Below are 110,725 nucleotides of genomic sequence, written 5' to 3' on the forward strand. Positions count from 1 at the left end.
TCGGGCGTCGAGGACCTCGGCCAGTTCTCCGTCAAGACCGCCGTCGTCCCCCGCATGGACTGGGGTCTGTAGCAGCTCCCCACCGCCTACCCCGCGTCAGGCGGGGTAGGCGGTGATCGCGGAGGCCTTGGCGGTCAGCCAGACGCTGTGGCCGGCGGCGAGGTCGAGGTCGGCTACGGCGTCGGGGGTGAGGTCGACGAGGGCGTTCGGTGCGCCCTCGACCGCGACGCGGATCCGGTCACCCCACGCCTCCACGCCGACGATCCGCCCGTGCCAGGTGTTCCGCGGACTACCAGCGGTCGGCTCCGACCGGTACAGCGCGATCTCCGACGGCCGCACGGCCACGTGTACGGGCCCCTGCAGCCCCGATTCCGCGACGGTGAACACGCCACCCTCGGCGAGAGTCACCCGTCCGTCAGCGGCTTCTCCGCGGTACAGATTCAGCCCGACGAGACGCGCGACGTAATCCGTCGCGGGCCGCCGGGTCACGTCGGCGGCCGAGCCCTCCTGCACGATTCGGCCACCCTCGAGCACGACGAGCCGGTCGGCCAGGATCATCGCCTCGATCGGGTCGTGCGTGATCACCAGCGACGGCCCGCCGTACGAGGTCAGGTGCGTGCGCAGGTCGGTACGGAGCCGCAGCCGGGTGCCCGCGTCGAGCGCGGACAGCGGCTCGTCGAGCAGCAACAGATCCGGGTCGATCGCGAGCGCCCGCGCCAACGCGACGCGCTGGGCCTGCCCGCCGGAGAGTCCACCCGGCCGCTTTCCGGCGTGGTCGGCCAACCCGAACCGGTCGAGCCACTCCCGCGCGGTGGCCCGGGCGGACGCCCTCCGGACGCCACGCACCCGCAGCCCGTACGCCACGTTCTCCAGCGCCGAGAGGTGCGGGAACAGCAGGTAGTCCTGGAAGACGACGCCGACCTTGCGCTCCTCCACGGGCCGGGAGTCCAGCCGCTGCCCGTCCAACTCGATCCGCCCGCCGGTCAGCGGTGTCAGCCCGGCCAGCGCGCGCAGCAGCGTGGTCTTCCCCGCGCCGTTCGGCCCGATCACCCCGAGTACCTGCCCCGGCGTGGCGGTCAACGACACGTCCAGCGAGAACGTCCCCCGGTCGACGCGGACGTCCGCGGTCAGCGTCATGCGGCGGCCCCTCGGTCGCGGCTGTCCGCGCTCACGCCGCGGCGCCCTGGGAGCGGACGACGCGGTCGCGGAGCGCGACCAGGATCAGGATCGAGACGAGGAGCAGCACGAGCGAGAGCGCGATCGCCGCGTCGGGATCGCTCTCCAGGGCCAGGTACACAGCGAGCGGCATCGTCTGCGTGGTGCCCGGATAGTTGCCGGCGAACGTGATCGTCGCGCCGAACTCGCCGAGCGCGCGTGCCCAGCAGAGCACCGCACCGGCGAGCACCGACGGTGCGATCAGCGGCAGCGTGATGCGTCGGAACGTGGTCAGGCGGCTCGCGCCGAGGCTCGCCGACGCCTCCTCGAACCGGCGGTCGGCGGCACGCAGCGCACCCTCGACGGTGAGGATCAGGAACGGCATCGCGACGAACGTCTCGGCGAGGACGACGGCCGTCGTCGTGAACGGGATCGTGTAGTCGAACCACTGGTCGAGGTAGCGTCCGACGATGCCGCGGCGGCCGAACGCGAGCAGGAGCGCCACACCGCCGACGACGGGCGGCAGCACGAGCGGCACGGTCACCAGCGCCCGCAGCAGCGCCTTGCCGGGGAACTCGGCCCGCGCCAGCACCCAGGCCAGGGGCACGCCGAACACCAGCGACAACGCGGTCGCGAGCAGCGCGCTGACTACCGACAGCCGGAGCGCCTCCCGCACCAGCGGATCACTCAGCAGCTGCGGCAGCGTCGCCCACGGCGCCCGCACCAGCAACCCGGCCAGCGGCAGCGCGAGGAACACCACCGCGACGAGTGCCGGCACCGCGAGCGGTGCCGGCACTCCTCCGCGTCGACTCACGGAGCGGTGAAGCCCGCGGCCTCGAGAACCTTGGTGCCGTCGGCCCCGAGCACGTAGTCGACGAAGGCCTTCGCGCCGTCCGCGTTCGGCGCGTCCTTCAGCGTCGCGATCGGGTAGGCGGTGGAGGCGTTCTGGTCCGCCGGGATCTCGATCCCCTTGACCTTCGCCCCCGCGGCCTGCACGTCGGTCTTGTAGACGATGCCGGCGTCGACCTCACCCAGCGAAACCGTCGTGAGTACCGACTTCACGTCCGCGCCGAGCGTCTTCGGCTTCACCGTGATCTTCGCCTTGTCGAGCACCTTCTTGGCGGTGGCGCCGCAGGGCACCTGCTCCTGGCAGAGCGCGATCTTCAGGTTCGGCTTGGACAGGTCGGCCAGCGCGGCCACCTTGCCGGGGTTGTCCGGCGGCACCGCGATCTCCATCGTGTTCTGCGCGAAATTCTTGGAGTCCCCGGCATCGCCATCAGCGACCACCGCGTCCATGTTCTTCGTGCTCGCCGACGCGAAGACGTCGGCCGGTGCACCCTGGCCGATGCTCTCGGCCAGCGCCGAGCTCGCCGCGAAGTTGAACTTCACGGTGACGCCCGGGTGCGCCTCCTCGAACTGCTTGCCGAGCGTCGTGAACGACTCGGTCAGCGAGGCGGCGGCGAACACCGTGACGGTGCCCTTGAGGTCGCTGTCGGCGCTCGCCGACGCGGAGCTCGAGCTGCTGGCGGTGTCGCTGCTGTCGTCGCCGCAACCGGCGAGCAACAACGATGCGGCCGTCGTTACGGCTGCGGCGAGCAGAGCAGGTCGGCGCACGATGACCTCCGAGAGGTGCCGCCGGCCGGTGCCGGCAGGGTGGGGTGGTGTCGCGCGGGGCGGCCGCGCGGCGCGGTGGGAGCCGGGCGGTCGTCGACCGCCCGGAACGGTGGGCGGCTAGTCGGGGTGGCGGGGGACTTCGACGACGACGTTCGTGGACTTCACGGCGGCCACGGCGAGGACACCGGGCTCGAGGCCGAGCTCGTCGGCGGACTCGCGGCTCATCAGGGAGACCACCCGGTGCGGACCGGCCTGGATCTCGACCTGGGCCATCACCCCGTCCCGGACCACCCGGGTGACGATGCCGGTGAACCGGTTGCGTGCCGACTCGGCGACGATCGGCGAGTCGATCCCGGCCGGGCGGTCGGCGGCGATGTCGGTGGCGAACACGGCCAGGTCGGCACCGTCGATCGCGATCCGGGACCCCGGCTCGCGAACGGTGGGGAGCTTCCCGGAGTCGGCCCACCGCCGAACCGTGTCGTCGCTGACGCCGAGCAGCGCAGCGGCCTCACTGATCCGATACGTGGGCACCGCGTAACGCTAGCACCGCGAATGCGGAGTATGAATCGCCGAGGATCCGTATTTACGGAACCGTGAGCCGGCTGATCGATCGGACCGGGCCGCGGGTCCGGACAGCAAGAGGCGCCGGGTCGCATCATTGCGACCCGGCGCCGGTGGCCGGGGTCAAGGCCCGGCCGCTTCGGAGAGGCGTCAGTCGAGCGGACGCATCTTGATCGTCACGCCCTTCTCGGACGTGTACTCCTTCATCGCCTCGTAGCCGCCGCCCTGGCTGAACCCGCTCTCCTTGGCCAGGTTGAACGGGAAGCCGATGATCGCCGAGTTCGCGAACTCGTTGACCGACACCTGGCCCGAGCGCACCTCCTGGGTGACGCGCAGCGCGCGGGACAGGTCGTTCGTCCAGACGCTGACGAGCAGGCCGTACGGGGTGGCGTTCACGCGGTCGATCGCGTCACGCGCACCGCGGAACGACTCGGCGGCGAGCACCGGGCCGAAGATCTCCTCGCGGACGATCGGCATGTCCGGCGTGACCTTGTCGAACAGCGTCGGCTTCACGAACCAGCCGTCGGTGCCGCCGGGACCACCGGTGACGACCCGGGCGCCGCCCGCGACGCCCCCGGACAGGAAGCCGGAGACCCGCTCGTGCTGGATGCCGTTGACCAGCGGACCCATGTCGAGGTCCTCGTGCCACGGACCGGCCTTCACGGCCTCCATCGCGGCGGCCAGCCGCTGGACGACCTCGTCGTAGATCGGCTCCTCGATCAACAGCCGCGAGCCCGCGTAGCAGTTCTGGCCGGCGTTCTCGACGATCGACTCGAGGATCGCGGGCACCGCCGCGTCCAGATCGGCGTCCGCAAACACTACGTTCGGTGACTTACCGCCGAGCTCCAGCTTCACCGGAACCAGGTTCTCGGCGGCCGACCGCATGATCGCCCGGCCGGTGGCCGACGAACCGACGAAGCTGATGTGGTTGATGCCGGGGTGCGAGGTCAGCGGCTGGCCGGCTTCCGGGCCCAGACCGGTGACGACGTTCAGAACGCCTGGCGGGAGCCCTGCTTCCGCGGCCAGCGCGGCGATCGCGAGCGGGCTCATCGGCGCGTACTCCGACGGCTTGAGCACGACGGTGTTTCCCGCGGCGAGCGCCGGAGCGGCATCGGCCATGAAGAGAATTGCCGGGACGTTCCACGCGATCACCATCGCGCAGACGCCGAGCGGCTCACGGAGAGTGAAGCCCGTGTTGTCGGCCGAGCGGGACGGTAGCGTCGCGCCGTGCAGCTTGTCGGCGGCCCCGGCGAAGTAGCCGAGAATGCTTCCGGCGATGAAGATGTTGGTGCGGGCGTCGGACAGCGGCTTGCCGACATCCTGGGCCTCGTAGCGCGCGAGTTCCTCGACGTGCTGGAAGATGAGCTGCGACCAGCGGGCGAGGATGGCACCCCGATCGCTGGGGTTCATCCGCGACCAACCGTCGTAGGCGGTGCGGGCCGCGGAGACGGCGGCGTCCACGTCAGCGGCGGTCGCCCGGCCGGCCTGGTGGAACGCTTGCTGGGTGGCCGGGTCGAGCACCGGCAGGGCCTCTCCGGAGGCGGGAGATTGCCAGCTCCCGGCGATCAGGAGGCGGTTCTCTGGGACGGCGAGCTCGCTCATATTGGAAGTCTTGACGGCTACCATCTCAGAAGTCAAGATGCCGTCTCGCCATAGTGAGATAACGGAGAGTTCTCGTGGACATTACCGTCGCCGCCGTAACCGAGGAGAAGACCTTCGAGTTGCGGCCTGCCCAGCTCGAGGAGCCCCGTGCGGACGAGGTGCTGGTGCGCCTGAGCGCGGTCGGCATCTGCGCCACCGACCTGCACTTCTCTACGTTCCTACCCACCAACGCCGTGCTCGGACACGAAGGCGCCGGTGTGGTCGAGGCCGTCGGCGCCGGGGTCAGCGGCGTGGAGGTCGGCGACCAGGTGGCGCTGGCGTTCACGTCCTGCGGTGTCTGCAAGCAGTGTCGCACCGCGTCGCCGTCGTACTGTGCCCAGTTCGACGCCCTGAATTTCGCCGGCGCCCGCGCGGACGGAAGCTCGGCCCTGAGCATCGACGGCCAGCCGGTCTACGGCCACTTCCTCGGCCAGTCGGCGTTCGCCACCCACGCGGTCGTGAACGTGCGCAGCATCGTCACGCTGCCGGACACCGCCGACCTGCGCACCGTTGCCCCGTTCGGCTGCGGGTTCATGACCGGCGCCGGTGCGATCCTGCACACGGTCAAGCCGGGTCCGGAGAGCGCGGTTGCCGTGTTCGGCGCCGGCGCGGTCGGCCTTTCGTCGGTGATGACCGCGGCCGCCGCGGGCGCGCAGACGATCATCGCGGTGGACGTGAGCCCGAGCCGCCTGCAGACCGCGCAGGAGGTCGGCGCCACGCACGTGCTCGACTCGCGCGAGGGCGACATCGTCGAGCGGATCCGCGCGATCGTGCCGGACGGCTTGGACGGTTCGGTCGACACGACCGGCCGCGCCGACGTCGTGAAGGCCGCCGTGACCGCGCTGCACACCCGGGGCACCTGCGCCGTCGTCGGCGTCGGCCCGAGCGAGAACGTCGAGATCGAGTGGCGGACGCTGCTCAACGGCCGCACGGTCACCGGCGTGATCTCCGGGAGCGCCGTGCCGCAGGTGCTCGTGCCCCAGCTGCTCGAGTGGCAGCAGGCCGGTCGCTTCCCGGTCGAGAAGCTGATGGCCCACTACGCGTTCGCCGACATCAACGAGGCCGCCGCCGCTACCAAGCGCGGCGACGTCGTCAAAGCGGTCCTGACGTTCTGAAAGCACAAGTGGGCACCCGAAACCCTGTGCTCACGGGTGAAGGTTTTGTTTCGTATCTCGTCCCGAGGGCGAGGTCATGACGCCGAAATCGAGGCTCTGACCTGCATGGATGCGGGGAGGCGTCTATTTCGGACTATTGCTCGAGGCGATTGACGGCCTTTCGGACGCCGTTTACGGTTACAGCAACTCCGGTGGCGCGGCCGGGGCAAACACCGCGCAAGTTAGCTTCGGATGCCGTGGAGATGGCAGTGGAAGCAGCACGACCGACGGTCGAATTCGACCATCACGCCCCGGAGTTGATCGATGATCCGGTGCGTCCTTACGCCGAGGTCCGGGGTAAATGCCCGGTCGCTTGGACCGAGTCCCATGGTGGTCACTGGGTGACCACGCGGTACGAGGACATCGCCAGAATCGCTCGGGACGACGCGACGTTCTCGTCGGCCCGCCGCAGCGAGGACAGCGGCCTCGGGTTCGTGATCCCGGAGGGCAAAGCGAGCTCGCAGTACCCGATCGAGCTCGACCCACCCGAGTCGACGATCTATCGGGACCTGATCAACCCGCTCCTGAGCCGGTCGGCGATCGAAAAGCTCGTTCCGATGATCGCGCAGCACGTCACCAACGTGGTCGACGCGTTCATCGAGGACGGCCACGCCGACCTGGTGCAGCAGCTCACGAACCCGGTTCCCACCGCGGTGACGCTCGACTGGCTGGGCTTCCCCCGCGAGGACTGGAAGCGTCTGGCCGGCCCGATCCACGACCTGTTCGCCGCGAGGCCCAACAGCGAGCGGGAGATGCGTGGCGGCATGGGCCTGGCGTTCATGGGCGACCGCATCCTCGAGGTGATGGCCGACCGCCGCAAAGACCCGCAGAACGACGCGGTGTCGTGGCTGGTGCAGCAGGTCAAGCCGAACGGCGAACCGTTCAGCGACGACGAGATGACCTCGGTGATCTTCCTGCTCATCGCGGGCGGCGTCGACACCACGACGGCGCTCACCAGCTCGACGCTGGTGCACCTGAGCAGGCACCCCGACGACCGCAAGCGGTTGATCGAGGACCCGGCGTTGCTCGACGTCGCCACCGAGGAGTTCCTGCGCGCGTACCCGCCGGCCCAGGCCATGGCGCGGACCGTCCTGCAGGACACCGAGATCGGCGGCTGTCCGGTGATGAAGGGTGACCGGGTACTGATTCCCTGGGTCGCCGCGAACTACGACCCGGAAGCCTTCCCGGAGCCGGAGAAGTTCGTTCTCGACCGCGACCCGCGCGGGCACCTGACGTTCGGTATCGGCAGCCACCGCTGCCCGGGCGCCCACCTGGCCCGGGCGATGTACCGCGAGATGATCACCCAGGTCCTCGAGCGGCTGCCCGATTACCAGATCGACCCGGTCGGCCCGAAGCCCACCGAGTCGTGGGGGAGCCAGTCGGGCTGGGACCACATCCCGGTGACGTTCACGCCGGGCCCCCAGCGCAAGACGGCGAAGACGACGAGCGCGACCGGCCTCGACGTCCAGCTGCTCACGCTGGCCGCGGTGGAACCGATCGCCGAGGGCGTGGTGTCGCTGCGCCTCACCGGCGACGGCGAGCTCCCGAGCTGGGAGCCCGGCGCCCACCTCGATCTGATCCTCCCGTCGGGGAAGGTCCGCCAGTACTCGCTCTGCGGCGACCCTGCGGACACCATGTCGTACACGGTGGCGGTCCTTCGCGAGAAGGACGGTCGCGGCGGCTCGGTCGAGGTGCACGAGATCCTCGCGGCCGGCTCTCCGATCCGGGTGCGCGGTCCGAAAAACCACTTCCGCCTGATCGACGCCGAGCGCTACCTGTTCGTCGCCGGTGGCATCGGCATCACGCCGATCAGCGCGATGGTCCGTGCGGCGGAACAGAGTGGCGCCGAGTGGACGCTGCTCTACGGCGGCCGCACCCGGTCGTCGATGGCGTTCGCGGAGAAGCTGCAGGAGCAGTACGGCGACCGGGTCGAGCTGGTTCCCCAGGACGAGCTCGGACACCCCGACCTGGCGGCTGCGTTCGCGGCGGCCAAGCCGGGCACCCAGGTCTACTGCTGCGGCCCGGAAGGGCTGCTGACGGCCGTGGAAAATACGGTCGGCGACCTGGACCTGCACGTCGAGCGGTTCACCAGCAGCGGTACCGACCGGGTGGCCCCCATCCCGGTGGACTCGAAGGAGTTCATCGTGAAGCTGGCCAGGGCGGGCAAGGAGTTCCGGGTCCCGGCGGACCGCACGCTGCTCGAAGCGGTGCGCGACGTCGTTCCCGGCGTGCCGTACGACTGCGAAGAAGGCTTCTGCGGTTCGTGCGAGACGCGGGTGCTGGCCGGCAAGGCCCTGCATCGGGACACGATCCTGACCGAGTCCGAGCGCGCCGAGAGCAACTCGATGATGATCTGCGTCAGCCGGTGCGCATCCGACCGGCTGACGCTGGACCTGTGAGTGCCCTAGAAGCCTCGGGTGATGGGCCCGCTCGCGCCCAGCTCCTGGGTGAGCGATCGGGAGATGTGCAGCAGCGACTGCGCGGCCGGCGAGCCCGTCTCGTCGGCCACGGCAGCCGTCGTACCGACGATCGCCATCGTGGCGACGATCGTGGCGTCCTGGAACACGGGCGCCGCGATCGTGCGGACACCGTTGTCGGCCGGGGTGTTCACGCTGATGCCGTTTTCCCGGATCGCCTCGAGCTCCTGCCGGAGATCGGGGTTGCGGCGCAGCAGGCTACCCAGGCCGGGCACCTCGTCCTCGTCCAGGAACGCGCAGAACACGCGGCCCTGGGCCGAGCGGGACATCGAGAGCCGGGCGCCGGTGCGGACGCTGATCCGCACGGTGCGGTCGGTGTTGTCGTCGACCCGGACGACAACGGCGGTGTCGCCGTCCCAGACCGAGAGGACGACGGTTTCGCCGGCCTCGCGGACCAGCTCTTCCATGTACGGGCCGGCGATCGTGATGATCGGCAGCCCGGCGCGCGCGGCGGCCGAGAGCGTCAGCACCTGAGGACCGAGGGAGTACAGGGCTTCCCGCTCGTCGTATCGGAGGAGGTTCACCGACCGCAGCGCCTTCGTGTAGCGGTGCGCGGTGGCCTTGCTGGTACCGAGCCGGGCGGTCAGTTCGTTCAGGCTCAGCCGAGGTCGGCCGACGCTAAAGGCGCCGAGGATCGTGGCAGCCCGCTCGACGGCCTGGATGGCGGGCGTACCGCGCTCGGCACGGGGCAATTCTTCGTCGCCGGGGGCGGGGGAGACCGGGGCGATTTCAGGCACGGGCTCAAGCATGAATTGTCCTTTTTTGTGGTCGGGGACGACCACGGGGGCTGAATCCAGCAGGCGTGATGCTATCAACCGGGCTCGAAGTCGCCGGGTCCGTTGACAGTACGCACTCTGCAATACACCATGTCGTAATGCGAGATGGCATCTCTCACAACGAGGACCGAAGATGACACAGACAATGGCTGAGGGTCTGGTCGATACCGGCCACGGTGGCCTGATCGCGCAGGACTGGAACCAGTTGACCTTCCGGGTCAACCGTGAGGCGTACCGCTCGGCGGAGGTCTTCCAGGCCGAGCGCGACCGGATCTGGAACCACAACTGGCTGTACCTGGGGCACGAGACCGAGATCCCGAAGAAGAACGACTACAAGGTCCGGACGCTCGGCGGCAAGCCGCTGATCTTCGTCCGCGGTAACGACGGGGTCGTGCGGGCGTTCTTGAACTCGTGCCCGCACCGCGGCACCGTCGTGTGCCGCGACGAGCAGGGCAACTCCCGCAACTTCCAGTGCTTCTACCACGCCTGGACGTTCAACTCCTCCGGCAAGCTCTCCGCCCTGCCCGGCGACGACGCCTACGCCGAGGTCGAGCGGTTCAAGGGCACGATGGACCTGCGTCCGGTCGCGAAGCTGGACATCCACGAGGGCTTCGTCTTCGTGTCGTTCGATCCGGACGTGCCGCCGCTGCTGGAGCACCTGGGCGGCGCGGCCGACGTCCTGTCGATGGCCGCAGAGCAGTCGGCCTCCGGGATGACCACGCTCCCCGGTATCCAGCGCTACGGCGTCAAGGGCAACTGGAAGCTCGCCGTCGAGAACGCGATGGACGGCTACCACTTCGCCCCGACCCACAACACGTTCGTCGGCTACCTCCGGGAGACCGGCTTCCCGGTCACCGACGATGACCAGTACGCCCACGACCTGGGCGACGGTCACTCGATGCTCGTGCTCACCGGGCACAACGGCCGGCTGGGCATGATCTGGGAGCCTCGTTTCGGCGAGGCCGAGAAGGTCCGCACCGAAGAGAACCGCAAGGCCATGGCCGAGCGTCTGGGCCAGGAGCGCGCGGACACGATCGGCGACGCCAGCCGGATCCTGTTCGTCTTCCCGAACCTGCTGTTCTTCGACCTCGAGGCGCTGACGATCCGTCAGCTCGAGCCGGTCGCACCGGGCCGCACCGACGTCCGCGCCTGGCAGTACGTGCCGGTCGACGAGGAGCCCGACGTCCGCGCGATGCGGTTGAAGACGATGACGAGCTTCGTCGGCCCCGGTGGCCTGGCGACGCCGGACGACATCGAGGCGTACGAGGCGGTCCAGCGCGGCATCGAAGCCAGCAAGGGTGACACCCGCGGCTTCAACGACTGGAGCGACATGTCCCGCGGTATGGAGCGGGAGTCGAAGGGCGAGAAGGGCCGCTCGATCGACGAAGGCGCGATGCGCAGCTTCTGGCGGCACTGGGACAAGTCGTTGGGCAAGGTCTCCGAGGCGACCGCGACTGAGTACGGGACGGGTTGTTGATGAGCGCGCCGACGGTGACCGTGACCCGCGCAGAGGCCGAGGACTTCCTCTACCAGGAGGCGATGCTCCTCGACGAGTGGCACCTGGACGCCTGGCTCTCGCTGTTCGAGGAGGGTGGCACGTTCGAGGTGCCGACCACCGACTACAAGGGCTGGGACCGGACCGGCGGCGGCTTCTTCGTCCTCGACGACTGGGACCTGCTCAACGCCCGCGTCAAGCGTCTCAAGAGCCGTAAGGCGCACGCGGAGAACCCGCACTCGCGCACCCACCGGATGGTCAACAACGTCCGCGTGATCCGCGGCGCCGAAGGCATCGAGATCAAGGCGAACTTCATCATCAACCGGTTCCGCGACCTCACCCACCACACGTACGTGGGGCGTTACCACCACGACGTCGTGCAGAACGAGGAGGGTGAGCTGAAGTTCCTCCACCGTCGCGCGTACCTCGAGCACGAGCTGCTCGAGCACGGCGCCCGACTCAGCTTCATCCTCTGAGCGGGAGACGAGACCCATGATCAGGCACGTCGTCGCGTTCAAATTCAAGCCGGAGACACCGGCCGAGACCGTCGCCGCGGTCCTCGCCGAGGTGGAGTCGTTCCCGAGCAAGTACCCGCAGATGCGGAGCTTCGTGCTCGGACCGAACATCTCGCTGCGCGACACCCGGATGTCGCACGTGTTCACGATCGAGTTCGACGACGAAGACGATCTGAAGTCCTACCTGAACAGTGAAACGCACGAGACGTTCGTGCGGGAGACGTGGCGGCCCGTCATCGACAGCCAGACCATCGTCACACTCGCCGCTTCGTCGCCGTTCCGATCGGAGAGTGTCTTGCCCGAGAACAACCGCCCGCGCGGTCCGTACGGCATCCAGTTCGCCCGGCTCGCCACGCCGGCCCTCGACGAGGCCGTCGAGTTCTACACCTACCTCGTCGGCCTGCAGGTCGAGGCGCGCACCGCCGAGTACGCGCAGCTGCGTGCCGGGATCGAGCACCACTCGATCGAGCTGGTCAGCGACCCGAGCCTGACGCAGTTCCAGCCGCTCGCGATCGGCCTGAGCGTCGAGTCCGAGCAGGTGCTCGACGACCTGGAGAAGCGCCTCCGTGCCGAGGGCGCGGAGATCCTTCCGCTGCACGAGCGCACCGCGTCGATCGTCACCCGTGGCTTTGCGACGAAGGACCCGAACGGCCTCACGCTGGAGTTCGGTTACGAGTTCCTGGAGTACGCCGAGCCGCCCATGCTCGAGTACCGGCCGCTCGACCTGGTGCACCCGTTCCTCTCCACCGACAAGTACGAGGAGAGCCTGCACTTCTACCTGAACGTGCTGGGCTTCCAGGCCTCGGACTACGTCATGACGCCGGGGCGCGGCACGTCCGCGTTCATCCGGTCGGAGGACCGCTACCACCACTCGGTCGCGCTGCGTCGCGACAACACCTTCTTCCTGGCGCACCTGTGCTTCCGGATGAAGAGCCTCGACCACGTCATGCGTGGCCGGGCGAAGGCGCTCTACAAGAACGTCGAGATCGCGTCGGACATCGTGAACCACTCGGCGTCGACGTCGATCGCGTTCTACCTGTACGACGAGCGGTTCGGTCCCCGGATCGAGCTGTGCGACGGCCACCGGGTGTTCACGCCCGAGGAGCACGAGACGCACAAGGCCCGCCGGATGGGTGGCGACCCGCGCAACATCGACGTGTGGCGCGCGGCCGCTGACGACTGGGAGCGGTTCTGACGCAGGACGTCCTCGCGGTGCTGGTCGAGTTGGCCGGCACCGCGAGCCCGCACGGCGGTGAGCGTGCCCTGGCCGAGTCGTTCGTGCGATTCGCGTCGGGCCGCTGGCCGTTCATCGACTGGCAGGTGCGCCGTCTCGACGGTGACGCCGCCAGTGTTCTGGCGACCGTGCCACAGGAAGCGGATCCCGGCACGGACGGCCACGTCGGCGGGGCGGCCTCTCCCCGCCCCGCCGACGTGGTGTTGTACTCCCACCTCGACACGTCCCTGACCGGCGACCCGGCCGCCGACGCAGCGATCACCGGTCGCGCCGACGCCCCCGCCCCGTTCCGGGTCGACGGCGACCTCGCCAGCGGCTTCGGGCTCGGGGTCGCGAAGGCGCCCGCGGCCGCGGCGGTCGTCGGGTTCGTGCGGGCGGTGGAGCGGGGCGCGGCGCCGAACGCGCACCTCCTGCTCGCCGCGCGCGGCACGCACCGCACGTCCTGGGGCGCGCACGCGGCCGGCGCGGATCGGACGTCTGGGGACGGGCACGCTGTCACCGGTGTGAGTGAGTATCTGGCCGCGTTGCCGCCTCCGCGGGCGGCTGTGGTGGCCAAGGGCGGGCCGCCGGGGGTGCTCCGGCAGGAGCCGGCGGCCTTGTATCTCCGCGTGCGGCTGTCCGGCGCGTGGGGCCCGCTGATGTTGTATCCGAACGGTGGCCTGCTGGCGCAGGCCGGTGACCTGCTCACCGCCGTCTCGGCGTGGGGCGCTTCCTACACCGCGGACCGCAACGATCCGGCACGGCAGGACGGGGCCTCCTTCGGGCTCGGAGCCCTGCGCGCCGGCTCCCCGGCGAAGTCGGATCTCGCGCCCGCCGCGCTCGAGCTGTACTGCTACCTGGTGCTGCCCGGCCCGATCGCGCCGGGGGAGGCTGCGGCCTCGCTGCGGGCCGCAGTCGACGGCGTATCGGTGGACGAACAGATCCTCGGTAACGGCCCCGGCACCCCCGAAGGCGCACCGATCATTCGGGTAGCGACCGACGCCTACACGTCCGAGTTCCCCGCGGCACCACCGATAGGGGGCTGGACCGGCTCCACCGACGGCGTAATGTTCCGCGCCGCCGGCATCCCCACCGCGCGCCTGGGCCCCAAGCCCATCGGCGGCGGCCCCGACCCCCGCGTGGACACCTTCTCGCTGGCCGAACTCGAGAAGTGGGCCCGGGTCTACGAACGCGTCGTTTCCATCTCATAATGAGTACCGCCGTCTCACTTGACATGATGGCAGCCCGCATCTCAAGATCTTCAGCATGGAAACGCTCGTCACCCGCTACGGCATCGCCCGGGTCGAGGGCGACGAGCTGGCCGTCGTCGACCTGCCTTACCCGGACCTCTCCGCCCTGTTGTCGGCGGGCGGAACGCTCGCCGAGGTCGGTAAGGCCGCAGTGATGCGCCGCTTGCCGAAGAACGACCTGGACGAGGTCGCGATCGCCCCGCTCTCGCCGCGCACGACGTCGGTCTGGGGCGTCGGACTGAACTACCACGGGAAAGCCGCCCTCACCGGCCGGCCGGTCCCCACCAGTCCGATCCTGTTCCTCAAGCCGAGCTCCGCGCTCGCCGGCCACCGGGACACGCTCGTCATCCCGACCGACCTCACTGCGCAGTTCGACTACGAGGCCGAGGTCGGCATCGTGATCGGTCGTGCGCTGGCTGACGTTTCGCCCAGTGAGGTGCTCGACTCGGTCGCCGGCATCATCGCCGCGAACGACACGACGGCCCGTGACGTCATGAAGGCCACCGGCGCGCCGGTGCTGGCCAAGGGCTTCCCCGGTTGCGCGCCGCTCGGTGCGACGGTTCTACCGTGGGACGAAATCCCTGACCCGAACGCTATTCCGGTCGCTTCCTGGGTCGATGGGGAACAGCGTCAGAGCAGTTCCACCGCCGACCTGATCTTCGACGTGGCCGATCTGGTGTCGCGGCTCTCCCGTTACGCCCGGCTCGAGCCGGGCGACGTCGTCCTCACCGGTACGCCGCCCGGCACCGGGCAGGACCGCAACGAGTTCCTGCGGTCCGGTCAGCAGGTCACGATCGCGGTCGGCGGGCTCGTCCCGCTCGTGAACACGATTTCTTGATTCACCCCCTAGCGTCCCTCTGCGGGACCCGCCCGTGGAGGTCTCCATGTCCGAAAACCTGTACGACACCGTGGTACGCGGTGGCACCGTCCTCGACCACGCGTCGGGCCTGAACAAGGTCACCGACCTGGCGATCAAGGACGGCAAGGTCGCCGCGATCGGCGATGACCTCGCGAAGGACGCCGGCACCGTCGTCGACGCCACCGGCGCCACGGTCCTGCCCGGCCTGGTCGAGGGCCACACGCACATCTTCGAGAAGGTGTCGAAGGTCGGTGCCCCGCAGGACGAGGCGCACCTGCGCCGCGGTGTCGTCGCGGCCGCCGACGCCGGTACCGCCGGTGCGTCGACGTTCCCGGCGTTCCGCACGCTGGTCGTCGAGCCGACCGTGATGCGCATCGTCAACTTCCTGAACGTCTCGGTGCTCGGCCTGATCGACTTCCGCTACGGCGAGCTGCTCAACCCCGACACGTTCAACGTCGAGGACGCACTGCAGACCGCCGCCGAGAACCCCGATGTCGTCCGCGGCTTCAAGATTCGCCTGTCCGAGGACGTGCTGGGCGACAAGATCGTCCCGCTGCTCGAGAAGGCGATCAACCTGGGTGAGCAGGCCGGCCTGCCGGTCATGGTGCACATCGGCGAGACCGCGCTGACGCTGCCGGAGATCCTGGAGCGGCTGCGCCCGGGCGACATCATCGCCCACTGCTACACCGGCAAGGAGAACGGCATCCTCGACGAGAACGGCGCCGTCCTGCGCGAGGTCTACAAGGCCCGCGAGCGGGGCGTCATGTACGACTCGGCGCACGGCAAGTCGAACATGTCGTTCAAGGTCGCGAAGCCTGCGATCGCCGAGGGCTTCCTGCCTGACATCCTGAGCTCCGACACCTCCGGCCGTAACTGGCGCGGCCCGGTGTTCGACCTGGTGACGTCGATGTCGAAGTTCCTCGCGCTGGGCGTGCCGATGTCGGAGATCCTGCCCCGCGTCACGACCGTGCCCGCCAAGTACCTCGGCCTGGACACCGAGGGCTACGGCTCACTGACGGTCGGCGGCCCCGCGCACGTCACCGTGCTGAAGGAGGTCGGCGCGACGGTTCTTCCGGACGCGGCCGGCAACACGATCGAGGCGCCCCGGCTCGAGCCCACTGCGGTGTTCGTCAACGGCGTGTCCCACGAGCTGACCGAGTGGCGCGGTAACGCGTCCAAGGCCTGAGCAAGACAGGGCAACACCCATGGCATACGTCGTCACTGACGCCTGCATCGACGTCCAGGACCGCTCCTGCATCGAGGAGTGCCCGGTCGACTGCATCTACACCGGTCCTCGGATGATGTACATCAACCCCGAGGAGTGCGTCGACTGCGGTCGCTGCGAGCCGGCCTGCCCGACCGTGTCGATCTACCACGAGGAGGACCTGCCCGCAGACCGCGAGCAGTTCGCCTCGATCAACGAGACCGTGTTCATCACGCTCGGGATCGGCTCGCCGGGTGGCGCGCGGAAGATCCCGCCGCTGGCGGCCGACCACGAGGAGGTCGCTTCATGGACGAAGTAAATGTCGACGTCCTGATCATCGGCGCGGGTCCCGTGGGTCTGTACGGCGCGTACTACGCCGGGTTCCGCGGGATGTCGGTCGCGGTGATCGACTCGCTGCCCGAGGTCGGCGGCCAGCTGGCCGCGCTCTACCCGGAGAAGAACATCTACGACGTCGCCGGGTTCCCGGCCGTTCGTGGTCAGGACCTGGTCGACGCCCTGCTGGAGCAGGCGCAGCAGTCCAAGCCGACGTTCCTCCTGGAGCAGCGAGCGACGACCGTCGACATCCACGACGACGGCGTGACGGTCACGACCGAGCCCTCGACGCCGGGCGAACCCGGAGTGACAGTGCACGCCCGCGCGATCCTCATCGCGGGGGGCATGGGCACGTTCGAGCCGAAGGAGCTGCCCGCCGGCGGCGACTTCGCGGGGCGCGGGCTGCGGTACTTCGTGCCGCGGCTCGCGGACCTCACCGGCCACGACGTGGTGGTGGTCGGCGGCGGCGACTCGGCTGTCGACTGGGCGCTGGCGCTCGAGCCGCTGGCCAACTCGGTCGCGCTGGTGCACCGCCGGGACGCGTTCCGGGCGCACGAGAAGAGCGTCGCGCAGCTCCAGGAGTCCTCGGTCGAGCTCGTCACGCCTTACGAGGTCGTCGAGGTGCTCGGTGGTGACGCGGTCGAGCGGATCACGCTCGAGCACGTCGACTCCAAGGAGCAGCACCAGCGGGACGTGAAGACGGTCGTCGCGGCGATCGGGTTCCTCACCGACCTGGGGCCGATGGCCGAGTGGGGCATGGACCTCAAGCGCCGCCGGATCCTCGTCGACCGCGCGCAGAAGACGAACCTGCCGCGGGTGTTCGCGGCCGGAGACATCGCGATGTACGAGGGCAAGGTCGCGCTGATCTCGGTGGGCTTCGGCGAGGCCGCCACCGCGATCAACCACATCGCACCCCTGGTCAACGCGAAGTGGAAGACCACCCCCGGCCACAGCTCGGACGCCCTTTGATGCACGGGCGCGCCGGGCTCCGGCGCGCGCTCGCGGCAGGGGAGACCCTGCGGGGCACGTTCCTCAAGCTCGCGGGCGAGGAACCCGTCGACCTGGTGAGGGCGGCGGGGGCGGATTTTGTCGTCGTGGACCTGGAGCACTCGCAGCTGAGCGAGGAGCAGGCCCGGCGGGCAGTGAGCCGGGCAGCCGCGATCGGGCTGCCCGCGCTGGTGCGGATTCCCGCAGTGGACTCCGGGCTGATCAACCGGTTACTCGAAGCCGGGGCCGTCGGCATCCAGCTCTCCACGCTTCGATCAGCGGCCGAAACCCGGGCGCTGATCGAAGCGACCCGGTACTCACCCGACGGCGCCCGGAGCATTTCGCTGGCACACCCCGGCGCCAACTACAGCGGCGTCCCGCTCGCCGACTACCTCGCCGCCGAGCGCGAAGCCCCACCCCTCCTCGTCGGCCAAATCGAAACGGCCACCACGATCGACCCGCTGCCGGACGTCGTCAGTGGCTTGGACGTTGCATTTCTGGGCGTGACCGACCTGGCCGTGAGCGTGGGCCTGGGCGCCACGGACGCGATCGCCGCGCGGGTGGCTGAGGTCCGCGCGGCGGCCGCGGACGCCGGTGTCGTCGCCGGCTCGTGGGCCGTGTCGCCGACCGCTGCGGGCGACGCGGCAGCGAACGGCGACCGATACGTCGTGGTCGGCTCCGACCTGCAGTTCCTGGCCGCTTCGCTGCGGCTGAACCTGGGAGAAACTCGATGAAGCTGAGTGAAGCGCTGTACCGGACGGTCGTGAACTGGGACGACGTCCCGGAGGACGTGATCCGGCCGGGCGTGCGGCGCCGGGTCTACAGCACCGACGAGGTCATGCTCTGCTGGCACTCGCTGTCGGTGGGCATGGACCTGCGCCCGCACTCGCACGCCGACTTCGACCAGCTCGCGCTGATCCTGGCCGGCGAGGCCGACTACTACATCGACGACGTCCCGCACCGGATGACAGCGGGGTCGATGCTGCTGGTGCCGGCCGGCGCCGAGCACTACATCAAGCCGCTCACCGAGCCGTGCATCAACCTCGACGTGTTCGCACCGCCGCGCGAGGACTACGCCGACATCGCCCGCAAGCTGACTGATGTACTAGCCCAGTGAACAACTTCGACATCGTCGTCGTCGGCAGCCTCAACATCGACGTCACTGTCGACGTGCCGCAGGCGCCCACCGCCGGCCAGACGCTCCTGGGCGGCGACGCCCGGCGCAGCGGCGGCGGCAAGGGCGGCAACCAGGCAGTCGCCGCGGCCCGGCTGGGCCGTCGCACCGCAATGGTGGGTGCGGTAGGGGACGCCGACGGCGAGTTCCTGCTGAACCTCCTCCGCGAGGAGACGATCGACCTCTCCGGCGTCCAGCAGGCATCAGCCCCGACCGGACAGGCGTTCGTGTTCGTCGACACCGAGGGAGACAGCACGATCGTCGTGAGCCCCGGTGCGAACGACCATGTCGTCGTGGACCGGGACCTGGTGGCGAGCGCCCGCGCGGTGCTGCTGCAGCAGGAGGTGCCGAGCGCGGTCAACGAGGAGGCCGCCCAGGCGGCCACCGGGCTCGTCGTGCTGAACCCCGCACCGGCCCGTCCGGTCCCGGCGGAGCTGCTGGCCAACGTCGACGTGCTGGTTCCCAACCGCGGGGAGTTGCTCGGCCTGGCCGGTGTCGACCGCGGTGACCTCGTCCAGCTGGCCCAGGGCCTCGGTACCCGTGGCCCGGTAGTGATCACGCTGGGCGCGCAAGGCTCCCTGGTGGTCGAGGAGGCGCGCTCCACCCGCGTACCGGCCGAGCAGGTCAAGGCCGTGGACGCGACCGCAGCCGGCGACAGCTTCTGCGCCGCACTGGCCGACGCCATGCTCGACGGCGCGGACGTCGTCGAGGCCGCCCGCTGGGCTACGCGCGTCGCCGCGGTGACCGTCACGCGCCAGGGCGCGATGGCGTCGCTCCCGACCCGCGCCGAGATCACCTCAGGTACGTAGCAACCCTGCCGTATCGACTACGGAAGTAGTCAATACGGCGGGGGTGGGCGCGGTGTCGGTAGCCGGTGCCGTGCGCGCGGAGGAAGCCCGGTTGGCGGTCCTGCGCGGGCACAGGATTCTGGACACGGACGCCGAACCGGAGTTCGACGACATCGCGCTGCTGGCCGCCGAGATCTGCGGAACGCCGATCGCGCTGGTCAGCCTCGTCGACGACGACCGGCAGTGGTTCAAGGCCCGGTTCGGTACCGACGCGGTCCAGACCTGCCGGGACGCCGCGTTCTGCGCGCACGCGCTGGAGCAGTCCGACGTGCTCGAGGTGCGGGACGCGTCCGTCGATCCGCGGTTCGCGGACAATCCGCTGGTCACCGGCGAGCCGTTCATCCGGTTCTACGCGGGGGCGCCGCTGCGCGTGGACCGTGGCGTCTCGCTCGGCACCGTGTGCGTCATCGACCACCAGCCGAGGTCGCTCTCCTCGTCCCAGCGCCGGGCACTGCGCGCGCTGGCCCGGCACGCCGGCGCCGAGATCGAGCTGCGGAGCTACGCCCGCCGCACCGCCGACGTCACCCGCCGGGTCGTCGAGCTGGAAGAGCTGAAGAACCGCATCCTCACGACGGTCAGCCACGAGCTGCGGACACCGCTCTCGTCGATCCGGGGCTACCTGGAACTGCTGCTGGACGACTCCGACCCGCTGGACCCGCAGACCGGCCGCGACTTCCTGGCCGTCATGCAGCGCAACGCCCACCGGCTCACCCAGCTCGTCGACGACATGCTGCTCGCGACGAAGGTCGGCACCGAGGGCCTGGAGGTGAACCGGACGCCGATCGACCTCACCGAACTGGTCGCGGCCGTGGTGGCGGGCAGTCGCCCGCTGGCCGAGGCCAAGGGCCTCGCGGTGATGTTCGACAAGCCCGAGCCGGTGATCGTCGGCGGTTCGCACCGCGAGCTGTCCCAGGCGCTCCAGCACGTGCTGCTCAACGCGATCAAATTCACCTCGGACGGCGCTATCACCGTGCAGATCGCCGACCGGTCGGCGCCCACCGTGATCGTCACCGACACCGGCAGCGGCATCGACGACGCCGACCTGCCCCGGCTGTTCGACCCGTTCTACCGGACCGAGACCGCCGAGTCCGCGGCCATCCAGGGCCCGGGCCTCGGGTTGACGCTCGTGCGCGCGATCGTCGAGGCGCACGGCGGTGAGGTGGATCTCCGCAGCCGCGTCGGGACGGGTACCAGCGTGGCTCTCCGGTTCCCGGCGTCATGAGCGTCGCTGCTCCGGCGCGGGTCCTCGACGCCGAACGCCTGCGGGTGCTGACCGAGACCGGCCTGCTCGACAGCCCGTCGGTGGCGGTGCTCGACCGGCTGACCGGGCTGGTCTCGCGGGTAATCGGAGCGCCCGTCGCGCTGGTCTCGCTGGTCGACGCCGGGCGGCAGTTCTTCATCAGCGCGGTCGGGCTGCCTGAGCCCTGGGCCGAGCGGCGTCAGACGCCGCTGTCGCACTCGTTCTGCCAGTACGTCGTCTCCGCGGACTCGCCGCTGATCATCAGCGACGCCAGAGCCGACGAGCTGCTCTGTACGAACCTGGCGATCCCCGACATCGGGGTGATCGCGTACGCCGGGTTCCCGCTGCGGTCTCCGGAGGGCCAGCCGCTCGGCTCGTTCTGCGTGATCGACACCCAACCCCGGCAGTGGACGCCGTTCGACCTCGGCGTCATCCAGGACCTGGCCGCCGCTGTCGAGTCGGAGATCGCGTTGCGCCTGAGCCACACCCGGCTGCTGCGTGCCCGCGACGCCGCGGTGCGGACCGAGCAGCTGCGCGAGTTGCAGGCCGCGGTGGCGACCAGCCTCGCGGAGGCGCGATCGAGCGCGGACGCGGCGGCCCGCACGGTCTCGGCAGTGGCCCGCGGGCTGAGCTGGGCGCACGGGGAGTACTGGCAGCTCGGCGACGACGAGCAGACGCTCACGCGGATCGCGGAGTGGACGGCACCCGGTTGGGACGGGGCCGAATTCGGTTCCCGGGACTTCGCCGCGCACGTCCGTGCCACCGCGGTGCCGACCCGGCTACCGGAAGTTGCCGCCCCCGCCGAGGCGACCGGGCTCGGACTTCCGGTGCGGAGCGGCGACCGGGTCCTCGGCGTGCTCGTGTTCCGCCACGACGGTCCGCTGGGCTGCGACCCGGACCTGCTGAGCCGCCTGGACAGCGTCAGCGCCTACCTGGGGCGCTACGTGGAACGTCGTCGCGCCGACGCCGCCCGCCGCGCGTTCGAACGCGTGGTCTCCGGCATCGACGACTACGTCTGGACCGTCCAGATCACGCCGGACGGCGTCAACCACCTGATGTACGGCAGCCCCAACGGGCAGGCGGTCTTCGGCGCCGATCTCCGGTCGACGCAGCTGGCCGACCTGGTCGACCCGCGGGACGCCACCGAGTTCGCCGACTTCCACCGCAGGGTGATCGACGGTCGTCCGAGCAGCATGGAGGCCCGGTTCCTCGGCACCGACGGCGTCACCCGCTGGGTCTGGACCCGGGCCGTGCCCCGCATCGAGGAGGGCCGCCTCTTCGTCGACGGCATCTCGACCGACGTCACCGAACGCCACCGCATCAGCGAGCAGCGCGACGAGCTGGTCGCGCTGGTCACCCACGAACTGCGCTCGCCGATCACGTCGATCCGGGGCTACCTGGAGCTGGTCTTCGACGACGAGGACTCCTGCTCGGCCGGCGCCGACCGGTTCCTGCGCATCGTCGATCGGAAGGCCGCCGACCTGCAGCGACTCACCGACGACCTGCTCGACCTGGCCCGGCTGGACGCCGGTGAGATCTCGGTGGAGGCGCGGCCGGTGTCGCTGGCCCGGCTCCTGGCGGAGGTGATCACCGACCTCCGCCCGGCGGCGGACGCGAAGCACCTCACGGTCGAGGTGGTCACCGACGGGCAGATCGCCGTCGCCGCCGACCCGGTGCGGTTCCGGCAGGTGCTCACGAATGTGGTGTCGAACGCGGTGAAGTACACGCCGGACGGCGGGCGGGTGCAGGTCGAAGCCAGTTCAGCGGCCGGGGCCGCGACGATCACCGTCGCTGACACCGGCATCGGAATCCCGCCCGACCAGTACCCCCGCCTCTTCGAACGCTTCTTCCGGACCAGCAACGCGGTGCAGGGCGGCATCAAGGGCACCGGCCTGGGCCTCGCGATCACCAAGGCGATCGTCGAACGGCACGGCGGCACGATCACCGCCCGCCCCGGCGAGCCGTGCGGGACCGTCTTCGAGATCACGCTCCCGGCAGCGCCGGATTAGGGTGATCCCCGGCCGTGCGGATCGCGGCGGCGAGCGTTTCGGCCGACTCCGGGACGACGCGGTCGGTGTGGAGCAGGACGAAGTCGACCTCGCCGAGCGGCGGTAGCCGGTACTGCGGTGGCATCTCGGTCAGTCCGGCCGGCGCCAGCCGCTGCACGAACGGAACGACGCCGAGCCCGCCCAGCGCGGCCGCGGCCAGCCCGTTGAGGCTCGCGCTCGTGCACACCGTGCGCCAGGGACGACGCTGATCGGCCAGCACCTCCAGCGCGCGCTCCCGGGTGAGGCTCGGTGGCGGGTAGATGATCAGCGGCACCGGCCCGGCCGGGTCCAGGCGCAGGTCGGGGACGCCGAGCCAGACCAGCCGTTCCCGGTAGACCAGCTGCCCGTCGAGCTGACCGGCCAGCCGCTTCGCGAAGACGAGGTCCAGCTCGCCGGACTTCAGCCGCGCGTGCAGCGTCCCACTGAGTTCGACGGTCAGTTCCAGGTCGACCAGCGGATGCGTCCGACGGAAGTCGCGCAGAATGCGCGGCAGCTGGGTGAGCGCGAGGTCCTGCGAGACGCCGAACCGCAGCCGCCCGCGCAGCTCCGAGCCGGCGAAGTAGCCGGCGGCCTGGTCGTGGATCTCGGCCAGCGCGCGGGCGAAGCCGAGCATCGCCTCGCCGTCGGCGGTGAGCAGCACGGTGTGGGTGTCACGGAGGAACAGCGGCCGACCGGTGCTCTGCTCGAGCTTGCGGATGTGCTGGCTGACCGTCGACTGCTGCACGCCGAGCTCGGCGGCCGCACGTGTGAAGCTGCGCGCGCGGGCGACGGCGAGGAACGAACGGAGCTGCACCGGGTCGAACATCATCACATTTTATGATCACAGTCAGAGGGGTGATCGCACTTCACGATTGGCGTCGCGTGGCGCAGGCTTGGATGGTTGGTCCTGCGTACTTTCGGAAGAGGTCCATGTCCGCGCTCCGCCGGTTCCGCCCCGACCCCTACATCGTCGCGCTGCTGTGCACTGTCGCATTCGCGTCCGTACTGCCGGCGTCGGGCGTGGTCGAAGACGTCCTCGACCAGCTGATCGTCGTCGCGATCGGGTTCTTGTTCTTCCTGTACGGAGCGCGGCTCTCCACCGAAACCATGATCGCGGGCATGCGCCACTGGCGCCTGCACCTGCTGGTGCTGGCGCTGACGTTCGTGCTCTTCCCGGTGTTCGGGCTGGCGCTGCGGCTGCTGCCGGAGGCGGTTCTCAACCCCGAGCTCGCCGCCGGAATCCTCTTCCTGTGCCTGCTGCCCTCGACGGTGCAATCATCGATCGCGTTCACATCGGTCGCCAAAGGTAACGTCGCGGCTGCGATCTGTACTGCTTCGCTGTCGAACGTCATCGGGGTCTTGCTGACGCCGCTCCTGGTCGCGACGCTGCTCTCGTCCGGAGTGCACGTGTCCGGCGGCACGGTCGTGAAGATCGTCGTGCAGCTGCTCGTGCCGTTCGCGCTGGGTCAGCTGCTGCGCCCGTGGATCGGCGGGTTCGTGACGAAGCACAAGCAGGTGCTGGGGCTGCTCGACAAGGGCTCGATCCTGCTCGTCGTCTACACCGCGTTCAGCGGCGCGGTCGTGGCAGGCGTCTGGGGCATGCTGAGCGGCTGGGACCTTTTTGTGTTGGTCGTCTCGTGCATCGGGCTGCTCGCGCTGGTGCTGGTCACGACCTGGTTCGTCGCGTCACGGCTGCGGTTTTCCCGCGAGGACCGGATCACGATCATGTTCACGGGATCGACGAAGAGCCTCGCCACCGGTGTACCGATGGCGACGGTCATCTTCGCCGGTGCGGGTGCGGGCCTGGTGATCCTGCCGCTGATGCTGTTCCACCAGCTGCAGCTGATCACCTGCGCGGTGCTGGCGCGGCGGTGGGCCGCACAGGCGCCGGCGCCCGCCACGGAACCCGCGGCTCAGAACGCCGTCGCGCCCGCGGAGGGGGCGGCGTCCGATCAGAGCCTGAAGACGAACGCGTAGGAGATCGCACCGGCGGCGATCGCGCCGACGATCGCGGCCCAGATCGACCAGCCGAACGGGAACGCCAACAGCAGGAACACCAGGACTGCGGCGACGGCCGGGACGACCCACTTGGGGACCGGCGGGATCGTGGCGCGCTTCTCGGGGGTGCGGGCGTCGAGCTGGGGAAGGTAGCCGGTGACGTCCGGCTGCTCGGGGTTCGGGACCGCCTCGCGGGCGGCGGCGTCCCGGGCGTCAGAGGGGTTCGCAGTCATGTACTGATCGCTACCCCTCCGACGCCCTCGCTGAACTCAGCGCTCCTCGCGGAACTCCACGTGACGCCCGGCGCGCGGGTCGTACTTCGTCAGCGTGAGGCGGTCGGGGTCATTCCGCCGGTTCTTACGGGTGACGTACGTGTAGCCGGTGCCAACCGTCGACCGCAGCTTGACCACGGGACGGAGCTCGTTGCCCTTGCTCATTGGGGGCCTCCTTCGGTGCCGTCCGGGTAAACGAAAATCATTGCCGGGAACATTCCCCGGGTGGGTTGGGTTATCCAACCGAGAACGAAGAGAGAGGAACGAAGGCATGAAGCCTGGCATCCACCCCGAGTACCGCCCCGTGGTGTTCCGTGACCGGTCGGCGGACGAGGCGTTCCTGACCCGCTCGACGGTGAGTACGGACCGCACGATCGAGTGGTCGGACGGGAACACGTATCCGCTGGTCGAGGTCGACATCTCGTCGGTCAGCCACCCGTTCTACACCGGCAAGCAGCGCATCCTCGACAGCGCCGGTCGCGTCGAGAAGTTCCGCGCGCGGTACGCAAAGCGCGCGTAAGCGGTCCAGCGGACCCGTTCCACCCTCCGTAACCACGCGAAGAAGAAGTAACACCCACGCCCGAGGCGCAAGCCTCGGGCGAACTTTTGTGCGGCCACCCGCGTGGAACCTCCATGCTCGCCCGTGCGCTGCCCGACGACGTCCGTGCGCTGGTGATCCAGGGACCGCCCGGTATCGGCAAATCCACGCTGCTCCGGCAGGCCGCGGAGACGGCCGAGGGATCCCTGGTTCTCACCGCGGCGGGCGTCGATGCCGAGTCCGACCTCCGGTTCGCGGCGCTGCACCGGCTGCTGATGCCGCTGTCCGACCGGATGTCGTCGCTGCCGAAAACGCAGGCCGCGACGCTGGAGCGGGCGATGGCCGGCGACGTGCCCGGCGAACTGTCGCTGGGCGTCGCCGTGCTCGAGTTGCTCGTGCGTACGGGCCGAAGACGGCCGGTGCTGTGCTGCGTGGACGACGTCCACCTGACCGACGACGCATCCCGGCATGTCCTGGCATTCGTCGCTCGGCGGCTCGCGAACGAGCGGGTCGTGATGCTGTTCACGATGCCCGACGACCGGCAACCGCTTCCCGGGTTGCCCACGTACGAGCTGCCCGGTGTGGACACCGTTCCCAGTGAGCTCCCCTCCGACGTGGCCGCTGCGATCGTCCGCGCGTGCGCCGGCAACCCCCGTGCGATCGAGGAGCTGACCCGCACGCTCTCGGCCGACCAGCGTGCCGGGCGCGCGCCCCTCCCCGAGGCGTTGCCGCTGCACAGCCGCGTCCGCCGCGAGTACGACGCGCGCATCGCCCGGTTGCCGATCGAGACCCGCCGGCTCCTGCTGCTGGTCGCTGCCGACGAGCGAATCGACGTCGAGACGCTCGGCCGTGCGGGTGGTGACCTGGCGGCGTTGGCGCCGGCCGAGGCCGCCGGGCTCGTGCACGAGGTCGACGGTGCGGTCCGGTTCCGCCTTCCGCTCCTGCGTGGTGCCGTCTACTCCGCGGCGCCCGCCGCCGACCGCCGCGCCGCCCACCGCCTGCTCGCCGACGTGCTCGCCTCCCCGTCCGCCGCTGCTCCGGCGAGGGCCGAGGCCCGTCGGCGTCTGCGCCACACCTGGCACCTCGCCGCCCTCCTATCGACGTCACCCGGCGAACCGGGCGAGCCGGCTGCCCTGATTTCCCGGGAATTGGTAGCAGCGGCAGGACTTGTACGGGACAACGGGGATCACGCGGCGGCTTCGGAGGCGGTGGAGCGGGTCGCGGAGTTGACGGCGGAGTCCGACGGAAAGGCCGGCTACCTGCTGACGGCCGCGCAGGACGCCTGGCTGGCCGGCCGCCCGCACCGCGCGGGCGTGCTCCTCGCGCGGTTGCGCCCACCGAACCCGGAAACCGCGCTGGTCGGCTTCCGCGACCTGCTGCGCGGCGAAATCGAGCTCCGCACCGGCCTCCCCACCGCCGCGCAGGACCTGCTCCTCGGCGCCGCCGACCGACTCGGCGAACCCCACCGCACCGCCGCGATGATCGCGCTCATCCACGCCAGCGAAGTCGACTTCGTCTCCGGCGACCGGCATCGCTACCTCCGCATCCTGAATCGGGTGCAGGCGCTGCGCCGCAACGAGGAATCCCCCGAGGCCGAGCTCATGTTCGAGTTCTGCACCGGTATGGCCGCGACTTTCGAACGGCGCCACGCCGACGCGGTCGGCCCCCTGCGCCGCGTGCTCAAACTCAGCACCCTGCACGACGACCCGATGCTCCTGAGCTGGGCGAGCCTCACCGCGTGCATCCTCGGCCAGGAGTCGACAGCGTTCGGGCTCTCCGTGCGCGCCAGGGCGTCCGCACAGGTGCGCGGCGAGATCGCGGCCCTGCCCCGCACGTTCGAGCTCAGCACCTACGCCCAGCTCTGGCTCGGCCGCCACGCGGGCGCGACCGCGACCGCCGACGAGGGGCTCGCACTGGCCCGCGAGCTCGGCCAGGCCGGTTCGGCGAGCTTCCAGCTGGCGAGCCTCGCGCTGCTCGCCGTGCCCCGCGGCGACGAGCAGACCTGTGTGGTCCGCGCCCGCGCGGCGATCGCCGAGGCCGACACCCGCGGCCCGGGCATGTCGGTCGCGATGGCCCACTGGGCGCTCGCGGCGCTCGACCTCACTGTCGGCCGCACCGCCGAAGCGCTGGCCCGGCTGCGCGTGCTGGTCTCGGACCCAGCCAGCGGCCGCAGCCACCCGCTGGTACGGATGATGGCCGCGCCCCACTTCGTCGAGGCGGCGCTGCGCTGCGGCGACCGCGAGGCGGCGACCAGCGTCGGCGGTTACTTCGACACGTGGGCGAGCGCGACCGGGAGCCCGGCGCCGATGGCGCTCGCGGCCCGCTGCCGGGCGTTGGTCGCGACCGATCCGGCGGTGGCCGACGAGAACTACCAGGAGGCGATGCGTCTCCACACGCTCGGCCGGCACGAGTTCGAACGTGCCCGCACCGAGCTGCTGTACGGGCACGAGCTGCGTCGGCGCCGTGGCCCGCTGGCGGCGCGCGAAGTGCTGCACGACGCGCTGGACACGTTCGAGCAGCTGGACGCGAAGCCCTGGGTGAACGCCTGCCAGGGCGAACTCCGCGCTGCGAGGGAAGACGTGAACACGCCGAGCGAGCTCACCCCGCAGCAACTGCAGATCGCCCGGTTCGCCGCCCAGGGTGCGACGAACCGGGAGATCGCGGCGCAGCTCTACCTGAGCGTCCGCACCGTGGACCACCACATGCGCAACATCTTCGTGCGCCTCGGCGTCCACTCGCGGGTGGAACTGGTCCGGCGCATCTCCTAGTAGGGGGCGGTGCCCCGCGCTGGGAGCACCCAGTCGGCGACCTCGGGCATGTCCTCCAGGTGCTCCACGACGTACGCCTCGTGCTTCTCCAGCTGCGCCTCGCACCACGCCTTGAGCTCCGACGCCCCCGGCGGCGTCCGGCGCGCGTTGTTCAGCGCGTCGATCACCAGGTGGTAGCGCGACGCCTTGTTCTTCACCGTCATGTCGAACGGCGTCGTCGTGGTGCCTTCCTCGATGAACCCGCGGACGTGGAACCGGTCGGCGTCCGGACGCCCGTGGACGACCTGGTGGATCGCGCCCGGGAAACCGTGGAACGTGAACACGACGTCGACGTGGTCGGTGAACAGCTCCCGGAACAGCATCGGCTCCATGCCGTGCGGGTGGTCCTTCGGCCGCTGCAGCGCCATCAGGTCGACGACGTTCACGACCCGGGTGCGGAAGTGCGGCAGCCGCTCGGTGAGGATCTGCGCTGCCGCGACGGTTTCCATCGTCACCACGTCGCCGGCGCAGGCCAGGACGATGTCGGGGTCGCTGGTGCCGTCGTCGTTACCGGCCCACTCCCAGATTCCCGCACCCCGCGCGCAGTGCTCGATCGCCTCGTCGATCGTCAGGTATTGCAGTTGCGGTTGCTTGTCGATGACGATCAGGTTGACGTAGGAGCGCGACCGGAAGCAGTGGTCGGCGACCGAGAGCAGGCAGTTCGCGTCCGGCGGCAGGTAGATCCGGGACACGGTTCCGCGCTGGGTGAGCACCGTCTGGATGAGACCCGGGCCCTGGTGCGAGAAGCCGTTGTGGTCGTTGCGCCAGGCGGTCGACGTCAGCAGGACGTTCAGGCTCGGTACCTTGGCCCGCCACGAGAGGTGGTTGGCCTCTTCCAGCCACTTGCTGTGCTGGACGGTCTGCGACGCGCTGACCATCGCGAACGCCTCGTACGTGCCGAACAGGCCGTGGCGGCCGGTGAGCGTGTACCCCTCCAGCCAGCCGTGGCAGTTGTGCTCCGACAGCACCTCCATCACCCGGCCGTCGCGGCTGAGTTTGTCGTCGGTGGGCAGCACGGTCTCGGCCCAGGCCCGGTCGGACACCTCGAACACGGCACCGAGGCGGTTGCTGTTCGTCTCGTCCGGGGAGAACAGCCGGAACCGGTCGGGGTTGCGCGTGTAGATGTCGCGCATCAGCTCACCGAGCTTGCGTGTCGACTCGGCCCGCGTGCCGGCCGGCTCCTCGACGTCGATCGCGTAGTCGCGGAAGTCGGGCAGGTCCAGGTCCTGCGTCAGCAGGCCGCCGTTGGCGTGCGGTGTGGCCGACATCCGCAGGTTGCCCTCCGGGTTCGCGGCCAGTACGTCGGCGTTCGGCGTTCCGTCCTCGCCGAACAGTTCTTCCGGACGGTACGAGCGCAGCCACCGCTCGAGCTGTGCGAGGTGCTCGGGGTTGTCCTTGACGCCGGAGAGCGGCACCTGGTGCGCGCGGTACGTGCCGGCCACCGGCGTTCCGTCGACCTCCTCGGGGCCGGTCCAGCCCTTCGGCGTCCGCAGGACGATCATCGGCCACCGGGGACGCGAGCCGTCCCAGTCGCCGTTACGCGCCGACTCCTGAATACGACGGATCGCGCCCCAGGCGGTGGCCAGTGCCTCGGCGAAGCCGTAGTGCATGCCCGGCAGGTCCGAGCCCTCGACCTCGATGACCTCGTAGCCGTGGCCGGAGAACAGGTCACGGACCTCGGCCGGGTCCTTGCGGGCGAGCACGGTCGGGCCGGAGATCTTCGCGCCGTTGAGGTGCAGCACCGGGAGCACTGCGCCGTCCCGCTGCGGGTTGAGGAACGAGATGCCCTTCCAGGCGCCCTCCAGCGGCCCGGTCTCGGCTTCGCCGTCCCCGACGACGGCCAGCGCGAGCAGATCCGGATTGTCCATCACGGCGCCGAACGCGTGCACCAGCACGTAGCCGAGCTCGCCGCCCTCATGGATCGATCCAGGCGTCGTGACCGAGACGTGGCTCGGGATTCCGCCCGGAGCGGAGAACTGACGGAACAGCCGGTGCATGCCGTTCCCGTCGGGGCCGACCCGCGGGTAGATCTCGCTGTAGGTGCCCTCGAGCCAGCCGGCCGCGACCAGCGCGGGGCCGCCGTGGCCCGGGCCGGCCAGGTAGAGCGCCTGCTGACCGGTGATCCGGATCAGCCGCGAGAGGTGGGCGTACAGGAACGACAGACCCGGGCTGGTGCCCCAGTGCCCGAGTAGCCGCGGCTTGATGTGCTCAGGCCGGAGCGGTTCGCGCAGCAGCGCGTTGTCCTGCAGGTAAATTTGTCCGACGGTCAGATAGTTGTTCGCCCGCCACCAGGCGTCGACGCGAGCCAGGTCCGCGTCGTCGAGTTGGCGGACGTGGTCAGCGAGACCTGTCGAGGTCATCGTGGAGGTCACGCTCCGAGGGTTTCGCATGTCGGCGGTACTAAACAGGGCCGGAAGACACTGTTCATCCCTGTGGGGTGAATTACATGGATGGGATTCGAACCTTCCCGGCCAGGTGTCCGTTCTCTTTCCGTGGACTTGTCGGAGAGAACGTTACGTCTGGAAAACGTTCGGGACGGTGTCTCGTTCGAGGCGCGCCCGGGGCGGGTCACGGCGCTGTTCGGCTCCGACGACGCGTCGAGCCTGCTGACCGTCGCGCTCGGGTTGGTCCGGCCGGAGCAGGGGCGGGTCACCGTCGACGGCGTCGATCTCGACGATCTGGACCCGTCGGCCTGGTGGTCGGAGGTCGCCTGGGTGCCGCAGCGCCCGGCGCTGGTGGCCGGCACGATCGCGGACAACATCCGGATGGGCTGGTCGGCGACCGACGCCGAGGTGGCCGCCGCGGCCCGTGCGGCCGGTCTCGACGAGGCGCTCGACGCGCTTGTCGACGAGGACACCTGGTCGGACGACCGGCACCAGCGGATCGGATTCGCGCGGGTGTTCCTGCGCGACTCCGCGGTGGTGCTGCTCGACGAGCCGACGGCCATGCTCGATGCCGACGGCGACGAAGCGCTCGCGGTGTTGCGTCGGCTGGTGGCCGGGCGGACCGTGCTGCTGGTGGTGCACCGGCCCACCCTGTTGGCCCTCGCGGACGTCGTCATCGCGGTGCCGGGGCTCGTCCCGGCCTAGAAGTGGGTCAGTGCAGGCGGTCGCGCCACTGACGCTCGAACAGCAGCCACTCCCGGGTCCAGTCGGCGTCCCGCCGCTCGTCCAGGCGAGTGCTGCCCCACTGGTAGAGGCCCCAGATCATCAGGCCGAACATGCTGACGCAGCCGATCACCGTCGCCCCGGCACGGAAACGCAGATCCGCGGGCTCGGCGGGTGGCCGGACCGGGGTGTAGTCCAGGTCCATCCAGACCTCGGCCGACGCGCCTTCGCCCGCCCCGGGCGGAGCACCGTAGACGTTGCCGGTGCGCATCGTGCCGTCGGGAAGCGTCCAGGTGGCCGGGACGCCGGGCGCCGGCGCGGGTGACACCGAATCGACAGCGGTGTGGCCGCCCGTCGTCCGGGAGAGCAGGACGACCGGGACCTGCTGCAACTGCGACCGCTCGACCATCGCCGCGTCGAGGCTGCGGTGGTACGTGCCGAGCACGACCAGGAACGAGATCACCGACACCGCGAGCACGGCCAGCGCCGAGAAGATTCTGAGCGTGCGCTCCAGCCGATCGACCCGACGCCGCAGCGGGCTCCGGGTCAGCCCGAGCGACCGCAACACACGGAGGCCGGTCGTGTACTTCGGCTGGCGCATCGATGGTTCTCCTTACTGACCACCGCGGCAGGCCGGGAGGGGGGAGTTTTCGGCCAACCGCGGTGGGACCCGGTACGGGTACCTCGGATACGTGCGCGCTCGGGTGCAGGTTCACGGTTCACCTAGCTACTACATAGGTGCGTAGTAATAATGGAGGTAGTTGAACGCTAAAGGAGATGCCCATGCCGACCGAGATCAACGGGCTGCCGGCCCACGTGCTGCTCGTCCATTTCGTCGTCGTGATGATCCCGATCACGGCGTTACTGCTCCTGGCCAGCGCGTTCTGGCCCAGCGCGCGGCACCGCATCGGCGTGGTGCTCCCGATCGCAGCGCTGCTCTCGCTGATCAGCGTCCCGGTCACCGCGAACGCGGGGGACTGGCTCCGCCAGCAGATGGGCGGCGGCAGCCCGCAGGTCACCCGGCACGCGCACTTCGCCGACCAGCTGCTGCCGTGGACGGTCGGGCTCTTCCTGGTGTCGGCGGCGGTCTGGGCCGTGCACCGGTTCGTGCCCGCGGCCCGCTCCGGCAACAGCAGGACCGTGCTGACCGTCGGCCTGGCCGTGCTGGCGGTGATCGTCGCCATCGGGTCGGTCTACGCCACGTACCGGGTCGGTGACTCCGGTGCGAAGGCTGCCTGGGACGGCGTCATCGCGGCAGAATAGGGACTTGCGGCGGTAGGAGGCAGCAGTGGACGAGCAGCGGGGCCAGGCGCGGCGGTCGAGCGGATCGCTGGAGCGTGCCGTGCTCGACGTCCTCGCCGGCTCCTCGGCACCGCTCACCGTCCCGGAGGTCCGGGACGCCCTCTCCGTCGAGCTCGCCTACACGACGGTGCAGACCGCGCTGGTGCGGCTACACGCCAAGGGTGTCTTAGCGCGGGAGCGCTCCGGTCGGTCGTTCGCGTATCGGCCGGTCGAGACGCCGGAGGCGATGCAGGTCGGCGCCGCCGCCCGGCGGATGCGCAAGATCCTCGACTCCGGCGGTGACCGGCGCGGTGTGCTCGCGCGGTTCGTCGCCGACCTGAGCCAGGAGGACGAAGCAATCCTCGCCGCGCTGTTGGCCGAGACGGAGAACGAATGAGCTGGGGCACGCTCAACTGGTTCGGGGTGAGCTGTTGGCTCCTGGCCGCGGTGCTGCCCTGGGCGGTGGCGGGCCTGACCGGTCTGGCCGCGCCGAGCCTCGTCCGGCGCGTCCACCCGGCGACCGCCACCTGGAGCCTCACGCTGGTGGCCCTCGGCGTCGCCGCCGCGACCGCGATCGGAGCGGGGGCCGCCGCGGTGGCGCTGGCGCGCCCGCTGCTCGCCGAAGCGCCCCTGCCCGACGGCTACGGTCTGCACACCCCCGGCCGAGTCGCGGTCGTCCTGCTGATCGGTCTCCCGCTCCTCGCCGGCGCCGCGGCCGTGGTCCCGGTCGCCTGGTCGGCGGTCCGCGACCTGCTGGCCGCCAGGGACACCTGGAGCCGTGCCCGCCCGATCGACGGTGTCCTCATCGTCGACGACCCCGACCCGGAGGCTTACGCCGTCCCGGGCCGGCGAGGGCTGGTCGTGATGCACACCGGGCTGCTCGCGGTGCTGGCGCCGGGGGAGCAGGACGTCGTGCTCGCGCACGAGCGGTCCCACCTGCGCCGTCGCCACTACGCCCACGTGCTGCTCGTCCGGGTTGCCACCTGGCTCAACCCGCTGCTGCGGCCGCTCGTCGCGTCGATCACCGAGCAGGTCGAGCGGTGGGCCGACGAGGACGCGGCCCGCGAGGTCGGTGACCGCACGGTCGCGGCCCGCACGATCGCGAAGGCCGCGCTGGCCCGGTCGGCCGTCCGGTCGGGGCGGACCCCGGTGGTCCGGCGCGCCCCGCAGCCGGTTCTCCGAGCCACCACGGGCGACGCCACCGCGCGCGCCACCGCACTGATGGCGCCGCCGCTGCCGGCGGGGCGTCCGCTGTTGGCGCTGGTCATCGTGCTCGCGCTGGCGCTGCCGATCCACTCCGGATGGGGCGCGCGTGCGGTCGAGAGCCTCTACCAGACCGCGTGCGAGCAGCTCATCCCGGGCGACGCCCGGTAGCGCGTCCGCGAAAGCGAACATCAGGTGAACACGGTGTGAGCACCACAACTGCACCCAGGCAAGCCTGGACACACTGCGTAACACTCGATTCATGGTGGTGATCGCGTGCGACTTCGGTCTGGAGCTGGCTGAGGAGTTGGCGCGGACGTTGCTCCCGGCGCCGGTCGAGCGCTGGTTCCACTCCGCTGGAGTGGCTGCCCGCGCCCAGCAGTTGGCGCACACCGTCCCCCCGGACGAGCGCGGCCTGCTCGTGGCTGCGGCCTGGGTGCACGACATCGGGTACGCCGACGAGGTCCGCGACACGGGGTTCCACCCGCTCGACGGAGCGCGCTACCTCGATGAGTTAGGCCTTCCCAAGCGCCTGACCAGCCTCGTTGCCCATCATTCCGGCGCGCGCTTCGTCGCCGATGAGCGCGGGCTCGGGCTGGCGATGGCCGACTTCCCGGTCGAGGTCTCGCCGCTCTCGGATGCGCTCACCTACGCCGACCAGACGGTCGGCCCGCACGGGCGGCCGTACAGCGTCGACCAGCGCATGGCCGAGATGCTCGGTCGGCACGGCCCGGGTTCCCCGCAGGCGCGGGCGCACCAGAAACGCGCCCCCTACCTGCTCGGTGTCGCCAAGCGGATGGAGAGCGCGCTCTTGGTCACGGTGGGTGATCAGTAGAGCCAGCGGTGGCCGTCGATGACGTCCTCGATCGACCGGTCCTGCGCCCAGAGGTGATCCGACCGCCGGACCGCCGCGAACGCACCGGCCAGCTCGGGCCCCAGCACCGCGGCGATGCGCGGGTTCTCCTGCAGCGCGGTGAGCTGCTCGTCGGTGCTGATCGGCAGCCGCCGGATGCCCTCCTTCGAGCGCCGCTCCTCCGGCCAGGAACCGACGTCCTCCTGGATCGGGTCCGGCAACGTCAACTTCTCCTCGACGCCGGCCAGGCCGGCGCCGATCACGACGGCCAACGCCAGGTACGGGTTGCCCGACGCGTCGGACGGCGTCAGCTCGATGTTGGCGTGCGAGGGACCGAGCATCGCTGTCGACGGCAGGAACCGCAGCGGCGCTTCGCGGTTCCCGATGCCCCAGAACGCGTACGCGCCGGCGAACGCGCTCGGCCGCAGCCGGGTCAGCGACGGGACACTCGGCGCGCTGATCGCGGCGATCGCCGGCAGGTCGCGCAGCAGCCCGGCCAGGTAGCCGGCGCCCTCGTTGGAGAGTCCGTGCGGCCCGTCGCCGTCCATCAGCAGGTTCTTGTTCCGCCGCCACGGCGAGCTGTGCAGCCGCCAGACGTTGCCGATGCCCGCGACGTCGACCACCGGCGCGAAGCTGGCGCGTAGCCCCTGGGCCCGCGCGGCCGCGTGGATGGTCTGGCGGGCGAGCATCTGCCGGTCGGCCGCGCTCACCGGGTCGGTGGCGGTGATGGAGATCTTCAACCGGGACGGCCCGTGCTCGGCGTGCAGCTGCCCGACGGGGACACCGTCCGCGTTCAGGTCGGAGAGCAGCTGGGCGGCGAACTCGTCGACGCGCAGGAGCGCGGTGGGGCTGTAGGCCGGACCGCGGTGCGCGGGCGTGAGCTCCGCGTCCTTGCAGAGGTAGAACTCGAGCTCGTAGCCGGCGCGGATCGTCAGCCCGGCGTCCTGGGCGCGTTCCACCTGCCGTTCCAGTACGGAGCGCTGGTCGTAGGGCGTGGGCGTGCCGTCGGCGCCGAGCTGGCGGCCGGGTGCCCAGGCGAACGCCGGCTGGCCCTTCAGCCGCACCAGGCGATCGATGACGGGCAGCAGCCGCACCTCGCCGGACGGTGTCGACAGGTCCTGGTGGGCGAACGTGGTGCCGTCGTGGGAGTCGAGCACGGCGAACAGCGACGTCAGCCCGACGCCGTAGCGGGAGGAGCTCGCCAGCTGGTCGATCGGCACGGTCTGGGACCGCGGGATGCCGTTGTTGTCGGCCCACACGATCGTCACGCCGATGACGCCGGCGTTCGCGAGCTCCTCGGCGGCACGCGCCCAGAGCTCCTCCGGGGTCGGGATGGCCGGGGGGCTCATGGTGCTGAGAGCCATGCTCACTCCTCGCTTGGCGCCGATAACCGCTCAAATAGGCTATTACCCCTCAAGCTGGGACAGTCAAGCGAGGCTCTTAGTTTTCCGGGTTAGGCTCGCCTTAGTAGCTAGTAGAGAGAGGGTCCGGATGACTCAGCCCCGCCGGAAGCGGTCGCTCCGAACCGCGACCGTGCTGCGTACGGAGCAGCTCACCCCGCACATGGTCCGCGTCGTGCTCGGCGGTGAGGGGCTCGCCGAGTTCCCCGCCGGCGAGTTCAGCGACCACTACGTCAAGCTGATGTTCCCGCACGACGGCGTCGCGTACCCGGAGCCGTTCGACATGGACGTCGTCCGGGAGACGCTGCCGCGGGAGAGCTGGCCGCGGGTCCGGACGTACACCGTTCGCAGCTGGGACGCCGGATCCGGCGAACTGGCGATCGACTTCGTCGTCCACGGCGACGAAGGGGTCGCGGGGCCGTGGGCCGCCACCGCGAAGCCCGGTGACGTCCTGCGGTTCCAGGGCCCGGGCGGCGCGTACGTGCCGACCGAGGACGCGGACTGGCACCTGTTGGTCGGCGACGAGGCCGCGCTGCCGGCGATCGCCGCGTCGCTGGAGCGGGTGCCTGCCGGGAAGCCGGTGTACGCGTTCATCGAGGTCTCCGGTCCGGAGGAAGAGCAGAAGATCGCCACCGACGCCGACGCGCGGATCGTCTGGCTGCACCGCGGTGACCGGCCGGTCGGCGAAGCCCTCGTCGAGGCGGTCCGCGCCTTGGAGTTCCCCGCGGGCGCGCTGCTGGCGTTCGTCCACGGCGAGGCGAACTTCGTGAAGGAGTTGCGCAAGCACCTCCGCGTCGAGCGTGGGGTCGAGCGCGAGCAGCTCTCGATCTCCGGCTACTGGCGCAAGGGACGCGACGAGGACGGCTGGCAGTCGTCGAAGGGCGAATTCAACGCCCAGATCGAGGCCGAGGAAGCCGAGGCGTTGGCTACTTCCCGAGGCTGAGTAACCTATTTCCCGAGGAAGATGACGGTGATGGGGACGTTCCTGGAGTCGCGGCGCATGTCGGCGCCGAGCGAGCGGTAGCCGCACTTCAGCGACCCCGTCGCCTGCGTGCGGACGGTGGCGTCCGTGGATTTCGAGAACCCGGTCGCCGCCGCCTCGTTCGGCGTCTCGGCGCCCAGCACTATCGCTTCCAGGACGTTGCGTTCGTATCCGGCGGCCCGGGCTCGTTTGCCCGGGTCGTCGCCGTTCGGGCCGACCAGCGTGAGGTAGCCGGACGTGACCATCGCGGTCAGGTGCGTCGCGGACGCCTTCTGCAGGGTCGGGGAGTACGCGACCTCGTCGCAGCCGAGCTTGGTCAGCGACTTGTTGACGGTGGCCAGCACGGCCCGGTTCGTGGCGTTCCCCGCGGGTGCGGTGGACGACGCGGACGGCCGGGCCCCGTCGGGCGTTCCGCCGGGGGCGGCCGGCGCTAGGGGCGCCGCGGGGTCCGCGCTCGGGACGTCGTTCGGAGCGCCGGGCGTGAGCACCGGTGCCTGCGGGTCGGTGGCTTGCGAATCCGGCGCCGAGTCCGACGTGCCGTAGCGGCCGAGCTCGCTGGTGAGCAGGGCGCCGAGCACGAGCACGAGCGCGACGAACCCGGCGGCGATCGTCCCGATTCCGGTGAATCTGCGTCGCGATCCCGAATAGATGTCAGGCCTCGACGCGTGGTTACCGTAAGTCGACCCGAACATTGCTCACCCCTCGGCCGGCCGTCGTGTCGAAATCACGGATCTTCGTGCGGAGGGGTTCACCTCCGTTGTGGGATTCCCGTTCATTTCTGAGCAGTTGCACAATCAGCGGCTCGATGGCTGCTGGGAGACCGCGGACGGGCCTGTGGGCCGGCCAGGCAGGCTGAAGGTGTGCGCTTCGTTCCTGTCTTGGCAGTTCTCGGGTCCGTCACTTCCCTCCAGCTCGGCGCGGCCGTGGCCAGCGGTCTGTTCCCGACCGTCGGTGCGGCCGGTGCGACAGCGCTGCGGTTGTCGATCGCCGCGCTCGCGCTGGTCGTGCTCGTGCGCCCGCGGGTCCGGTCGTGGACGCGGTCCCAGTGGATCTCGGTCGCGCTGCTCGGCGGTGCGCTGGCCGCGATGAACGGGGCGTTCTACGAGGCGGTCAGCCGGATCCCGCTCGGTGCGGCGGTGACCATCGAGTTCCTCGGTCCGCTGGGGTTGGCGACCGTGCTGTCGCGCCGGCCCCGGGACCTGATCTGGGTCGGCATGGCGCTGACCGGCGTCGTCGTGCTCGGCATCGAGGGGTTCGAGCAGCCGCTCACGGTCGCGGGTGTGTTCTGGGCGCTGGTCGCCGCGGCGTTCTGGGCGGCCTACATCCTGGCCGGTGCGCGCGTCGCCGGTGCCGGTGTCGGGATGGGCGGCCTCGCGATGGCCAGCGTCGTCGCCGGGCTGCTGACGCTCCCGGCCGGGCTGGTGTCGGCCGGGCCGCTGTTGTTCTCCGGGCCGGTGCTGCTGATGGCGGTCGGGATGGCGGTGCTCGCCTCGGTGATCCCGTACTCGCTGGAGCTGTTCGCGCTCGGGCGCCTGCCGAAGAAGACGTTCAGCGTCCTGCTGGCGTTGGAGCCCGCGGTGGCCGCGCTCGCCGGAGCGGTGCTGCTGGGCCAGGGTGCGGGGGTCGGCGCGTTCGTCGCGATCGCGCTGGTGATCGTGGCCGCAGCCGGTGCGACGCTGACCACCCCGGAAACGACTGATGAACGAATGTTCGCAGAGGTGACACCCGGTGTCGGGAACGAGCCGAGCGAACCACCGGCTACTACGCTTCAGGGGTGTTGACGTCGGAAGACGCTCAGGAGGCGACCGTGTCGTTCCCCACCCATGCCGGGGAGTTCGCACTCGGCACCTTCGCCCATGTGGGCGGTCGTCCGTTCCCCGGCCTCGTCGTGGACGGGCGGGTACGTGATGTCTCGCCGCTCGGCCGCACGGTCCGTGACCTGCTCGTCGACTGGGATTCCACGCTCGCGTCGCTGCGCCGGCTGGCCAGCGACCCGCGCGGCGACTGGCGCGGCGGCGACACGCTCCTCGTCCTGCCGCCGCTCGAGCCGGGCCAGATTCTGCAGAGTGGCGCCAACTACCGGCAGAACGTCATCGACCTGGTCGCCGCCGAGCGGGCTTCCGCGCAGGGTGTGACGCCGGACGAGGCCCGCACCGAGGCCGCCGCGATGATGGACGTCCGCGCCGAGAGCGGCACGCCGTACCTGTTCCTCGGCTCGTCACGAGCGATGTGCGGCGCGTTCGACGACGTCGTCCTGCCGCGCGAGGGTGAGCAGCACGACTGGGAGCTCGAACTCGCGTTGGTGATCGGCAAGCCGGGGCGACGCATCCGGCGCGGCGAGGCGATGGCGCACGTCGCGGCCTACACGATCGGCAACGACATCACGACGCGCGACCGGCTCTACCGGCCCGACCTGAAAGCGATCGGCACCGACTGGTTCGTCGCCAAGAACGCGATGACGTTCCTGCCGACCGGCCCGTTCCTCGTCCCTGCGGAGTTCGTCGGTGACCCGATGCAGCTGCGGATCCGCCTCGAGCACAACGGTGTCGTGCGGCAGGACGAGTCGACCAAGGACATGATCTTCGACGTCGCTCGGCTGATCGAGTATGCGTCGACGATCACCGAACTGCGGCCGGGTGACCTGCTGCTGACCGGCTCGCCGGCCGGCAACGGCGCCCACTGGGACGTCTTCCTGAAGCCGGGCGACGTGCTGGAGGGCTCGATCACCGGCCTTGGGGCGCAACGCAATACCTGCGTCGCTGAGGATTAACACCCAACTCAGGACTCATTTTGCATTTTTGTCGGTAGGTGTACCAATTCTCCATGGGGATCAACGCTTACATCGGCTGTCCGGATCTGCAGTGCGACTACCGAGTGCGCTTCCACGCCCCGGACGTCACATCGCCGCCGGAGACGCTGGTCGACGCGTGGACACAGCTGCTCTGGGCCGAGCACCCGATGCATCCCCGGGCCCTCTCGCTCCATCGGAGCCAGACCATTCCTGCCCGACCCGCGTACTGAACCGCTCAAGGTCCGATTTACTCTGCATATATGTCGACCGACATCGTCGTCGCCGCTCAGGAACTCGCCGGAGAACTGCTCGGTGTCGACTCCGAGCGCTGGCGGCACACGGCGGGAGTCGCCGAGCGGGCTTCGGAGCTCGCCGGCACCGTGCCCGTCGAAGACCGATCGTTACTGATTGCCGGCGCGTGGCTGCACGACATCGGGTACGCGCCGGTGCTCCGGTCGACCGGGTTCCACCCGCTCGACGGGGCCGACGGGTTGCGTCAGCGGAACTGGACGCTGCGGGTCTGCGGTCTGGTCGCGTATCACTCCGGTGCGGTGTTCGTCGCGGAGGCGCGTGGCCTGCTCGGTGAGCTCGGGCGGTACGTCGAGGAGCACTCGGCGCTGGCCGACGCCCTGACGTACGCGGACCAGACCGTCGGGCCGGACGGCGTCCGGATGCGGTTCGAGGACCGGGTCGCCGACATGTTGCGGCGCCACGGCCCGGATTCACCCAACGCGCGGGTGCACGCGCGCCGAGGGCCGTACCTCGTTTCCGTCGCCGAGCGGGTCCGCGAGCGCATACTGTAGACACGACCCCGACCGGAGGGGAGTGGCCGTGACAGTGGTGGACCTGCCCACCGGCACGACGAGCTGGCACGAGGCGCGCGATCGCGCACGCCGGTGCGCGAAGCCACTTCCGGCGGAGGACGTTCCGCTGACGTCCAGCGGCAGAGTGCTCGCGGTGACCGTCCACTCACGAACGATGGTGCCCGGATTCGACACCGCCGCGATGGACGGGTACGCGGTGGCGGGGGCCGGGCCGTGGCGGATCGTCGGACGGGTGCTCGCCGGCACCGCCGATCCCGGGCGCGTGGTGCCCGGTACCGCGGTGGAGATCGCGACCGGCGCTCCGGTGCCCGCCGGGACCGAGGCCGTGGTGCCGTACGAGGAGTGGGCCGTCACGTTCGACGTGCCGCGAAAGATCCACATCCGACGCGCGGGGGAGGACCTGCGGCCCGGCGACGTGCTCGCGGACGCCGGCCGTGACCTGACCCCGACGCTGCTCGGGCTGCTCGCGCAGGGCGGCGCGGACACGCTCCCGGTGCGACGTCGGCCGGTGGTGCGTCTCGTGGTCACCGGCGACGAGGTCGTCCAGGCCGGGCTGCCGTCCGCCGGTCAGGTGCGGGACGCGCTGGGCCCGATGGTCGTGGCGCTGATCGAGGCGGCCGGGGCGTCCACTCCCGAGCTGATGCCCGTACCCGACGACTTCTCCCGGCTGCTCGCGGCGGTCACCCAGGAGGGGCCGGACGTGGTCGTGGTGACCGGCTCGTCGTCGGTGGGCCGGGCCGATCACCTGCACGCCGTGCTCGCGGAATCGGGTGCGACGTTGCTCGTCGACGGCGTCGCGTGTCGGCCGGGGCATCCGCAGTTGCTGGCGTCGCTGCCGGGCGGGCGGTGGGTGGTGGGTCTGCCCGGTAACCCGTTCGCGGGGTTGGTCGGGGTGCTCACGCTGCTGCTTCCGCTGCTCGACGGCCTGCTCGGCCGGGTGGAACGGCCGGTGTTCCGCCTTCCGGTGGGAGGGGACGTGCGTCGTCCGGGGACGGTGACCCGCCTGCAGCCCGTGCGGCTCGGGGACGGCGTCGCGATTCCCGTCGCGGACGCGGGCCCCGCCCGCCTACGAGCAGCCGCCGACGCCGACGCCGTGGCCGTGCTCCTCCCCGAGTGGGCCCCGGGCGAGCACGCCGAGATCCTCAGACTCGGCTAGCCACTGCGAAAAAGCGCTCCTCGGCGTCGTCGTAGTGCTCGAGGTGCCAGCCCGCGCGGGTGGTGGACTCGCGGAGGGGGCTCTCGTTGAGGGGCTCGTCGGGGCGTAGTTCGCGGCCGTGGCGGGCGGCCAGCGCGGCCCGGCTCGTGGGCTGGAAGAACGCCAGGCGGCCTCCGGGACGCGTGATCCGTGCGAGTTCGCGCAGCCCGGCGTCCGGATCGGGCAGGTGCATGAGAAGCCCGGCGGCGAAGGCGCCATCGACGGACGCGGTTGCGAACGGGAGGCGGGACGCATCCCCGAGCACGAGCGGAGCGTGCTCGCTGACGCTCGAATCCCGGGCCTCGGCCAGCATCTCGGGCGTGAGATCGAGCCCCACCACGACGCCGGTGGGCCCGGCTGCGGACCGCAGGGCGGGCAACGCGCGCCCGGTGCCGCACCCGACGTCGACCAGGACGCCACCGGCCCGGAACCCCGCCTCGGCCACCGCGGCGCCGTAAGCCGGGAGGTCGCTACCGAACTTGCTGTTCCACGTGGCGGCCTTCGCGGCGAAGAACGCGCGCGACTCGGTGAGGTGCCAGCGGTCGACGTTCGACAGGTGCGCCGCGACGTGCCGGATCACCGGCCAGCCCGGATCCCGCAGGTCCACGACGACGTCCGCGTCGACGCGCGGCCCGGCGGTCGGCGGCCGCACGGCCCGCGGCCCTTTGGCGCGCACGAGCACATCGCCGGTCGGCCCGACCGTGACGCCGTGGGCGGCGAGGCGGCTCGCCAACTCGTCGGAGCCCTCGACGCTGACGACGGCTCCGTCCGGCACCATCTCCGCCACCGACCGCACCACCGCACTCCAGCGGTGCTCCTGGGTCTCGGTCCAACTCACGGGTGCACCCTCGCTCGATAACGGAATACGTGCCGGTACGTCTGCGGCGACACCTCGACCAGCCGCTGGAAGTGGTGCCGCAGGTTCGCTGGCGTTCCGAATCCCGCCAGCCGGGCGATCCGCTCGACCGGTTCGTCGGTGGTCTCCAGCAGCTCCTGGGCTCGCCGCACCCGGTGCTCCACCAGCCACTGCAACGGCGTCGCGCCGAGCGTCGTCCGGAAGCGGCGGGCGAACGTCGTCGGGCTCAGGTGCGCCTGCCGGGCCAGGTCGGCGACGGTGATCGGCTGGTCGAGCCGCTCCTGCGCCCACGCCAGCACCGCACTGAGATCATCTGGCCGCCGTGGGTCACCCAGCCGCGCGGACAGCGGCGTGGGGTGCTGTGCCTGGCTTCCCTGCCGGGGCGGCGGCACGACCATTCGCCGCGCCACCTCCGCCGCGACCGCCGCTCCGTGGTCGAGCCGGACGATGTGCAGGCTGAGATCGATGGCCGCGGCGGTGCCGGCGCTGGTCAGGATCTGCCCGTCGTCGACGAAGAGGACGGTCGGGTCCACCTGCACGAGCGGGAATCGGTGCGCGAAGTCCAGCGCGTTCATCCAGTGCTGGGTTGCTCGCCGTCCGTCGAGCAGCCCGGCCGCTGCGAGCGCGTACCCGCCGCCGCAGAACGAAACGATCCGCTTGCCCGCGGCGTACGCCTGACGCAGGGCGTCGAGCAGGGGTTCTGGCGGTGCCAGCTGGGTGGTGCGGTGGATGCCGGGAATCAGCACGGTGTCGGCCGAGACCAGGTCGTCCAGGTCGTAGGGCGTCTCGATGCCCAACCCGGCGGCGGTGCGCAACGGTCCCGGTTCGGCCCTGCACAGCCGCAGGTCGTACCAGGGGTCCACGATGTCGTCGCGGTCGAGCCCGAAGACCTCGCACGCCACCGCGAGCTCGAAGACGGGCAGGTGGCCGGTCACCGCGACTGCGACGACGTGCGCCTGGCCCATGGCAGGAATTTAGCGCAGTCCGCTCGGATCCGGCCTGTCCGCGACGAACGTCCCGACCGAGGGTGAGAGCCATGAACCTCCTCAACGGCACGGCACTGTACGTCGGCGCAGTGCTCGGCACCGGCGTCATCGCGCTGCCCGCGCTGGCTGCCGATCTCTCCGGTCCCGCGTCACTGGTCGCGTGGGTGCTGCTCGTCGTGGCGTCGGCGCCGCTGGCGGCCACGTTCGCGGCGCTCGGCGCCCGCTACCCCGATGCCGGGGGAGTGTCGACCTACGCCCGGTTGGCCTTCGGTGATCGGGCCGCGATCGTCGTCGGCTGGTGCTTCTTCTTCGCGGTGCCGCCCGGTGCCGCGGCTGCGGCGCTGTTCGCCGGGGCGTACGTGGAGGCCGCGACCGGTGGCGGCAAGGCCCTCACGGCGGTGCTGATGATCGCGGCGGCCGGTGCCGCCAACGCGTTCGGGATCCGCGTGTCCGGGCGGGTGCAGTTCGGACTCTCCGCGCTGCTGGTCGCGTTCATCCTGATCGCGGTCGTGCTCGCGGTACCGCACCTGGACACCGGGAACTTCACCCCGTTCGCGCCGCACGGCTGGGGCGCGATCGGCCCGACCGCCGCGTTGCTGGTCTGGAGCTTCGTGGGCTGGGAGGCCATCACCCACCTCACGGCGGAGTTCCGGCGGCCCGCCCGCGATCTGCCGCGTGCCACGGCGGCCGCGGTGGTCGTCGTCGGAGTGCTGTATCTGGCAGTTGCTGTTGCCGTGATCGGGGTGCTCGGGCCGGCTGCCGGGGAGTCCGCCGCGCCGCTCGGCGAACTGCTGGCCACCGCGCTCGGCGGGGACGCGCGGATGCTCGCGACGGTCGCTGCGCTGCTGCTGACGTTCGGCACGATCAACACGTACTTCGCCGGGGCGGCCAAGCTCGGGTCGGCGCTCGGACGCGACGGTGCGCTGCCGACGTGGCTCGGGCGGGGAAGCAGCGCGGGTGCGGTGCCCCGACGCAGCCTCGGTGTGCTGGTCGTCGGTGTGTTCGTGGCGCTGGCCGGTGCGCTGGTCGTCGGTATCGGGCCGGGGCCGCTCGTGCTGGTGACGACCGGGCTGTTCGTGACCGTGTACGCGGTCGGCGTCGCCGCGGCGGTGAAGCTGTTGCGCGGCCGGCCCGTCGCCGTTGCTGCGCTGGGCATCGTCGGAGCGCTCACCGTGCTGACCGGTAGGTATCTGGTCTGGGCGGCGTTCGTCGCGGTCGGCGCGCTGCTCTACCTGCGATTCAGGCGGATCCCAGTGACGCGCTGATGTCGGCCGCCGGCACGGGCTTGCTGTAGTAGTAGCCCTGGCCGAGGTCGCAGCCGAGCAGGCGCAGGATCCGAGCCTGGCCGGGCGTCTCGACGCCCTCGACCACGGTGCCGAGCCGCAGCCCCCGCGCCAGCTGCACGATCGCGCGGACGAGCGCGAACTGCTGCGAGTCGTACACCTCGTCGCAGGGGACGAACGCCCGGTCGATCTTGATCGCGTCGATCGGCAGCGTCTGCAGGTAGGCCAGCGAGGAGAAACCAGTGCCGAAGTCGTCGATCGCGACGACGACACCGGCCTCGCGGAGTGCGGTGAGGTGGGCGATCGCCTGGGTGCGCTGGGTCCCGGCGCCGACCAGCACGCTCTCGGTGATCTCCAGCGAGAGCGCACCCGGCGGCAGGCCGCCGTCAACGAGCGCCGCGCGGACGACGTCGGCGAAGTCGGCCTCCCGCAGCTGGTGCACGGAGACGTTGACCGCGAGCCTGGTGCCGTGGTCCCGATGCCACGCGGCAGCGTCCCGGCAGGCCTGGCGCAGCACCCAGGTGCCGAGCGCGACGATCAGGCCGCTGTCCTCGGCGACGGGGATGAACTGGTCGGGGCTGACCGACCACTCCGCCGTCTCCCAGCGGGCGAGCGCCTCGACGGTGACCCAGCGGTCGCTCGCGAACTCCACGACCGGTTGGTAGAAGACCGAGAGCTGGTCGTGCTCGAGCGCGTCGCGGAGACGGTCGACCATCCGGGCCTGAGCCAGGTGCCTGGTGCGGAGCTGGGGGTCGTACGTGACGAGCTGGTCGCGGCCGGCGGCCTTCGCCGCGTACAGCGCCAGGTCGGCGTCGCTGAGCAGGCGGGCGGTGCCGGTGTCCGGCTCCAGCGGACGCAGGCCCAGGCTGGCCGCGGTGTAGAGCTGGTACGGCCCGACCTGGAACGGACGCCGCAGCGCCGCGAGAATGTCCTGAGCGTGGCGGGTGCTGTCCGCGTCGGGGGTGCGGACCAGCAGCACGGCGAACTCGTCGCCGCCGAGCCGGGCCAGGGTGTGCGGCGTCCGCACGATCGTCAGCACCCGTTCGGTGATCGCGAGCAGCAGGTCGTCGCCCACCTCGTGGCCGTACCTGTCGTTGACGTCCGCGAATCCGTCGAGGTCGAAGAGCAGCAGCGAGCCCGCCTCGCCGTCGGCCAGCGCCTCGTCGACGGACTCGTTGAACAGCGTGCGGTTCGGCAGGCCGGTGAGCGGGTCGTGGGTGGCCTGGTGGCTCAGCACCTTGCGCAGCGTGACCTGCTCGGCCAGCGCGGTCTCCAGGGCATCGGTGCGTGCGTCGAGTGCGGTGGCGCGTTGCTCGGCGACGCGGGCGAACGCGGTGAGCCGGAAGACCAGCAGTATCGCGGTGACAGTCGTGGCGACCAGCGGCACCGCGACGTCCAGGGCGTCGATCTCGGATCCGTGGTTCAACTGGCGGATCAGCGCCAGCGCGGCGGCCGCGGGGCCGACCAGGATCAGCAGCACGTAGCCGCGTGCAATGACGCCCCGGCTCGGGCGCGTCATCGGAGTCGGGTCCATCCCGCCGGACGGATGCATCGCGGCCGCGGCAATCAGCACCGTCGCGACGAGCCAGCCCAGCATCGACGGTTGCGGCCCCGCGACGACACCTTCGTCGAGCCGGGTGGCCATCGCGGCCGTGTCGCCGGTCAGCAGCACCAGCAGGGCGACCACGGTGAGGATCCCGGCCGGCGACCGTTTGCCGAGCGTGAGCAGCCGACGGGAGGTCGTGGTGACCATCAGCAGGTCGAGCATCGGCAGCAGCGACGCGGCCACGGCGACGATCGGGTCGATCCGGGACGAGTCGAGCGCGGGGTCGATGACGCCGGACCAGGCCAGCACGACGACGGTGCAGGCCAGGATGCCGACTTCGGTGACGTTCGTGAGCTTCGCCCGGTACCGCCCGTGCATCGGGAGGATGCCGAGCGCCAGGGCCAGCCCGAGGTAGGCGATCAGGTAGAGCCAGTCCACCGGGAGCGAGACGCCGAGGTCGAGTGCGGCGTCGGCTCTTCTGACGAGCTTGGTGACGGTGACCAGCGCCACGGCGCTGAACACGAGCCACACGATCGTGCGCTGTGGCGGTCGGTTGATCCGGAGTCCGAGGGCGAACACGGCCAGCGTGGCGATCTCGACGACACTGCACAGGATCGGCCGTGCGTCGGCGGGCGCGACGTTGACCGCGCCGATGGCGATCGCGCCCCCGACCAGGGCGACGATCCACTTCCGGTCGGACTGTGCCACCTTCCGAAATGTTTCGGAGGGTGGCGCTGCTTCGGGGGTGATCCGGCCCCCGTCGAGGGTCAGGTCATCGGCGCACTTCTCGGCGTGCGCCTTCGGTCTCTCCACAAGTGACGCCAAGACCAATCACACCCCCGGCATCGCCAGTGTCCGGTCGCCCCACCAGTTGACAACCATGGCACCACGGACGCGCGTCCGCGTGCAAAACTCCGGCAGCAGTTCCAATCTTCTGGCCGATTAGGACAGACACGCATTTCTGTGCCGCAATTTGCCGACCAATCGGGGGTCAGGCGCGGTGGATCGCGAATGCGGCGAGGAACCCGAGTGCGGTGACCAATCCGGTCAGGATCTGGGTGCGGGCGAACGCCTCGGGAATCATCGTGTCGGCGATCATCGTCAGCATCGCGCCGGCGGCCACCGCGGTGATGACGGCGAGCACCGTCGCCGACGCCCCGCCGAGGGTGGCGTAACCGAGCAGCGCGGCGACGCCACTCGCGACCGCGATGCCGCCCCAGACGCCGAAGACGTAACGGGCGGGGCGACCTGCGGCTTTCATACCGGCCGCGCTCGACAGGCCTTCGGGGATGTTCGAGATGAACACCGCGGCGATGACGGCCGTGCTGACCTGCGCACCGCCGAGCAGGCTGACGCCCAGCACGACCGACTCGGGAATGCCGTCCAGCAGGGCGCCGACCGCGATCGCCAGGCCGCTGCCCCCTTGTTGCTGCTCAGAGGGCTGTTCCTGGCCAGCGCGTTTGCGATGACGTCCACCTCGGCGGTCCAGCGCGACGTTGGCCAGGACGTAGACCACCGCGCCGACGAGGAAGCCGACTGCGGTCGGGCCGACCCCGGCGTCGTCAGCCGCCTCAGCGACCAGGTCGAACGCGAGCGCGGAGATCAGGACGCCGGCTCCGAAAGCCATGATCGCCGCGACGATCGAGCGCCGCACCGGTACCCACCACGCGACGGCCGCGCCGATCACCAGTGCTGCGCCGCCGAGCAGGCCCCACAGTCCGGCTTGCAGCCACGTGGGGATCACGCCGGATCGGTTTCGGGCCAGGAATGGAATGCCGTATCGAGTGTCGTGACGAGGCGATGAAAAGAACGATCGACGTCCTGTGGCATACCGAAACCACCGTCCGCTTCCAATGACACGAATCCGTGCAATGAACTGCGCAGTGCGCGCGTGGCGTCGACGGCGTCGTCGCCGCCGAGGTGGTAACCGGAAAGGACCGCGTAAATCGTGGTGAGCGCGCGTTCGCCGGCCCGGACGTGATCGGGGTCGTCCGGATCGGGGGCGCGGGTGGTGGCCGGGTACCGGCCGGGGTGGGTGCGTGCGTACGCGCGGTAGGCGTCGGCCATCGCACGGAGCGCGTCGGAGCCGGAGCGGCCGACCGCCGCCTCGGCGAGGTCGTCCGCGAGTTCGCTGCTGGCGAGGGCGGCGATGTGCTGGCGCAGGGCGTCCAGGCCCTTGACGTGCTTGTACAAGCTGGGCAGCGCGACGCCGAGCCGCTGGGCGACCATCGCGAGCGTGAGCTTGTCGAGGCCGACCTCGTCGGCCAGGTTCGCGGCCTCGGCCACGACGATCGCGGGGGTCAAACCAGCTCTGGGCACGCCCTGAAGCTAATCCGCTTAGCCTCCGGCGTCCACTACCGCTTACCTCCGACGTAATCGACGTGGCGCACGGCAGCGGGGAACGTGGTGGGCATGGCTGCTTACGCGCTAGCGCACCTGTACGAGCTGTCCAACCACCCCGAGGTGTTCGAGTACATCGAGCGGATCCAGTCGACGATGGATCCGTTCGGTGGGCGATTCCTCGTTCACGGGACGATGCCGGAGGTCATCGAGGGGGAGTGGCCCGGGACGCTCGTGATCATCGAGTTCCCGGACGTGGACAGCGCGCGGGCCTGGTACGCCTCGCCGGCGTACCAGGAGATCCTGCACCTGCGCACCGACCACATCCCCGGTGCGGCGATCCTCGTCGACGGGGTCGGTGCGAACTACGACGCGGTCGCGACGGCGCACAAGCTCCGCGCCGCCGTCCGATGACCGGCCGCAGGCGACGCGACGGGGCTAGGCCCAGTTGTATTCGGTGCGCAGTTCTTTGGCGACGGCGTCGAAGCGGTCGCGGGGCAGGATCGCGCCCTCGCGACGGATGCCGTCCTCGTCGACCTCGATGACCCGGTCGAGCCGGATCCAGCTGGGCCGGTTCTCCCGGTCCCACTCCCCGGCGCCGAGCGCGAACCAGTGCCGCTGACCGTCCCGGTCGCTCTTCGACGAGAGCATCAGGCCGAGGAGCTTCTTGCCCCGGCGTCCGACGACCAGCACCGGCCGGTCCTTGCCCTGGCTCGGGTCGTCCTCGTACGGCACCCACGTCCAGACGATTTCGCCCGGGTCGGCGTCGCCGTCGAGGTTCGGCGCGTAGACGAGGTGCCGGCCGCTCGACGCCGGCATGCCACCGTTGACCCGCGCGGCCACCTCCGCGGGCGACGGTTCGCGACGCGTCGCGCGCTTCGGACGGAGTTTGCTGAGCACCTTGCGGAGGGTTTGAGCCACGGGAGAACAGTAGCGAACACGAATCGCTGTCTTGTTTTTGCGCTATTTTGCAAACGTGACGAGGCGGCTTGCGGAAGTAGCGCAGAAGGTCGGCGTCAGTGAGGCCACGGTGAGCCGCGTCCTGAACGGACGACCTGGGGTCTCGGACGCCACGCGGGAGGCCGTGCTCACCGCTCTCGACGTGCTGGGATACGAGCGCCCCACCCAGTTGCGCGGGGAACGCGGGCGGCTGGTCGGGCTCGTGCTCCCCGAGCTGCAGAATCCGATCTTTCCGGCGTTCGCCGAGGTGGTCGGGGACGCGCTCGCCCAGAAGGGGTTCACGCCGGTGCTGTGTACCCGCACCGCGGGTGGGGTGAGCGAGGCGGAGTACGTCGACCTGCTGCTCGAGCAGCACGTTTCCGGGGTCATGTTCGCGAGCGGACTGTTCGCCCAGGCCGACGCCGAGCACACGCACTACGAGCGGCTCGCTGCCCGGCGGCTACCGGTGGTGCTGGTCAACGCCGGGATCGAGAGTCTGCGGTTCCCGCGGGTGTCGTGCGACGACGGGGTTGCGGTCGAGCAGGCGCTCGGGCACTTGCGTTCGCTGGGCCACGAGCGGATCGGGGTCTTGCTCGGCCCGGTCGACCACGTGCCGTCCCAACGCAAGCTTGCGGAGTTCCGCACGATCGCGGGAGAGCTCGGCGTTCCGACGCCGCCCGAATACGTCGAGAATGCGATGTTCTCGTTGGAAGGTGGACAGGCCGCGACGGCGAAGTTGATCGAGCGTGGCGTCACCGGGGTGATCTGTGCGAGCGACGTGCTGGCGCTCGGAGCGGTGCGGGCCGCGCGGCGGCGTCGGCTGTCGGTTCCGGGGGATCTGTCGGTGGTGGGGTTCGACGACTCGGCGTTCATGAACTGCACGGATCCACCGCTCACGACGGTGCGCCAGCCGATCGAGGCGATGGGGCGCGCCGCGGTGGAGCTGCTCGCCAACCAGATCCGGGGCGTCTCGGTAGCCCCCGACGAACTGTTGTTCGAGCCGGAACTCGTCGTCCGCGCCTCGACGGCGCGCCCGCGCTCGTAGCTCCGCCCCGCACCCCCCGGACGACGCCCGCGCCCTCGGGGCGGCGGCCGGGCGACGCAGGGGTGGGCGATGGTGCGCGGCAGCGGCGCAACGGTCTTGCGCCGTCTGACTGGGCGCCGACGCAAGCCGCGAAAAGTGGTGCCGTGTGTGGCGTCGATCTGAGGCTTTTAAGGCCTGTTGACCGCTGACTCCATTCAGGAAATGCGTGACCAAGTCGAGATCTTGCGAGTTTTGATCAAGTTATTGCGCTGTTGAGTTGGCCGACCCTATGGTCTGCGGCACGCGCTCTCCGTAACCACCCCGCAACGCGGTGAGCGCGGTGGGGTGTCGCCGCTGCCACGACGAAGGGCACTCAACGATGAGAAACCGCGCAGTCAGCGCGCTCTTAGCGACCGGTCTGGTGCTGGCCGCTGCCGCCTGCACCAGCTCCGACGACGACTCCAGCGCGGGCGGGAAGACCCGCATCACGGTGAACTGCGAACCGCCGAAATCCGCCGCGATCGACCGGCGCAGCTTCGAAGAAGACATCGCGATTTTCGAGAAGCAGAACCCGGACATCGACCTCGTCGCCCACGACGCGTTCCCGTGCATGGACCCGAAAACATTCGACGCGAAACTGGCCGGCGGTCAGATGGAGACCGTCTTCTACGTCTACTTCACCGACGTGGCCAACGTGGTCAAGCGCAAGCAGGCCGCTGACATCTCGAAGTACGTCGACGCGGTCAAGGGCTACGGCGACATCCAGGGCTCCGTCACCGGCATCTTCGAGAACGATGGCAAGACCTACGGGCTGCCGCGCACGAACTATTCGATGGGTCTGATCTACAACAAGGCGCTGTTCACCAAGGCCGGCCTCGACGCGTCGAAACCGCCGACGACGTGGGAAGAAGTCCGGACGGCCGCCAAGAAGATCGCCGGGCTCGGAAACGGCACCGTCGGTTACGCCGACTACAGCGCGAGCAACCAGGGTGGCTGGCACTTCACCGCCGAGATGTACTCGCAGGGCGGCACGATGGTGTCGGAGGACGGAAAGAACGCCACGGTGAACACACCCCAGGGCAAAGCCGTGCTCCAGACCCTCAAAGACATGCGCTGGACCGACAACAGCATGGGCTCCAAGCAACTGCTGCAGATCACCGACGTCCAGCAGATGATGGGCTCCGGCAAACTCGGCATGTACCTCTCCGCGCCCGACAACATCCCCGAGGTCGTCAAGAAGTTCAACGGCTCGTACGACGACCTGGCGATCGCGCCGATGCCCGGCAGCAAGGGCACGCTCCTCGGCGGCGACGGCTTCATGTTCAACCGCAAGGCGACGCCGAAGCAGATCGAAGCCGGCGTGAAATGGGTCGAGTTCCAGAACCTGACGCCTGGTACCGGCGCGAACAACTGGGAGCGCGCCGCGCGGAACAAGGCACCGGTCGGGTTGCCGCAGCCGAACCTCTGGACCGGTCCCACCGCGGACGCGGACAACAAACTCAAGGCGCAGTTCGCGAACGTGCCGGTCGAGAACTACGAATTGTTCCAGTCGACCGAGGTGCCCGGGAAACTCGAACCGCCGCAGGCACAGCAGATCTACTCGGTGATGGACGGCGTGATGTCGTCGGTGCTCACGAACCGCAACGCCAACATCGACAAGTTGCTCGCCGACGCGTCGGACAAGATCGACCGCCTGCTGGCGAACCAGCGCTGATGGCTGTACTGACGACGACGGTCCCGCGGCTCGAAACGGGTCGCGGGACCCGATCGGTCCGCCGGATCAAAGACAACCTCACCGCGTACGCCTTTCTCGCCGGTGGGCTGATCTGCTTCGGGTTGTTCTCCTGGTATCCGGCGGTGCGTGCGCTGATGCTCGCGTTCCAGCAGTCGAATTCGGTGGACGAGGCGACCTGGGTCGGCCTGGACAATTTCCGGCTCCTGTTCGAGGACCCAGAGTTCGGCGCGGCCTGGCGCAACACGTTCGCGTTCACGGCGCTGGCGCTGGTGATCGGCTTCGCCGTGCCGTTCGCGCTCGCCGTGCTGCTCAACGAACTGCGGCACGCGAAGACGTTCTTCCGGATCGCTGTGTACCTGCCGGTGATGATCCCGCCGGTCGTCACCGCACTGCTCTGGAAATGGTTCTACGACCCGGGCCCGGGCCTGTTCAACGAGGTGCTCCGGTTCCTCCATCTACCGACGTCGAACTGGACGAACTCGACTTCCACGGCGTTGGTATCGCTCGTGCTCGTCGCCACCTGGGCGAACCTCGGCGGCACAGTGCTGATCTATCTGGCCGCGCTGCAGGGCATCCCCGGAGAGCTCTACGAGGCCGCCGAACTCGACGGCGCCTCGCTCTGGCAGCGGATCCGGCACGTGACGATCCCGCAGACCCGGTTCGTGATGTTGATGCTGCTCTTGCTACAGATCGTCGCGACGATGCAGGTCTTCACCGAGCCGTACATCATGACCGGCGGCGGGCCGGAGGACGCGACGATCACGGTTCTCTACCTGATCTACAAGTACGCGTTCGTCTATCTGGACTACGGCAGTGCGTGCGCGTTGAGCGCGATGTTGCTGGTGCTCCTCGGAGCGTTCTCGGCGGTGTATCTGCGGCTGACGAGGGAGTCGACATGAGGACGCTGATTTCGGCTTCCGCGCTGGCCCGCCACCGCGTTCTCTATTGGACGGTGTTCGGCGGGGTCGTCGCCGGCTTCGTGCTCGCGTTCCTGTTCCCCGTCTACTGGATGGTGGTCGGCGCGGTGAAGTCGCCCGACGAGCTGGTGCGGACGCCGCCCACACTCGTGCCGTCGCAGTGGCACCCGGGGAACTACCGGGACGCGTGGAACACGCTCGATCTCACCACCCATCTCGGCAACACGGTCATCCAAGCCGCCGGGGCATGGGCGCTGCAGATCGTGTTCTGCACGCTCGCCGCGTATGCGCTCTCGAGGCTGCGGCCGGTGTTCGGGAAGGTCGTGCTCGGCGGGATCCTGGTGACGATCATGGTCCCGGCGTCCGCCCTGCTCGTGCCGAAGTACTTGACGATCGTCGATCTGAATCTGTTGAACAGCCCGCTGGCGATCTGGCTGCCCGCGGTCGCGAACGCGTTCAACCTGTATCTGCTGAAGCGGTTCTTCGATCAGATTCCGTCCGAGTTGCTCGAGGCGGCCGAGATCGACGGTGCGGGCGCGATTCGGCGGCTGTGGCACGTCGTTCTTCCGCTGTCGCGACCGGTGCTCGGCGTCGTGTCGATCTTCGCGGTCGTGGCGGTCTGGCAGGACTTCCTCTGGCCGTTGCTGGTCTTCTTCGACACGAGCAAGTCGCCGATCAGCGTCGCTCTGGTGCAGTTTTCCAACGACGCGCCGGTGAGCCACGTGATCGCCGGAATGGTGATCGCGAGCGTGCCGATGGTCGCGTTGTTCCTGGTTTTCCAACGGCACATCATCGCCGGGATCGGTGCGGGGAGTCTCAAAGGATGACGTGGTGGCGCAGTGCCGCGATTTATCAGATCTATCCGCGGAGTTTTGCGGACGGTAACGCCGATGGGGTCGGGGATCTCGCTGGCGTTCGGGCGCGGTTGCCGTACCTGGCTTCGCTGGGAGTGGACGCGCTCTGGTTCAACCCGTGGTATCCGTCGTCGGGGGCGGACGGTGGCTACGACGTCATCGATTACCGGGACATCGATCCTGTCTACGGCACGTTGGCCGAGGCCGAAAAGCTGATCGCGGAGGCCCGTGAATTCGGGCTGCGGACGATCGTCGACATCGTTCCGAACCACGTCTCGCACCTGCATCCGTGGTTCGTGAACGGGCGCCGGGAGCTGTTCTGGTTCCGCGACCGGCCGAACAATTGGAAGTCGGAATTCGGTGGTTCGCCGTGGACCCAGCTCCCCGACGGGTCCTGGTATCTGCACCTGTTCACCGCCGAGCAGCCCGATGTGAACTGGACCCATCCGCTGGTGCGCGCCGAACACGAGGACGTGCTGCGGTTCTGGTTCGACCGCGGGGCGGCCGGGGTGCGGATCGATTCGGCGGTGTTGCCGGTGAAGGATCCTTTGCTTCCGGATCAGGTCGACGGGGAGCCGCATCCGTTCGTCGACCGGGACGAGCTGCACGACATCTACCGTTCGTGGCGGGCGATCGCGGAATCGTACGGGGCGATCCTGATCGGAGAATTGTGGCTACCTGATGCTTCGCGGTTCGCCAAATACCTGCGTCCTGATGAATTGCACACCGCGTTCAACTTCGACTTTCTCGCGTGCCCGTGGGACGCCGCGCGCCTGCGAGCGTCCATCGACACGACGTTGGCGGCACATGCGCCGGTGGACGCGCCCGCGACCTGGGTGTTGTCCAACCACGACGTGACGCGGGTGGTCACGCGGTACGGGCGTGCGGACACGTCGTTCTCGTTCGGGGCCAAGCGCGCCGGGGTGTGGTCGGATGTGGCTCTGGGCACCCGCCGGGCCCGGGCCGCCGCGTTGCTCGCGATGGCGCTGCCCGGTGCGGTGTACGTCTACCAGGGGGAGGAGCTCGGGCTTCCCGAGTACGAGGTGCCCGCGGATGCGATCCGCGACCCGATGCACTTCCGGTCCGGTGGGGTGGATCCCGGTCGGGACGGGTGTCGGATTCCGCTCCCGTGGAGCGGTGCCTCCCCGCCGTACGGTTTCGGATCGACGCCAACGTGGTTGCCGCAACCGGATGGGTGGGAGGGGTTGACCGTGGAAGCTCAGGACGGGGCACCGGACTCCATGTTGAACCTGTACCGCGGTGGTCTCCACCTGCGCCGCGCGTTCGGCGGCGGCATGGCGTGGCGAGATGCGCCCCCGGGTGTCCTCTCGTTCGCCCGAGCCCAGGGCGGCTCCTGCACAACCAACTTGTCTTCGACGCCGATCCCGCTCCCACCGGGCGAGCTGCTGCTCTCCAGCGTGCCCCTGGAAGACGGCCTGCTACCACCAGACGCAACAGCCTGGCTCACCCCGGCCTAACCGGCGCCGCGCGCTGCCGCCGCCTCCGCCGCGCGCTCTGCGGCGGAGGAGGTTTAGGCGGTACTTAAGCAAGCGAGGCGGCGGTTACTCGGCGTTGATGTGGGACGATCGGCCCATGACGAGCCAGGGTCTCGCGCGGGAGTCGCGCGCCGGGGTGTTCACCCTGGTCTGCCTGAGCTTGTCCGTCGCCATGCACACCTGGGTCGCGGGAGCGCTCCCGTCGCTCCCCGCGATCGCCGCAGGTGCAGGCCTCGTGCTCCTCGTCGCCGTCGCCCTCGCCGGGCGGGAACGCCGGTTCCCGCTCATCGCCACCGTGCTCCTCACGGCACAGGCCGGGCTGCACTACCTCTTCGAGGCGCTGCCCCACGCCGGTCACCACGGCGAGGCCGCCTTCGCGAACGTGCCGCTCTCAGCGGGAATGGTGCTGGCCCACCTCACCGCCGGCCTCCTCACCGCCCTCTGGCTCCGCGGCGGCGAGGCCGCCGCCTGGCGCCTCCTCAGCGGTATGGCGAGGGGCGTCGCGCCGTTGCGCGGCCTCTGGTTCCTTCTCCTGACGCTGATCAGGCCGACGTCCCGACCGGCGTTGCTCGTCGCGGCAGCCCGCGAGACCGTTCGCCCCACTCCGGGCTGGCGCCACAGCGTGATCCGCCGGGGCCCGCCGCACCTCCTCGCGGCCTGAACCCCCTTCATCACAGCGCCTGAGCGTCCCGCTCCGGTGCTTCCGCGCCATAACGCGTACACCGACCTGGCGCGTACCGAATTCGTCTGTGCAAATCCCCCGAGAAAGGACCTGAAATGACGGTAACGACGGACCGGCGACCCACCGGCCGCCTCCTGGCCCGCGCGGCAGCGGCCGTGCTCGCCACCGGCGTCGCGGTGCTGGGCCTCGCCGGACCGGCGTCCGCGCACGTCCGGGTCGACCCGGACGAGGCCACCCAGGGCAGCTACGCCGCGCTGACCTTCCGCGTGCCCAACGAGAGCTCCACCGCGGCCACGACGAAACTCGAAATCGCGCTGCCGGCCGACGCCCCGTTCGCCTCCGTGTCGGTCAAGCCGATCTCCGGCTGGAAGGCCACGACCACCTCGGCGAAGCTCTCGAAGCCGATCGACGCGCACGGCACCCAGGTCACCGAGGCGGTCAACCGGGTCACGTTCACCGCGACCAGCAAGGCCACCGGAATCCAGCCGGGCGAATTCCAGGAGTTCGAGCTCTCGGTCGGCCCGTTGCCGGAGGACAAGGACAAGATCTTCTTCAAGTCGCTGCAGACGTACTCGGACGGTCAGATCTCCCGCTGGATCGAGGAGCAGACCGGCAGCGAGGAGCCGGAGAACCCGGCGCCCGAGCTGACGCTGGTCAAGGGCACCGCGGACGGCGACGGCCACGGTGACGCCGAGCCGAGCGAGGCCGCCGCGACGTCGTCGACCAGCGACGACTCCGGCAACGGGCTCGCGATCGGCCTCGGCGTGGCGGGTCTCGTCGCCGGCGTGGCGGGTCTGATCGCCGGCCTGATGGCTCTGCGACGCTCCACCGCGTCGTCCGCTTCCGAGTCCTGACCAACTTCGGGTTCGGGCCGTCGCTCGCCGCGACGGCCCGAACCGTTCGACGCAGAGAGCACCATGCCCCGATCGACGTCGTTCCGCCTCGAGCACGTGGCCATCGACCTGGCTGAGTTCACGCCCCACCGGACGATCGAGGACATCGACGTTCGTGGTGACGGGCGCGCGGTGCCCGGTCTGGTCGCACGGTTCTACCGTCGGCCTGCCGGGCAGCGTGTGGAGTCGCTCGGCCACTACACGTACGAGGGACGCGACACGCTGCTGGCGTGGGGCTGGGTCGGCGATCCGCACTGCGCGTTCCACGCCGTGGGTCGTCCCGGGCAAGGCTGGGACACACCACGACCCGGCTGTCCCCGGGCCGAGTTGATGCTCGACCCCGACAACCGGGTCGTCGGCATGCTCCTCGTCTAACGGGTGGCCGTTACTTCCTGGGCACGGGCCGAGCGGCGGACCACCGCGACGGAGGCCAGGGTGAGGGCCAGGCCGCTGGTGAGGGCGATCGTGTGCATCACCGGATCGGCGATCGGCACGAACGCCACCACGGCGACCGGAAGCTGCAGGCCGGCGATGAGCGCGAGCAGCGCGCCGCGGTTCCGGCGACCCCAGAAGTACGCGGTCCAGAGCGGTGCGGTGACCACCGCGAGCGTGAGCACGTCCAGTACGGAGTGCAGGTACGGGTTCGTGACGCGGTCATGGGCGAACGCCGAGGCGGGCGCCGCTACGGCTAACACGGTCAGTGCTCCGGTGAGCACGATCAACAGTCGACGCACGACGTCCTCCTAGGCTTGGTGCATAGGGGCCCTCACTGATCGAGATTAGGCGATGACCGTCCGTGGAGGAAGGCTGTCCTAAGTGTTGTCTTTCGGGGTCACTTCCAGGACGCCACGCATGCCGCTCTCGGCGTGGTAGACGCACGGGAACGGATACTCGCCGGGCTTCTCAACCGTCACTCGCAGCGTCACGGTCTGCCCCCCGTTGACGTTGCCCGCGGTGGTCTCGGCGACGGTCATGTCGTGCGGTGTCACGCCGACGTTCTGCAGGCGGAACTCGATGATGCCCGGCTGGGCACGTACCCGGTCCGGCTCGAACTTCAGCTCGTCGGTCATCGTCACCGTGATCCGCTGGACGCCGTCCGCCCCCCGAGTGGCGGCAACCGCGGGAGCCGCCGACGTCGCCGTCGCTGCCGGCGCAACCGACCGCCCGATACCGCCCGGCCCACCCTCCGGCCCCCACGAGGCACACCCCGCGAGCACCAACACCCCAGCCGCTCCCGCGATGCTCCCGATCCGCCCCAGCACGGCGCGGCGGGGGCTCACAGTCCCAGCTCCTTCAGGAGACGCTGGCCGATGTGTTCGCCCTTGGCCGTGCCTCCCGGCATCGCGAAGAGGGCGCTGGTCTCGTGGCGGGTGAACTGGCTGAGCCGGTCGTGCCCGGCGATCAGGTTCCGCTGCACGGGGATGAACCCGGCGCGGGGATCGGCCTGCCACGCCAGGAAGATCAACCCCGCCTCCATGCCCCCGCCCGGCAGCGGATCGGCGAACGAATAGCCCCGGCGCAGCATCGACGCGCCGGAGTTGAACGCGGCGGTGGCGAGTCGCATGTGCGCGTTCTCCGGAATCAGTGGCTGACCGTCCGAACCCCGTTTGCCGAAGTTCGCCGCGGTGGTCTCGACACCCCCGGACAGGGGCGCGCCACTGTCCTTCTTCCGGCCGATGACCTGCTCCTGCGCGGCGACCGGCTGTTTTTCCCAATCGTCGAGCAGCATCCGGATCCGCCGGACGACGAGGTACGAGCCGTTCGTCATCCAGCCGTCCGCTGCGAACACCTGCTTGCCGAACGTCGATTCGGTGGGTTTGGGGTTTTTGGTGCCGTCGAGTTGTCCCATGAGGTTGCGGACGGTCGCGCCCTCGTTCGTCGTGACGCCGCGGCCACGGGTGAAACCGGCGAACTGCCAGCGGGGTCTCGCCACACCGGCGGCGAGTTGCTCGAGCGTGCGGAGCGCGGAGAAGACGACGACCGCGTCGTCGGCTGCGACGACCACGCCGAGGTCGCCGTTGCTGCGGGCAGGGTCGAGGGTCTCGCCCGGGAACGCGGGGAGTGGCGCCAGTGCGGCTGGCCGGGCGGTGGCCGGGAGGCCGGCCTTGCCGAAGATGCTCGGGCCGAACCCGACCGTGATCGTGAGGGAGGCCGGGCCGCTGTCGGCGGTCATCGTGTCGGTGCGTTCGCTGGCCGGGCGCCCGGCGGTCAGGGCCTCGGCGGCGGTGGTCCAGCGTTGCAGCAGTCCGCGCAGTGCGGCCGCGTCGACGCCCGGCGCCAGGTCGAACGCCGCGACCCGGGCGTGGGCCTGGCGTTGGTTCGGGGTGGCGATCCCGGCTTGGCGGGCGCCGTGGAACGGCACGGTCTGACTACCGACCGACCCCAGCGGCACGGTGTTGACCTCCGGTATCGCGGCCGGTGGGTCGGGGTTCGCCGCCGCCTGCAGCCCCGCCCCGGCCACCGCGCCGGCCCCTCCCGCCACAGCCAACCCGACCGCCTGCCGCCGACTGATCCGCGTGCGGCTCCCCACCACGAGGGGTTCCGGCTCGACCACCTCGTCGTCTGAGTCAAGTGCTTCCGGTTGCGTAGAACGTCCACGGAAGAGGTGAAGAGCCAAGGCGCCCACCAGGCCGAGGCCGGCTCCGAGGCTGACCGCGACGGCGAGTCGGTCCACCACCAGGGGCAGAACCGTGGGTGCGGACGAGCGCCAGAAGACCGGCAGGTCGGGGACGCCGGACGCAACCGCGACGCAGACACCGACGATCGCGGCAGCCCACGGACCACCGTCGTGCCGGCGGATCAGCAGCCAGACGGCGAACCCACCGATCGCCCACACCGCGACCTGCGGCAGCAGCGACACCACCTGGTTCGACTGTTCCAGCAGGGCCACGCCGATGCTGTGCGCGGCATCCGAGACGACTACCGCGCCCACCACGACGGGCAGTGCCCACCTCAAGAGCAGCGCAGGAACGACCAGAAGCACTGCAACGGCGACGAACCACCCCCACGGTGCCGGGCCGGGCACCCACGCGAGCGTACCGGTGCCGGTGAGCGCCTTTCCGGCGTAGTCGAGCGTGATCGTCCAGTGGCTGATCTCGTGGAACTCGTCGGGGGCCTGGCTCACGAGGGGTGGGAGTGACGTCTGCATCCAGTGGGTGCGGTGGTCGTGCCAGCGGAAGGAGTTCTCGTTGGAAAGCTTTCGCCAGCTCGGCGGGGTGCGTGGATCCGCACTCGCCGGGACGGTGGTCACGCCGTAACGGTCGGCGTTGACGTAGTAGGCCGGGGAGTTCTCGTTGACGAACACCCCGTCCGGGCCGATCTTCGCGTACGGCTCGTTCTGGTACCCACGCACGACGACGTCGGTATCGGTTGTGTTACGAGCTTCGAGCTTGCTCCCGTTCTCCACGACCCGGAGCTCGACGCCAGAAACCCCGTCATAACGGTCGAGCGTCGTGCGGAAGTTCGTCGCACCGACACCGCCGACGGTATGCGCCGCCGCAGGCCCGGCGCCGATCGCGAGCAACGCCGTGACCAGCGCACCGATCACTGCGACCCGACGGACCCACATGCACGAACCCGCAATCACTAGGGGAGGACGTCCGGGAGTTGGTCGCTCGGGCGTCGCCTGCAGTTCCCCGAAGATCGAGATCGTCGTCACTGCGCCGACGGCTGATAGTTGCCTTGCTCCCGCGAGGGATTACGGTTTGTCGCCGTGACGTCCGTACTCCCCTCTGAAATGGTCACAGTCGTCGGTATCGGTGCTGACGGCTGGGCCGGTCTCGGGGACCCCGCACGTGACGCACTCCGCGCGGCCGAGGTCGTGTTCGGCAGTCAGCGTCAGCTCGGACTGCTCCCGGTGGACGTCCCGGCGGAGCGAATCTCCTGGCCACGGCCGATGTTGCCGTCGATCCCGTCGCTGCTCGCCGCGAACGCCGAGCGCCGGATCGCGGTGCTGGCGAGCGGCGACCCGATGTTCTTCGGCGTGGGCTCGACGCTGGTGCGTCAGCTCGGCGTCGACCGGGTGCGGGTGTTCTCGCACCCGTCGTCGATCTCGCTGGCGTGCGCCCGGCTGGGGTGGGCGGAGGAGAAGGTCGAGATCGTGAGCCTCGTCGGGCGTCCGATCGAGCGGCTGCACACGGCGATCCACCCGGGGCGGCGCGTGCTGGCCCTCAGCGCGGACGGGACGACACCGGGGGCGGTCGCCTCGCTGCTGGTCTCCCGGGGCTACGGAGCGAGCACGCTGACCGTCCTGGAGCATCTCGGGGCCGCGGGCGAGTCCCGTCGAACCGTGCGAGCCGACCAGTGGGCCGGCGAGATCACCGCCGCGCTGAACGTGATCGCGATCGACTGCGTCGCGTCGCCGGACGCCGCGCTGCTGCCGCTCGTCCCCGGGCTGCCCGACGACGCGTACGACCACGACGGCCAGCTGACCAAGCGCGAAGTGCGGGCGATCACGCTGGCCCGGCTCGCGCCCATGCCCGGCCAGCTGCTGTGGGACGTCGGAGCGGGCGCGGGCAGCATCGCGATCGAGTGGCTGCGGACGCACAGTTCGTGCCGGGCAGTGGCGATCGAGCACCGGCCGGATCGGGCCGCGCGACTCTCGGGGAACGCGGCGTCGCTCGGGGTGCCGGGTTTGACGGTTGAGGTCGGTTCGGTTCCAGAGGCTTTGTCAGATTTGGATCCCCCGGACGCGGTCTTCGTCGGTGGCGCGGTGACCGTTCCCGGCGTCATCGAGACGTGCTGGAACGCGCTGAAGCCGGGTGGCCGACTCGTGGTGAACGCGGTGACGATCGAGTCGGAGGCCGTGCTGGCGCGGTGGCAGGCCTCGAGCGGTGGAGAGCTCACGCGGATCTCGATCAGCCGGGCCGCGCCAGTGGGTGGTTTCCTCGGGTGGAAGCCGATGATGCCGGTGACGCAATGGGTGGTGACGAAGCGGTGACCGTGCACTTCATCGGTGCTGGTCCGGGCGCTGCGGACCTGATGACGCTGCGCGGTCGGCGTCTGATCGAAGATTCGCCGGTGTGCCTGTACGCCGGGTCATTGGTACCTGCTGAATTACTTTCGTGGTGCCCCGCTGGGGCCCGACTGGTGGACACCGCTTCGCTGAATCTCGACGAGATCGTGGCTGAGTTGGTGGCGGCTACTTCCGCGGGCCTGGACGTCGCTCGGCTGCACTCGGGTGACCCGTCGGTGTTCAGCGCGATGGCCGAGCAGATGCGTCGGCTGGACGCTCTCGGGATCCCCTACGACGTCACGCCGGGCGTGCCGGCGTTCGCGGCGGCGGCGGCAGCGTTGAAGCACGAGCTCACGGTGCCTGGGGTCGGGCAGACCGTGATCCTCACGCGGACCTCGGCGCGCGCGACGCCCATGCCGCCGGGGGAGGACCTGGCGACGCTGGGCGCGAGTCGCGCGACCCTCGTCCTGCACTTGGCGGTGCAGCGCATCTCTGAGGTGGTTTCCGAGCTGGTGGAGTCTTACGGGATCGATTGTCCGGTCGCGGTAGTGGCCCGGGCGAGCCGCGAGGACGAAGTCGTGCTGCGGGGCACGCTCGAGGACATTGGTGACCAGGTGGCTGCGGCGGGGATCGTGCGTACCGCCGTGATCATCGTCGGATCGGTGCTGACCGCGTCGGAGTTCTCCGACTCGCACCTCTACTCGGCGGCGCGGTGCCGCGAGTCCTGATCCTCGGGGGCACCGGGGACGCGCGGCGGCTCGCCGGGTTGCTGGTGAACTCCTACGACGTGGTGAGTTCACTCGCGGGACGGGTGCGCTCGCCGCTCTTGCCTCCCGGGGACGTTCGCATCGGGGGGTTCGGAGGGGTCGCGGGGCTCGCGGCGTACCTCGACGGGTTCGATGCGGTGGTGGACGCGACCCATCCGTTCGCGTCGCAGATGAGCTCTCACGCTGCGGCTGCGTGTTCAGTGGCCGGCGTGCCGTTGGTGGTGCTGCAGCGTCCGGGATGGGAGGCGGTTCCCGGTGATCACTGGGTGCGCGTTCCCACTGTGGCCGACGTCGTTCCAGTGCTGTCGTGGCGTCGGGTGTTCCTGACCACGGGGGCGCGGGGGCTGGACGCGTTCGCGGAGTGTGACCAGTGGTTCCTGATCAGGGTGGTGGACCCACCGTCGGCGGTGTTGCCACCGCACTCCTCGGTGCTCCTCGCCCGCGGTCCGTTCACCTATGAGGACGAGGTCGCTCTACTGCGCTCCCACCGCATCGACGTCATCGTGACCAAGGACAGCGGCGGCCACGCCACGTACCCCAAGCTCGCAGCGGCACGGTCCCTGGGGCTTCCGGTGGTGATGGTGGACCGGCCTCCGCTACCCGTTGGGGTGGCCACGGTTGGTTCGCCCGGCGCCGCCGAGGGGTGGCTCCGCCAAAATTTGTAGATTGGGCCGCCCTCAATCTACAAGTTTTGGCAGCTGTGGATTGCGCTCGGAGCCGCGCCCGGGCACCCCATGCTTTCGGCGTGACTCGCCACAACCTCCGCCCACCAGAGTTGGGACAGGCACCCTTCCTGGGGCGGGAAGCCCTCCGCCGTGGGCTGCTGACCGCGGGCCAGCTTCGGGGGCCCACCTTCCGGCGGCTCTCCCAGGGCATCTTCGTCGACGCGGACTGCCCCGACTCGCATCGGATCCGCGCAGAGGGAGTCGCGCTGATCCTCCCCGAGGGTGCTGCGATCACCGGACGGTCGGCGGCCTGCCTCGACGGGCTCTCGCTGGCTGAGCCCAACGATCCCGTCCACGTGCTGGTGCAGCCGGGGACGCGTCTCCGCCGGCGCGGATGCTCGGTGGTCAGCACGGAGTGGTTACCGGCCGCGCACATCCGCCCCGGGAGCCCACCCGTCACGATCCATACGCGGACGGCGTGGGAGGTCGCCTCTGAACCCGACCTGATCGAGGCCGTGGCCGGGCTGGACGCGCTGTTCCGCGCACAGCATCCGCGCCGCGAGGTGATGGACGCCTGGGTGGCGAAATTCCCGGACAGCCAGGCAGCGCGGGCGATCGCGCTGTCGGACGTCCGCGCGGAATCCCCGCAGGAGAGCCGCGTGCGGGTCCGGCTGATGCTGGCCGGCTTCCCGGCCCCCGAGCCACAGTTCAGGGTGTGGCTGAGCGGACGTTACCCAGCGCGTCTCGACTTCGCCTGGCCCAAGAAGAAGGTCGCCGTCGAGTACGACGGCCTCTGGCACGGCGAGGCGCAGCAGATCGAACCCGATCGGGAACGGCTCACTGCGCTCGTCGACGCCGGATGGCGCGTCTACTTCCTCACGAACCGTCAGCTGAAGGACCCTGCGCGCTTCGAAGCGTTCTGCGCGAAGCTCCGGCGTGGGTTGGCGGCGTGACGTCAGGCCGGGTAGCGCCTCGGGGTGTAGACGACCTGGCCGTCGCCTCGGGCCACGGCCCGGGTCTGGGACGAGCCGATGAGCAGCAGCGTCCGCATGTCGATTTCGGACGGGTCGAGGTCGGCCAGCCGGACCACGCGCACGCTCTCCTCCGAGCCGCCGACGTCCCGACCGATGACGACGGGGGTGTCCGCGTCACGGTGTTCGAGCAGTAGCCCCTTCGCGGCCACGATCTGCTCGCGGCGGCTCTTCGACGCCGGGTTGTAGATCGCGATCACGAAGTCCGCGGACGCCGCCGCGGCCAGCCGGGACGCGATGACGTCCCAGGGCTTGAGGCGGTCGGACAGCGACAGGATGCAGAAGTCGTGCCCCAGCGGCGCTCCGACGCGGCTCGCTACGGCCTGCGCCGCGGTCAGACCCGGGACCACCCGCACCGGTACGTGCTTCCAACGCGGTTCCTCCGCGACCTCGAGCACGGCCGCGGCCATCGCGAAAACACCCGGGTCACCGGAGGAGACCACGGCCACGCGAGCGCCACGGGCCGCGAGGTCCAGGGCGAACGCGGCCCGTTCGGCTTCGACGCGGTTGTCCGACGGGTGGCGTCGCTGGCGCGGGTTCGCCGGCACGCGGTCGAGGTACGGCCCGTATCCGACCAGGTCGTCGGCGGCCGCGAGCGCAGCCTGCGACTCCGGCGTCTGCCACTCCCGCCCCGCAGGCCCGAGTCCGACGACGGCGACCTCACCCGCCCGCCCCGCCCCGAGATCGCTGGCCGCGACGCCGCCGGCCGCGACGCCGCCGGCCGCGGTGTTGATGGCCGGGGCCGCGGCCGACGAAGCCGGGGCTCCAGATGACGGGGCCACATCGGACAAGCCGGGGGAGAGGCGGCTGGGCAGAACCGCCATCGAGAAGTACGGCACGGTCTCCGGATCGACGTCGGCCAGCGGCGCCGTCCGCTCGGACGACGTCGACGCCCGCTCGACGTACCAAGCCTCGTCCAGCCGACCCGCGCTCTCCAGCGCCTCCCGCACCGCACCGAACGTGCGGCCGAGCTTCATGATCACGGCGGGGTCGTCCCCGGCGAGCCGCGCAGCCAGCGTCGAAGCCGGCAACGTGCCCGGCAGCACCGTGAGCACCTCGTCGCGCTCCACCAACGGACGCCCGAGCGCCGCCGACGCTCCGCTCACCGACGTCACACCCGGGACGACGTGCGTCTCGTACCGGGAAGCGAGACGTTTGTGCAGGTGCATGTAGGACCCGTAGAAGAACGGGTCACCCTCGGCGAGCACGACGACGTCCCGGCCGGCGTCGAGGTGCGCCGCCAACCGTGCCGCGCACGAGGCGTAAAACTCGTCGAGCGCACCCTGGTACCCACCCGGGTGCGACGTCGCCTCGGTCGTGACCGGATAGATCAGCTGCTCTTCGATCTGGCCTTCGCGCAGGTACGGGGCCGCCACCGACCGCGCGATGCTCCGGCCGTGCCGGGCCGAGTGGTACACGATCACCTCGGCATCGGCGATCAGCCGGGCAGCTTTCACGGTGACCAGCTCCGGGTCGCCCGGTCCGAGACCGACGCCGTACAACCGACCGCTCATCACTCTTCCTCGCTGGCCAGCGCGTTGAGCGCCCCGGCCGTCATCGCGCTGCCGCCCCGGCGTCCGCGCACGATCAGGTACTCGAGTCCGAGGTCGTTGGCCGCCAGCGCGTCCTTCGACTCCGCGGCGCCGACGAAACCCACCGGGATGCCGAGCACGGCAGCAGGTCGTGCCGCGCCCGCGGCGATCATGTCGAGCAGGTGGAACAGCGCCGTCGGGGCGTTGCCGATCGCGACGACGGCGCCCTCGAGGTGGTCGCGCCAGAGTTCGAGCGCGGCGGCGCTGCGGGTCGTGCCGAGTTCGGCGGCGAGGTCGGGCACGCGGTCGTCGTTCAGCGTGCAGATCACTTCGTTCGACGCCGGGAGGCGGCGGCGGGTCACGCCCGAGGCCACCATCTGGGCGTCGCAGAGGATCGGGGCGCCCGCCCGGAGCGCCTTGATCGCGCCCGGTACCGCGCCCGGCGAGAACGCCAGGTCGTCGACCAGGTCGACCATGCCGCAGGAGTGGATCATGCGGACCGCCACCCGGGCGACGTCCTCCGGCAGGCCGCTCAGGTCGGCCTCCGCTCGGATGATCGCGAACGAATGACGGTAGATCTCCGCGCCGTCGCGGATGTACTGCCCACTCAACGGTTGGTCCTCCTGGCGGCCGCTACGGCCGCGGGTAGTTCGTCGACGGTGACTTGCTCGCCGTCGACCTGGTATCCGTCTGCGGTGGCCAGAACATCCACGTGGACGCCAGCCGGGTGCCCGCAGCGCCGTTCACACCCAACGAAGTGCACGGGCAGCACGGTCCGCCCGTGCGCCGTGCCGGGGTGCGCCGTGTCGGGGTGCGCCGCGGCAGGGCGCGTGGAGACGGGGCGCTGCCCCGTGGGCGCACGCTGCGCGAGGCCGAGGCCGAGGCCGAGGGCGACTGCGGCGTCGGCTCGGACGTCTGCGCGGGACTTGGCGCATCCCGGGAGACCCGTGCAGGCCGAAGCGCTCGCCCAGGGGGACGCCGGGTCGGTGATCAGCCCGGCGTCGGCCAACGTGGCCAGTGCCATCGGGTCCGCTCGCGGCAGCACCACACCCCGCCACGGAGTGACGATGATCTCCTCCCGAGCCACCGCGGCAATCACATCCATCTGCGCCCCACTCAACCGTCCCAGCGGCACCCCCACCGCCACCCCCACGTCCCGCGCTCCCGCGTGCGGCGCTCCCGCGTCGTCAGCGTGCGGCGCTCCCGCGCCATCAGCGTGCGGCGCTCCCGCGCCATCAGCGTGCGGCGCTCCCGCGCCATCAGCGTGCGGCGCTCCCGCGCCCGCCGGGTGCGGGGCCACGGCGACGACACCCAGGGGGGTGGACGCGGGAGGGCTCGGGGACTCGGGGGCCGACGGTTCGATGCGGGCGCACGCCAAGGACTCGTGCATTCGGCTCGCGACGCGCGGCACCGCGTCGTCGAGCTCGGAAAGACGCCAGGCCTTGGAGGCCTGAGCCGCGCGCTCGGCGAGAAAGCACCGCGCAGCGGCGATCAAGGCCGGAACGGCCTGGTCAGGACGAACCCGCAGACCGCTGTCGACGCCAGCCAACAGCACCGGGACGGTGTCCGAGCCGAGCAGAACGGTCACGTCGGCACCCAGCGAAATCACGTCCCGATCGGTGTCGATCGCGAACAGGAACCGTCCGGGCAGCTCGGCCAACTCCAACGAACCACACAGCGCACGATCGAGCGCGTCAACAACCCCGAAAACACCGCCGAGGGGCGACGCGACGATGTTCCGGACCCGTTCGTGCGTGGCCGAGGGAAGCAGTCCGACGTCAGCCAGCCGATCAGCGAGCGCGGACGAATCCGTCACGCCCCTGATCTGCAGATTCCCCCGCGACGTGAGCTCCAACGGGGCGAACGACCGCAACACGTTCCACTGGGTGAGGCTCACCACACCACCGGGGATCCGCACCCGCGCCAGGCCACCGTCCGCAGCCTCGTGCACCTGCAACGCGCCTGGGCAGCTGTCTGCAGCCTGGCGGAAGGGCACGGCGGTGGGCATAGTCCGGATGCTACGTGTCGCTCCGGTGATCCCCATTGGGCCCACTTGACGATTGGGACCCTGATCACCAGTGTTGAAAGGCCATGAGCGGTGTCAGGTGGAGGAAGCCGGTGTGAATCCGGCGCGGTCCCGCCACTGTTACCGGGGAGCGATCTCGCACTCGAAAGCCACTGCTGCGAAGCGGGAAGGCTGCGGGGGAGCGCCGATCCGGGAGCCAGGAGACTCCAGACGCCGCTGACCACGACCCGGGGCGCGGACCCCGAGTGAGGACGCCCTGCGTGATTCTGCTGCTCTCGACGTCGGACACGGACCTGCTCTCGGCGCGGGCGAGCGGCGCTGACTATCGGCTCGCGAACCCGGCGCGTGTTTCCGTCGACGACTTGCCGGGGCTGACCGACGGGGTCGACCTGGTCGTCGTCCGGATTCTCGGTGGGCGCCGGTTCTGGGAGGAGGGGCTCGACGCGCTCCTGGCCGGGTCGTTGCCGGTGATCGTGCTCGGTGGGGAGATCGCGCCGGACGCGGACCTGATGCAGCTCTCGACGGTGCCGGCGGGGGTCGCCGCCGAAGCGCACGGGTACCTCGCGCAGGGCGGCTCCGAGAACCTCACGCAGCTGCACAACTTCCTCAGCGACACCGTTCTCCTCACCGGCCTCGGGTTCGAGCCCGCCACCGAAATGCCCACCTGGGGCACCCTCGACCGCACCCCGAGCGCCACCGGAACAATCACCAAAGCACCCACCACCAAAGCGCCCACCACCGCGCCCACCACCAAAGCGCCCAGCGCCGCCGCGCCCAGTGCCGCCGCGGCCGCCGCCGCTGCGCCCGCCGCCGAAGGCGCCGCGGCAGAAGCGCCCGCCACCGAAGGCGCCGCCACCGAAGGCGCCGCCACCGAAGGCGCCGCGGCAGAAGGCGCCGCGGCAGAAGGCGCCGCGGCAGAAGCGCCGGCTGCGCCGCGGCCGACCGTCGCGGTGCTGTACTACCGCGCGCACCACATCGCCGGGAACACGTCGTTTGTCCACTCCCTCTGCGACGCGATCGAGAACGCCGGCGGGCAAGCGCTCCCCGTCTTCTGCGCGAGCCTCCGGACTGCGCCCGACGAGCTCCTCGCCACGCTGAAGAAGGCCGACGCTCTCGTCGTCACCGTGCTCGCCGCAGGCGGAACGAAGCCCGCCACGGTCAGCGCCGGCGGCGACGACGACGCCTGGGACGTGGGCGCACTCGCCGCCCTCGACGTCCCGATCCTGCAGGGCCTGTGCCTCACCAGCAGCCGCGCCACCTGGGACGCCAGCGACGACGGGCTCTCCCCACTGGACAATGCGACCCAGGTCGCGATCCCGGAGTTCGACGGCCGGATCATCACGGTCCCGTTCTCGTTCAAGGAGATCGACGCCGACGGCCTCACCGTCTACGTCGCCGACCCGGAACGGGCCGCGCGCGTGGCCGGCATCGCGGTCAAGCACGGCGTGCTCCGGCACATCGCGCCCGAGAACAAGAAAATCGCGCTCATGCTCAGCGCCTACCCCACCAAGCACGCCCGCGTCGGCAACGCGGTGGGCCTCGACACCCCGAAGTCCGCGGTGAAGCTCCTCCAAGCGCTCAAGGACGCCGGCTACGAGATCGGCGATCTCCCGGGCGTCGAAGCGCAGGACGGCGACGCGCTCATCCACGCGCTGATCAAGGCCGGCGGCCACGACACCGCCTGGCTCACCGAGGAGCAGCTCGCCGCGAACCCGGTGCGGATTCCGGCGGCCGAATACAAAAAGTACTTCGATTCCCTCGACGAAGCTCTCCGCGAGAAAATGGAGCGCCACTGGGGCCCGCCCCCCGGCGAGCTCTACGTCCACGACGGAGACATCGTCCTGGCCGCGCTCCGGGGCGAGAACGTCGTCGTGATGATCCAGCCGCCGCGGGGGTTCGGCGAGAACCCGGTCGCGATCTATCACGACCCGGACCTTCCGCCGAGCCACCACTACCTGGCCGCGTATCGCTGGCTCGCGTCCCAGTTCGGAGCCGACGCGGTCGTCCACCTGGGCAAACACGGCAACCTCGAGTGGTTGCCGGGCAAGACCGTCGGGATGTCGGCCGCCGACGGTTCCGACGCCGCCCTCGGTGACCTGCCGCTCATCTACCCGTTCCTGGTCAACGACCCGGGCGAGGGAACGCAGGCCAAGCGGCGCACGCACGCCACGCTGGTCGACCACCTCGTGCCCCCGATGGCCCGCGCCGACTCGTACGGCGACATCGCGCGGCTCGAGCAGCTGCTCGACGAGCACGCGAACATCGCCGCGCTCGATCCTGCGAAGTTGCCCGCGATCCGCGCGCAGATCTGGACGCTGATCCAGGCCGCGCGCCTCGATCACGACCTGGGTCTGGACGACCGGCCCCACGACGCCGAGTTCGACGACTTCCTGCTGCACGTCGACGGGTGGTTGTGCGAGGTCAAGGATGTGCAGATCCGGGACGGTCTGCACGTCCTGGGCGACGCGCCCACCGGCGAGGCGCGCGTCAACCTGGTGCTCGCGATGCTCCGTGCCCGCCAGATGTGGGCCGGTCAGGTGGCCGCCCTCCCCGGCCTCCGCGAGGCCCTGGGCCTCTCCGAGGCCGGCGACGAGTCCCGCACGAACGTCGACGAAATCGACGCGCTGGCACGTGAACTGGTCGCCGAAATGGAAACCCGCGACTGGAACCCGTCCGCCGCCGCTTCCGTCGCTTCATCTGTTGACGTGAAGCAACGAGCCGATGTGACGAAGGTGCTGGAATTCGCGGCCAATGAGGTGGTGCCGCGGCTCGATCGCACCACCGATGAGATGGCGCACCTGTTGCACGCGCTCAACGGGGGGTACGTGCCGGCCGGGCCGTCGGGCTCGCCGCTGCGGGGGCTCATCAACACGCTGCCGACCGGCCGTAACTTCTACTCGGTCGACCCCAAGGCCGTACCGAGCCGCCTCGCCTGGGAAACCGGCTCCGCGATGGCCGAGTCGCTGCTCACCCGCTACCGCGAGGACACCGGCGACTGGCCGCGCTCGGTCGGCCTCTCGATCTGGGGCACGTCCGCGATGCGCACCGCCGGTGACGACATCGCCGAGGTCCTCGCGCTGCTCGGCATCCGCCCGGTCTGGGACGAACAGTCCCGCCGGGTGAGCGGCCTGGAGCTCATCCCGAAAGAGGAACTCGGCCGCCCGCGAATTGACGTCACCATGCGCATCAGCGGCTTCTTCCGCGACGCGTTCCCCCACGTCATCGCGATGCTCGACGACGCGGTGCAGTTGGCGGCCGAGCAGGACGAGCCCGACAACTTCGTGCGTGAGCACGTACTGAAAGACCTCGCGACGCACGGCGACGAACGCCGCGCCACCATGCGACTCTTCGGCTCGAAGCCGGGCGCCTACGGAGCCGGCCTGCTCCAGGCCATCGACTCCCGCACGTGGCGCGACGACAAGGACCTCGCCGAGGTCTACGCGGTCTGGGGCGGCTTCGCGTACGGACGCGGCCTGGATGGCATCCCGGCCCGCCCGGACATGGAAAATGCGTACCGCCGGATCAACATCGCGGCGAAGAACGTCGACACGGCAGAGCACGACATCGCCGACTCCGACGACTACTTCCAGTACCACGGCGGCATGATCGCGACGGTCCGGGCGCTCACCGGTCAGGCCCCCAAGGCCTACATCGGCGACAGCACCCGCCCGGACGCGGTACGCACCCGCAGCCTGCACGAGGAAACCGCCAGGGTCTTCCGGGCCCGCGTGGTCAACCCGCGCTGGATCGAGGCGATGCGCCGCCACGGCTACAAGGGTGCGTTCGAGCTCGCCGCGACCGTCGACTACCTCTTCGGCTACGACGCCACGGCGGGCGTCGTCGCGGACTGGATGTACGAGAAGTTGGCCGCGACCTACGCCCTCGACGAGGAGAACCAGAAGTTCTTCACCGAGTCGAACCCGTGGGCGCTGCACGCGATCACCGAGCGCCTGATCGAGGCCGCGAACCGGGGCCTCTGGGAGCACCCGGAGGCCGAGACGCTCGAAGCCCTCCAGAACCTCTACCTCGAGACCGAGGGTGACCTCGAAGACGAGTAGTTCGGCGCGGCGGCGACAACCGCTGCCCCGGCGGATGACGCTACGGAGCGGCGAAACGCTGAACCGGCTCGACGATGTTCAGGAGCGTCGCGCTGCATTCGGCGAACGCGGCCCGCACCGCGCGTAGCTCGTCGCCCGACGGCCCGTTCACGGCGTCCACCGCCTGCGCCATCTCCGCCGCCGACGTCGACAAGTGCAATGCGGTCAGTGCGAGCGCGTGCAGGATCGCGGGCGCGTCGACCAGCACGTCGGACTGCAGAACCCGCGCCAGAGCACTCGCATCGCTACTCAGCGTGTTGGCAAGATCCGTGACGGCATCCCCGGCGAAGTTCATGCCCGCGATAGTGCCAACTGGCCGCTACATTCCGCGCCCCCGGAACAGGGGGCATAAGTAGCGAAGCGGACACACTCGGGAGGCGCTCTGGGCGGTTTTTCGACCGCGAGGGAGACTGCATACGGTTGAAACGCTGACCAGCGAAAACGAAGGAGACACCAGTGTTGCTGGAGCCCGCCGAGGTCTGGGCTTATCTGATCGAGCGCGGACTGATTCCGGCGACCGCGAGCGGCGCCGTGCGCGAGGTCGGCGACGGCAACATGAACCGTGTCTTCGTCGCGGTGCCCGACGATCCGGACATCCCTAGCGTGGCCGTGAAGCAGGCCCCGCCGTGGATCCAGAAGCTCGGGCCGTCCGCGCCGATGAGCCCCGAGCGGGCGCTGATCGAGGCGAGGGCCCTACGCACGTTCGCCGAGTACGCACCGAAGCAGACCCCGACGATCCTGGACGTCGACGAGACCCGGTTCGCGTTCACGATGGAGGACCTCTCCGACCTCACGGTGCTGCGCACGGCGCTCAACGAGGGCGCGGAGCTCGGCCGGACGTCCGCTGAAGTGGGCGAACTTGTCGGACGGGTCACGTTCGCGACCAGCGTCGCCGGCGCCGACCCGCGCGCCCGTGCCGCGCTGATCACGCAGTCGGTCAACCCGCTGCTCGCCGAGGTCACGCTCCAGTACCTGCTGGGTGACCCGTTCGTCGAGGCCGAGCACAACCACCACCATCCGTCGCTGGCCGGAGCGGTCGAGAAACTGCGGAGAGACCCCGCCGTCCGCACCGAACTGGCCACGCTCCGCGCCGCGTTCAACAGCAATGCCCAGGCCCTCGTCCACGGCGACCTGCACAGCGGCAGCGTCATGGTCGGCGTCCGCGACGGCGAACCGGTCGTCCGCGTGATCGACCCGGAGTTCGCGATGGTCGGCCCGATCGGCCTCGACCTGGGCCTCTACGTCGCGAACGTGGTGATCGCGGCGGTGCGGAGCAGGAACACCGCGCACCTGGCGAGCATCGCCGACTGCTGGGAGGCGTTCTGCGCCGCCTGGCGCGAGGGCTGGCCCGACCGCGTCGATCCGCTGCTCGACGACGGCTGGCTCGTTCGCGAACTCCGCGAGGTGTGGCGCGACACGCTGGGCTTCGCCGCGGTCGAGATGGTCCGCCGCGTCGCCGGCTACTCGCACGCGTCGGACCTGGAGACGCTGCCCGATCCGGGCCCGGCGTCCGCGATCGTGCTCGGCCTCGGCCACAAACTGCTGGCCGACCGGGAGATCTGCGGCAGCCGCCCGGATCCCCGCGCGCTCGCGCATCTCGTCGGCACCTCGTGGGAGGCACAGCAGTGAGGCCCGTCCTCGACGACAGTGTCCGCCTGACCGACGAGGGCGTCCGCATCCTCGACCGCCGGGTGTTCCCGACCCGGGAGGAGTGGGTGCTCGCCCGCTCCGCCGGCGAGGTCGCCGTCGCGATCCGCGAGATGGTCACGCAGAGCTCAGGTCCGTTCTACGCCGGTCTGGCCGGTCTGCGGTTGAGCGCGCGTCTGCACCGGGCTGATGCCCTCGAAACTGCACTCAAAGCTTTGGCGGACGACGGTGAGCTGCTCACCGCCGCGCGGCCCACCAACAACCACGTGCGTGACGCCGTGCGCGAAGTCCTCGAAGCAGTGGGCACCGTCCGATCGGCCGACGAGCTGGCCGAACTCGTCGAGGCCGAGACCGCCCGGCTGGAAGCGGCGTACCGGGGTGGCAGCGCCGAGCTGGGCCGGTTGACCGCCGAGCTGATCCCCGACGGCGCCAGGGTGATGACTCACTGCTGGATGGACGCGTACCTGATCGGCCTGGTGCAGGAGGCCTCGCGGGCCGGCCGCAGCTACGACTGGGTGGTCACCGAGACCCGCCCCTATCTGCAGGGCGCCCGGCTCACCGCGCACACGCTGGCCGAGATGGGCCAGTCGCTGACGCTGATCACCGACTCGACGGCGGCGTCGGTCCTCGCCGGTCAGGGGGCGCTGGGGCCGGTCGACGCGCTGGTCACCGCCGCCGACCGGGTGACGATGGACGGACACGTCATCAACAAGGTCGGCACGCTGTCCCACGCGGTCGCGGCGTCGGCGTTCGACATCCCGTTCTACGCGCTGGTGCTGGCGCCCGATCGCACCGCCGCGACGGCGTCGGACGTGGTGATCGAGGAGCGTGACGGCGCCGAGGTGCTGTCGACGCTCGGCGCGCGCACGGCGTCTTCCCTGGTCGAGCGCGGGTACTACCCGGCGTTCGACGTCACACCGCCGCAGTTCGTCCGGCGGATCGTCACCGACCGAGGTGTTTTCGAGCCGGCCCGGGTCGGCGAGTACCACTCGATTTCCGAGGAGCAGAATCGATGACCCACACCGCACGCGTGGTCGTGCTCGACATCGAGGGCACGACCAGCGCCGCCGGCTTCGTGCAGGGGGACCTGTACGACTACGCCCGGCCGCGCCTGCGCTCGTGGATCGCTGAGCACGCGGACGATCCGGCGATCGCTGACGCGGTGGCCGCTACCCGGGCCGAGGGCGGGCTGGCCGACGACGCCGACCTGGACGCCGTCGTCGCGGTGCTGCACGGCTGGATGGACAACGACGTCAAGGCGACGCCGCTGAAGACGATCCAGGGGCAGCTGTGGGCGGCCGGGTTCGCGGCCGGTGAGCTGCGCTCCCACTTCTTCGACGACGTCGTGCCGAAGCTGCGGGCCTGGCACGACGCGGGGCTCCGGCTGGTGTCGTTCTCGTCGGGTTCGATCGCGAGCCAGGTGCCCTGGTACCGGCACGCCGACGCCGGTGACCTCACGCCGCTGATCGAGGACTACTTCGACACGATCAAGGCCGGCAGCAAGCGCGAGGCGACGTCGTACGACACGATCGCGTCGGCGATCGGCGTCGACGCCGGGGACGCGCTGTTCCTCACCGACCTGCCCGCCGAGCTGGACGCCGCCCGCGCCGCCGGGTGGCAGGTGATCGGTGTGCGCCGCGAGGGCGAGCCGAACTACGCCGCCGACTTCGGTGACCACCCGGTGGTCGCCTCCTTCGACGAGGTAGCCGTGCGCGCGCCGGCCGACGGATCCGCGGCAGGCGGCGCCTCGGGCGCCACCGGATCCGCGGCCGGGTCTGCGGGTGCTGACGGGGGTGGCGCATGACCGCGCCGGATTTCCGCACGGAACTGCGGGGAGTGTTGGAAGGGGCCGGGCGTGCGCTGGCCGCGGAGGCCGCGCGGTTCACGCAGATGGGGTGGATGCGGGGGACGTCCGGCAACTTGTCGATCGTCGTGAACCGCAACCCGCTGCGTCTCGCCGTCACGGTGAGCGGTCTCGACAAGGGCGAGATGACCAGCGCCGACGTCGTCGTCGTGGACGAGTTCGGCCGCGCGGTACCCGAGCAACCGCGCCCCGATCAGGTGCCGTCGGCCGAGGCGGAGTTGCACGCTCGCGTGGCGCAGCTATCGGGCGCGGGGGGCGTCGTGCACGTGCACGCGCTCCAAGCCGTGCTCGCCGGCCACTGGTGGCCCGAGGGCATCGAGCTACGTGACCTGGAGATGCTCAAAGGCATCGGCCGGCTGGCGCACGACGAGACCGTCACGATCCCGGTGGTGCCGAACTCCCAGGACATGAAGGTGCTCGGCGACGACGTCGCAAAGGTGTTCGACCCCGCGACGCCCGCCGTCGTCGTCGCCCGTCACGGTATGTACGCCTGGGGACGGGACCTGCAGCAGGCCCGGCACCACACGGAAATCGTCGAGTTCCTGCTGCAGTTCACGGTCGAGACCCGCGCCTGACCACGAGGGCGCCCACCAGCGCGGCGAGCAGCAGTGAAAAGCCTGAGCGTTCAGATCGGGTTTCCGGCAGTGGCGGCGAGCCGGGCGAAGATCTCGGCGGTGGGGGAGCCAGGCTCTGCGCAATAGACGATCATCCGCTGCCCGGTCTCCGGAATGTGCAGCACCTGGCACTCGAACTCCAGCGGCCCGAGCTCCGGCGACTCCACCGATTTCACGACCCGGCGCCGTTCCTCGACGTCGTGCACCGCCCACAGTTCGGCGAACCGCTTCGACGTGCCGAGCAGTCCGGTCACCAGGCGCTCGACGCTGCGATCCTCGGCGTGCGTGGCCCGCAGATCGGCGACCATCGCCCGGTTGAAGGCGAGCGCTGCCTCGTCGTCCCAGTACGGGTCGTCGTAGGGGCGGCGGAACACCCAGCGGATCATGTTCCGGTCGTCTTCCGGCACTAGCGAAAGGTCGCTGAGGAAGTGCGTCGCGAGGTGGTTCCAGGCCAGCACCGTGTAACTCGCGTCCACGACGTAGGCCGGGACGTCTCTCATCGAGTCGAGCATCACCCGGATCGCGGGGGTGAGCTCGCGACGCGGGCCCGGAATCGCCGGCGGCGACTCGCCGGCCACCCGGAACAGGTAGTCGCGCTCGTCGCGGGTGAGCAGCAGCGCGCGGGCCAGCGCCGACAGCACCTGGCGCGACGGGTTCGGGCCGCGGCCCTGCTCCAGCCGGATGTAGTAGTCGATCGACATCCCGGCGACCTGCGCGACCTCCTGGCGACGCAGCCCGGGCGTGCGTCGGCGGATCCCGTCCGGCAGCCCGACGTCACTCGGCTTCAGCCGGGCCCGGCGGGTGCGCAGAAACGCGGCGATCTCCTCGCGCGGGTTCATCGGGTCCGCCGGGCCGCAGCCGATTCCTCGCGGGTGGTCATGACTTCAGCGTGCCGTACCGGGCGGGCCTGCGGGTGGTACCGCGGATACCAGCCTTTGCGGGCCTCTCCCGGTTGCGCGGCGGCCGCCTGACGCTGGGCGGCATGACACAGATCGCTTTGATCACGGGCTCCAACAAGGGGATCGGCTACGAGACCGCGCGGCTTCTCGTCGAACGCGGCTTCGCGGTCCTGGCCGCTGCCCGGGACACCACCCGCGGGCGGCAGGCCGCCGACGCGCTCGGTGCCACGTTCGTGCAACTCGACGTCACCGACGATGCGTCGATCCAGCGCGCGGCCGCAGCTGTTCAGGCCGAGTACGGGCACTTGGACGTGCTGATCAACAACGCCGGGTTGATCGGTGACCACGCGGAGGCGCGGGGTCTGCCCAGCGGCACCACCCGTGAGGCGGTGCGGCAGGTCTTCGAGACCAACGTGTTCGGCGTGATCTCGGTGACCAACGCATTCCTGCCGCTGCTGCGCGAGGCGTCGGCGGCCCGGATCGTGAACGTCTCCAGCGAGGTCGGCTCGATCGCGTCGACGACCGACCCTTCCGGGCCGCTGTACCAGCTCGTCGGGATTCCGTATCCGACGTCGAAGACCGCGCTGAACATGGTCACGGCGATGTACGCGAAAGAGCTGACGGAAATCGACGTCTTCGCCGCCAACCCCGGCTACTGCGCCACCGACCTGAACGGCCACGCCGGCTACCGAACCCCCTCGCAGGGGGCGGAAGTGGTCGTCGCGCTGGCCACCGGTGAGGTGGAGGTTCCCAGCGGCAAGCTCTGGGGCGACCTCGCCCTCCTGGGCAAGGAGGGCGACGGCGTCATTCCCTGGTGATCAGGACCTTCAGCTCGTCGGAGGTCCGGCGGACGTGCTGGTCGAGGCCGACGCCCGTCGGGTCGTCGATCCAGCGCTCGAATCCGACGTGGAAGATCGTCGCGCCGAACTCCGCGGCGAGCGTGGCGTCGGATTCGAGCACGCCGCGGGCGCGGAGAGCGTCGGCGGTGGCGGCTTTGAGCGTTTGGAGCTTGAGCAGTTCGCGCTCGAGCAGGTTGGTGTTGGCGGCGATCGCGGCCGCGCGGCGGCGGGCGAACTCGTGGCGCTCGGCGAAGAACGGCCCGACTGCCTCGAACGCGCGGGTGATGACCTCCACGGGTGTGAGGTGCTCGGGCTCCGCGGCGATCGCTGCGGTGACGACCCCCTGCATCTCGTCCGAGCCCTGGAACAGCACCTCGCGCTTATCGGCGAAGTGCCGGAAGAACGTCCGCTCGGTGACGCCGGCGCGTTCGGCGAGGCCGGCGACCGTCGTCTGCTCGAACCCCTCCTCGGTGAAGGCATCGAGCGCCGCCATCATCAGCCGTTCCCGGGCTCCGGGTTCCCATCGTGCCACGTCTCCCATCCTAGTGATGGCAGTGACTGACATCAGGGTGTAGCGTTGCTGATGTCAGCCACTGACATCAGCAACGGAGAGAGCAATGCGCGTTTTTGTGACTGGAGCGTCCGGCTGGATCGCATCCGGCGTCATCCCACAGCTCATCGACGCCGGCCACCAGGTCGTCGGCCTGGTCCGCTCGGACGAGGGCGAGGCGAAGGTCAAGGGCTACGGCGCCGAGGTGCGGCGCGGCAACCTGGACGATCTCGACAGCCTGCGGGCGGGCGCCGAGGACGCCGAGGGTGTCGTCCACCTCGCGTTCAACCACGACGACTTCGCCGCCGCGGGAGCCACCGAGCGGGCCGCGCTCGAGGCGTTCGGCGACGTGCTGAAGGGTACCGACCGGCCGTTCCTGTTCGCCTCGGGCATCGCACTGATCAAGCCGGGGCAGGTGCTCACCGAGACCGACGCGAGCCCGTTCTCCGGCCCTGATGCCCCGCGCGGCGGCGGTGAGCAGCTCGCGCTGAGCTGGGCCGACAGCGGAGTCCGCTCGGTGTCCCTGCGTTTCGCACCTACCGTGCACGGTACGGGCGACCACGGCTTCATCGCGTACATCACCCAGGTGGCGCGGGAGCGCGGTGTCTCGGCGTACGTGGGCGACGGTTCCCACAGCTGGGCCGCCGTTCACCGCGACGACGCGGGTAAAGCCGTTGCGCTCGCGCTGGAGAAGTCCGCGGCCGGCTCGGTCGTGCATGCGATCGCGGAGGAGGGCGTAGCCACTCGCGAGATCGCCGAGGCGATCGGTCGTGGGCTGGGCGTTCCGACCGAGTCGATCAGCCCCGAGGAGGCCCAGGCCCGTTACGGCTTCATCGGGATGGTCTACAGCACTGACATCCGCGCTTCCAGCACGATCACTCGGGAGCGCCTCGGTTGGGAGCCCACCGGTCCGACGCTGCTCGAGGATCTGCCGAACTACACCGGCTGACAGGCCTTGCGTTCGCGCGGCTAGGCGAGGCCGAGGGGCTCGGTCGTGACGTCGGAGAGGACGTCGGGGGTGGGGGTGGTGCCGTGGAAGGTGAGGAGTTGGCGGGAGGCTCGCAGGGCTCGGCGGGCGGCCTGGACGCGCTGGTCCTCGGGGAGCGACTCGATGTCGGCGACCTTCGCGAACCCGATCACCCGACGCGCGACCTCCGCACCGGCATAGGTCACCGCATCGCTCCACACCTGCGCCAACAACGACTCCAGCACGGTGTCGCCGTAGACCCGCGGATCCTGCCGTGACGGCCACCGATCACGGTAGGTCCGCTCGAACGACTCCCACGTGACGCGCCCGAGCCCCACCAACTGCACGGCCCGGGACGTCTGGTCCTGAGCAACCGCCCGCGCCGCCGCGAGCACGTAGTTCGCCCACAACATGCCCAAATCGAACCCGAGCGGCCCGTAAAACCCGAACTCCGAATCGAACGCCCGCACCGACGTGTCAGCACCGAACCGCACGAACACGGATCCGGTGTGCAGGTCACCATGCAGCAGCGACTCCGCCCGCGTCATGAACGCGAACTTGGCGAGACCGACCGCGTGCACCACCTCGGGGTCACCGGCCAACTCCGCCACGTCCGGCTCGTTCAACGGATGCACCACGTTGTGCTCATGACCGACGAACGGCTCGGTGAGCACCAGATCCTCGGTGATCTCGCACAACTCGGGGTTGATCGCCCGCGCCACGGCCTTCTTGTGGGCCGCCGACCCCACCCCGAACACCGACGTACCGAACCCCACGTTCGCGATGTACTCGCCGAGCGCCGCAGCAGCGCTGACGTCGTCCTCGGACGTTTCGGTGCGCTCGTTCAGCACGGTCCGCCACACCCGGTGGTCCGAAAGGTCCTCGATCGCGAGCACGTACTGCGTCTCGTCGTAAAAAAGCAGACCTGGAACGTGGGACGGGTCGATGGCCTGGTGCGAAGCCAACACGAACGCTTCCCGCGCGGAACGCTCCCGGGTCATCGGCCAGTTCGGGTCGGTGCGCACGTACGGCAGCGACTGCTTGAGCACCACGGATCCGTCGCTGCCCTGCACGATGAAGACCAGGTTCAAATTGCCGTCGCCGACCTCGCGAACCTGCTCGATCTTCCCCAGCCGTGACGCCAGGTCCGGCACAGAGGCGATGTAGTCCGGCACCGACTCGACATCAAGAAGATCCATGGGTCACCTAGGTCGGCTGGCCGGGGAGCGTCGCCCGGCGGGTGGACAACGTGTAGCTGAACAGCAGCGCGACCAACAGCACCGCGCCCTTCGCGACGTCCTGCACGTAGTACGGAAGCCCCTTCATGCTGAAACCGACGACCATGACGGTCACCAGCAGGGCGCCGAGCACGGTACCCCAGGCGTTGGGCACGTTCCGGCCGAGCACCGACGTGCCGACCAGTGCCACCGCGACCGCGTCGAGCAGCAGCGAGTTACCGGCGGAGACGTCACCCTGACCGATCCGGGCCGCGAGCAGCAGACCGGCCACCGAGGCCAGCACGCCGGCCGCGACGTAGGCGGCACTGCGGTAGAGCCCGACCCGGACACCGGCCAGCCGCGAGGCCTCCGGGTTCGCGCCGACCGCGTACAGCAGGCGGCCCCAGCGCGTCCGCTCGAGCAAGAACCAGACCAGAACGGAGATGACGATCAGCAGGATGGCCGGGAACGGCACCGGGCCGATCTTGCCCTGGGCCAGGTAGAGGAAGCCCTCGGTGAACTTGCCGGGGGCGGTCGAGCCGTCGTCCAGCGTCATCCGCGACGAGATCGACTTGCCGTCGACGAGCACCAGTTTGAGGCCCATGATCGCGAACATCGTGGTGAGCGTCGCGAGCAGGTCGGGGATGCGGGCCCAGACGATCAGCGCCGCGTTGATCAGGCCGATCACGCCACCGGCGATCAGGACGACGACGATGGCGACGCCGCCGACCTGGTTGCCGATCACCATCGTCCAGGCGGCGAGCGACACCGCGAAGCCGGCCGTGCTGCCGACGCTCAGGTCGAGTCCGCCGACCGTCATCGCGATCGTGACGCCGAGCCCGGCGATGCCGACGGGGGCGGCGTAGACGAGGAGGCCCCAGAGGTTGGAGCTCGTCCGGAAGTTCGGCTCGCTGATCAGGAAGTAGGCCACGAGTAGGACCGTGACCGCGACGAACCCGTAGCGCACGATCGCTTCGCGGATCTTGCTGGTGGTGCTCCCGCTATTTTCAGCGGCCATGGTGCGACTCTCCGGAAAACGCGCGCACGACGTCGTCGCGGCTGACCTGTGTAACGGGGGAGTCGAGGGTCAGCGCGCCCTCGACCAGGACGAGAACGCGGTCGGCGATCTCGAGGACTTCGTCGACGTCGGCGGAGAGGACCACGACGGCGCCGCCGGCGTCCGCGACGCTTCGTACCTGGTCGCCGATGTCGCGGCGGGCGCCGAGGTCGACGCCGCGGAACGGCTCGTCGAGCAGTAGGAGCCTGGCGTTTTCGACGAGCCAGCGGCCGACGACGACCTTCTGCTGGTTACCGCCGGAGAGCTCGTTGAGCTCGGTTCTCGGGCCGCGGGCGACGATGCCGAGCCTTTCGATGACTGTGTGGGCCCGGGTTCTTTCGGTGCCCGTGGCCAGGACGCCGAGGCGGCTGGAGACCTTCGTGATGAAGGGGAGGCTCAGGGTGCGCTGGATCGACCAGCCGGGGAGGAGGGCCTGGTCGGCGCGGTCCTCCGGGACCAGGTAGACGCCGCCGCGGATGGCCTCGCCGGGGGAGCGTGGTGCGCGCGGCAGGCCGCTGAACTCAGCGGTTCCCTCCGTCCACCGCGCCGACCCGAACAGCCCGTGCGCCAGCTCCGACTTCCCAGCCCCGATCAGCCCCACGATCCCCGTGACTTCCCCACCCCGCAGCTCAAGCTCCAGCTCCGGTGCTTCGGGCAGCAGGCGGACGCCTCGCAACCGCACCACCGCGGGGCTGGAGGAGGGGTCCGCAGCTGCGGGGGCTGGGCCCCCGCGCCCCCCACCCGCGGCGGCGTCCGCGTCCGTGGCGGCGTCCGCCGCGGTGGGGGTGTGGGGGGTGGAGCCCTCCACGCTCGCGCCTTCGACCGCGGAGCGGTCGTGCTTCAGGACGGTGGCTCGGAGGCCCTCGGCGCTGGCACCGAGCATGGCGGGGAGGATCACGGGCCAGCGAAGGGGCTTGGTGACGTCGGCGGTGACCCGCCCGTCGCGGAGCACGACCGCGCGGTCGGCGATCGCGTCCACCTCACCGAGCCGATGGCTCACCAGTAACACCGCGAGCCCGTCCGCCCGCAACTGCCGCACGACCCCGAACAGCCGATCAGCCTCCGCCGAAGACAGCGCCGACGTCGGCTCGTCGAGAATCAACAGCCGCGGCCGCTGCAACAACGTCCGCGCGACGACCAGCAACTGGGCGTCAGAAATCCCCAGCGTCGCGACGTCACGCCGCAACACCGCATCCGACCACCCCAGATCGAGCACCTCGACCGCCCGCCGGGCAACGGCCTGCACCTCCCGGCGCCGGACGACAAAATTCGACGCCCCACCCGCGAGCTCGTCGAACGCGAGGTTCTCCGCGACCGAGAGCCCCGGCACGATCCCCTCCCGCACCCGCTGGTGCACGGTGGCGATACCCCGGGCACGCGCCTCGGTCGGCGACGCGAGTTTCACCGGCTCGCCGTCGACGAGGATTTCGCCGGTGTGGTCGGGGTGCGCCCCGGCCAGGATCTTGATCAGCGTCGACTTCCCGGCGCCGTTCGCGCCGAGCAGCGCGACCACCTCGCCGCCGACGATCTCCATGTCGACGCCGCGCAGAACGACGTTCGGACCGAACGACTTGCCGACGCCCCGTACCGAAACCGTGGCGGTCTCGGTACGGGGCGTCGATGTTTCTGACGAGCTCATGTGCGGGGTGACTTTCGGAATCAGGCGGCGTTCGGGAGCCAGTCTGCCACCGAAACGGAGTCGAGCTTCAGCTTCGGCTCGGCGCTCACGACGTCGCCTACCGTGGTGATCTTTTTGTCTTTGAGCACCTGCTGAGTGATCAGCACACCCGGGAACTGCACCGAGGTCTCGTTGAACTGACCAGCGAGCTTCAGCGAGATCGTCCGCACCACCGCGGCGCCGATCTGGCCCGGGTCGGTCGCGGCCGTGGCCACCCACGGGCTGCCGCTCTCGGTCATCACCTGGAGATCGGCGTTCGAGATGTCGATGCCGTAGACCTTCACCTTGTCCTGCAGGTTGTTCTGCTTGACGGCCTGGACGACACCCTTGGTGATCTCGTCGTACGGCGCGAAGATCGCCTTCACGTCGGGGTGCTGTTTGAGCGCGGCGTCGACCAGCGGGATGTTGTCGGTAGCTGTCGACTCGGTGACCTTGCCGGTGAAGAACGCCTGCGTGAGCTTGTTGTCGGCGATGACCTTCTTCCAGACCTCGCCGCGGCGGTCGAGCGGTGCGAAGCCGGTAGCCGAGACCAGGCCGACCTTCTGGCCCTGCCCGATGTCCTTGATCATCTGGTCGAGAACGGCCTGCGCCAGGCTCTCGTCGGACTGGCTGGTGTTGATGTAGCCGGTCACGTCCGCGGGCAGCGCGATGTCGTAGACGATCGTCGGGATGCCGGCGGCGACGGCCTTCTTCACCAGCGGAGCGATCGTGTCGGTCTGGCCGTGGTCGACGATGATCGCCGCCGGCTTCGAGTCGATCGCCTGCTGCAGGTCGGAGGCCTGCTTGGCGTTGTCGTTGCGGGCGTCGGTGACGGTCAGCTTGATGTTGGCCGCCGCTGCCTGCTTCTGTGCGCCCTGACCCCAGGCCTCGAAGTAGTCACCCGCGCCGCTCTGCCGGACGAGAGCTACCGTTACCGGGTCGGCGTTGAACGGGCTCGGGAGAGGGGCGCTGGCGGTCGGGCCGGTGGACGGCGAGGACGAAGCGTCACTCTCCGTCGAGTCGCTCTGCGAGCAGGAAGCGACGGCGAGCAGCGCAGCGAGCGCGCTGGTTGCGAGGAGCGTGGTCCGGCGCGGGCGCCGGGCAAGGGTCTTGATGGGCACGTGTTAGAGCATGCATCCTGACCAGGAAGAACTCCTAGCGGTGGGGTAGGAATCCCAGCATGCGGAACGCGGAAAGGCGGAGGTTGTCATGACATTACTGACTGTTTGGGGCGACGATTCCCCGGCCGAGCCGGTGCTGCGGACCGAGGACCCGACCGAAATCGCGGCGGTCCTCAAGGAGCACGGCGTTCGGTACGAGCAGTGGCCGCTGCAACATCTTTCGGACGAATCCACCAACGAGGAGGTTCTGGCTGCTTACCAGGACCGGATCGATGCGGTGAAAAAGACCGAAGGCTACATCCTGGTCGACGTCGTGCAGATGCGGCCGAGCAGCGACCCGGGGTGGCCGGAGCTGGTGCGTAACTCGCGGGAGAAGTTCCTGAACGAGCACACGCACGACGACGACGAGGACCGGTTCTTCGCGTCCGGCTCGGGCATCTTCTACCTGCACGTCGGTGGCAAGGTGCACGCGGTGTTCTGCGAGGCAGGGGACCTGCTGTCGGTGCCGGGTGGCACCACGCACTGGTTCGACATGGGGACGAACCCGGAGTACAAGTCGGTCCGGTTCTTCCACGACGAGGACGGCTGGGTGGGCAACTTCACCGGCAGCACGATCTCGTCGAACTTCCCCACGTACGACGAGATCGCAGCTACCCGCTAGCTGTAGCCGCTGGGCTCGGGGTAGGCGCCACGAAGTAGGTGGTCGCCTACCTCGATGGCTTTGTGGGAGACCGGGTCGTGGAGCGTGAGCGTCCGGACGTCCCGCCAGAAGCGGTCCAGGCCGGTACCGGACTTGGTGGCGCGGGCGCCGGTGAGTTCGAACACGCCCTGGGTGGCGTCGAGCGCGGCCTGGGTCGTGACGACCTTCACGGCCGAGAGCTCCACTGACACCTCGCCGCGCTGCTCGTGGCCGAGATCCCAGCCCTTCGCGGCGGCGGCCACCCACGCGGTCCCGGCGCGGTCGGTGAGTGCCCGCGCGGCTCGCACCTGGGACTCCAACTCGCCGTACTTGACCCGTACGAGCGGGTCGTCCGCCGCCTCGGCCACCCCGGACGTGGCCCAGGCGCGGGACTTCGTGCGGGTGTACTCCGCGCCGAAGCGCAACGCACCCTCGGCGGTGGACACCGCCAACAACCCCAGCAGGATCTGGAACCCGAGCGCGGACAGGCTCGGGTAGGGCGGCGCGTCCGGGTCGGTCTGCTCACCCGGCCCGAGAATGTCCTCCTCGGCCAGGAACGCCCCGTCGAACGCGATCGACCCCGACGCCGAGGCGCGCTGGCCGAGCGAGTCCCAGTCCTTGCCGTGCACGACGCCGGCGGTGTGCGTCGGCAGGGCGAAGCCGTATTTCTGACCGGTGACGGTGTCGGTGCCCGAGGCGATGACCCGGTCGGAGACCTCCGCGCCGGTCGCGAAGAACTTCTTGCCGCGGACGAGATAGCCGCCGGACGTCGGCTCGAGCTCCAGGCCCGCGTCCCGCGGGTTGCCCGCACCGCCCCAGAGCCAGTTGTTCCGGGCCGTCTCGGTGGCCAGCCGCTCGACGACGTCGACGCGCCGGGCCAGGCGGGTACGCCAGCTGTGCAGGTAGTGGTAGCCGAGCACGTGCCCGATCGACGTGTCGACGCGTCCGACCCGCGAGACCACCTCGAACGCGGTCAGCCAGCTGCCGCCGTGACCGCCGTTGCGGGTCGGGACGAGCAGCGGCAGCAGCCCGGCGTTCCGCAGCAACTCCACCTCTTCGTGCGGCGCCGCACCGGCGCGGTCGCGGGCGACGGCGTCGGTCGCGAGCTGCGCGGCGACCTGGTCGGCGACGCCGATCCACCGTTCGTGGTCGGCGGGTCGCGGTGCGTCGGTGGAGGTGTCGGGGTGTTGCGGGTCCGTCATGGCCGAAGTATCACTCAGCGCAGGTGCGCGTAGCTCTCGGGGTTCTCGTCCAGGTACTGGGCGAACGTGCGTGCGGGGTGGCCGGTCAGGTGGGGTATGTCGTCGGTGACGGCGCTCAGCGAGCCGTCGGCGATCGCCGCGTACGACGTGACCCAGCCGGCGACCTCGAACTCCGGGGCGCCGTAGACCGCGCGTGACGCGTAGGCCTCTTCGAGTGTTTCGGCCTGGTACCGAATCGGCCTCCCGACCCGCCGCCCCAACTCCTCCACGGCTTCTTCGAGACTGATCGCCACGGGCCCGGTGAGCGCATAGGTCCGTCCGTCGTGCGGGCTCCCGCCGGCTGCCGTGGCGGCGGAGGGAGCAGAAAGTGAGGGCTTCGCCCCCACACCCCCCGCGCCTGCGGCGGGGCCTGCGCCTGCGGTGGGGCCCGCGCCTGCGGTGGGGCTTGTGGCTGTGGTGGGGCTTGCGCCTGCGCCTGCGGAGGGCGCGCTGGCGGCTGCGGCTAGCAGCACTGTGGCGGCGGCCTCGGCCACGTCTGTCGGGTGGACCGCGCTGACGCGGCCGGTGCCGGCTGGGCCGCGGAGGATGCCGTCGGGGCCGACGAGGGCGGGCAGCATCGACGTGTAGAACGAGTCGCGGAGGAACGTGAAATCGAGGCCCGTGCCGCGGATGTACTGCTCGGTGTGCCAGTGGTCGCGGCCGAAGGTGAACGTGCACTCGGGCGAGGCGCCGAGGAACGACAGGTAGACGATCCGTCCGACGCCGGCGGTCGCCGCAGCGTCGATCACGGCACGGTGCTCGGCGACGCGGTCCGCGGACTCGCGTCCAGAAACCAAGAACAACGTGCCGACGCCTTCGAGCGCCGCACGCACCGCGGGTGCGTCGGCGTAGCCCGCACCAATCGAAACCCGCGCGGCCTCGGGCGCCGCGCCCCGGCCGGCCGCGTCCGCAGCAGCGTCTCGAGCCGCGCCCTGCGCTCCGGCCGTGTCGGCGGCAGCGGATGCTGCTGCGCCTTGCGCTTCGGCCGTGTTGGCGGCAGCGGATGCTGCTGCGCCTTGCGCTCCGGCCGTGTCGGCGGCAGCGGATGCTGCTGCGCCTTGCGCTTCGGCCGCGTCGGCGGCAGCCGCGTCTTGGCGAGCGGCGGACCCGCGGACGAGTAGGCGGTGGGGGGTGCCGGAGGCGGCTAGGCGGGATGCGACCTGGCGGCCGATCGTCCCGGTCGCGCCGGTCACCGCGATTTCACCAGTCACTTCGCCACCCTATGTCGTGGTACGCGATTGCTCAGAGTGCTGACTCGGCCACGCGGAATCGATCGAGCCGTCACAATGAAGGATCCCGAGGTGAGGAGTTCCGGTGGAGGACGCCCGCAAGCTTCTGGAGGACTACGTCAGCTCCGGCAAGGTGATCCAACTGGCAACACTGGACCCCACCGGCGCGCCCGTGGTCTGCAACCTCTGGTTCGCGAGCGCGTTCGGCCCCGACCGGATCTGGTTCATGTCCCGACCGAACCGCGAACACTGCGCCAACCTCCGCGCCGACCCCCGCGTCGCCGGTGCGATCCTCGCGATCGAGCTCGAGGGCATCGAGCAGGACGTCCGGGGTGTGACGTTCGTCGGCACGGGCAAGGAACTGCCGACCGTCGGCATCGACGAGCAGATCGCCGGGTACGCGGGCCGCTGGCCCGAGGCCGCCGACGCGATCGCCCCGGAGGCATTAGCCGCCGAGGCGACCCCGCACCGGCTGTACGAGATCACCGTCGAAAAGTGGGTCCTCTTCGACGAGCTCTACTACCCTGAGCAGCCGAAACAGCCGGTGCGCGTGAGTCGTTAGGCCGAGGCGAGCGCCGCGCGGACCTTGTCGGCCGGGCCGGTGACGGCATCCTGCAGGGACGCGCCCGCGTAGATGCCGCCGTAGGCGGGGGTGCCCGGCTGGTAGCGGCGACCCTCGGCGAGGGGGCCGGCGTCCACGGCGTCGTAGCCGATCGCGTCCAGGAACGCGGTCACGGCGGCCTTGGCGTCGGCGTCGTCACCGGCGATCGCGAGCGCCGACCGGTCGGACGCACCGGCCGGGCGGGCGAGCGACCGCAGCGACTCCCAGTAGATGTTGTTGAACACCTTCACGACGTGCGCCCCGACCAGGTGCCCCTGCAGCAGCTCGCTGCCCGTCGTCGAACCGTCGTCGAGCGCGGGGAACTTCCCGTCCCGGTCCGGGTAGTAGTTGTTCGTGTCGACCACGGCCTTGCCGGCCAACGGCTCCACCGGCACCTGCTGGTACTTCCCGAACGGCACCGACACCACGACCAGGTCACCCGCCGCGGCCGCCTCGCTCGCCGTCGCCGCGCGCGCCTTCGGGCCGAGTTCGGCCACCAGGTCCGCCAACGTCTCCGGGCCGCGTGAGTTGCTCACGACGACGTCGTATCCGGCCGCTACCGCGAGCCGGGCCACGGTGCCACCGATGTGTCCACTGCCGATGAATCCCACAGTCGTCATAGACCCGCTAACCCGACCGTCTTACGAGGCATTCCCTCAGCCCACCCTGCGCATCCAGCACTGGTCGCCGTTCTCGTCCTCGAGCATCAGACGGGCGGTCGTGAGCTCGCGGATCGTGAACGACTCCACCCCGAGACCGGCCCGGACGCGCAGCGTCGAACCCTGCCGGGAGTAGGCGAGCGTGTAGACGTCGTCCCGGTCCGGGCTGCGCGGCACCTCCACCTGCCGCACGCGGATCGACCCGTGCGTGGTGAACGTGAACTCGCGTCGGCTGATCCCTGAGTCCTCCACCATCACCGCGAGGCCCCACGGCACCGAGCAGCCGGTGAGGTCGACGGGCTGCCAGACGTTCCCTTCGAGCGTCGCTTCGGGGCTGCTCTCGCCCGGTGCGAGCGCTTGAGCGGCGCCGGTGACCTCCTCCGGGGGAGAAGGAGTCGACTCGCAACCCGCGAGAACCGCTGCGGCGACGAGCACGAGCGCGGTAATTCGGAACATTCCTAGCTCCCCCCGATTAGGTACATTCCCCCCGTTTCGCATTATTGGTTGCCTAGGTTTCAAGACCGGACGGACGCGCCCAGAAATAAGCTCGGTCCCGTGATCAGTGAAAGCGTTAGCGGGTGAGCGTCTTCTCGAAGCGGTTCGCTGTCGTTCCGGCCGCCTACGTAATGCTCCGCCGCGACGACGGACAGGTGTTGCTGCAGCTCAGGCAGAACACGGGCTACTCGGACGGCCACTGGGCGATCGGCGCGGCCGGTCACGTCGAGCACGGCGAGTCGGTGTTCGACGGCGCGTGCCGGGAGGCCGCCGAGGAGCTCGACATTCACATCGACCCCGCTGCACTGACCCCGCTCTGCGTGATGCACCGGACAAAAAAGACCAGGTCCGCGATCGACGAACGCGTCGACTTCTTCTTCGAATGCCGGACGTGGAGCGGCGAACCGCGGCGGCGAGAGCCGAAGTACGCGGCCGAGCTGCGGTGGGCGGCCCTGGACGCGCTGCCCGATCCAGTGGTGCCGCACGAGCGGTACGTGCTCGAAAATCTGCGCGACGGCACGCTCGAACCGGTTGTAGCCTTCGGCTTCTCATGACCGGCAGCCTGGAATTCCACAGTCCGCTGTCCCCGGAACGCGCTCGGCGAATCGTCGACAGGCTGGCTCGGAACCGGCCGTCGACGGTGCTCGACATCGGTAGCGGCTGGGGTGCGCTGTTACTCCAGGTTCTCGACGCCGTTCCGCGCGCGACCGGCGTCGGGATCGACGTCAACACCGACGACCTGGCCCGCGGCCGGAAGCTCGCCACGGCCCGCGGCCTGGCCGACAGAGTGGAGTTCGCCGAGGAATCCGGCGTCGGCACCACCCGTGGGCCGGCGGATCTCGTGATCTGCGTGGGCTCCGGCCACGCGCTGACCGAGCGTCCCGGCGACTTCGCGGGCACGCTGCGCGAGCTGCGTCGCCTGGTCGCGCCGGGCGGTCGGGTGCTGTACGCGGAGGGGTTCTGGCAGCGCGCTCCCACCGACGTCGAGCTGGCGCGGATGTGGCCCGGTGCCGCCGCGGACGACCACACGGACCTGGCCGGGCTCGTCGAGATGGTGGTCGACGCCGGGTTCCGGCCCGTGTGGTCCGAAACTGCGTCCGAGGACGAGTGGGAGCAGTTCGAATCGGGGTACCAGGCTGACCTGGAGGAGTGGATCGCGGCCCACCCCGGCCATCCGGAGGCGGAGATCCGGCGGGAGAAGGCCGACGGCCACCGGGCCAGTTGGCTCGGTGGCTACCGGAACGTGCTCGGTATGGCGTATTTGACCCTGGCGCCGGTCGGCTAGGGCCGATCCGCTGATTTGCAGACTCGGGCGGCGCAGCGAGGGGGCGGAGGGGGATGGCGAGCCGGTTGCCGTGCTGCCCCGAGCCGGCACGGACACCGGCGTTCGCCTGCCCGAACGGACAGTGCACCTCCGACCTTGCGTAAATCTTGTGCGGTAGCCGAGTCCCTGTTTACTGGGGAGTCCACAACGACGGGGGAGGAGACTGATGCCCCAGTTCCGGCTGCTCGGACCGCTGGAAATGACGGTCGGGGATCGGGTCGTGAACCTGGGGCCGGTCAAACGCCGAACCGTGCTCGCGGCGATGCTCATCGACGTCGGCCGCCCGGTTCGGGTCGAGACGCTCGTCGATCGGGTCTGGGGCGACGAACCTCCCGCGAAGGCGCGTGACGTCCTCTACGCCCACATCGCGCGCATCCGGAGCGCCCTTGTCGGATCGAGCGTCGTCGTCGAGCGGCGCTCCGGTGGGTACGCGCTGCACGTCGACCCCGATCGGGTCGATGCGCACCTGTTCCGGCGTCTGGTCGCCGAGGCACGCGCGGACGACTGTCCCGCCGAACGCCGGGCCACCCTGCTGCGTGCCGCCCTCGACCTCTGGCAGTCGGCGCCGCTGGCGGACGTGCCGGGTAGCTGGGCGGACGGCGTCCGCGAAAACCTGGAGCAGCAGAGACGCAGCGCGGTGGCGCTGTGGGCACGCACGTTGAGCGAGCTCGGGCGTCCCGCGGCGGTCGTCGACGACCTGCGTGAGCTGGTCGCGCTGGAGCCGTTGGCCGAACCGCTGCTGGTCGAGCTGGTGCGCGCGCTGCACCTGGCGGGCCGCAACGCCGAGGCGCTCGACACGTACGCGCGCGCCCGGGCCCGTATCGCCGACGAGCTCGGCGTCGAGCCCGGCCCGGAGCTCCGCGCGGCCTACGAGTCCGCCCTCCACGCCGACGACCCCATCGCCCAACCGGCCGCACCCGGACGGCCCGGCGCCGCCCGGCCAGGGCCAGGCCGGCCCGGGTCCGCCCGGCCAGGGCCCGGCCAGCCCGGGTCCGCCCAGCCCGGGTCCGGCCACGCCGGGGTCGCGCCGGACGAGGCCGCGCAGACCGGGGCCGCCCCGCCCGAAGGCGTGCAGGCCGACGCCGCCCAGGGCGCGGCGAGACCGGCGCGGGCTGTGCCCGCTCAGCTTCCGGCCGACGTACCGGCGTTCACCGGCCGGGGCCCGGCCTTGGCGGAGCTCACCGAGCGCCTCGCAGGCCCCGAACCCGCGGGGGCGGTCGTCGTCTCCGCGGTGTCCGGCACCGCGGGCGTCGGCAAGACCGCGCTCGCGGTGCGCTGGTCCCACGAGGTCCGCGACCAGTTCCCCGACGGCCAGCTGTACGTCGACCTCCGCGGTTACGGCCCCGAACCGCCGGTAGCCGCCTCCGCCGCGCTCGCGGGTTTCCTCACCGCGCTCGGCGTCGCCGCGCGTGACGTCCCGCTGCGCCTCGACGAACGGGCCGCGCGCTACCGCACCGAACTCTCCGGCCGTCGCCTCCTGATCGTGCTCGACAACGCCTCCTCGGTCGAGCAGGTCCGGCCGCTGTTACCCGGCTCGCCCACCTGCGCGACGCTGGTCACGAGCCGGGACGTGCTCAGCGGCCTGGTCGCCGTCGACGGCGCTCACCGCATGTTCCTCGACCTGCTCGAACCGGCCGAAGCCACCGCGCTGCTGCGCTCACTGGTCGGCCGCCGCGTCGACGACGACCCGGACGCCGCGAAAGAGCTGAGCGACCAGTGCGGACGGTTGCCCCTCGCACTGCGGATCGCCGCCGAGCTGGCCAACGCTCGCCCCCAGAGCCCCCTCGCGGACCTGGTCGCGGAACTGGCCGACCACCGCGCCCGCCTCGAACTCCTCGACATCGGCGGTGACCCCCGCGCCGACGTCCGCGCGGTGTTCTCCTGGTCCTATCTGCGCCTTCCGGCCCACGTCGCGCGCATGTTCCGCTTGCTGGGTGCGCACCCCGGTTCCGAGTTCGACGCCTATGCGGCCGCCGCGCTCGCGAACGTCGACGTCAGCGACGCGGTGGGGGCGCTCGACGCGCTGGCCCGCGCCCACCTGATCCGGCCGGTGGCACCCGGCTTCTACGACGTCCACGATCTGCTCCGTGCCTACGCCCGCTCGGAAGCCGAGGGGACCGACGACGCCGGGGCCGCGACCAGGCTGTTCGACTACTACCTGGCGGCGTCGTCCGCGGCGATGGACGTGCTCTATCCGGCGGAGCGGCACCGGCGCCCGATCCCGCCGCGGATCGACACGCCGCTGCCGGTGTTGCCGGCGGCGGACGACGCCCGGGTGTGGCTCGACCGGCATCGGGCGGTGCTGATCGAGGTCGCGCAGTACACGGCGGCACACGACCGGGCCGACGTCACCGGGGCACTGGCCTCGACGCTCTACGTCTACCTCGACAACGGCGGGTACTCCGCGGACGCGCTCACCGTCCACAGCTGTGCCCTGGACGCCGCCGAGCGGGCCGGAGACCGGGCCGGGGTCGCGGCAGCGCTCTCGCACCTCGGTGTCGTCTACTGGCAGATGGGCCGGTACGCGGACGGGATGGACCACCTGGAGCGGGCGCTCGCGGTATTCCGGGAGCTCGGCGACGCGGTGGGGGAAGCGCGGACGGTCGGCAACCTCGGGGTGATCTGCCAGCAGACCGGGCGTTACGTCGACGCCGAGGGGCACCACACCGTCGCGCTGGCGCTGTTCCGGGAGCTCGACGACCGGGTGGGGCAGGCGAACACCGCGACGAACCTCGGCGACATCCTGATGCGCCTCGGCCGGAACGAGGAGGCGATCGCCCTCCTGGTCGACGCGTTGGAGCAGTTCCGCGGGTTGGAGCACAACGGGGGAGTGGCCACCGCGCTGACGAACCTCGGTGAGGTGCACCTGAACCTCGGGCGACCGTCGGAGGCCGCCGGGTACCTGCGTGAGGCGGTGGATCTCTTCGCGACGATCGGCGAGCGGTACGGGGAGACGTGTGCGCTCAACGGTCTCGCGGAGGCGGAACTCGCCCGCGGCTCGGCCGAAGCCGCCGACCGGTTCGCCGCCGCTCTCGCGCTGGCCACCACGATCGGCGAACGAGCCGAACAGGCCCGGGCCCACCTGGGCCTGGCCCATTCCACGCCCTACCCCCGCGAGCACCTGGACCAGGCCCTGGCGCTCTACACGGAGCTGGGCTCCGACCACGCGGACGACGTGCGCAAAGAGCTCGAAGCGCTCGCCTGACCACGACGGGTCAGGCGAGCGCCGTCGGCTAGCTCAGCACTTGGACTTGTAGATCGCGTTGGCGCCGTCGCCGTCGATGTTGTCCTTGGTGAGGATCGTGAACCCGGTCTGCACCTTCGCCGTCACGTTCCCGCCGTCCAGCGAAGCCACCGCCGCGTCGACGCCGAACTTGCCGATTTCGGCCGGCTGCTGAGCGATCAGCGCCTGCACGGTACCGGCCCGCAGCGCCGCCACCTGGTTCGGTCCGGCGTCGAAGCCGATGACCTGTACCTTGCCGGTCTTCCCGGACTGCTTGATGCCGGTCGCCGTGCCCTCCGCGGAGAACAGGTTCAGCGCGAACACCCCGACGATGTCCGGGTCCTTCTGCAGCGCGGCGCTGATCAGGTTCGACGCGGTGGCCGGGTCGTTGTGCGAGTACTGCACGCCCAGGTACTGGTACTTCGAGTCGGCCTTCACCGCGTCCTCGAAGCCCTTGGCCCGCGCGTCGGTCGTCGAAATACCCGGGTCGACGCCCATCGCCAGCACCTTGCCACCCTGCGGCGCGAGCTTCTTGATCGCGTCGAACGCGGCCTTACCACCACCGACGTTGTCCGACGCGATCGCCGATACCGCCACCGACGGGTCGTCGACAGTGGTGTCGACCAGCACCACCTTCACACCCGCGGCCTTCGCCTGGTTCAGCGAACCCTGCATCGCTTTGACGTCGGTCGGCGCGACCAACAGCGCGTCCGGCTTGGCGGAGACGACGGAGTCGACGATCGGCTTCTGCAGCGTCGGGTCGAACTTCGTCGGACCCTGCGTCTTGACCGTGACGCCGAGCTTCTTCGCCTCCTCCTCGATGCCGCACTGCATCGTGATGTAGAACTCGTCGCCCTGGACACCCTGGACGAACTGGATGTTGTAGTTCTTGCTGGCCTTGTCGACCGACGCCTGCTCCGAGGCGGCGGGCCCGTTGTCGGCGGCCGAACCGGTGTCTTCGTCGGGCTTGGACGACGAGCAACCGGCCACCGCGAGGGCGACGGCACAGAGAACAGCGAGGGGCATTCGTTTCATGAGGACGCCTTCCCAATCAGCTTTGACCGGAGAGAGGGACGCTTCGCGCCGGCACCGCGAGCAGCGGCCTTCCGGCGACTCTGATCGAAGTAGACGGCGCCGACCAACACCGTGCCGACGGCGACGCCCTGCCAGAACGGCTGGACACCGATGATGACGAAACCGGCCTGCAGCACGGCCGGGATGAACAGGCCGACGACGGTGCCGAAGATCGAACCTTCGCCACCGAAGATCGAGGTGCCGCCGATGACGACGGCAGCGATCACGTTGAGGTTGGTGAGCGACTGACCGGCGATGGTCGTCGTCCCGAACTGGGACAGCGCGAGGACGGCCGCGAACCCGGAGAGCATGCCGGCCAGGCCGTACACCTTGATCAGGTGCCGGTCGACGCGGACGCCCACGCGACGGGCGGCGAGCTCGTTGGAGCCGACCGCGTACGTGTACCTACCGAACCGGGTGCGGTGCAGGATCACCCCGCCGATCACGACGACGATCAGCGCGGTGAAGGGGAGGGCCGGGATGCCCAGGATCTTGATGTACGTGTTGTAGTCGGTCAGCACCTCCGGGACGGCGCGGATGTCGATTCCACCGGTGATCACCTGGGCCAGGCCCAGGGCCACCGACAGGGAGCCGAGCGTCACGATCAGCGGTGGCACCTTCGCTTTCGCGACGAGGATGCCGTTGAGGACGCCCCACGCCAGGCCGGAGACGAGCGCAGCCAGGATGCCGAGCGCGGCGACGCCCCAGCCCTCGCCCCCGACTGCCTCCATCGTCTTGGCGGCGATCACCGAGGAGAAGACGAGTACGGAGCCGACCGAGAGGTCGATGCCGGAGGTGATGATCACGAACGTCATGCCGACGGCGATCACGGCCCAGACCGCGACGTTCTGCGAGATCAGCGAGAAGTTGCTGGTGGAGAGGAAGCGGTCGCCCGCGGTGATCGAGAAGAACACGACGATCAGCAGGAGGACGCCCAGAATCCACACCGACTGCAGCGCGCCCAGTCGCTGCAGCGCAGTGGGGTTGGGCTCGTCGACGACGTCGCCGCTCTCCGCCGCCACCTCGGTCCCCGTGGTCATTGGCCTACCTCCAGGGAGCCGGTCATCGCGCCTACGAGCTGGTCGACGCTGGTGCCGGCGGCGTCGAACGTCGCCACCCGCGTGCCGAGGCGCAACACCTGCACGCGGTCGGCGACCTCCAGGACTTCGGGCATCGAGTGCGAGATCAACACGACAGCGACACCCTTGTCCCGGACCCGCTTGATCGTGTCCAGCACGTTCCGCGTCTGGACGACACCCAGCGCGGCGGTCGGCTCGTCGAGGAACACCAGTCGAGCGGCCCAGGTGATCGCCCGGACGATCGCGATCTGCTGGCGCTGACCGCCGGACATCGACCCGACCGGCGCATTCAACGCCCGTACCGTGCCGCCGAGCTCGGCGAAACCGGCCGCCGCCCGGGTCCGCATCGCCTTCTCGTCGAGAAATCCGAACTTCCCGAGCAGGCCGCTACGCGGGATCTCCCGCCCCAGGAACATGTTCTGCACCGGGCTCAAGTGCGGCGCCAGCGCCAGGTCCTGGTACACGACCTCCATGCCCATCGCGGAGGCCTGCTGCGGAGTGGCGATCCGCACCGGCGTGCCCTCGAACAACAGCTCCCCGGAGTCGAGTTCCAGGTTGCCGGAGAGCGCCTTCACCAGCGTGGATTTACCGGCCCCGTTGTCGCCGATCAGCGCGGTGACCTCGCCCGGGTACACCTCGAAGTCGACATCTCGGAGGGCTCGGACATGTCCGAAACTGCGGTTGAGTCCCCGTGCTTCGAGGAGCGGAGTCGTCAAAACGGATCACCCCGTTCATCCGGTGGTAACGCACACTAGGCGTGTCCCGCGTCACTGTCACCGGTGACAAGTAACGAATCCGCATCAGATGTCACCGGTGTCAGAACGCGTTGCAGACTCGGTAACATCCGGGTCCGGAGGTGACGCCTTGACCACCATGCGGCAGGTCGCGGAACGCGCGGGTGTGAGCGCCAAGACCGTTTCCCGGGTGGTCAACAAAGACAGATACGTCTCCGACGACGTCCGGCGCCGTGTCGAGCAAGCCATCGAGGACCTGCGGTACACGCCGAACCTGCTGGCGCGCACGTTCCGATTCGGACGCGACCCCGCGATCGGCATCGCGGTGCCCGACATCTCCGACCCGTTCTTCGCCGCGGTCACCCACACCGTCGAGCAGGTCGCCAGAGGGCGGGGCGTCGCGACGTTCGTGACCAGCCTCGGCACCGACGGTTCGCTGGAACGCGCCGCGGTGGAGGCGCTGCTCGGCAGGCAGATCGCCGGGCTCATCTCGACACCGGTCAGCGCCGACCAGTCCTACCTGGAACCGTGGAAGGGCCGGACGTCGCTGGTCTTCATCGACCGCCCACCGCGCAAACTGACAGCGGACACCGTCGTCGAGGACGACGTCGGCGGCGCGCAGGCGGCCACCGCGCACCTCATCGGCCACGGCCACCGGAGGATCGCCTACATCGGCGACGAGCGGCAGATCGCGACCACCCGGCGCCGCCTCGAGGGCTACCGCGCCGCGCTGGCCGACGCGGGCATCGAGATCGACGAGTCCCTCATCTGCTTCGCCGGTGCGGGCGGGAACGCCGCGGGGGACGACGCCGTGGCCCTGTTGAAGGCGTCCGACCCGCCGACAGCGCTCTTCTCGTCGAACCCGAAGTGCTCGATCGCGATCGTGCCCGCGCTGCAGCGGCTGGACCGCTCAGACGTCGCACTGGTGAGTTTCGGCGACTTCCCGCTGGCCGGCTCGCTGCGTCCGGCGCTGACCGTCGTCGATCAGGATCCCGAGGCGCTCGGACGCTTCGCGGCCACCCGGCTCTTCGACCGCATCGACCAACCGGACCGCCGGCTACGGCGGCTCACCGTGCTGCCGGTGCGGCTGGTGGAGCGCGAGTCCTGCGGAACTCTTAACTACCCGACCTGAACCTCTTCCACGCCTGCCGCGTGCCTTCTCTACAGACGGCACAGGAGGCCAACATGACCGCCACGCTGAACAATCAGTACGTGCCGGCGCACGGGGTCAGGGCGCCGGCGGGTCGGGCTCCGGCATTACGTGTCGGTCCCACCCCGGTTCTGGTGGGTATCGGCCTCGGTGGCGTCGCGGTGCTCGCGCTCTGGTGGACGAACACCACCACGATCGTCGGGCTGGGTGACTACCTGACCAACGCGGGCCGCATCACCGGCCTGCTCGCCGGCTACGGGGCGATCATCCTGCTCGGGCTGATGGCCCGGGTGCCGGCTCTGGAGCGCGGCATCGGCACCGACCGGCTGACCCGCTGGCACGCGATGGGCGGCCGGTACACGGTCAGCATGCTGGTCGCGCACGGCCTGCTGATCACCTGGGGATATGCGGTCACCGCCCGGACGTCGGTCGTCGGCCAGGGGCTCTCGCTGATCAAGGACTACCCCGACGTCCTCTACGCGACGATCGGCGCGGTGATGTTCGTCGTCATCGGCGCCCTGTCGGCCCGGGCCGCGCGCAAGCGGATGAGCTACGAGGCCTGGCACCTGATCCACCTGGGCACCTACCTGGCGATCGCGCTGTCGTTCCTGCACCAGTTCTCCACCGGCGCCGATTTCGTCGGCAACAAGCCCGCGCAGTACGCCTGGTCGACGCTGTACGGCGTCATCAGTGTGCTGTTGCTCTGGTACCGCGTCGTCGTGCCGGTTCGGTCGGCGTTCCGCCACCGGCTGCGGGTCGCGGGTGTGCGCATGGAGGGCCCGGACGTCGTCTCGGTGTACCTGAGCGGCCGGTACCTCGACGAGCTCAAGGCCGAGCCGGGCCAGTTCTTCCGGTGGCGCTTCTTCACCCCGTCGAGCTGGTGGGCGTCCAACCCGTACTCGCTCTCGGCGCCGGTGTCCGGTGGGCGGCTGCGGATCACGGTGAAGGACGCCGGCAACCACAGCGCCTCGCTCGCGCAGCTGCAGCCCGGTACGAAGGTCATGGCCAGCGGGCCGTACGGCGCGTTCACCGGCGGCGTCCGGCGGCGTCGGAAGGTGCTGTTGATCGGCGCGGGCGTCGGCATCACGCCGCTGCGGGCCCTGCTGGAGACGCTGCCCGGTCGGCCCGGCGACATCACGCTGATCTACCGGGCCCGGCACATGTCCGACCTGGTGCTGCGCGCCGAGATCGAGGAGATCGCGTTCGACCGCGGCGCCCGGGTGCACTATCTGGTCGGCACGCGTGAGCAGCTCGGCGGTGACCCGCTCTCGGCCGAACAGCTGGAGTACCTGGTGCCGAACCTCAAGCACCACGACGTCTATCTCTGTGGTCCGGAGAATCTGACCTCCGCGACGCGGGAGTCGCTGCGCGACGCCGGTGTGGCGCGCCGCCGCATCCACCACGAGTCGTTCGAGTTCTAGGAGCTCTTTCCGTGCGTAAGTTCCTGTACGCCCTCCTCGGAACCGTCGCCGGCCTCGGCGGCCTGATCGGTCTCAAAGCGAACCTGGCGCCGGCCGATACGCCGGCGCAGGCCGCCGATGCCCCGCCGGCGGTCGAGGCCCCGCCCGCTGCGGACGCGCCTGCTGCGGACGCCCCCGCTGGTGACGCGCCGGCTGGTGATGCCCCGAAGACCGCGACGGGCGACCTCGCGACCAACCAGTACGAGTCGTTCCAGGTCAAGGTCACGGTCTCCGGGAAGAAGATCTCCAAGGTCGAGATCGAGGCGCTGAAGCCGAAGGACGCGCGCTCGAAGCAGGTCACCGGCGATGCACTGCCGAAACTGCAGAAGGCGACGCTGGAGGCGCAGAGCGCCGAGGTCGACACCGTCTCCGGCGCGACCTACACGACGAAGAGCTACAAGGAATCCCTGCAGAGCGCACTCGACCAGGCGGGGCTATGAGTCTGTCCGCAACCGCGTTCGCGAGTCCGTCCCTTACCGCAGCGCTGCGGGCTACGCCCGTCCGGCGGGTCGAGGAGTGCATGGGAACCGTCTTCTCCCTCGACGCCAGGGGAGTGGGCGTCGACCCCGACGCCGTGGACGCGGTGATCCGCTGGCTGCACTGGGTCGACGCTACGTTCTCCACGTACCAGCCGAACAGTGTCGTCTCCCGGCTGAGCCGCGGTGAGCTGACCGTCGACGAGTGCCCGGCCGAGGTCCGCGAGGTGCTCGGGCTGGTCCGGGTGGCATCGATGGCCAGCGACGGGTACTTCAGCGAGGCGCCGCACGGGTTCCTCGACCCGACCGGCATCGTCAAGGGCTGGGCCGTGGAGCGGGCCAGCGACATGCTCGTCGCTGCCGGTTCCACCAGCCACGTCGTCAACGGCGGGGGAGACGTCCAGCTGGTCGGTGAGGCCGGCGCCGGGCGTCCCTGGCGGGTGGGGGTCGCCCATCCGCTGCGTCCGCGTCAGCTGGTCGCGGTGGTCTCCACGAGCGACGCCGCGGTGGCCACGTCCGGCACCGCCGAGCGCGGTCGGCACATCGTCGATCCGCACCGCGGTGCGCCCGCCGACGGCCTGGCCAGCGTCACGGTCATCGGACCCCGGCTGGCGTGGGTGGACGCCTGCGCGACCGCCGCGTTCGCGATGGGCCTCGACCGCGGGCTGGCCTGGATCGAGGGCCAGCCCGGTCTGGAGGCGCTCGCCGTGCTGCCGAACGGCCGCACCCGTTCCACTTCCGGGTTCACGCAGTGGGCGGCTTTGACCGACTGAGCGGACGGCTGCCGAGCGCGGCACCGCCCGCTTCGGAGCAGAGGCGAGAACGGTTCCGACCTTGGTCGGTATCGGCGCCGGGGTGCCCGACCTAGCCTGACGACATGACAGGAGACTGCGCCGACACCCGGCGTCCGTGGGGCAGCGGGCACAGCCCCGGGCTCCGGGTCGAGGTCCCGATCATGGTGGCGCTGACCGCGATCATCGCCGTCACGATCTACGGCCTCCCGGCCGCCGCCCACGAGCAACTGCTCGGGCTCGACGTCGTCGTCGGCGTGATCAGCGTCGCGATGGTTCCGGTGCTGCTCCGGTGGCCCGTGGCGGCGGCGGTCGTGCTTGCCCTGCTGACGTTGGTCTCGCCGGCGGCGACGGCGGGCGCGTCCGCGGCGACGATGCTCGTGGCCCAGTCGCGGCCGTTCCGGGTCGCGGCGGCGATCGGCGTCGGAAGCATCGCTGCGCAGGCGGTGCAGGCGGCATGGCGTCCGACGCCGAGCCTGGGATACGGGTGGTGGCTGGCGCTGATCACTGTCGCGTGGGCCGCGCTGGTCGGCTGGGGGGTCGTGATCCGGGTCCGGCGGGAGCTGCTGGAATCCCTCCGGGAACGGGCTCGCCGCGCCGAGGCCGACCGGGACCGGCGGGTCGCGGAGGCCCGGCTGGCCGAGCGCACCCGCATCGCCCGCGAGATGCACGACGTCCTCGCGCACCGGCTGACGCTGCTCGCCACCTATGCGGGGGCGCTGGAGTACCGGCCGGACGCGGCGCCGGAGAAGCTGTCGGCGGCGGCCGGGGTCGTCCGGTCCGGCGTGCGTGAGGCCCTGGAGGAGCTGCGCGCGGTGATCACGGTGTTGCGTGACGACGACCCGGCCGACGAGATCCGTCCCCAACCGAGCCTCGACGATCTGGATCGGCTGGTCGAGGAATCGCGGGACGCCGGTACGACCGTGGCGCTCGAGAACGGGCTGGTGGGCGCTGACCTCCCCGCGGCGGCCGGGCGCACCGTGTACCGGATCGTCCAGGAAGGACTGACGAACGCGCGAAAGCACGCGCCGGGGGCGCCGGTGACCGTCGCGCTGGACGGCGAGCCCGGCGACGGGCTGCGGATCGAGCTGCGTAATCCGGTGCCGGTGACGACCGCGGCGGCACCGTTGCCCGGTGCGGGGATGGGGTTGCTGGGGCTCACCGAGCGGGTGCAGTTGGCTCGGGGCGAGCTGGACCACGGGATCGGTTCGGACGGTGAGTTCCGTCTGCGGGTGCGGATACCCTGGCCGGCGTGACGCCTCCGGTGCGGGTCCTCATCGTCGACGACGACGCGATGGTGCGGGCCGGGTTGACGATGATGCTCGACGGGGCGGGGGGCGATCGCGCGATCGCTGTGGTGGGGGCCGTCGGGGACGGGGTCGAGGTACCCGAGGCGGTGAGTGCGCACTCGCCGGACGTGGTGTTGATGGACATCCGGATGCCGCGGCTCGACGGGGTCACCGCCACGCGGCGGTTGCGTCGGCGGCAGGAGCCGCCGGAAGTGATCGTGCTGACGACGTTCGACACCGACGAGCACGTGTTGCAGGCGCTGCGTGCCGGGGCGAGTGGGTTCCTGCTCAAGGACACTCCGCCTGATCAGCTGGTGGAGGCGGTGTTGCGGGTGGCGGCCGGGGATCCGATCCTGTCGCCGCAGGTGACGCGGAGGCTCATCGACCGGGTCGCGGTCGAGGCGGGGGCGTTCGAGCGGGCCCGCACCGCGTTGGACGCACTGAGTCCGCGCGAGCGGGACATCGTGCGGGCGGTGGCGTCGGGGAAGACCAACGCCCAGATAGCGACCGAGCTCTACGTCAGCGTCGCCACCGTCAAGTCCCACCTCACGAGGGTTCTCGTGAAGCTGGAACTAGACAACCGCACCCAGGTCGCGTTGCTCGCGCATGACGCGGGCTGGGCGTAGCCGCGCGCCGCTCGCGCGCCGAGCGCCATCCACCGCGCCCGCGGCGCGTCCGCAGCGGGTCATCCGGCGTGACCGCAGCGGGTCATCCAGCGCGCCCGCAGCGCGTCCGCAGCGGGTCATCCACCGCGCCCGCGGCGCGTCATTCGGCTGAGGCCGTTGCGTCCGCGGTGCTGGCTGCGCTCGCAGCGCGCGCGTAGCGTGCGCCCGTGGCGCGGAGCGCTTCCGCGAACTCCGGGGGACCCATCACCTCGAAGTCCGCTCCGAGCCACCCCAGCGAAGCGATGGGCCACTCGAGGTAGTCGCTGCGGATCACGATCCGACAGGCCTCGGGGCCCACCGCCGAAACGTCGGCTTCGCGGCCGAAGGCGTTGCGGACAGCGGCCTCGGACGCGTGCACGACCACCTCGATCGTGTACCGGTGCGGCCGCTCAACCTGCCGCTGCTTCACGAACGCCGCCGCGTCCGCGGCGGGAAGGTCGCGCTGCCGGAACCGCGCCCCGGTCGGCTGCGGCGCCGTCAACCGATCGACCCGGAACGTCCGCCAGTCCCCCCGCTCGACGTCCCACGCCACCAGGTACCAGCGCCGCCCCAGCGACACCAACCGATGCGGCTCCACCAGCCGCTCACTCCGCGAAGCCCCCCGTGCCGTGTACGAGAACCGCAACCGCTCGTCGTCCCGGCACGCGCTCGCGATCACGGCCAGCGCTTCGGCGTCGACGGTAGGACCGCCGGAGAACACCCCCGGCACCGTGTACGTCCGCAGCGCCTCGACCCGGCGGCGCAGCCGCGGCGGCATCACCTGGATCACCTTGGTCAACGCTCGCACCGACGTCTCCTCGATGCCCTCGACCGCCCCACCGGCGGCGGTACGCAACCCCACCGCGATCGCCACCGCCTCCTCGTCGTCGAGCAGCAACGGCGGCATCGCGGTCCCGGACCGCAACTGGTACCCGCCCGCGACCCCCCGCGACGCGTCGACCGGGTACCCCAACTCCCGCAGCCGATCGACGTCCCGGCGCAGCGTCCGCTCGCTGACGCCGAGCCGGTCGGCCAGATCGCCGCCCGGCCAGTACCGGTGCGTCTGCAGTAGGGACAGCAACCGCAGCGTCCGCTCGCTCGTGTTCGCCATGGGTCGAGCATCGCGAACATTGCGGTCAGAAAGTGGCCGGAATGACTTCTACCGTGGACGACATGATCAAGACATCAGCCTTGACCAGGCACTTCACCGTCAAGAAGAAGACGGTCGAAGCAGTGAGCGGCCTGGACCTCGAAGTGAAGCCAGGCGAGCTCATCGCGTTCCTCGGCCCCAACGGCGCAGGCAAATCAACAACACTGCGCATGCTGACGACGCTCCTCGCGCCGACGTCCGGCACCGCCGAGGTCGCCGGGTTCGACGTGCGGAAGCAACCCCGCGACGTGCGGAAGCGCATCGGCTACATCGGCCAGGGCAACGGTGCCGGCTACAGCCAGCGCGGCCGCGACGAACTGATCAGCCAGGGCCGCGCGTACGGGCTCGACCGGGCGTCGGCGCGCAGCCGGGCCGCCGAGCTGATCGACTCGCTCGGTCTGGAGGCCGTCGCCGACCGGCTCGTGTCCTCCCTGTCCGGTGGCCAGCGCCGCCGACTCGACATCGCGATGGGGCTGATCCACACCCCGCCGCTGCTCTTCCTCGACGAGCCGTCCACCGGCCTCGATCCGCAGAATCGCGTCAACCTGCAGGAACACATCCGGCGGCTGCACGACGAGCACGGCACGACGATCGTGCTGACCACCCACTACCTGGACGAGGCCGACCACCTGGCGCAGCGGATCGTCGTCATCGACCACGGAAAGCTGATCGCCGACGACAGCCCGACCCGGTTGAAGTCCGAGCACGTCGGCGACCGGATCACGCTGGCGTTCGGCACCGCGGACCTCGCCACCCGGGCGGCCAATCGCGCCGCTGTCCTCGACGGCCGGATCGACGTAGCCGGCACGACGGTCACGGTCGCCGTGCCCGAGGGCACGCACCTCGTCCCCAAGTTACTGCGGAGCCTCGACGAGGCCGAGATCCCGGTGACCGCTGTCGAGGTCACCCGCCCGACGCTCGACGACGTCTTTCTCGTACTGACCGGCCGGAGCCTCCGGGAAGGGGCAGCAGCATGAGGGACACCGCCGTTGTTTTCAGCCGCGAACTGCGGCCCGTGCTGCGCAGCCCGTTCTCGCTGATCTTCACGATGGTGCAGCCGGTGTTCTTCCTGGCCCTGTTCGCGCCACTCCTCCCCGATGACGTTGGGTCGCTGCAGTGGTTCGTGCCGGGCATCGTTGTGATGTCGTGCCTGTTCGGGACGTCGGTCACCGGCTCGAACCTGCAGTTGGAAATGCAGACCGGGTCGCACGAGCGGATGCTGGTCTCGCCGCTGAGCCGGTCGTCGCTGCTGATCGGGCGGGCTCTGAAAGAGATCGTCCCGATGGTCGCGCAGGCCATCGTGCTGATCCTGGTGACGATCCCGTTCGGCTTCCGCTTGCACGTCGTGGGCGTCGTCGTCGGGCTGGTGATCCTGTCGGTGTTCTGTGTCGGGCTCGGCGCGCTGTCGTACTCGTTGGCGCTGGTCAGCGAGGGTCAGGAGTGGATCTTCTGGACCGTCCAGCAGACGCTGCTCTTCCCGCTGCTGCTCATCGCCGGGATCCTGCTCCCGCTGGACAACGGCCCGGGCTGGCTCAAGGCTCTGAGCCACGTCAACCCGCTCACCTACCTGGTCGACGCCGAGCGCGTCCTCTTCAACGGCGAGGTGCTGTCCGGAACCGTCGGCGCGGGTCTGCTCGCCGCGGTCCTCACCTGCCTCGGCGGCCTGTGGGTGGGCATCCGCACGATGCGCCGCGACCCTGCCTGAGGCCTGCACACTTTGGCGGCCCATAGGCCGCCAAAGTGTTCACGCCTCGGGCGCCAAAGATCTGGTGAAGCAGAATTAGATCGAACCCAAACGCGCCTTAAGCTGCACTGAATGAGGTTCACGGGTCGCGTGTGACCCGTGAGGCTGATGGCGTGCACAGACGCCGCCGCTCACCGTCACGCGTCCGCTTACTGGTCGGCGGGGCGGCGGTCGTCGCGGCGATAGCCACCGGCGGCATCGCGGTCGTCGGCCTGACCGGTGACGACGCTTCCGGCGACGCGAGCGCGGCGATCCAGACGGCCGAGACGCTCGAACCGCGGGCGACCGACTACCCCGCCGTGGACGACGAGCCGTCGGAGTCGGCGAGCCCGAGCGCGAACGAGTCCACGCAGCGACCGCGCTTACCCGGCGGCGCACCGCAGGCCGCCACCGGCACGTCACCGAGCCCGAAGGCCAGCAGCGCGAGCCCTCGTGCCCGGCGCACGACGAAGGCCCCGGCCGCCAGCACCGGCTCGCCCGAACTCGCGGTGCTCGCCCGCATCAACGAGGCCCGCGCCGACGAGGGCCTCGACGCGCTGACGATGGACACGCAACTCGTCGCCGCCGCCCACGCGCACAACCTGCAGATGGCGGACGGGTGCGGGCTTTCGCACCAGTGCGACGGCGAGTCCGGCATCGGCGACCGGATCAGCGCGCAGGGCGTGCAGTGGTCGTCGGTCGCGGAGAACGTCGGCGCCGGCGGGCCGGTCGACGACGACGACAGCGGCCAGCGGCAGATGGCGGTCGGTTTGACCGACAGCATGCTCGCCGAGGTTCCGCCGGACGACGGTCACCGCAAGAACATCCTCAACCCCGACTTGTCCCGCATCGGCATCGACGTCATCCGGGACGACAACGGCACGGTGTGGCTCACCCACGATTTCGCCGACTGAAGCCTGTCTACTGCGCGACACTCTGACGTGAAATCCCACCCTCCGGGGAAGGTTGCTGATAACAACCAAGTTTGAGGGGATGGTCGTCATGAGGTTCGCGCGTCGCTGGTCGTGGGTGGCCGTTCTGGTCATCGGACTGGCGTTGTTCTACGCCGTGCGCCGGGCCACGCTCGACACCGGGAATCCGAATCTGATCCCCTCGCTGATCCTGCTCGGCGCCGCGGTGGTGCCGATGACGTTCGTGGCGTTCCTCGCCGGGCGGCGGATCGACTACGGCGTCAGCGGCGGCACGCTCGCCCTCACCGCGCTGGTCGGCGGCGTCATCGGTGTCGTGACGGCAGGCGTCCTGGAGTACGACGCGTTGCACGACCTCGGCGTGCTGCCGATGGTCGCAGTCGGGCTGATCGAGGAGAGCGCGAAGCTGATCGCGCCGCTCGTCCTGGTCTTCGCGCTCAGGCCGCGCCGGCCCGCCGACGGTCTGCTGATCGGTGTGGCGTCCGGTGCCGGGTTCGCGACGTTGGAGACGATGGGCTACGCGTTCGTCACGCTGATCCAGTCCAAGGGCAGCATCAGTGCTGTCGACGACGTCCTGTTCCTGCGCGGGGTGCTCAGCCCGGCCGCGCACATGGCCTGGACCGGCCTGACCGCCGCCGCTCTCTGGTACGCCGCCGAGCACCGCTGGCACGCGTCGGCAGTGCTGCGTTTCGTCGGCATCTTCGTCGTGGCAGTTGCTCTGCACACCGCGTGGGATTCGCTCGGCAGCACGGTCGCGTACGCGGTCCTCGCCGCGGTGAGCCTGGGCCTGCTGGGCGTGACCACCCACCGGCTGTCGGTCGAGTCCCGCTCGGCCTTCGGCCACACGCACGCACTCGCCGAGGCATAGATCGCCGACCTCCGGGCAACGCCAGGGAAATTCCGGAGGAGGTACCGCAGATGACCAGTAACCAATTCGCCGTGGTGACCGGGGCGTCCAGTGGCATCGGTTACGAGCTGGCCAGGCAATTCGCCGCCCACGGCTTCGACCTGCTGATCACCGCCGAGGACGAGGACGTGAACGCGGCCGCGATCGATCTGCGCCGGGACGCCGGGCATTCCGTCACCGCCGTCCAGATCGACCTCGCCCAGCCGAGCGGCGTCGAGCAGCTCCACCAGGCGATCGTGGCCGTCGGTCGCCCGGTGGACGCGATCGCGCTGAATGCCGGGCGCGGTGCCGGGGGCGACTTCGTCCGGGACACCGACCTCCGCGACGAGATGGAGATCATCGACGTCAACGTCCGCTCCACGGTCCACCTGGCCAAGCGGGTCCTACCGGCCATGGTGGAGCGCGGCGAGGGCAGGGTGCTGTTCACGTCGTCGATCGCGTCGACGATGCCGGGCACGTACCAGGCCGTCTACAACGCGTCCAAGTCGTTCGTGCAGTCGTTCGCCGAGGCGCTGCAGGCCGAGCTCAAGGACACCGGGGTCACGATCACGTCGCTGATGCCGGGGCCCACCGAGACGAAGTTCTTCGAGCGCGCCGACATGCTCGACACGAAGGTCGGCGCTAGCGACAGCAAAGACGACCCGGCTGACGTCGCGAAGCAGGGGTTCGAGGCGCTGATGAAGGGTGAGTCGCGCGTCGTGGCGGCGAGCTTCGGGACGAAGGCGCAGGAGGCGGCAGCGAAGGTCCTGCCGGACAAGTTGAAGGCCGAGATGCACCGCAAGATGGCCGAGCCCGGCTCCGCCGAGAGCTAGGCCGGCTCGACCGACGAAGCGGTCCCGTTCCGGCGCGATATCACGCGCCGGAACGGGACCGCTTCGTAGCTCAGGCCTGGAGTTCGGGCTTGAGGACGACCTTGATGCAGCCGTCCTTCTTGTCCTTGAACAGGTCGTAGGCCTCGGGGGCCGACTCCAGCGGCATCGAGTGCGTCCGCAGGTCCTCGGTGCCGAGCGGGTCGTCGGCGCCGGTCAGCGCCGGCATGATCTCGTCGACCCAGCGCTTGACGTGCGCCTGGCCCATCCGCAGCGTCACGCCCTTGTCGAACAGGTCCATCATCGGGAACGGGTCGGCCTGGCCGCCGTACACACCGATGATCGAGATCGTTCCGGCCCGGCGGACGCTCGCGAACGCGGTCCGCAGCGCCGCCATCCGGTCCACGCCGACCTTGTCGATCGCGACCTTCGCCACCGCGTCCGGCAGCAGACCAGCGGAACGCTGCGCGAACTCCTGGAACGGCGTTCCATGCGCCTCCATACCAACGGCTTCGATGACGCCGTCCGCGCCGCGTCCGTTGGTGAGCTCCGCGATCGCCGCGGGGACGTCGTCGACCTCACGCTCGTCGAGCACCGTGATGCCGTGGCGGCGGGCCATCTCGAGGCGCTCGGTGACGTTGTCGACGGCGATCACCTGCTCGGCGCCGAGGTATTTCGCGACCCGGGCCGACATCTGGCCGATCGGGCCGAGGCCGACCACCGCGATCGTGTCGCCGGGCTTCGTGTCGGCGTACCGCACGGCCTGCCACGATGTGGTGAGCACGTCGGAGAGGTAGAGGAACCGCTCGTCGGGGTGGTCGGTCGGCACCTTGATCGGGCCGAACTGGGCCTGCGGTACCCGCAGGTACTCGGCCTGCCCGCCGGGCACCTGCCCGTAGAGCTTGGTGTAGCCGAACAGCGACGCACCCTTGCCCTGGTCGGTGTTCTGGGTGGTCTCGCACTGGGCGAAGTAGCCCCGGCTGCACATCCAACAGTGACCGCAGGAGATGTTGAACGGGACGACCACGCGGTCGCCGGGTTTGATGTGGGTGACCTCGGAGCCGACCTCCTCGACGATGCCCATCGGCTCGTGACCGAGGATGTCGCCGGGCTCGAGGTACGGGCCGAGGACGTCGTAAAGGTGCAGGTCGGAGCCGCAAATCGCGGTGGACGTCATCCGGACGATGGCGTCGGTCGGCTGCTGGATGATCGGGTCGGGGACCGTTTCGACGGAGACCTTTTGGGTTCCTTGCCAAGTCAGAGCACGCATTGTCGCGTGATGCCCGGAAGGCTCTAACCTATGCGGTCCGCGGGCCACTTCGTTCCATCGGCGTCGACCTAGTCCGGTTGAGCAGAACACGAAGCTGGCCGTCTGGTGTGCCGATCAGATCGACGTGCAGCGTTCGGCCTATTTCAGAGCGGCGTGCACGGACCGTGGGCTGCTCACGCTGGCTGGCGGGTTCCTGCTGGCCTCGGTCTGGCTGATCCTCGGCAACACTCCCGAGCCCCACCGCACGACTGTGTACTGGGCCATCCAGTTTCCCGGTGACCTGGTGTTCTTCGTCAGCGCGTTGGCGGTGTCGCGCATCCTGCGACCCGATCGGCGTGCGTACCGCTTCTGGCGACTGCTGACGCTCGCCGGTGCGGCGTTCATGACCGCGGACGCGCTCCGCACCTTCGAGGGAATCGTCGGGCTGGAGACGACCGAACCGGGCGCCGTGCAACTGGCCTGCCTGGCCGTCGGTCAGGCCGCGTTCCTCGTCGCGCTGGTCGGCTATCCGATGTTGCTCGGCACCGGGGCGGCCCGGCAACGTTTCCTCCTCGACGCTGCGATCGTGCTGGCCGGCGTCGGAGCGCTGGTCTGGTTCCTGCTGTCCGATCCGCGATCGGCGTCGGCGTCGGGTGGCCTCATCGGCGGCCTGGTGATCGGCGTCGAGGTGCTGCTTGTCGGCTTCTTCGCGGTGAAGCTGGTGCTCAGCGGCCATAGCCCGGTCGCGCTTCCGGCCGCGTCGACGATGATCGCGGCCGCGATCGTGCTGGTCGGCCAGACCACGGTGCTGCCGATCTACGCCGGGCCGCTGGAGCCGGGGGTCCTGCTCGCCATCCAGCTGCTGTCGACGGTGCTGATCGCCGCCGGGCCGCGTCTGGAGCTGCTGCGGCTGCGAACGGACCCCGAGCACACCCGGCCGCGGACCCGCCGCCGCACGTACAGCCTGCTGCCGTACCTGGT

General features: G+C 70.2%; 108 protein-coding genes, 2 pseudogenes and 1 riboswitch (2 of these 111 only partly in view). Of the genes and pseudogenes, 68 read left to right on the forward strand and 42 right to left on the reverse strand.

Annotated features, from left to right (window positions below; all coding sequences use genetic code 11):
- Positions 1-72 carry the 3' end of a TauD/TfdA family dioxygenase gene (locus ACGFY5_RS03125; RefSeq protein WP_392716731.1) on the forward strand. It extends 1,014 nt beyond the left edge of the window, so only the last 72 of its 1,086 coding nucleotides appear in the window; its start codon lies beyond the left edge, outside the window; its stop codon occupies positions 70-72.
- Positions 73-96: 24 nt separating this feature from the next.
- On the opposite strand, the gene ACGFY5_RS03130 is transcribed toward ACGFY5_RS03125, so the two are convergent.
- The 5 genes from ACGFY5_RS03130 to ACGFY5_RS03150 all read right to left on the reverse strand — a co-directional run bounded on the left by ACGFY5_RS03130 (position 97) and on the right by ACGFY5_RS03150 (position 4,932).
- A complete protein-coding gene (locus tag ACGFY5_RS03130) occupies positions 97-1,137 on the reverse strand; it encodes an ABC transporter ATP-binding protein (RefSeq protein WP_392716733.1) in 1,041 nt (346 codons plus the stop codon).
- 31 nt (positions 1,138-1,168) lie between these two features.
- A complete protein-coding gene (locus tag ACGFY5_RS03135) occupies positions 1,169-1,969 on the reverse strand; it encodes an ABC transporter permease (RefSeq protein ID WP_392716735.1) in 801 nt (266 codons plus the stop codon).
- The gene (gene modA, locus ACGFY5_RS03140; RefSeq protein ID WP_392716737.1) at positions 1,966-2,769 is read right to left on the reverse strand and encodes a molybdate ABC transporter substrate-binding protein; all 804 of its coding nucleotides are present in this window, start codon (positions 2,767-2,769) and stop codon (positions 1,966-1,968) included. The genes ACGFY5_RS03135 and modA overlap by 4 nt, the downstream gene beginning before the upstream one ends.
- A gap of 117 nt (positions 2,770-2,886) precedes the next feature.
- On the reverse strand, positions 2,887-3,300 hold the full coding sequence (locus ACGFY5_RS03145) for a molybdopterin-binding protein (RefSeq protein WP_392716739.1): 414 nt from the start codon (positions 3,298-3,300) through the stop codon (positions 2,887-2,889).
- A 180-nt stretch (positions 3,301-3,480) separates the two neighbouring features.
- The gene (locus tag ACGFY5_RS03150) at positions 3,481-4,932 is read right to left on the reverse strand and encodes an aldehyde dehydrogenase family protein (RefSeq protein ID WP_392716741.1); all 1,452 of its coding nucleotides are present in this window, start codon (positions 4,930-4,932) and stop codon (positions 3,481-3,483) included.
- Positions 4,933-5,006: 74 nt separating this feature from the next.
- Between ACGFY5_RS03150 and ACGFY5_RS03155 the strand changes: the two genes are divergently transcribed.
- Both ACGFY5_RS03155 and ACGFY5_RS03160 read left to right on the forward strand, forming a co-directional pair.
- Positions 5,007-6,086 (forward strand): NAD(P)-dependent alcohol dehydrogenase, encoded by a 1,080-nt coding sequence (locus ACGFY5_RS03155; protein WP_392716743.1) that lies wholly within the window; start codon positions 5,007-5,009, stop codon positions 6,084-6,086.
- Positions 6,087-6,466: 380 nt separating this feature from the next.
- Positions 6,467-8,524 carry a cytochrome P450 gene (locus tag ACGFY5_RS03160; RefSeq protein ID WP_392716745.1) on the forward strand — a complete coding sequence of 686 codons (2,058 nt, stop codon included), beginning with the start codon at positions 6,467-6,469 and terminating at the stop codon, positions 8,522-8,524.
- 5 nt (positions 8,525-8,529) lie between these two features.
- Here the strand turns inward: ACGFY5_RS03160 and ACGFY5_RS03165 are convergent, their stop codons facing one another.
- Positions 8,530-9,339 carry an IclR family transcriptional regulator gene (locus ACGFY5_RS03165; protein ID WP_392716748.1) on the reverse strand — a complete coding sequence of 270 codons (810 nt, stop codon included), beginning with the start codon at positions 9,337-9,339 and terminating at the stop codon, positions 8,530-8,532.
- Between the two features lie 172 nt (positions 9,340-9,511).
- Between ACGFY5_RS03165 and ACGFY5_RS03170 the strand changes: the two genes are divergently transcribed.
- Genes ACGFY5_RS03170 through ACGFY5_RS03230 form a run of 13 tightly spaced genes read left to right on the forward strand, consistent with a single transcriptional unit; the run spans position 9,512 to position 22,505 of the window.
- The gene (locus tag ACGFY5_RS03170; protein WP_392716750.1) at positions 9,512-10,855 is read left to right on the forward strand and encodes an aromatic ring-hydroxylating dioxygenase subunit alpha; all 1,344 of its coding nucleotides are present in this window, start codon (positions 9,512-9,514) and stop codon (positions 10,853-10,855) included.
- On the forward strand, positions 10,855-11,349 hold the full coding sequence (locus ACGFY5_RS03175) for an aromatic-ring-hydroxylating dioxygenase subunit beta (RefSeq protein ID WP_392716752.1): 495 nt from the start codon (positions 10,855-10,857) through the stop codon (positions 11,347-11,349). The genes ACGFY5_RS03170 and ACGFY5_RS03175 overlap by 1 nt, the downstream gene beginning before the upstream one ends.
- Before the next feature lie 16 nt (positions 11,350-11,365).
- Positions 11,366-12,583 carry a Dabb family protein gene (locus ACGFY5_RS03180; RefSeq protein WP_392716754.1) on the forward strand — a complete coding sequence of 406 codons (1,218 nt, stop codon included), beginning with the start codon at positions 11,366-11,368 and terminating at the stop codon, positions 12,581-12,583.
- A gap of 17 nt (positions 12,584-12,600) precedes the next feature.
- Positions 12,601-13,812 (forward strand): hypothetical protein, encoded by a 1,212-nt coding sequence (locus ACGFY5_RS03185; protein WP_392716756.1) that lies wholly within the window; start codon positions 12,601-12,603, stop codon positions 13,810-13,812.
- A 55-nt stretch (positions 13,813-13,867) separates the two neighbouring features.
- Complete coding sequence (locus ACGFY5_RS03190; RefSeq protein WP_392716758.1) at positions 13,868-14,689, forward strand: fumarylacetoacetate hydrolase family protein; 822 nt, start codon at positions 13,868-13,870, stop codon at positions 14,687-14,689.
- A 46-nt stretch (positions 14,690-14,735) separates the two neighbouring features.
- Positions 14,736-15,896 (forward strand): amidohydrolase family protein, encoded by a 1,161-nt coding sequence (locus ACGFY5_RS03195; protein ID WP_392716760.1) that lies wholly within the window; start codon positions 14,736-14,738, stop codon positions 15,894-15,896.
- Between the two features lie 19 nt (positions 15,897-15,915).
- Positions 15,916-16,233, forward strand: coding sequence for a ferredoxin (gene fdxA, locus ACGFY5_RS03200; protein ID WP_392716762.1), 318 nt, complete (start codon positions 15,916-15,918; stop codon positions 16,231-16,233).
- Positions 16,221-17,216 carry an NAD(P)/FAD-dependent oxidoreductase gene (locus ACGFY5_RS03205; RefSeq protein WP_392716764.1) on the forward strand — a complete coding sequence of 332 codons (996 nt, stop codon included), beginning with the start codon at positions 16,221-16,223 and terminating at the stop codon, positions 17,214-17,216. The genes fdxA and ACGFY5_RS03205 overlap by 13 nt, the downstream gene beginning before the upstream one ends.
- A complete protein-coding gene (locus ACGFY5_RS03210; protein WP_392716766.1) occupies positions 17,216-17,968 on the forward strand; it encodes an aldolase/citrate lyase family protein in 753 nt (250 codons plus the stop codon). The genes ACGFY5_RS03205 and ACGFY5_RS03210 overlap by 1 nt, the downstream gene beginning before the upstream one ends.
- Positions 17,965-18,351, forward strand: a complete 387-nt coding sequence (locus tag ACGFY5_RS03215; RefSeq protein ID WP_392716768.1) for a cupin domain-containing protein — start codon at positions 17,965-17,967, stop codon at positions 18,349-18,351. The genes ACGFY5_RS03210 and ACGFY5_RS03215 overlap by 4 nt, the downstream gene beginning before the upstream one ends.
- On the forward strand, positions 18,348-19,217 hold the full coding sequence (locus ACGFY5_RS03220; protein ID WP_392716771.1) for a ribokinase: 870 nt from the start codon (positions 18,348-18,350) through the stop codon (positions 19,215-19,217). Before ACGFY5_RS03215 ends, ACGFY5_RS03220 begins: the two co-directional genes overlap by 4 nt.
- Before the next feature lie 52 nt (positions 19,218-19,269).
- Complete coding sequence (locus ACGFY5_RS03225) at positions 19,270-20,478, forward strand: ATP-binding protein (RefSeq protein ID WP_392716772.1); 1,209 nt, start codon at positions 19,270-19,272, stop codon at positions 20,476-20,478.
- Positions 20,475-22,505, forward strand: coding sequence for an ATP-binding protein (locus ACGFY5_RS03230; RefSeq protein WP_392716774.1), 2,031 nt, complete (start codon positions 20,475-20,477; stop codon positions 22,503-22,505). Before ACGFY5_RS03225 ends, ACGFY5_RS03230 begins: the two co-directional genes overlap by 4 nt.
- Here ACGFY5_RS03230 and ACGFY5_RS03235 read toward each other — a convergent pair.
- Positions 22,480-23,349 carry a LysR family transcriptional regulator gene (locus tag ACGFY5_RS03235; RefSeq protein ID WP_392716776.1) on the reverse strand — a complete coding sequence of 290 codons (870 nt, stop codon included), beginning with the start codon at positions 23,347-23,349 and terminating at the stop codon, positions 22,480-22,482. The two genes, ACGFY5_RS03230 and ACGFY5_RS03235, sit on opposite strands and share 26 nt — an antisense overlap.
- A 104-nt stretch (positions 23,350-23,453) precedes the next feature.
- Here ACGFY5_RS03235 and ACGFY5_RS03240 point away from each other — a divergent pair, with 104 nt between their 5' ends.
- Positions 23,454-24,500, forward strand: coding sequence for a bile acid:sodium symporter family protein (locus ACGFY5_RS03240; RefSeq protein WP_392716778.1), 1,047 nt, complete (start codon positions 23,454-23,456; stop codon positions 24,498-24,500).
- Here the strand turns inward: ACGFY5_RS03240 and ACGFY5_RS03245 are convergent.
- Together ACGFY5_RS03245 and rpmG are read right to left on the reverse strand one after the other, a co-directional pair.
- Positions 24,476-24,754: a hypothetical protein gene (locus ACGFY5_RS03245; protein WP_392716780.1), complete on the reverse strand. Its 279-nt coding sequence runs from the start codon at positions 24,752-24,754 to the stop codon at positions 24,476-24,478. The two genes, ACGFY5_RS03240 and ACGFY5_RS03245, sit on opposite strands and share 25 nt — an antisense overlap.
- Positions 24,755-24,790: 36 nt before the next feature.
- Complete coding sequence (rpmG, locus tag ACGFY5_RS03250; RefSeq protein ID WP_392716782.1) at positions 24,791-24,958, reverse strand: 50S ribosomal protein L33; 168 nt, start codon at positions 24,956-24,958, stop codon at positions 24,791-24,793.
- Positions 24,959-25,064: 106 nt separating this feature from the next.
- Here rpmG and ACGFY5_RS03255 point away from each other — a divergent pair, with 106 nt between their 5' ends.
- Positions 25,065-25,313, forward strand: coding sequence for a type B 50S ribosomal protein L31 (locus ACGFY5_RS03255; RefSeq protein WP_392716784.1), 249 nt, complete (start codon positions 25,065-25,067; stop codon positions 25,311-25,313).
- A gap of 113 nt (positions 25,314-25,426) precedes the next feature.
- Positions 25,427-28,099 carry a LuxR C-terminal-related transcriptional regulator gene (locus tag ACGFY5_RS03260; RefSeq protein ID WP_392716786.1) on the forward strand — a complete coding sequence of 891 codons (2,673 nt, stop codon included), beginning with the start codon at positions 25,427-25,429 and terminating at the stop codon, positions 28,097-28,099.
- On the opposite strand, the gene ACGFY5_RS03265 is transcribed toward ACGFY5_RS03260, so the two are convergent.
- Positions 28,096-30,498, reverse strand: a complete 2,403-nt coding sequence (locus tag ACGFY5_RS03265; RefSeq protein ID WP_392718629.1) for a phosphoketolase — start codon at positions 30,496-30,498, stop codon at positions 28,096-28,098. The genes ACGFY5_RS03260 and ACGFY5_RS03265 overlap by 4 nt on opposite strands.
- A gap of 132 nt (positions 30,499-30,630) precedes the next feature.
- On the opposite strand from ACGFY5_RS03265, the gene ACGFY5_RS03270 reads away from it, so the two are divergent.
- Positions 30,631-31,227 (forward strand): ATP-binding cassette domain-containing protein, encoded by a 597-nt coding sequence (locus ACGFY5_RS03270; protein ID WP_392716788.1) that lies wholly within the window; start codon positions 30,631-30,633, stop codon positions 31,225-31,227.
- 7 nt (positions 31,228-31,234) lie between these two features.
- On the opposite strand, the gene ACGFY5_RS03275 is transcribed toward ACGFY5_RS03270, so the two are convergent.
- On the reverse strand, positions 31,235-31,846 hold the full coding sequence (locus ACGFY5_RS03275) for a hypothetical protein (protein WP_392716790.1): 612 nt from the start codon (positions 31,844-31,846) through the stop codon (positions 31,235-31,237).
- Positions 31,847-32,028: 182 nt separating this feature from the next.
- On the opposite strand from ACGFY5_RS03275, the gene ACGFY5_RS03280 reads away from it, so the two are divergent.
- From ACGFY5_RS03280 to ACGFY5_RS03295, 4 genes are all read left to right on the forward strand, one after another.
- The gene (locus tag ACGFY5_RS03280; protein ID WP_392716792.1) at positions 32,029-32,508 is read left to right on the forward strand and encodes a DUF2231 domain-containing protein; all 480 of its coding nucleotides are present in this window, start codon (positions 32,029-32,031) and stop codon (positions 32,506-32,508) included.
- 25 nt (positions 32,509-32,533) lie between these two features.
- Positions 32,534-32,923 carry a BlaI/MecI/CopY family transcriptional regulator gene (locus ACGFY5_RS03285; protein ID WP_392716794.1) on the forward strand — a complete coding sequence of 130 codons (390 nt, stop codon included), beginning with the start codon at positions 32,534-32,536 and terminating at the stop codon, positions 32,921-32,923.
- Positions 32,920-33,900 (forward strand): M56 family metallopeptidase, encoded by a 981-nt coding sequence (locus ACGFY5_RS03290; RefSeq protein WP_392716796.1) that lies wholly within the window; start codon positions 32,920-32,922, stop codon positions 33,898-33,900. The genes ACGFY5_RS03285 and ACGFY5_RS03290 overlap by 4 nt, the downstream gene beginning before the upstream one ends.
- Positions 33,901-33,991: 91 nt before the next feature.
- The gene (locus ACGFY5_RS03295; protein WP_392716798.1) at positions 33,992-34,564 is read left to right on the forward strand and encodes an HD domain-containing protein; all 573 of its coding nucleotides are present in this window, start codon (positions 33,992-33,994) and stop codon (positions 34,562-34,564) included.
- On the opposite strand, the gene ACGFY5_RS03300 is transcribed toward ACGFY5_RS03295, so the two are convergent.
- A complete protein-coding gene (locus ACGFY5_RS03300; protein WP_392716800.1) occupies positions 34,558-35,946 on the reverse strand; it encodes a glutamine synthetase in 1,389 nt (462 codons plus the stop codon). The two genes, ACGFY5_RS03295 and ACGFY5_RS03300, sit on opposite strands and share 7 nt — an antisense overlap.
- A gap of 127 nt (positions 35,947-36,073) precedes the next feature.
- On the opposite strand from ACGFY5_RS03300, the gene ACGFY5_RS03305 reads away from it, so the two are divergent.
- Positions 36,074-36,925 (forward strand): siderophore-interacting protein, encoded by an 852-nt coding sequence (locus ACGFY5_RS03305; protein WP_392716802.1) that lies wholly within the window; start codon positions 36,074-36,076, stop codon positions 36,923-36,925.
- 5 nt (positions 36,926-36,930) lie between these two features.
- On the opposite strand, the gene ACGFY5_RS03310 is transcribed toward ACGFY5_RS03305, so the two are convergent.
- Complete coding sequence (locus ACGFY5_RS03310; RefSeq protein WP_392716804.1) at positions 36,931-37,656, reverse strand: CAP domain-containing protein; 726 nt, start codon at positions 37,654-37,656, stop codon at positions 36,931-36,933.
- A gap of 186 nt (positions 37,657-37,842) precedes the next feature.
- Here ACGFY5_RS03310 and ACGFY5_RS03315 point away from each other — a divergent pair, with 186 nt between their 5' ends.
- The 5 genes from ACGFY5_RS03315 to ACGFY5_RS03335 are packed head-to-tail and all read left to right on the forward strand — an operon-like array spanning position 37,843 to position 41,735.
- Complete coding sequence (locus ACGFY5_RS03315; RefSeq protein WP_392716806.1) at positions 37,843-38,745, forward strand: DMT family transporter; 903 nt, start codon at positions 37,843-37,845, stop codon at positions 38,743-38,745.
- Positions 38,742-39,734, forward strand: coding sequence for a fumarylacetoacetate hydrolase family protein (locus ACGFY5_RS03320; RefSeq protein WP_392718631.1), 993 nt, complete (start codon positions 38,742-38,744; stop codon positions 39,732-39,734). Before ACGFY5_RS03315 ends, ACGFY5_RS03320 begins: the two co-directional genes overlap by 4 nt.
- 53 nt (positions 39,735-39,787) lie before the next feature.
- Entirely contained in the window at positions 39,788-39,985 is a 198-nt protein-coding gene (locus ACGFY5_RS03325; RefSeq protein WP_392716808.1) for a hypothetical protein, read from the forward strand.
- Positions 39,986-40,015: 30 nt separating this feature from the next.
- Positions 40,016-40,558, forward strand: a complete 543-nt coding sequence (locus ACGFY5_RS03330) for an HD domain-containing protein (RefSeq protein ID WP_392716810.1) — start codon at positions 40,016-40,018, stop codon at positions 40,556-40,558.
- A 28-nt stretch (positions 40,559-40,586) separates the two neighbouring features.
- Positions 40,587-41,735: a molybdopterin molybdotransferase MoeA gene (locus ACGFY5_RS03335; protein ID WP_392716812.1), complete on the forward strand. Its 1,149-nt coding sequence runs from the start codon at positions 40,587-40,589 to the stop codon at positions 41,733-41,735.
- Here ACGFY5_RS03335 and ACGFY5_RS03340 read toward each other — a convergent pair.
- The gene (locus ACGFY5_RS03340) at positions 41,722-42,612 is read right to left on the reverse strand and encodes a class I SAM-dependent methyltransferase (protein WP_392716814.1); all 891 of its coding nucleotides are present in this window, start codon (positions 42,610-42,612) and stop codon (positions 41,722-41,724) included. The genes ACGFY5_RS03335 and ACGFY5_RS03340 overlap by 14 nt on opposite strands.
- A complete protein-coding gene (locus tag ACGFY5_RS03345; protein WP_392716816.1) occupies positions 42,609-43,595 on the reverse strand; it encodes a helix-turn-helix domain-containing protein in 987 nt (328 codons plus the stop codon). Before ACGFY5_RS03345 ends, ACGFY5_RS03340 begins: the two co-directional genes overlap by 4 nt.
- Positions 43,596-43,666: 71 nt before the next feature.
- Here ACGFY5_RS03345 and ACGFY5_RS03350 point away from each other — a divergent pair, with 71 nt between their 5' ends.
- Complete coding sequence (locus ACGFY5_RS03350; RefSeq protein ID WP_392716818.1) at positions 43,667-44,881, forward strand: APC family permease; 1,215 nt, start codon at positions 43,667-43,669, stop codon at positions 44,879-44,881.
- Here ACGFY5_RS03350 and ACGFY5_RS03355 read toward each other — a convergent pair.
- From ACGFY5_RS03355 to ACGFY5_RS03365, 3 genes are all read right to left on the reverse strand, one after another.
- Positions 44,856-47,153 carry a putative bifunctional diguanylate cyclase/phosphodiesterase gene (locus ACGFY5_RS03355; RefSeq protein ID WP_392716820.1) on the reverse strand — a complete coding sequence of 766 codons (2,298 nt, stop codon included), beginning with the start codon at positions 47,151-47,153 and terminating at the stop codon, positions 44,856-44,858. The two genes, ACGFY5_RS03350 and ACGFY5_RS03355, sit on opposite strands and share 26 nt — an antisense overlap.
- Positions 47,154-47,436: 283 nt before the next feature.
- Entirely contained in the window at positions 47,437-48,186 is a 750-nt protein-coding gene (locus ACGFY5_RS03360; RefSeq protein WP_392718633.1) for a ZIP family metal transporter, read from the reverse strand.
- A complete protein-coding gene (locus ACGFY5_RS03365; protein ID WP_392716822.1) occupies positions 48,186-48,764 on the reverse strand; it encodes a TetR/AcrR family transcriptional regulator in 579 nt (192 codons plus the stop codon). Before ACGFY5_RS03365 ends, ACGFY5_RS03360 begins: the two co-directional genes overlap by 1 nt.
- A 93-nt stretch (positions 48,765-48,857) precedes the next feature.
- On the opposite strand from ACGFY5_RS03365, the gene ACGFY5_RS03370 reads away from it, so the two are divergent.
- Positions 48,858-49,199, forward strand: coding sequence for a DUF1330 domain-containing protein (locus ACGFY5_RS03370; RefSeq protein WP_392716824.1), 342 nt, complete (start codon positions 48,858-48,860; stop codon positions 49,197-49,199).
- 24 nt (positions 49,200-49,223) lie between these two features.
- On the opposite strand, the gene ACGFY5_RS03375 is transcribed toward ACGFY5_RS03370, so the two are convergent.
- On the reverse strand, positions 49,224-49,706 hold the full coding sequence (locus tag ACGFY5_RS03375; RefSeq protein ID WP_392716826.1) for a type II toxin-antitoxin system PemK/MazF family toxin: 483 nt from the start codon (positions 49,704-49,706) through the stop codon (positions 49,224-49,226).
- 55 nt (positions 49,707-49,761) lie between these two features.
- On the opposite strand from ACGFY5_RS03375, the gene ACGFY5_RS03380 reads away from it, so the two are divergent.
- From ACGFY5_RS03380 to ACGFY5_RS03415, 8 genes are all read left to right on the forward strand, one after another.
- Positions 49,762-50,769 carry a LacI family DNA-binding transcriptional regulator gene (locus ACGFY5_RS03380; RefSeq protein WP_392716828.1) on the forward strand — a complete coding sequence of 336 codons (1,008 nt, stop codon included), beginning with the start codon at positions 49,762-49,764 and terminating at the stop codon, positions 50,767-50,769.
- Between the two features lie 358 nt (positions 50,770-51,127).
- Positions 51,128-52,462 (forward strand): ABC transporter substrate-binding protein, encoded by a 1,335-nt coding sequence (locus ACGFY5_RS03385; protein ID WP_392716830.1) that lies wholly within the window; start codon positions 51,128-51,130, stop codon positions 52,460-52,462.
- On the forward strand, positions 52,462-53,382 hold the full coding sequence (locus tag ACGFY5_RS03390; RefSeq protein ID WP_392716832.1) for a carbohydrate ABC transporter permease: 921 nt from the start codon (positions 52,462-52,464) through the stop codon (positions 53,380-53,382). The genes ACGFY5_RS03385 and ACGFY5_RS03390 overlap by 1 nt, the downstream gene beginning before the upstream one ends.
- The gene (locus ACGFY5_RS03395; protein WP_392716834.1) at positions 53,379-54,227 is read left to right on the forward strand and encodes a carbohydrate ABC transporter permease; all 849 of its coding nucleotides are present in this window, start codon (positions 53,379-53,381) and stop codon (positions 54,225-54,227) included. The genes ACGFY5_RS03390 and ACGFY5_RS03395 overlap by 4 nt, the downstream gene beginning before the upstream one ends.
- The gene (locus ACGFY5_RS03400) at positions 54,224-55,732 is read left to right on the forward strand and encodes an alpha-amylase family glycosyl hydrolase (RefSeq protein ID WP_392716836.1); all 1,509 of its coding nucleotides are present in this window, start codon (positions 54,224-54,226) and stop codon (positions 55,730-55,732) included. The genes ACGFY5_RS03395 and ACGFY5_RS03400 overlap by 4 nt, the downstream gene beginning before the upstream one ends.
- Before the next feature lie 115 nt (positions 55,733-55,847).
- Entirely contained in the window at positions 55,848-56,411 is a 564-nt protein-coding gene (locus ACGFY5_RS03405; RefSeq protein ID WP_392716838.1) for a hypothetical protein, read from the forward strand.
- A 116-nt stretch (positions 56,412-56,527) separates the two neighbouring features.
- The gene (locus ACGFY5_RS03410; protein WP_392716840.1) at positions 56,528-57,286 is read left to right on the forward strand and encodes a YcnI family protein; all 759 of its coding nucleotides are present in this window, start codon (positions 56,528-56,530) and stop codon (positions 57,284-57,286) included.
- Positions 57,287-57,349: 63 nt separating this feature from the next.
- Positions 57,350-57,700 (forward strand): hypothetical protein, encoded by a 351-nt coding sequence (locus ACGFY5_RS03415; protein ID WP_392716842.1) that lies wholly within the window; start codon positions 57,350-57,352, stop codon positions 57,698-57,700.
- On the opposite strand, the gene ACGFY5_RS03420 is transcribed toward ACGFY5_RS03415, so the two are convergent.
- The 3 genes from ACGFY5_RS03420 to ACGFY5_RS03430 all read right to left on the reverse strand — a co-directional run bounded on the left by ACGFY5_RS03420 (position 57,697) and on the right by ACGFY5_RS03430 (position 60,893).
- The gene (locus ACGFY5_RS03420) at positions 57,697-58,059 is read right to left on the reverse strand and encodes a hypothetical protein (RefSeq protein WP_392716844.1); all 363 of its coding nucleotides are present in this window, start codon (positions 58,057-58,059) and stop codon (positions 57,697-57,699) included. The genes ACGFY5_RS03415 and ACGFY5_RS03420 overlap by 4 nt on opposite strands.
- 78 nt (positions 58,060-58,137) lie before the next feature.
- Positions 58,138-58,605, reverse strand: a complete 468-nt coding sequence (locus ACGFY5_RS03425) for a cupredoxin domain-containing protein (protein WP_392716846.1) — start codon at positions 58,603-58,605, stop codon at positions 58,138-58,140.
- Positions 58,602-60,893, reverse strand: a complete 2,292-nt coding sequence (locus ACGFY5_RS03430) for a Dyp-type peroxidase (RefSeq protein WP_392716848.1) — start codon at positions 60,891-60,893, stop codon at positions 58,602-58,604. Before ACGFY5_RS03430 ends, ACGFY5_RS03425 begins: the two co-directional genes overlap by 4 nt.
- Positions 60,894-61,037: 144 nt before the next feature.
- Here ACGFY5_RS03430 and cbiE point away from each other — a divergent pair, with 144 nt between their 5' ends.
- The 4 genes from cbiE to ACGFY5_RS03450 all read left to right on the forward strand — a co-directional run bounded on the left by cbiE (position 61,038) and on the right by ACGFY5_RS03450 (position 64,664).
- On the forward strand, positions 61,038-62,264 hold the full coding sequence (gene cbiE / locus ACGFY5_RS03435; RefSeq protein ID WP_392716850.1) for a precorrin-6y C5,15-methyltransferase (decarboxylating) subunit CbiE: 1,227 nt from the start codon (positions 61,038-61,040) through the stop codon (positions 62,262-62,264).
- Complete coding sequence (gene cobM / locus ACGFY5_RS03440) at positions 62,261-63,007, forward strand: precorrin-4 C(11)-methyltransferase (RefSeq protein ID WP_392718635.1); 747 nt, start codon at positions 62,261-62,263, stop codon at positions 63,005-63,007. Before cbiE ends, cobM begins: the two co-directional genes overlap by 4 nt.
- Positions 62,992-63,711 (forward strand): cobalt-precorrin-6A reductase, encoded by a 720-nt coding sequence (locus tag ACGFY5_RS03445; protein ID WP_392716852.1) that lies wholly within the window; start codon positions 62,992-62,994, stop codon positions 63,709-63,711. Before cobM ends, ACGFY5_RS03445 begins: the two co-directional genes overlap by 16 nt.
- Before the next feature lie 80 nt (positions 63,712-63,791).
- Positions 63,792-64,664: an endonuclease domain-containing protein gene (locus tag ACGFY5_RS03450; RefSeq protein ID WP_392716854.1), complete on the forward strand. Its 873-nt coding sequence runs from the start codon at positions 63,792-63,794 to the stop codon at positions 64,662-64,664.
- A 2-nt stretch (positions 64,665-64,666) separates the two neighbouring features.
- Here the strand turns inward: ACGFY5_RS03450 and ACGFY5_RS03455 are convergent, their stop codons facing one another.
- From ACGFY5_RS03455 to ACGFY5_RS03465, 3 genes are read right to left on the reverse strand one after another with little or no spacing between them, the layout of a single operon-like run.
- Positions 64,667-66,256, reverse strand: a complete 1,590-nt coding sequence (locus ACGFY5_RS03455; protein WP_392716856.1) for a precorrin-2 C(20)-methyltransferase — start codon at positions 66,254-66,256, stop codon at positions 64,667-64,669.
- Entirely contained in the window at positions 66,256-66,885 is a 630-nt protein-coding gene (locus tag ACGFY5_RS03460) for a precorrin-8X methylmutase (RefSeq protein ID WP_392716858.1), read from the reverse strand. Before ACGFY5_RS03460 ends, ACGFY5_RS03455 begins: the two co-directional genes overlap by 1 nt.
- Positions 66,882-68,282 carry a precorrin-3B synthase gene (locus ACGFY5_RS03465; RefSeq protein ID WP_392716860.1) on the reverse strand — a complete coding sequence of 467 codons (1,401 nt, stop codon included), beginning with the start codon at positions 68,280-68,282 and terminating at the stop codon, positions 66,882-66,884. Before ACGFY5_RS03465 ends, ACGFY5_RS03460 begins: the two co-directional genes overlap by 4 nt.
- A 100-nt stretch (positions 68,283-68,382) precedes the next feature.
- A riboswitch (cobalamin riboswitch) is annotated at positions 68,383-68,507 on the forward strand.
- Positions 68,508-68,560: 53 nt separating this feature from the next.
- On the opposite strand from ACGFY5_RS03465, the gene cobN reads away from it, so the two are divergent.
- The gene (gene cobN / locus ACGFY5_RS03470; protein ID WP_392716862.1) at positions 68,561-72,358 is read left to right on the forward strand and encodes a cobaltochelatase subunit CobN; all 3,798 of its coding nucleotides are present in this window, start codon (positions 68,561-68,563) and stop codon (positions 72,356-72,358) included.
- A gap of 40 nt (positions 72,359-72,398) precedes the next feature.
- Here the strand turns inward: cobN and ACGFY5_RS03475 are convergent, their stop codons facing one another.
- Positions 72,399-72,692 (reverse strand): hypothetical protein, encoded by a 294-nt coding sequence (locus tag ACGFY5_RS03475; RefSeq protein WP_392716864.1) that lies wholly within the window; start codon positions 72,690-72,692, stop codon positions 72,399-72,401.
- Positions 72,693-72,853: 161 nt separating this feature from the next.
- On the opposite strand from ACGFY5_RS03475, the gene mtnK (ACGFY5_RS03480) reads away from it, so the two are divergent.
- Genes mtnK (ACGFY5_RS03480) through mtnB form a run of 4 tightly spaced genes read left to right on the forward strand, consistent with a single transcriptional unit; the run spans position 72,854 to position 76,483 of the window.
- Positions 72,854-74,026, forward strand: coding sequence for an S-methyl-5-thioribose kinase (mtnK, locus tag ACGFY5_RS03480; RefSeq protein WP_392716866.1), 1,173 nt, complete (start codon positions 72,854-72,856; stop codon positions 74,024-74,026).
- The gene (locus ACGFY5_RS03485) at positions 74,023-75,060 is read left to right on the forward strand and encodes a methylthioribose-1-phosphate isomerase (RefSeq protein WP_392716868.1); all 1,038 of its coding nucleotides are present in this window, start codon (positions 74,023-74,025) and stop codon (positions 75,058-75,060) included. Before mtnK (ACGFY5_RS03480) ends, ACGFY5_RS03485 begins: the two co-directional genes overlap by 4 nt.
- Positions 75,057-75,848: an acireductone synthase gene (gene mtnC / locus ACGFY5_RS03490; RefSeq protein ID WP_392716870.1), complete on the forward strand. Its 792-nt coding sequence runs from the start codon at positions 75,057-75,059 to the stop codon at positions 75,846-75,848. Before ACGFY5_RS03485 ends, mtnC begins: the two co-directional genes overlap by 4 nt.
- Positions 75,845-76,483, forward strand: a complete 639-nt coding sequence (gene mtnB, locus ACGFY5_RS03495; protein ID WP_392716872.1) for a methylthioribulose 1-phosphate dehydratase — start codon at positions 75,845-75,847, stop codon at positions 76,481-76,483. The genes mtnC and mtnB overlap by 4 nt, the downstream gene beginning before the upstream one ends.
- Before the next feature lie 50 nt (positions 76,484-76,533).
- On the opposite strand, the gene ACGFY5_RS03500 is transcribed toward mtnB, so the two are convergent.
- Positions 76,534-77,361: a helix-turn-helix transcriptional regulator gene (locus ACGFY5_RS03500; RefSeq protein WP_392716874.1), complete on the reverse strand. Its 828-nt coding sequence runs from the start codon at positions 77,359-77,361 to the stop codon at positions 76,534-76,536.
- 143 nt (positions 77,362-77,504) lie between these two features.
- Between ACGFY5_RS03500 and ACGFY5_RS03505 the strand changes: the two genes are divergently transcribed.
- On the forward strand, positions 77,505-78,239 hold the full coding sequence (locus tag ACGFY5_RS03505; protein WP_392716876.1) for an SDR family NAD(P)-dependent oxidoreductase: 735 nt from the start codon (positions 77,505-77,507) through the stop codon (positions 78,237-78,239).
- On the opposite strand, the gene ACGFY5_RS03510 is transcribed toward ACGFY5_RS03505, so the two are convergent.
- Positions 78,226-78,801 carry a TetR/AcrR family transcriptional regulator gene (locus ACGFY5_RS03510; RefSeq protein WP_392716878.1) on the reverse strand — a complete coding sequence of 192 codons (576 nt, stop codon included), beginning with the start codon at positions 78,799-78,801 and terminating at the stop codon, positions 78,226-78,228. The genes ACGFY5_RS03505 and ACGFY5_RS03510 overlap by 14 nt on opposite strands.
- A 76-nt stretch (positions 78,802-78,877) precedes the next feature.
- Between ACGFY5_RS03510 and ACGFY5_RS03515 the strand changes: the two genes are divergently transcribed.
- Entirely contained in the window at positions 78,878-79,759 is an 882-nt protein-coding gene (locus ACGFY5_RS03515; protein WP_392716880.1) for an SDR family oxidoreductase, read from the forward strand.
- Positions 79,760-79,779: 20 nt separating this feature from the next.
- Here ACGFY5_RS03515 and mtnK (ACGFY5_RS03520) read toward each other — a convergent pair whose 3' ends face one another.
- The 4 genes from mtnK (ACGFY5_RS03520) to ACGFY5_RS03535 are packed head-to-tail and all read right to left on the reverse strand — an operon-like array spanning position 79,780 to position 84,829.
- Positions 79,780-80,976 (reverse strand): S-methyl-5-thioribose kinase, encoded by a 1,197-nt coding sequence (gene mtnK, locus ACGFY5_RS03520; protein ID WP_392716882.1) that lies wholly within the window; start codon positions 80,974-80,976, stop codon positions 79,780-79,782.
- Between the two features lie 7 nt (positions 80,977-80,983).
- Complete coding sequence (locus ACGFY5_RS03525; RefSeq protein WP_392716884.1) at positions 80,984-82,012, reverse strand: ABC transporter permease; 1,029 nt, start codon at positions 82,010-82,012, stop codon at positions 80,984-80,986.
- The gene (locus tag ACGFY5_RS03530) at positions 82,002-83,690 is read right to left on the reverse strand and encodes a sugar ABC transporter ATP-binding protein (protein ID WP_392716886.1); all 1,689 of its coding nucleotides are present in this window, start codon (positions 83,688-83,690) and stop codon (positions 82,002-82,004) included. Before ACGFY5_RS03530 ends, ACGFY5_RS03525 begins: the two co-directional genes overlap by 11 nt.
- A gap of 20 nt (positions 83,691-83,710) precedes the next feature.
- The gene (locus ACGFY5_RS03535; RefSeq protein WP_392716888.1) at positions 83,711-84,829 is read right to left on the reverse strand and encodes a substrate-binding domain-containing protein; all 1,119 of its coding nucleotides are present in this window, start codon (positions 84,827-84,829) and stop codon (positions 83,711-83,713) included.
- 88 nt (positions 84,830-84,917) lie between these two features.
- Here ACGFY5_RS03535 and ACGFY5_RS03540 point away from each other — a divergent pair, with 88 nt between their 5' ends.
- Positions 84,918-85,490: an acireductone dioxygenase gene (locus ACGFY5_RS03540; protein ID WP_392716890.1), complete on the forward strand. Its 573-nt coding sequence runs from the start codon at positions 84,918-84,920 to the stop codon at positions 85,488-85,490.
- Here the strand turns inward: ACGFY5_RS03540 and ACGFY5_RS03545 are convergent.
- From ACGFY5_RS03545 to ACGFY5_RS03555, 3 genes and pseudogenes are all read right to left on the reverse strand, one after another.
- Positions 85,487-86,710, reverse strand: a complete 1,224-nt coding sequence (locus ACGFY5_RS03545) for an acyl-CoA dehydrogenase family protein (RefSeq protein WP_392716892.1) — start codon at positions 86,708-86,710, stop codon at positions 85,487-85,489. The genes ACGFY5_RS03540 and ACGFY5_RS03545 overlap by 4 nt on opposite strands.
- A 14-nt stretch (positions 86,711-86,724) precedes the next feature.
- A pseudogene (locus tag ACGFY5_RS03550) lies at positions 86,725-87,051 on the reverse strand (SDR family NAD(P)-dependent oxidoreductase); the annotation flags it as partial.
- A 177-nt stretch (positions 87,052-87,228) separates the two neighbouring features.
- Positions 87,229-87,960: pseudogene (locus ACGFY5_RS03555) on the reverse strand (NmrA family NAD(P)-binding protein); the annotation flags it as partial.
- Positions 87,961-88,063: 103 nt separating this feature from the next.
- Here ACGFY5_RS03555 and ACGFY5_RS03560 point away from each other — a divergent pair.
- Positions 88,064-88,540 carry a pyridoxamine 5'-phosphate oxidase family protein gene (locus ACGFY5_RS03560; protein ID WP_392716894.1) on the forward strand — a complete coding sequence of 159 codons (477 nt, stop codon included), beginning with the start codon at positions 88,064-88,066 and terminating at the stop codon, positions 88,538-88,540.
- On the opposite strand, the gene ACGFY5_RS03565 is transcribed toward ACGFY5_RS03560, so the two are convergent.
- Positions 88,537-89,199 (reverse strand): NADPH-dependent F420 reductase, encoded by a 663-nt coding sequence (locus tag ACGFY5_RS03565; RefSeq protein WP_392716896.1) that lies wholly within the window; start codon positions 89,197-89,199, stop codon positions 88,537-88,539. The genes ACGFY5_RS03560 and ACGFY5_RS03565 overlap by 4 nt on opposite strands.
- A gap of 36 nt (positions 89,200-89,235) precedes the next feature.
- Entirely contained in the window at positions 89,236-89,694 is a 459-nt protein-coding gene (locus ACGFY5_RS03570; protein WP_392716898.1) for a hypothetical protein, read from the reverse strand.
- Positions 89,695-89,864: 170 nt separating this feature from the next.
- Between ACGFY5_RS03570 and ACGFY5_RS03575 the strand changes: the two genes are divergently transcribed.
- The 3 genes from ACGFY5_RS03575 to ACGFY5_RS03585 all read left to right on the forward strand — a co-directional run bounded on the left by ACGFY5_RS03575 (position 89,865) and on the right by ACGFY5_RS03585 (position 94,262).
- Positions 89,865-90,287 (forward strand): NUDIX domain-containing protein, encoded by a 423-nt coding sequence (locus ACGFY5_RS03575; protein ID WP_392718637.1) that lies wholly within the window; start codon positions 89,865-89,867, stop codon positions 90,285-90,287.
- Positions 90,284-91,018 carry a class I SAM-dependent methyltransferase gene (locus tag ACGFY5_RS03580; RefSeq protein WP_392716900.1) on the forward strand — a complete coding sequence of 245 codons (735 nt, stop codon included), beginning with the start codon at positions 90,284-90,286 and terminating at the stop codon, positions 91,016-91,018. The genes ACGFY5_RS03575 and ACGFY5_RS03580 overlap by 4 nt, the downstream gene beginning before the upstream one ends.
- Before the next feature lie 205 nt (positions 91,019-91,223).
- Complete coding sequence (locus tag ACGFY5_RS03585; protein ID WP_392716902.1) at positions 91,224-94,262, forward strand: tetratricopeptide repeat protein; 3,039 nt, start codon at positions 91,224-91,226, stop codon at positions 94,260-94,262.
- Between the two features lie 33 nt (positions 94,263-94,295).
- On the opposite strand, the gene ACGFY5_RS03590 is transcribed toward ACGFY5_RS03585, so the two are convergent.
- Genes ACGFY5_RS03590 through ACGFY5_RS03600 form a run of 3 tightly spaced genes read right to left on the reverse strand, consistent with a single transcriptional unit; the run spans position 94,296 to position 97,149 of the window.
- Positions 94,296-95,315: a substrate-binding domain-containing protein gene (locus ACGFY5_RS03590; protein ID WP_392716904.1), complete on the reverse strand. Its 1,020-nt coding sequence runs from the start codon at positions 95,313-95,315 to the stop codon at positions 94,296-94,298.
- Positions 95,312-96,394 carry an ABC transporter permease gene (locus ACGFY5_RS03595; protein WP_392716906.1) on the reverse strand — a complete coding sequence of 361 codons (1,083 nt, stop codon included), beginning with the start codon at positions 96,392-96,394 and terminating at the stop codon, positions 95,312-95,314. Before ACGFY5_RS03595 ends, ACGFY5_RS03590 begins: the two co-directional genes overlap by 4 nt.
- On the reverse strand, positions 96,391-97,149 hold the full coding sequence (locus ACGFY5_RS03600) for an ATP-binding cassette domain-containing protein (protein ID WP_392716908.1): 759 nt from the start codon (positions 97,147-97,149) through the stop codon (positions 96,391-96,393). Before ACGFY5_RS03600 ends, ACGFY5_RS03595 begins: the two co-directional genes overlap by 4 nt.
- A 157-nt stretch (positions 97,150-97,306) precedes the next feature.
- Here ACGFY5_RS03600 and ACGFY5_RS03605 point away from each other — a divergent pair, with 157 nt between their 5' ends.
- The 6 genes from ACGFY5_RS03605 (at position 97,307) to ACGFY5_RS03630 (ending at position 102,959) form a co-directional block, all read left to right on the forward strand.
- Complete coding sequence (locus tag ACGFY5_RS03605; protein ID WP_392718639.1) at positions 97,307-98,299, forward strand: LacI family DNA-binding transcriptional regulator; 993 nt, start codon at positions 97,307-97,309, stop codon at positions 98,297-98,299.
- 53 nt (positions 98,300-98,352) lie between these two features.
- Positions 98,353-99,738 (forward strand): ferric reductase-like transmembrane domain-containing protein, encoded by a 1,386-nt coding sequence (locus tag ACGFY5_RS03610; protein WP_392716910.1) that lies wholly within the window; start codon positions 98,353-98,355, stop codon positions 99,736-99,738.
- Positions 99,739-99,749: 11 nt separating this feature from the next.
- Positions 99,750-100,217: an FMN-binding protein gene (locus ACGFY5_RS03615; RefSeq protein ID WP_392716912.1), complete on the forward strand. Its 468-nt coding sequence runs from the start codon at positions 99,750-99,752 to the stop codon at positions 100,215-100,217.
- Positions 100,214-101,026 (forward strand): FAD:protein FMN transferase, encoded by an 813-nt coding sequence (locus ACGFY5_RS03620; RefSeq protein WP_392716914.1) that lies wholly within the window; start codon positions 100,214-100,216, stop codon positions 101,024-101,026. Before ACGFY5_RS03615 ends, ACGFY5_RS03620 begins: the two co-directional genes overlap by 4 nt.
- 104 nt (positions 101,027-101,130) lie before the next feature.
- On the forward strand, positions 101,131-102,300 hold the full coding sequence (locus tag ACGFY5_RS03625; RefSeq protein WP_392716916.1) for a sensor histidine kinase: 1,170 nt from the start codon (positions 101,131-101,133) through the stop codon (positions 102,298-102,300).
- A complete protein-coding gene (locus ACGFY5_RS03630; protein WP_392718641.1) occupies positions 102,288-102,959 on the forward strand; it encodes a response regulator in 672 nt (223 codons plus the stop codon). The genes ACGFY5_RS03625 and ACGFY5_RS03630 overlap by 13 nt, the downstream gene beginning before the upstream one ends.
- Before the next feature lie 139 nt (positions 102,960-103,098).
- On the opposite strand, the gene ACGFY5_RS03635 is transcribed toward ACGFY5_RS03630, so the two are convergent.
- The gene (locus ACGFY5_RS03635) at positions 103,099-104,088 is read right to left on the reverse strand and encodes a helix-turn-helix transcriptional regulator (protein ID WP_392716918.1); all 990 of its coding nucleotides are present in this window, start codon (positions 104,086-104,088) and stop codon (positions 103,099-103,101) included.
- Positions 104,089-104,150: 62 nt separating this feature from the next.
- Here ACGFY5_RS03635 and ACGFY5_RS03640 point away from each other — a divergent pair, with 62 nt between their 5' ends.
- The 5 genes from ACGFY5_RS03640 (at position 104,151) to ACGFY5_RS03660 (ending at position 108,498) form a co-directional block, all read left to right on the forward strand.
- Positions 104,151-105,104: an ATP-binding cassette domain-containing protein gene (locus ACGFY5_RS03640; RefSeq protein WP_392716920.1), complete on the forward strand. Its 954-nt coding sequence runs from the start codon at positions 104,151-104,153 to the stop codon at positions 105,102-105,104.
- A complete protein-coding gene (locus tag ACGFY5_RS03645) occupies positions 105,101-105,832 on the forward strand; it encodes an ABC transporter permease (protein ID WP_392716922.1) in 732 nt (243 codons plus the stop codon). The genes ACGFY5_RS03640 and ACGFY5_RS03645 overlap by 4 nt, the downstream gene beginning before the upstream one ends.
- 152 nt (positions 105,833-105,984) lie before the next feature.
- On the forward strand, positions 105,985-106,764 hold the full coding sequence (locus tag ACGFY5_RS03650) for a CAP domain-containing protein (RefSeq protein ID WP_392716924.1): 780 nt from the start codon (positions 105,985-105,987) through the stop codon (positions 106,762-106,764).
- 88 nt (positions 106,765-106,852) lie between these two features.
- Positions 106,853-107,647: a PrsW family intramembrane metalloprotease gene (locus tag ACGFY5_RS03655; protein WP_392716926.1), complete on the forward strand. Its 795-nt coding sequence runs from the start codon at positions 106,853-106,855 to the stop codon at positions 107,645-107,647.
- A 50-nt stretch (positions 107,648-107,697) separates the two neighbouring features.
- On the forward strand, positions 107,698-108,498 hold the full coding sequence (locus ACGFY5_RS03660) for an SDR family NAD(P)-dependent oxidoreductase (RefSeq protein ID WP_392716928.1): 801 nt from the start codon (positions 107,698-107,700) through the stop codon (positions 108,496-108,498).
- A gap of 70 nt (positions 108,499-108,568) precedes the next feature.
- Here ACGFY5_RS03660 and ACGFY5_RS03665 read toward each other — a convergent pair whose 3' ends face one another.
- Positions 108,569-109,765 carry a zinc-dependent alcohol dehydrogenase gene (locus ACGFY5_RS03665; RefSeq protein ID WP_392716930.1) on the reverse strand — a complete coding sequence of 399 codons (1,197 nt, stop codon included), beginning with the start codon at positions 109,763-109,765 and terminating at the stop codon, positions 108,569-108,571.
- 124 nt (positions 109,766-109,889) lie between these two features.
- Here ACGFY5_RS03665 and ACGFY5_RS03670 point away from each other — a divergent pair, with 124 nt between their 5' ends.
- A protein-coding gene (locus ACGFY5_RS03670) for a diguanylate cyclase domain-containing protein (RefSeq protein ID WP_392716932.1) crosses the window boundary here: on the forward strand, positions 109,890-110,725 show its 5' portion. The gene runs 670 nt beyond the window's last position; the window shows 836 of its 1,506 coding nt (coding positions 1-836); the start codon lies at positions 109,890-109,892; the stop codon falls past the right edge of the window.

Origin of the sequence: Cryptosporangium sp. NPDC048952, assembly GCF_043197895.1 — a bacterium.
Classification (GTDB): Bacteria; Actinomycetota; Actinomycetes; order Mycobacteriales; family Cryptosporangiaceae; genus Cryptosporangium.

Bases quoted from the DNA above. Each gene is read 5' to 3' on its own strand.
- ACGFY5_RS03280 (WP_392716792.1), top strand. From the start codon at position 32,029: ATGCCGACCGAGATCAACGGGCTGCCGGCCCACGTGCTGCTCGTCCAT.
- ACGFY5_RS03590 (WP_392716904.1), bottom strand. From the start codon at position 95,315: ATGAAACGAATGCCCCTCGCTGTTCTCTGTGCCGTCGCCCTCGCGGTG.
- ACGFY5_RS03510 (WP_392716878.1), bottom strand. From the start codon at position 78,801: ATGGGAGACGTGGCACGATGGGAACCCGGAGCCCGGGAACGGCTGATG.
- mtnB (WP_392716872.1), top strand. From the start codon at position 75,845: ATGACCGCGCCGGATTTCCGCACGGAACTGCGGGGAGTGTTGGAAGGG.
- ACGFY5_RS03300 (WP_392716800.1), bottom strand. From the start codon at position 35,946: ATGGCTCTCAGCACCATGAGCCCCCCGGCCATCCCGACCCCGGAGGAG.
- ACGFY5_RS03295 (WP_392716798.1), top strand. From the start codon at position 33,992: ATGGTGGTGATCGCGTGCGACTTCGGTCTGGAGCTGGCTGAGGAGTTG.
- ACGFY5_RS03540 (WP_392716890.1), top strand. From the start codon at position 84,918: ATGACATTACTGACTGTTTGGGGCGACGATTCCCCGGCCGAGCCGGTG.
- ACGFY5_RS03170 (WP_392716750.1), top strand. From the start codon at position 9,512: ATGACACAGACAATGGCTGAGGGTCTGGTCGATACCGGCCACGGTGGC.
- ACGFY5_RS03195 (WP_392716760.1), top strand. From the start codon at position 14,736: ATGTCCGAAAACCTGTACGACACCGTGGTACGCGGTGGCACCGTCCTC.
- rpmG (WP_392716782.1), bottom strand. From the start codon at position 24,958: ATGAGCAAGGGCAACGAGCTCCGTCCCGTGGTCAAGCTGCGGTCGACG.
- ACGFY5_RS03400 (WP_392716836.1), top strand. From the start codon at position 54,224: ATGACGTGGTGGCGCAGTGCCGCGATTTATCAGATCTATCCGCGGAGT.
- ACGFY5_RS03310 (WP_392716804.1), bottom strand. From the start codon at position 37,656: ATGTTCGGGTCGACTTACGGTAACCACGCGTCGAGGCCTGACATCTAT.
- ACGFY5_RS03350 (WP_392716818.1), top strand. From the start codon at position 43,667: ATGAACCTCCTCAACGGCACGGCACTGTACGTCGGCGCAGTGCTCGGC.
- ACGFY5_RS03180 (WP_392716754.1), top strand. From the start codon at position 11,366: ATGATCAGGCACGTCGTCGCGTTCAAATTCAAGCCGGAGACACCGGCC.
- ACGFY5_RS03525 (WP_392716884.1), bottom strand. From the start codon at position 82,012: ATGGCCGCTGAAAATAGCGGGAGCACCACCAGCAAGATCCGCGAAGCG.
- ACGFY5_RS03405 (WP_392716838.1), top strand. From the start codon at position 55,848: ATGACGAGCCAGGGTCTCGCGCGGGAGTCGCGCGCCGGGGTGTTCACC.
- ACGFY5_RS03205 (WP_392716764.1), top strand. From the start codon at position 16,221: ATGGACGAAGTAAATGTCGACGTCCTGATCATCGGCGCGGGTCCCGTG.
- ACGFY5_RS03410 (WP_392716840.1), top strand. From the start codon at position 56,528: ATGACGGTAACGACGGACCGGCGACCCACCGGCCGCCTCCTGGCCCGC.
- ACGFY5_RS03255 (WP_392716784.1), top strand. From the start codon at position 25,065: ATGAAGCCTGGCATCCACCCCGAGTACCGCCCCGTGGTGTTCCGTGAC.
- ACGFY5_RS03515 (WP_392716880.1), top strand. From the start codon at position 78,878: ATGCGCGTTTTTGTGACTGGAGCGTCCGGCTGGATCGCATCCGGCGTC.
- ACGFY5_RS03580 (WP_392716900.1), top strand. From the start codon at position 90,284: ATGACCGGCAGCCTGGAATTCCACAGTCCGCTGTCCCCGGAACGCGCT.
- ACGFY5_RS03545 (WP_392716892.1), bottom strand. From the start codon at position 86,710: ATGACGGACCCGCAACACCCCGACACCTCCACCGACGCACCGCGACCC.
- ACGFY5_RS03640 (WP_392716920.1), top strand. From the start codon at position 104,151: ATGATCAAGACATCAGCCTTGACCAGGCACTTCACCGTCAAGAAGAAG.
- ACGFY5_RS03465 (WP_392716860.1), bottom strand. From the start codon at position 68,282: ATGCCCACCGCCGTGCCCTTCCGCCAGGCTGCAGACAGCTGCCCAGGC.
- ACGFY5_RS03150 (WP_392716741.1), bottom strand. From the start codon at position 4,932: ATGAGCGAGCTCGCCGTCCCAGAGAACCGCCTCCTGATCGCCGGGAGC.
- ACGFY5_RS03430 (WP_392716848.1), bottom strand. From the start codon at position 60,893: ATGTGGGTCCGTCGGGTCGCAGTGATCGGTGCGCTGGTCACGGCGTTG.
- ACGFY5_RS03210 (WP_392716766.1), top strand. From the start codon at position 17,216: ATGCACGGGCGCGCCGGGCTCCGGCGCGCGCTCGCGGCAGGGGAGACC.
- ACGFY5_RS03345 (WP_392716816.1), bottom strand. From the start codon at position 43,595: ATGGGCCAGGCGCACGTCGTCGCAGTCGCGGTGACCGGCCACCTGCCC.
- ACGFY5_RS03265 (WP_392718629.1), bottom strand. From the start codon at position 30,498: ATGACCTCGACAGGTCTCGCTGACCACGTCCGCCAACTCGACGACGCG.
- ACGFY5_RS03130 (WP_392716733.1), bottom strand. From the start codon at position 1,137: ATGACGCTGACCGCGGACGTCCGCGTCGACCGGGGGACGTTCTCGCTG.
- ACGFY5_RS03610 (WP_392716910.1), top strand. From the start codon at position 98,353: ATGACCGCCACGCTGAACAATCAGTACGTGCCGGCGCACGGGGTCAGG.
- ACGFY5_RS03605 (WP_392718639.1), top strand. From the start codon at position 97,307: ATGCGGCAGGTCGCGGAACGCGCGGGTGTGAGCGCCAAGACCGTTTCC.
- ACGFY5_RS03235 (WP_392716776.1), bottom strand. From the start codon at position 23,349: ATGTTCGACCCGGTGCAGCTCCGTTCGTTCCTCGCCGTCGCCCGCGCG.
- ACGFY5_RS03325 (WP_392716808.1), top strand. From the start codon at position 39,788: ATGGGGATCAACGCTTACATCGGCTGTCCGGATCTGCAGTGCGACTAC.
- ACGFY5_RS03475 (WP_392716864.1), bottom strand. From the start codon at position 72,692: ATGAACTTCGCCGGGGATGCCGTCACGGATCTTGCCAACACGCTGAGT.
- ACGFY5_RS03215 (WP_392716768.1), top strand. From the start codon at position 17,965: ATGAAGCTGAGTGAAGCGCTGTACCGGACGGTCGTGAACTGGGACGAC.
- ACGFY5_RS03570 (WP_392716898.1), bottom strand. From the start codon at position 89,694: ATGTTCCGAATTACCGCGCTCGTGCTCGTCGCCGCAGCGGTTCTCGCG.
- ACGFY5_RS03505 (WP_392716876.1), top strand. From the start codon at position 77,505: ATGACACAGATCGCTTTGATCACGGGCTCCAACAAGGGGATCGGCTAC.
- ACGFY5_RS03645 (WP_392716922.1), top strand. From the start codon at position 105,101: ATGAGGGACACCGCCGTTGTTTTCAGCCGCGAACTGCGGCCCGTGCTG.
- ACGFY5_RS03530 (WP_392716886.1), bottom strand. From the start codon at position 83,690: ATGAGCTCGTCAGAAACATCGACGCCCCGTACCGAGACCGCCACGGTT.
- ACGFY5_RS03655 (WP_392716926.1), top strand. From the start codon at position 106,853: ATGAGGTTCGCGCGTCGCTGGTCGTGGGTGGCCGTTCTGGTCATCGGA.
- ACGFY5_RS03395 (WP_392716834.1), top strand. From the start codon at position 53,379: ATGAGGACGCTGATTTCGGCTTCCGCGCTGGCCCGCCACCGCGTTCTC.
- ACGFY5_RS03455 (WP_392716856.1), bottom strand. From the start codon at position 66,256: ATGAGCGGTCGGTTGTACGGCGTCGGTCTCGGACCGGGCGACCCGGAG.
- ACGFY5_RS03240 (WP_392716778.1), top strand. From the start codon at position 23,454: ATGTCCGCGCTCCGCCGGTTCCGCCCCGACCCCTACATCGTCGCGCTG.
- ACGFY5_RS03290 (WP_392716796.1), top strand. From the start codon at position 32,920: ATGAGCTGGGGCACGCTCAACTGGTTCGGGGTGAGCTGTTGGCTCCTG.
- ACGFY5_RS03230 (WP_392716774.1), top strand. From the start codon at position 20,475: ATGAGCGTCGCTGCTCCGGCGCGGGTCCTCGACGCCGAACGCCTGCGG.
- ACGFY5_RS03585 (WP_392716902.1), top strand. From the start codon at position 91,224: ATGCCCCAGTTCCGGCTGCTCGGACCGCTGGAAATGACGGTCGGGGAT.
- ACGFY5_RS03385 (WP_392716830.1), top strand. From the start codon at position 51,128: ATGAGAAACCGCGCAGTCAGCGCGCTCTTAGCGACCGGTCTGGTGCTG.
- ACGFY5_RS03665 (WP_392716930.1), bottom strand. From the start codon at position 109,765: ATGCGTGCTCTGACTTGGCAAGGAACCCAAAAGGTCTCCGTCGAAACG.
- ACGFY5_RS03260 (WP_392716786.1), top strand. From the start codon at position 25,427: ATGCTCGCCCGTGCGCTGCCCGACGACGTCCGTGCGCTGGTGATCCAG.
- ACGFY5_RS03190 (WP_392716758.1), top strand. From the start codon at position 13,868: ATGGAAACGCTCGTCACCCGCTACGGCATCGCCCGGGTCGAGGGCGAC.
- ACGFY5_RS03370 (WP_392716824.1), top strand. From the start codon at position 48,858: ATGGCTGCTTACGCGCTAGCGCACCTGTACGAGCTGTCCAACCACCCC.
- fdxA (WP_392716762.1), top strand. From the start codon at position 15,916: ATGGCATACGTCGTCACTGACGCCTGCATCGACGTCCAGGACCGCTCC.
- ACGFY5_RS03390 (WP_392716832.1), top strand. From the start codon at position 52,462: ATGGCTGTACTGACGACGACGGTCCCGCGGCTCGAAACGGGTCGCGGG.
- ACGFY5_RS03595 (WP_392716906.1), bottom strand. From the start codon at position 96,394: ATGACCACGGGGACCGAGGTGGCGGCGGAGAGCGGCGACGTCGTCGAC.
- ACGFY5_RS03565 (WP_392716896.1), bottom strand. From the start codon at position 89,199: ATGACGACTGTGGGATTCATCGGCAGTGGACACATCGGTGGCACCGTG.
- ACGFY5_RS03175 (WP_392716752.1), top strand. From the start codon at position 10,855: ATGAGCGCGCCGACGGTGACCGTGACCCGCGCAGAGGCCGAGGACTTC.
- ACGFY5_RS03625 (WP_392716916.1), top strand. From the start codon at position 101,131: ATGACAGGAGACTGCGCCGACACCCGGCGTCCGTGGGGCAGCGGGCAC.
- ACGFY5_RS03500 (WP_392716874.1), bottom strand. From the start codon at position 77,361: ATGAACCCGCGCGAGGAGATCGCCGCGTTTCTGCGCACCCGCCGGGCC.
- ACGFY5_RS03660 (WP_392716928.1), top strand. From the start codon at position 107,698: ATGACCAGTAACCAATTCGCCGTGGTGACCGGGGCGTCCAGTGGCATC.
- ACGFY5_RS03415 (WP_392716842.1), top strand. From the start codon at position 57,350: ATGCCCCGATCGACGTCGTTCCGCCTCGAGCACGTGGCCATCGACCTG.
- mtnK (WP_392716882.1), bottom strand. From the start codon at position 80,976: ATGGATCTTCTTGATGTCGAGTCGGTGCCGGACTACATCGCCTCTGTG.
- ACGFY5_RS03575 (WP_392718637.1), top strand. From the start codon at position 89,865: ATGCTCCGCCGCGACGACGGACAGGTGTTGCTGCAGCTCAGGCAGAAC.
- ACGFY5_RS03330 (WP_392716810.1), top strand. From the start codon at position 40,016: ATGTCGACCGACATCGTCGTCGCCGCTCAGGAACTCGCCGGAGAACTG.
- ACGFY5_RS03620 (WP_392716914.1), top strand. From the start codon at position 100,214: ATGAGTCTGTCCGCAACCGCGTTCGCGAGTCCGTCCCTTACCGCAGCG.
- ACGFY5_RS03635 (WP_392716918.1), bottom strand. From the start codon at position 104,088: ATGGCGAACACGAGCGAGCGGACGCTGCGGTTGCTGTCCCTACTGCAG.
- ACGFY5_RS03275 (WP_392716790.1), bottom strand. From the start codon at position 31,846: ATGCGCCAGCCGAAGTACACGACCGGCCTCCGTGTGTTGCGGTCGCTC.
- ACGFY5_RS03245 (WP_392716780.1), bottom strand. From the start codon at position 24,754: ATGACTGCGAACCCCTCTGACGCCCGGGACGCCGCCGCCCGCGAGGCG.
- mtnC (WP_392716870.1), top strand. From the start codon at position 75,057: ATGACCCACACCGCACGCGTGGTCGTGCTCGACATCGAGGGCACGACC.
- ACGFY5_RS03305 (WP_392716802.1), top strand. From the start codon at position 36,074: ATGACTCAGCCCCGCCGGAAGCGGTCGCTCCGAACCGCGACCGTGCTG.